Below are 111626 nucleotides of genomic sequence, written 5' to 3'. Positions count from 1 at the left end.
GCGCAGTACCTGCGCTGGTGAGGTCTCCTTTGAAGTACGGAACCTCAATCTGTCTGCAAACGGAATACCGGTGCTGCGGGATATCAGTCTGAAACTGCGCAAGGGCCAGATCCTTGGAATTGCGGGCATTGAAGGAAATGGTCAGACAGAACTGGCTGAAGTGCTGACCGGACTTCGAAAAGCGGATTCCCTAGAACTTTTTAAAGATGGAAAACCATTTTCAGGCGGTGCGGATACGTTCCTGCGTGCGGGGGTCGGACATATTCCGGAGGATCGGCTGGATCGTGGGCTGGTCACACCCATGAGCATTGAAGACAATCTCATCCTTGGCTATCACAAGCGCTCTGAATTTGCAAAACGTGGCGTTCGGCGGACAAAAGAAATTCATAACTTTGCCATGGATAAGGCAACGAAATTTTCCATCAAAGCGGAAAATGTGTATGTGTCATGCAGTTCGCTTTCGGGCGGTAACCAGCAGAAGGTGATTGTTGCCCGCGTATTCAGCGAAGATCCCGATGTGCTGATTGTGGCACAGCCAACAAGAGGCGTGGATGTAGGAGCACAGGAGTTTATCCATAATCGCCTGTTGGATCTTCGGGATGAGGGGAAATCAATTCTGTTGATCTCAGCGGATCTGGATGAAGTGCGACGGCTTAGTGACAGGATCGCCGTACTCTATGGCGGAAAGATTGTGGCGGAAAGCGAGCATGACGTCTGGGATGAAATGGAACTTGGTCTGCTGATGACAGGCGGAAAAGGGATGGGGGTAAGCTCAGATGCGCAGTGAAAATCTGAAAAGCCCAAAGACCAGCACGCATACCGGTGCCGTGTCACAGTCTGTTGCGTCACTGGTGATTGCACTTATGATCAGTGCTGCAATCATGGGAGTTTGCGGTTATAATCCCATCGAGGCCTATGGCGCTATTTTCATGGGTTCCTTTGGCAGTTTACGTGGAATTGCCCAGACGTTGACACAGGCCACACCGCTCATCTTTACTGGTCTGGCATTTACCTTCGCAAAAAAAGCATCCCTGATCAATCTGGGCGTGGAGGGGCAGATGTATATGGGCGCACTGGGTGCTGCTCTGATCGGCTGCATGGATCTGGGTCTGCCGACTGCTCTCCATCTGATGCTGGCAATTATGAATGGCATGCTGTTTGGCGCTGCTTATGCGGGAATTATTGGTGTTCTGAAAGTTAAATTCGACTCCAACGAGGTTGTTGCCAGCTTCATGCTGAACTCAATTTCAACCTATATTGTGGGCTACCTGTTGAATGGACCTCTTCTGGCGGAGGGAAGCAGTGTTGCACAGACGGAACGGGTTTGCGCAACGGCTAAAATACCGCGAATATTCTCAAAATACCAGGTTACCATTGCTGTTTTCATCGCTGCTGCCGCCTGCATTTTTATCAAGTGGTTCATTGATCACACAGTGATGGGCTATGAAATCAGAAATGTCGGTATGAATCGGAGAGCTGCCCAAACCGCAGGCATTCATGTGGGGAAAACATTAATCGTGACAATGTGCATTTCGGGTGCGATTGCAGGCATGGCCGGCGTGAATCAGGTCCTTGGCGTGGATCGCAGACTGATCAACGATTTTTCGCCCGGCTATGGCTTTATCGGCATCGCAGTTTCTGCGCTGGCGGCGGAAAGCCCACTCGGTACCATTGCAGCCGGCGCAATTTTTGGTATTCTCCGTGCCGGTACAATGGAACTGAACCGCACGACCGGCATTCCAATCGAATTTGTGGATGTGATTCAGGCAATGGTGGTTATTGTGGTTTCGGCGCCACTTATGGTGCAGGGCTTTTTCCATACGCTTCGACACTTGAGAGATAGATTTCTGCACAAAGGCAAAAACACTGCGGCGAAAGGAGGATATGGGATATAATGTCATTGCTCGCTTATCTGATTCCCATTGTGGGGTCTACGATCTATATGGCAACACCACTGATTTTCGCGGCAGTGGGTGGCGCATTTTCGGTTCGGGGCGGCGTTATGGCTCTGGGACTGGAAAGCATGCTGATGTGCGGGGCTTTTTGCGGGGTTGCAGGTTCATATTATACAGGCAGCGTGGCATTCGGCTTTTTATGCGCCGTTCTGGGCGGTATGCTGATTGCCTTGCTGCATGCGATCCTGTGCGTACGTTATCGGGTAAACCAGGTCATTAGCGGCGTTGGGCTGAATCTGCTTGCAAGTGCGATTACAACACTTTTGATGCAGGTGATCTGGAAAAACAAAGGCAGCTCCGAAATGGTAGCAGACGTGAAACACCTGCTGGGCGGCCCAATTCCGATTTTAAGTGTACAATCGTTCAATTTCTTTGTAATGCTTGGTATTGTGATCATTGGCTGGATTGTACTTTTTAAAACAAAGTATGGTTTGCGTCTGCGTATGGTCGGTGAAAATCCGAAGGCAGCCAGTACAATGGGATTGAAAGTACATGAACTCAAATACTCCGGCGTCTTGATTTGTGGCGCATTGGCCGGCTATGGCGGTGCGTTCCTGTCATTGGATCAGTTGAATATGTTCGTTCGCGGTATGACTGCCGGACGCGGATATATTGCAGTAGCCATTGCAATTCTCGGCCGGTATAATCCGGCACAAATTGTCCCCTGTGCACTGCTGTTCGGTTTTTGCGATGCTGTCCAGATCTATCTGCAGGGGCAAGGTGTTCCTGCGCAGCTGATTCAGATGCTGCCCTATGTTGCAACCTTGCTTGTGCTGGCTTTTGGCGTCAAGCATATTCAGCCGCCGGCAGGTGTGGGAAAGCACGAAACAGACTGAACATTCCTTTCACAAAAACAATACGCAGTACGGCAGATTGCCGCGTTGCAACTATAATCAGCATTAGTAGCTATACTATAGGAGGTTTCTATGAGCCAATATCATATTCTGACCGCCCCTGAGGGCTGCATGGTAACGGATGATTACGCGTTCAGCGCACAATTTCCAGGTGCCGTCATGGACAACGGAAGCTTGCGTATTCATTATCAGAAATTTCTGAATCAGCATGATACTTTGGAAACCGGTGTCCTTGGGGCAGACGGTCTGGAAGAACGGGAAACAATCTCTGGTGAAGGCGATGTGCTGTATCCAGTCAGTATTTCCTATCAGGGAGTGGCATGGTACGCGTGGAGCGAGACAGATCATGGCGCATGGAAAATTTGCGTCCGCTTTGTAAAAAATAGCCGGTGGAGCGAAATTATGACCATTGATCGGGGAGCGGTGACGCTTTATCCGGCGCTTTGTGTCTGGAAAGATACGCTGTACCTGTTGTGGACGAGCCAGTCTGCAAACGGTGCTACAACATTGATGTGCGCGTTGCACGAGGACTGTGCGGGAAAGATCGAGAAAATTTCTGAAGCTATGGAAACCTACCGTGCCAATGCCTGTGAGGGTGGTGACGGCAACCTGTATGTCACATACGAAGCGTATTATGGCGGCGCCTACCATACGCTTTGCCGTGTGCGCACAGATGCAGGCTGGAGCAAGGAAGTACAGTTGGATAGCACCGATGAATGGACCTGCCAGCCTCGCGTGATTGCGGCGGCTGACGGCGCGACAGTGTGCTGGTATACGTTTGGCTATGAGGCAAACTTTGCGGTCTGCTCTGCGGACATTTCTGTTCAAAATGGAAAATTGACAGCAGAGGCTCCTGTCACAATTACCCGCAGTGTTGGCTGGTATATGGATCTGGCGGCAGCTTCCAAACCCGGTCTGCAGGTACTGGCCTACTCTTGGGGCCGTGATTATATTAATGTTCGGTTCCGGAAAGACGGCGGTAAATGGAGTGAGCCGGCTTTGATGTCTTATGAGGATATTCACTTTGCTGTACATCCTTCCCTGCTGTTGGGAGAAGGCGACACAATTCTGATGCCGTGGCAGTTTGCGCATCGCAACGGCCATTTTGGACGAAATGCAAGCGTGGTTATAACACAATTTACCACGCAGGATATTACCCGCTGCGGTGATGTCAGCAGGGAGACAGCAGATAATAATTTCTGCATTCCCATTGCGGCAGAAAAACACCTGGATGCACATGATGAAAAAGAAAAAGCCGCATGGCTCCAGAAGAACGGCTATGCCTGTAAACTGCTTTTTGGCGATATTCACGGCCAGAGTGGTATTTCAGACGGCATGGGCTCCATTGACCAGTATTACCGCCGAAGTCTTGCCAAGGCCAACCTGCAGTTTTCTTGCCTGACAGATCATGATTGCTATCCGGACTGGATCTCTCAGTCTGAATGGGAGCTGATGCGCACCACAGCCCATCTGATGAACAAGGATAACGAGTTAACCTGTCTGCTTTCCTTTGAATGGACGCCCAATGAGTATCAGTATGACTTTGGCCATAAGAACATCTACTACAGAGATGATAACGGTGATATTTTCCGCTCGGGTGATAAGGGCGGGCTCACCCCAACAGATCTTTATGCAAGCTTGAAGAAATATAAGGGCATGTGCATCCCGCACCATCCGGCAGCAGACTGGGGCTCGGTCAGCGCGGCGACGGACTGGTCTTTCCACGACGAGCAGGTGGAACGTCTGGTAGAAATTATGTCGCGCCATGCGCCTTATGAGGATTTTGAAAGTACCAGCAAGTATACAAAGAATATTAAAAAGATGCCGCACCACAGTGTGCAGGATGCACTGGCAAGAGGCTATCGTATGGGCTTCACGGCTGGCAGTGATTCCCACCAGATGGAGCATGGCGTGGAAGGCGGTATTGTCGCTGTTTATACAGAAACCCATGACCGGGAAGGTATCTGGGATGCCATGTATGACCGCCATACCTACGCCACAACCGGTGCGCGGATCCTTGTTTCCTTTCGGGCGGAGGGACATATGATGGGCAGTGAGTTGACAATGGAAAGAGGCAATTGCGTACACTTCAATATCAGCGTTTTCGGCACAAAGACAGTCAAGGTGGAATTGATTCGCAACAATACCGTTATGAAAACATGGACACCCAACAGCGCACATTGTGATGCTCATTTTGAAGATGTAGGAATTGACGAGACTGCCTGCTATTACCTGCGTGTTACACAGCCGGACGAGCATATGGCTTGGTCTAGCCCCATCTGGATCGACCGTTGCTAAGTAAAATCAGCCGTTATCGCCGTGAAGATAGGACGATGGGCTCCAGTGCGCATTGCTCTCGTTGCAAGAATAGAGTATAGAGCTATACGAAAGAGGTGAAATCGATTGGATGTAATTATGGAACGCATATTGGCTGCGGAAGCGTATATCCGCTCGAAAACGGAGATAAAGCCGATGCTGGGGATGATTCTCGGAAGCGGGCTTGGTGGATTTGCCGACCTGATGGAGGACGCGGTACGGATTTTGTTTCGGGAGATTCCCGGATTTCCCGTTCCCACGGTGGAAGGACATGCGGGTGAACTTGTCATCGGAAGATTCGGTGCAACACCCTCCGCTGTTCTGAGCGGTCGCGTGCATTTTTACGAAGGGCTGCCGCAAAACGAGATCACGATCCCGGTACGTGTACTGCAGCGCCTTGGCGTAAACACGTTGATTCTTACAAACGCAGCCGGCGGGATCAACCTCGATTATTCAGCTGGCTCATTGATGCTAATTCGCGACCACATCAACTATTCCGGGCAGAACCCGCTGATCGGGGCAAACCTGCCTGAGTTCGGCCCACGGTTTCCAGATATGACGGATATATACACAAAAAAATTGCGCGAAGAACTGAAAAAGCGCGCACAATCTGCAGGGATTCTCCTGCGGGAGGGCGTCTATGCGATGTACTCAGGGCCGAGCTATGAGACGCCCGCCGAAATACGCATGTTCAGGGTGCTCGGCGCGGATGCCGTCGGGATGTCTACGGTTCCAGAGGCGATCGTTGCAAGGCATGGCGGCATGAGAGTGGTCGGGATTTCATGTATCACAAACATGGCTGCGGGCGTGACAGGCGGGGTCATTCATCATGAAGAGGTGGTGGAAACGGCAAACCGTGTGAAACGCGAATTCAAAGAACTGCTTCAAATCGCGGTCAATCTTTGCGCGGAGAAATCAGCGCGGCAAGGTGTGAATTAACAATTCTCATCCTAGGAGCAGATGGAAAGAATAGGCAATTTTCTGTCAAACCAAATCCTTCACTGCGGCAGAACCTTCTCGCCGCTCTCAACGGCTAGATCGACAGCTACACCGCGCTGTACCGCATATGGCAGGCGGACGCGGAGAATACAAACGGCGGCAGCGGGAGGATGGCGAGTTAGACCCGTCTTGGCGGGAGTTAACGGGCGCCTGAACACAGGCACCTTTGTCCTCTTCCATGCTTTCGGCAGCACCCAAGACTTCGCGGTAGCCATCCTCGTTGACGGCGATTGCCACCAGAATGGCCACATTTTCGTACTCTCCACCCCAGTTGCGGCGCAGGTAGATGCCGTCCACATAGACGTACGGATATTTCCCGCCATGCAGCGGCCGGTTGCGCCAGTCCTCGATATGAACGTATGCTTTCTTGTTCAGCTCGCTAATCGTGGAAGGAGACACCTTGCTGCCCCAGAGAGCTTCTGTAATATCCTCTACGCGGCGCACAGAGACGCCGGCAAGGTACATCTCGATGAGCGCTTCCTCGACGCTGCTTTCTCTGCGGCGATACCGTTCGATGATTGCCGTTTCAAACGAAATTTCCTTGAGACGCGGTACGTTGAGCGTAACATCGCCGGAGGTGGTAGTAAGATTGCGGCTGTAATGGCCGCTGCGATAACCCAGCCGTTCTTCGCTGCGCTCGTATTTGGCTGCCTGGGTCAGCTTCTCCGCTTCAGCCTCCAGCAGGCCGTTGAGCGTCTCTTCCACGCTGCCCCGGACCAATTCCTTGATTTGCCCCTTGATTACTTCCTCATTAAACTGTACAATTTTTTCGGGCATGGTTTGTAGTCCCCCTTCAGAATGGTTATGTGGTTACTTTCATTCTATCAGAGGTCTGCAAACCGTGTCTCTTTTTGGATTTGCGCAACTTATTCTGCCTTATCTTAATCGAATACATATGGTTTATTTTCGTCAATTGGTTTTTCAGCTATGTGATAAACCGCGAGTAACAGATAAGATAGAGAAACCACTCGTCCTTGTAGGGCGAGTGGTTTCTCTATCTTATCTGTTATGCATCTAGCTCCAGTTGAAATGCAACCACATATTAATCGCGCAGCTGGAAGCAGCGCCTCTCAGGCGGGATCACGAAGCAGCCCGACTACTTCAACGGTCGGCGCTTTACCTGTGACCGCGCATCTCACCGAGCGCGCCTGATGAGGACCTCTGTTTTCCTTCGGTGATGTACGGTTATTGAGCGGTTACTTTTAATCTGGTACCTTCAGCTGTTCTCGTTACCTAATTAACCAAAAACTGAAATTCATTGTCCAAAAACAATTTTGCCAGCACTGGATCAAACTGTGTTCCTGCGTTCGCTTTTATTTCACTACAGGCATATTCATGGCTGCGCGCCCTCCGGTAGGACCGATCGCCTGTAATCGCATCATAAACATCACACACGGAGGTAATCCGAGCTATTAGGGGTATTCGTTCACATTTAATCCCATATGGATAGCCGTCTCCGTTCCACCACTCATGATGATAGACAGCGGAGTCATGCGCCAATTGCATTAGTTCGGAGGGTATGCCGGAAACAGAACCGTTCCGGATTAATTTGAAAAGCTCCTCGGCAAATAAGGGGTGTTTCCGCATGAGACTCATTTCTTCTGCTGTGAGTCGATCCGGCTTTGAGAGGATCTCCACTGGTACCCAGGCCTTGCCAATGTCATGATAATAGGCCGCTTTTCCAAAACACTTATATTCGCCCAACCTTTTGATTTCCGGATATGCACCGGCACGAACTATTAGTTCAGTTATAATATCTACGTAGTTTTTAACATGTGTTAAATGCCGGATCTGCTCACCCGGAAGAGAGCGAATGATCTCACTCACATTTGATTCACTGCAAAATGTTTGGTACATTTTCTCTTTTTCCTTCTGGTACAATGTGTCAGTATCGATATAAGCACAAAGGAATTAATCAAATGTCTATATACTCCACAAAATGTTTTACAGGCGTGGGGTGTTGGTGCAATCAGCATCCCACGCCTGCGTTTGTACCGATGTCCGGTTTTACTGTTAATATTTTTTCGCGCCGCTGCTCGCGAAAGGCATTGCCGCTTTGGATGACGCTGTTTGGTACGGGATTTTCCTCATTGACTCTTCGTCCAAAATCGACTCGTCTTTCCCAACGGTAGAATTTTTATTTAATTTGAATACACTGACATATTTTTTCAGGCTGTCGGCCTGGGCAGAAAGCTCTTCGCTGGCCGCCGCGCTTTCCTCGGAAGAGGCCGCGTTGCTCTGAACAACCTGCGATATCTGAACAATCCCTTGATTGATCTGCTCCAAAGCCGCCGCCTGTTCGTTTGTAGCAGTAGCGATTGCTCCGACAAGCTCCCCAGCCTGCGAAACTCCTTCCACAATTTTGCCCAACGCGCCCGCCGTCTCTTTTGCGATGTTCGTACCGGCATCCACTTTTTGTATGGAGGTTTCGATCAGCTCCGTCGTCTCTTTTGCAGCTTGTGCGGACTTGCCCGCGAGATTTCGGACTTCTTCGGCCACCACGGCAAAGCCCTTGCCCGCGCTTCCCGCTCTGGCCGCCTCTACCGCCGCATTGAGCGCCAGAATATTTGTCTGGAAAGCGATATCGTCGATTACCTTAATGATTTTACTGATACTAACAGAAGAAGTATTGATCTCATCCATAGCGCGAAGCATTTCCACCATTTGCGCGTTGCCGGAATTTGCGTCCTTTTGTATATTCATTGTCAGCACATTGGTTTTTTGCGCGTTCTCAGCATTTTGCGTCGTCTGCGAGGTGATTTCCTCCATAGATGCCGACAGTTCCTCAACGGAGCTGGCCTGCTCCGTCGCACCCTGAGAAAGTGCTGTACTGGAATCCGCCACCTGCTTTGCGCCTGCATCCACCTGATCGGCGGATGTGACAATGGATGCCGCGAGGTCATGGAATTTTGCCACAAGGTCGGAGAGCGCTTTGCCCATGACATCAAATTCAGATCTTACCGTTATGACAGTGGTAAGGTCACCCTCCGCAATTGCCGCAGTCTTATGAGCTTGCTCGGCGGTACTCTCCATCACTTTATTGAAGGCTAAGGCAAGCGTTCCAATCTCATCTTTCCTGTATTTCAACTGCAAGTCTTCTTTGTTCAGAACTTTGCTTGCATCAATGTCACCGACTGCCAGCAACTCGCCAAACGCCGCGAACTTTTGCATGGGCTTGCTGATCATGCCCGATATAAAACGGCTTAAGATAAAAGAAATGGCAAAGGATATCAAAATTACGGCGATCATCAGGCAGATTGATAAGATTGCAGACGTTTTGCTGGCCGCGATGTTTTCTTGAGCACGGGTGGCGTTATATTCCGTGAGGGAGTCGAACGCTTTGGCCGCGTCGTTGGCAACGGAAGCCGCCTGAGACATATTTTCCATCATATCATCAGATGTTCCACCGGATTTGGCGATGGACAGGTTTTTGTTTATTATTTCCAGGTAAGTAGCATATGCGGATTTAACAGCGTCCAGGTTCTTCTGGTCCGCATCACTGGAAACCGTGTTGCTATATGCCTTAAAATCTGATTCCATTGCATCAATATAGCCTTCGACTTTTTCAATGTACTGCTCTTTTGCATCCACGTTATTTAAGTTGATTTGTAGTCCGCTTGTTGCCTTCCCAAGAGCCATAAAATCCGTTTCTGCCTGGGAAGCGTATTTTATTCCCAAGGTACATTGATCATAGGTCACCTGCTGATCGTTAGAGAATTTGAGCAGGTTAAAAATGCCCACAATACCAATAACCGTTCCAAGAAGAGCGATAATCATAAATCCGGTTGACAGCTTTCGTGATACCTTCATATTTTCAAAACGCTTTTTCATTTTTTCATTTCCCTGTATTATTGAGTAGTAGTTTTTTAAGCCCCTCTCCAAGGGCTGAGTGTTACACTGTTCAGGAGACACAGTATGGTGCTTGAATCATTGTGTCTCAAACTTTGGACTGATCAATATAATCACAACTGTGCCGAGACAGTTTCAAGCTCAACTTCATTCAGCAGCTTTTCGCAGTCGAGCAGCAATATGATACGATTTTCGAATTTTCCAATGCTTCTTACATACCCCCGTCTGTCACCCGATTTGATTTCCGGCATCGCGGAGATCTCCTCATCCGGAATTGGTAGCACCTCAGATACACAATCCACAATCAATCCGGTTGACATACCGCCGATACGGATAACAATGACACAGGTTCTTTCTGTGTAGCCTGTTTCCGGCTTTTTGAAGCGCAGCCTTATGTCCATGGCCGGAACGATGCTGCCCCTTAGGTTGATAATCCCTTTGATATAATCCGGTATTTCGGGCATCTCCGTGATCGGCTGTATTCCGATGATTTCCATGACATTTTCAATCGCGATGCCATAAGTCTCATCGCCAATCAGAAATGTCAGAAACCTGCCCTTCATTGCGTCTTCACTGTCAGCTGAAATTTCCTTTAATACATTCAAGCTCTCACTTCCTCAGAATTATTTTTTAATTAAATTCAGGAGCACCAAATCCCTAAATTTACAAGCCTGATTAACGTTGAATAGAAGCTCCACATTGTGCCATAATATAATTGAATATAATTACAGCCCGCAGTTTGTTTAAGACTGCGCTATTTGATGAATATTTGTTGGTATTGCTTGACTTCATGAATTTATGACTGGAATGTTGACGGCGATCAAAGTGCTTGCCATATGCGTTATATGCAGTTCATTAAATCTACTCATTGCAACTTTTTTTTGGTCCATGAGGGAATGTGCATATATGTTAAGTGTAGTTGAGACACTCGAATGTCCCAATATTTCGCTGAGTGTTTTGATGTCAACGCCAAGTTCCATCGCACGCGTTGCGAAAGTGTGTCGGATTGCGTGAAATTTACGATCATTTACACCGGCGGTTGCCAACACTTTTTTATAGAGTGTTTGATACGCCCTGGGATCTTCCGGTTCAGTTGTTCCGGAAATAAGGTAACAATTTTCATTCATACGGAACTGCATATATTTCTTATACATGTCAACGAGAAATTCGGGCAAGGGGATTTTCCGTATGGAGCTCTGACTTTTCGGCGTTCCCACCAGCAATGTACCCCCGTGCCCCTCTGGCTGAAAGCGGTTCACACGGGCTACTGTTTTTGTGACGGACATGATACCGGCTTCATAATCAATATCACCCCATTTCAGAGCGCATAGTTCTCCCAGCCGTATGCCCGTGTAAAAAGTCAGGATAATACCGAGTGCACGTTTATCATTTGAACCATAGGCTGCGTTTTCAATTAACCTCTGCTCGTTGATTGAGAATGCCTGCACCTCTTTATTCCCCACTTTTGGGAGTTTAACAGTGTCCATTATTGCAGAAAGCTTAGGAGAGCCCCTCAGGATTTCTTTAAGAGCCGTTTTAAAAATTATCAGAATTTTCCGTTTGTAGGATTCGGAAAGCGCAGAATGGTCTTTTATGTGCTTTGTAAATCCGGCTGCCGTAATTTCCGACAGATTTTCGTTTCCGGCTGTTTTAAAAAAGGGAATCACGTAATTCTTCATGCAGCGGTAGTAGTTTTCATAAGTGGATGGTTTTACCTGATTCAGGATATCCCCGCTCAGCCAGCAGTCAAACAACCCGGCCGCAAATGCGGCCGGGCAGTCTATTTTGTCAGCTTGTGGCTTCCGATATTTCTCATAGTTTTTTTGTTTCTCCTTAATTTCCTTATATGTTTTCGCATAAACATATCGGTACTTTCCGTCCGGCCTAAGAATTCGCCCCTCCCAGCGGCCATCCTTACGCTTGTAAACATTTTCGCCCCTTCTTGGCATAATGTTTCTCCTTTCGTGCATGACTATAATTTTGACGGCGATTAGAACGCCAAACGCGTGAAAACGGTCCAGTGCTTTCTATAACCCAAGGGTAGAAAAAGACATTTTTAACGTCTTTTTAACGCTTTTTAAAATTTTGTGGACAATTCATACTTATCTGTTTGTCAAAATTGCCGATATGTAATATAATGTATTTGCGCAGTCTTAAACAAACTGCGGGGATTACAGCATAAAATCCGGGATGCTTTCCCCATAGTTACTACAATTTTAGATGTGGTTACTAGCTATATTTACAAACTACAATCGTCATGTCATAGAAAACACCTCACTCAATGCATACGGTAAAAGGCCTCTGGAAAGCATTGCACTGCTGTATAACGCAGAAAATGCCATAGCGTTGCAGGCTGCTAGATACGATCAGAACAGGGATACTCTGATTTGTGATTGTGCATGTATAAGCAAATTGGAAAGCACAAAATTGCAGTTGCAACATAATTTGCAACGATGAGCCGCGAACAGCGGTTGGGTCAGGACGTGCCCGTAACGTCATCCTCGCCAATATGTCTGTGTTCAGCACACAATGATGCTATAACAATGATCTGAAGGCCTGCAAATCAAGAGGTGACACATATAGTGCCACCTCTTATCTATGATAACGGTACATAATAATTGTTTGTGAACTTTTGGAGACAAGGTAAAACTGTGTCACTATGGGCAATCGTTTTTTACAGCCACTCCCTGTATCTTCTGATATAAATCGTCTTGAGCAAGGTGGCAAGCACCATGTAGCACGCAACCGTCAGTGCCAGCCAAGTAAAGTACGCTGCAGGAAGAGCGGTAAGGCCAATTGCCGCGCCGAACGGCGTAAAGGGAATTGCAGTCAGTACCGCGATTCCTGTAAAGGTAAGACCAATAACCGGAAGCGACGCCCTGCTCTGTATAAAGGGAATATTCGGCGTGCGAAGCATGTGAATGACCAGGGTCTGGCTCCACATGGACTCGACAAACCACCCCGATTGGAACAGGGCGATATAGTAATCCTGACTCGAAACGTTTGTGATGTGATGAAAAAGCTGTCCTCCGGACATCATGGGACAGATGATAAAGTACATGAGCAGGTAGGTCGTGATATCAAAAACGGAACTCGTCGGCCCAATCCAGACCATAAATTTGCTGATTGAAGAAGAATTCCACCTCCTGGGGACCTTGAGAAACTCTCGATCCACGCTATCCCAGGGGATTGCGGTGCAGGAGATATCATATATCAGGTTCAGCAAAATCAAGTGGATTGGCGCCATCGGGAGGAACGGTAAAAAAGCGCTCGCGGCGAGAACGGAAAACATATTTCCAAAGTTTGAGCTGGCCGTCATTTTAATATACTTGATCATGTTAGCGTAGGTTTTTCTGCCTTCAACGATTCCGTTTTCCAGTACCATTAAATCCTTTTCAAGCAGAATAACATGCGCTGATTCTTTCGCGATATCCACGGCTGTATCAACTGAGATACCCACATCGGACGCTTTCATTGCGGCGGCGTCGTTGATACCGTCGCCCATATACCCCACGACATGACCGTTTTCCCGAAGGGTTGACACGATATCCGCCTTTTGCTGTGGCGACAGCTTGGCAAAGACATTGGTGACTTCGACTGCTTTTTTCAGTTCATCAGTAGACATTCGTTCGATATCCGAACCGAGCAGAAGGTTGTCTACCTGCAGCCCCACCTGTCTGCAAATGCAGCGGGTGACGCGGTCATTGTCTCCGGTGAGGATTTTGACTGCAACGCCATGCTCGTTCAATGTCCGGATTGCTGCGGCCGTGGTCTCTTTCGGCGGGTCAAGAAACGCAAGGTATCCCATCAGAACCATATCCGCCTCATCCGCCACTGAAAATGCGTCGACCGGCGACGGATTGGTCTTTTGCGCCACGGCGATCACACGCATTCCCTCGTCGTTGAGACGGTCGACCGTTGATAAGATCTCGCTTTTAATCAAATCGGTCAACGGCTCGACTTTGCCCCTGTATTCCGCATAACTGCTGATCGAGAGCATTTCCTCAACGGCACCTTTTGTGATCATCTGCGTCTTTCCGCTTTTATCCGCCACGACAACGCTCATCCGGCGGCGCTCAAAGTCAAACGGGATTTCATCCACCTTCACATAGTTGGTCGAAAGTTCCTGAAGGCCGGCCTCTTCCGTGCTTTCCTGTTCCGCTCTTTCAATGATGGAGATATCCATCAGATTTTTGAGTCCGGTCTGATAATAGCTATTTAAAAAAGCGTGTCGAAGCACCCGGGTATCCGCATTGCCGTGCACATCAAGATGATACTCAAGGACGACCTTATCCAGCGTCAATGTGCCCGTCTTATCCGTACACAGCACATCCATAGAACCGAGATTCTGAATGGCGTTTAGATTTTTGATAATGGTTTTCTTCTTGGACATTGCCACCGCACCTTTTGCCAGGCAGGTAGTGACGATCATTGGCAGCATCTCAGGGGTCAAGCCCACCGCCACGGAAATGGCAAACAGGAACGCCCCCAGCCAGTCTCCTTTCGAAAAGCCGTTGATAAACAGCACGACGGGGACCATGACAAGCATAAAGCGGATCAATATCCAGGAAACGGAGTTAACGCCCTTTTCAAAACTCGTTTGGACAGGCTTTGCTGTCAGTCCTTTTGCAATCGCGCCAAAGAACGTATCATTGCCGGTGGCGACAACAACGCAGGTCGCCGAACCGCTGATGACGGTGCTGCCCATAAAAGCAAGATTATGATATTCCGTTACGGTATCATATTCTCCCCGCTTGACGACACCTGCTGTTTTCTCCACCGACTCACTCTCGCCTGTCAGGGCCGCCTGACTGACAAACAAGTCTTTCGCCCGGAGAATCCGTACATCAGCCGGTACCATATCCCCGGCCGCCAGGTAGACAATGTCTCCGACAACAACATCCTCCAGCAGTATTTCTTCCCGCCCATTTTCCTGCCGCTCCACGGCTGTGGTGGTTTTAACCATCTGGTTTAAACGATCGGCGGCATTGCCGCTGCGAAGTTCCTGCACAAAACGGAGAAGCCCGCTGATCATGACCATGGTAAGGATGATGATAACGGTCACCGGGTTTTTGCTGCCGGGTTCAGCCAGAAGCACATCCGTGACAAAGGAAACGGCAGCGAGAATAAATAGAATTGCCGTAAACGGATTCACAAAGGATTCGAAAAGCCTTTTTGCCAGAGGATTTTTCTTTCCGTGTGAGATTCTGTTTGCGCCGTAGAGGTCGCGCATTTCCTCTACCCAGTCCTCTCCAAGACCCCGAAAAGAAGTATTTAGTTCCTTTAAAACCTCGTTTTCTTCGATAAATGAGGTCTCATAAAGTCTTCTGTCTGTGTGGTCAGCTTTTTTTGCATTCGCCGCGCTCTTTGGCGCAGTAATTTTTTTGTTCTTCATCAGTCTATACCTCCTTCGCATTTTCGGCAAATTGCCGGGTAAATATGTGGAAGTAAGACATAAACCGGATGACAGTCTGATTTATCAGAAGGCGGCAGAAAAGTAGACGCAGAATAAACCTGCGCACTTGTCTGCTGAGGCACATCTGTGATTTTGACTTCGTCCTTCCGGGCTTATGCCGCTGCTACTCCCTGCGTCCACTTTTTTCACCTCCGTAAAATGAAATAGTCCTGCAAATCTTTCTGTAGGGACAAAAAATCTTGTCATTGCTCAAAGCAATGGCAAGATTTTCCAAAGAAGCGACGTGCCAATAACTCCTGATTGGACGCGCACTTAATCAGACGGCGAAACCGCTGATTTACCATCGTTCAAGCTTTAGCATCACAGGGCGTGGTGATCATTCACCTTGAAATTGCATTAGTCTATGCCTTGCTTCGACATAGACTGCTGACCTTCTCATAGTGTCTCCACTACTCCGCGGCAGCAATCCGTATCCCTGTGGTAGCCGCACCTACCGAATATTTACTTCGGATACATCATATGTCGGCGCTTAGATATTGTCAACTAAATTTTCTGTTATGCCTTATCAATCCCATGCCTAACCGCTTGGTAAAATACTTCTTGGCACAAAACGGCGAAAAGTAGGACAGGACCAGCAAACGCACCGATCTGGTCCAGAAATTTCAGAATGGCAAAGCTTTTCCCCGCACCCATCTGTGAGGAAACAAAGGAGAGGCTCGTGCCTTTTGCAGGCTTTTTGATCTCCCCGACCCGGATGCGAAGCAGATGGCCGCCGCTGAAGTGCCCACAAGGCTCAAAAAGTCGCCCGGGATGTTGGCGATTCCCTGGTGGGACATATCTGAAAAAAGGTTTACAATGCCAATCAATACAAAAATGAGCCTTTACACTTAAATGGTCTACTTTTTCACTTAAAGACTTATATTTAATGTTCACTGAATAATTCGGAGCTCATTGCAGCACAAGACTTTGATGCCCATCTATGATATACTATATGTAAGAAAAAAGGTCGGATGTGGCCAAAATACTTACACACGGAGTGATGGGAATGTACAAATACAGCAATGGTCAGATCAGTCTGGCGGATTTCAGGCAGCCGATGCCGTGCTCTTTGCTATATTAAGTATTCTACCATTCTTTATGCGAATACCTCATTCATGATATTGCGGAATGGAGTAAACTCATTTTCGCCCTCGTCGCTGTTCACACCGTCAGAAACGGCGATCAGCCGAATATCATGCTGCGGGAAAAACTCCTCGGTCAGCTTACCGACCTCAATGTAGTTGCGTCCAAGCCGGGACAAGCCTTTCACGAACATCGCCGAAATATAGCCCGCCTCGATTGCCTGGATCATGCGCTGGTAGTCGGGGCGTTCATCGTCGTGCCGGTGCGGCCCTTTTCCTTGGCGACCTTTTGGAGTGTCTTTTTCTGGTTTGAAATACTGTTGGATTCCGTGTCCATATTGTCGTCGTGGCTCAAGCGACAATAAAGTGCGGCGGTACCCTCTGCGTAATTTTTGTTGTCTGACTGTTTCAAAATATCTTCCTTCCCGGCAGTCAAATAAGAGGTTTTATCCTACCAATGTTTTACCTCTGTCTACCGCCTCTTTAAGAATGTCGATGGAATCGTTTAAGCTGGCTCTAAATCGGCCAGCATCAGTTTCAGAAGAATATCCCGCAGCAGCTTGCCCTTTTCCTTGTATACGGGCGTGACAAGGAGCTTGATTTTATCAACTTGATAAGGTGTATTCCTCGCTGCATTTGGTGTCGGCCATTGCACCCTCCCTTCGTAATTAAAAACACAACTATCAATTGTATTCCCCCTGTCCTATGGGGAAACGCCAAAGGGCGGCACCCTTGCGGATGCCGGCCTTTGGCTTATCCTCTTCTTGAGACAGAGTGTCTCAAAGCTAATAGGGGCTGTTTTGGAAATGCTCCTTGGCCTCCTCAGGCCCGCGCATATCAAAAACATAGTAAAGCTCACCGACCACACGCCGAATATCCTCGGGAGGAAAGCCGCAAGCCTCCATCGCATAGATGACATAATGCTCCTGGTTGCGCTTGACACGCCGCTGATGGGCCGTCTCATACAGTTTGTCCGAGCGTAGAGCCTCGGCCATTTCATCTGAAACCTCGATAGTCTGATCTTCTATGTAATAGTCCCGCAAGTTTATGGTTGTCATAAAAGCCTCCACAGATTTAGATTATTGTAAAAATCCAAATTGCGGAGGCCCTCTTGCGGTCGGTATTACGGCTAAAACGCATTTAAAAGGAAAGACGCTCAGGCTATATAGCCGGAGCGCCTTGTTCCCAGATAATTAAGCCCTCTGAGATGAGGTTGTAATTGTTCGGTAATCCGTATTTCCAAATACGGTGATTTCAGCGCGATAGACAGCGCCAGCTTCTCCATTATACAGGACATAGTTGGCATAAGAATAATCGTTTGTAGTAGAAAGTTCGGGATTCTTCGTATTATTGTACGTTTTCATAGGAACCCAGTAATTTCCGCTCTGCTTTTCCACAACGATTTGACTTACGCCAATTTCATCAATAACACGGGTGCCAATGACAGTAAAAGAAATTTTGATTGTCCCGCCACCTTCGCGGGTGACTATGCCGTCATATGAATTTAAATATCTGTTGGAACGAAGGACAGGCACACTGGCGCTTGCTGGGACGCAAAGACTGAATGTAAAGAGCAAAACCAGAAGCAGAGATAGATCTTTTGAATAAAGCTTTCTCAATTCAATCTACTCCTCATTAATAGAACTGATCATAGCCTCCATGTCCGATTCCGAAATCTCGCCCATAATGCTGCATTCCAAATTATCAGCAAACCAAGTAGCCGTTAGCACCTCGTTGTTTTCCATAATGTAATGATCTATACCGCCCGCGGTATATACAGTGACCTGACTGTCATCCTTTTCCTGCACAGAGGCTTGTGGCTTTTGATGCACATTTACAGATCCCACACCACCGGGGGCACGAAAGGAGCGGACCAATGCAGTCAGTATTATAGCAGAGACATTCTGCATATCTCTATTCCGGCAGATTCTTTATAAAATGAGAAAAGAGGTATAGCATGAAAAAAAATTATGAGTTTGGCTCTGGCACTGGTTATGTGCATAACGCTGTGTGTTCCCGCGTTTGCAGTGGATAATGAGGACACCTGTTCTAATCCGTGTACGCTTGAGAATGGTTCTATCATTTCGGTCGCAAATTGGTACTGATTTTTACTTCACTCCAACAGCTCAAGTTTTTGTCCGAGACAATACTCCCGGTGATTTAGTTAAACAAAAGGTAAACGTAGGTTTTCTTGGAGGCAGTGTGACGTAGGTTGTTTCCGGATTTTCTGTTGCACTTGGCTTGATTGCTCCGGAATTGAGCGCAGTGCAATCCATTTTGATTTCAATGGGTATTCTTGTGGGCGGAAAGATAGTCAGTAGTATTGACTATGTCTCTCTCGAAAGCCGCAGATACGGAGAAAGTATAAGAGCAATCTATAATAGTAATAGCGTTGATTACGATGAAGGTGCTCACATTGTTGCATCAGGAGATGCACATAATGGGAGTATAAGAATCAGACATTTTATGATGGTATGTGTCAGTGTAATATTCTCAATGGGAACCTTAGTCAGGGACGGCAAATTTTTAATAGCTTCTTTAAATCTTATGGAACATGCAGAAGCATGAGTGTCACCGCTGTCTAAGTCCAGTGACAACCATGCGTCTGCGGGATGAGGCAGATGATAAATGAGATTTATTCGTCGGTATTATTATCTGGTCATATTCTTTGCCGGAGTTTTGCTCTGTGTACTGATGATTCGGCCCGTTAATGAAAATAGTATTTCAAAAGACGCCTTTAGATGGGCTATGGAGCAGGCTGGGCACGATATTGATGCCTTTTCCGTAATTGATACGCGGCAATATGATGAATACTTCATTGTCCTCGGACATTATGGGGATGGGGAGTCGGTATGCTTGTCATCTTATAAAAAGGTGTTGATTCTTCCAATTTATAGGAGATACATATTTGTAAATAATAAAGAACATGAGGTGACAGGGATTGGTTTAAAACTGGACAATAACCGACATATGGAGTTGCTCCTTGCACCTCCTTATGAAGAGATATCAGTACGTGGAGAAGACGGTAACTTTTATTCCGCACCTTTGGTCCCTTAGCTTGGAAAATCGTAATTTTACAAAATACAGTTTTTCGGGGCTAGCATTGCCATCGGCAAGCAGGGCGAGGCGATGGCAGAGTTGGTTTTGGATTCCAGATTTAAGATCGCAAGAGTTATACGAACAATGGCGATAATACCTATGTTGGTTCTAAGTGGTTTGGACATGTGACTTATGATCGGCATTTTTCAAGTTATTCAGGGATTGCGACGGATTATTATGCTCATACATGGAATGGCCGTTTTCAATGGCGTGACTTTTAATGTAAATAGTTCCTGCCAGCCCCATCTTGGCTATGCAAAATTTCTAAATTTGATTAATCTCGTGCTGAGATGTGCCAGCTATCTGTTCATTACCTTCAAATGAGTTCGTCCCGATCAAGAAGTCTACAAACTTTAGTGGCGTTAGCAAAGATGAAATGTACGAGTTTATTGCAGCTGATATTGCTACGTGCAATCGTGCTGGCATCGTAAACGGAAATACTGCAATAATATTCAGTATGGATGACAATCTGACCCGCGCTAAAGCAGTTGTAATACTTGCACGCGTAATCAGACCTTCCTTGAGAATTGGCACGTGAAAGTAGATCATAGAAGAAGGGGATGTTTTGAATTATACAAAGACACAAGGCTAACCGTAAGCAATGGTGGAGCATTTGTTCCGCCATTGCTTCTCCCTTCTGCTATTGGCTTAATTCAATTCTTAGGATTGCAACTTTGGCAAGCAGAGCAGGTGCGACCACTCTTACTATTTTCGCCGCAAAGGACATTGCCAAAAAGCTTGATATTGACATTGAGGGATAATGAAAAAATGCGGGAGCCGACAGGCTCCCGCTTAAATCATAATAGAACTGATAGTTGCTTGCATTCATGTCTTATTATAGAGTGACCTTATTCTTTCGGTAATTTTTATGATCATACATCTTTTGATCAATTACTCTAAAGAATGATTCTGCGGTGTTCCCGATAGAAGGATGATATACTGCATAGCCCATGCTGAAACCGAGCTTGTATGGCTTTCCTTCACTCTGGTTAAAGGTGGAAAGATTTTTGCCAATTCGCTCTATTGTACCTTCAACTGATTTAATATCATTTTTTTGGAGGATAATACAGAATTCGTCTCCGCCGTATCTTGCTACAAGATCGTTACGTCCCACAGAATCACGTAGAACGCGAACAGCATTAATGAGTGCGATATCTCCTTCGAAGTGGCCAAAGCGGTCATTAATGGATTTGAAATCATCAATATCAAGCAGAATTGCTGAAAATGTTTCTTGCCGCGAAGCGGCATCAATCTTATGCTGCATATAGCTGTCAAGCATTTGCCGGTTAAATGCTCCGGTGAGATAATCCTTGTCCATAGTGCGGTTCTGAATATTAGTGAACAGGATCAACGCTGCAAAGGTAATACCGAGTAGTGAGAACGGAAGTCCGAATATGAAAAGCTGCAGCGCCCATCCGATCAGCGGAGCAACAAGAAACAGCATAAGAGCCCGGAAGTAATTTGCCTCAATTTTTTGCCTCTGACTGATCAAAAATCCCTCAACAATTACCATCATAACAAATTGCATGGACATCGGTATGAATAAAAGTGGGCCGCGGTGGTAAACACGGGCACTGTCAAAATAGAAGATCTGTCCTGTAAAAGCGGTAGACAAGACCGTCACCGCACACAGCAGGGAAAAAATCAAAAGAATGAAAACAAAAGGGTTTTAAAGATGCAAGAGAATGCTGACAGATGCAAACGGAACGATATTCTTTTAGTTTTTTGCTGGTGATTCCCGGCACTTTTACACTCTGTGCAGAAGACAAGGTGCATTTTGGACTGGCCCCGTAACGATCACACGGGCTTCTTACAACCCCTCTATGGTATCAGGGCTAGTGGTTTTCAAGTACGTTAACCCAAAGGCTTGGCCCGGTCGCATGGTTCATGTGGAGGCTGGCGGATGAGTATGAGGGTGAAAGTTATCACGAAGCCCGTCAGCACCGTCGTTACCCGGCTGGGCGTTGGAAAAAGTGGAGACGGCAGTATAATAAATGAAAATTCCCGGAGCTTACCAGACGGTAGGCTCCGGGGTTTTTTTGCGTTCGACTATATTCTAGTTGGACTGATATTGCATTAGATATCCTTGAAATCAATGTTCAAAATTTTTATATTCCCCAATTCAACGCTCTCAAAAGAATATGGGTTTTCAGACAGGTGCCCTCTTGCAATAACATCATAACTTATTACGATTTCAATGGGGACAAGCCTTCCGGAATAGGTATCAACTGCGTCGATATAAAGCGTTGAAATTCGACTGTTCTTTTTAAATAGTGCTGGCGGAATATAGTTTTTGGAGGTATCAGACAAAGCTACGTCCAAGAGTGTAAGGGTATCGGGAACTATATTATAGTTGAGAAGATCGAGCAATTTGCGTTCCGAACTTTGCGTCAGCGCAAAACGCGAGTGCCCCATGTATTCATCCGTCTCGCTGTCAAATACGTTAAAATAGATGTCCGCTATTTTGCTGTACATTGAACCACCCCCGATATAAGTATATTTAATTGGGTTGTGTTTTGACAACGACTTTGCAGACCGATCTGTCCGACGGGTTCCCGCGGCGCCTGCTTAAGAACCACAAAGGCCCTAATTGAATATAATGTTATTGCAATGGCTATACACCCGGAGTACGTCGCCGATGAAAGTCGACGCACTTTATGTGGTGTAAATGCTATTGCCGTTGCTGGCGCTGCGGCTGGGTTTGGGACAGAAATTCCTGGCATTGCTGGGACCCATCAGTTGGTAGTTTAAGAACGCCCCGTGGGAGTTGATTCTCTCACGGGGCGTTTTACCACAAAAAGTCCTGTAAAGGAAGGTATTTTAGGGCCGTTTCAGAGATTATTCCATGGATGCAATTTCCTGTATATTTGTTATAATAGAGCTTATCCGAAGCACAGGGAGGCGCATCAAATGAAACTCAATACACTGGCCATGGTGCATGAATTTTTGAAGCAAAATGTGCGGGAAGGCATGCTTTGCATTGATGCAACAGCGGGTAAAGGGCGGGATACCGCATTGCTCTGTCAATTGGTGGGGAAAAGCGGTCATGTGCTTGCCTTTGATATCCAGCAGGAGGCTGTCAGCCAGACGAATGCTTTGCTGGAGCAAGAGGGGCTGCAGGCCGATGTAATTCTGGACAGTCATGCCAACATGGAACGGTATGCCGAAGCGGGAACGGTAGACTGTATTGTGTTCAATCTCGGGCGGCTGCCTGGCGGAAATCGTTTGATTTTTACCGAAGCGGAATCATCGATTCTGGCAATTGATGCGGGGCTTGACCTTCTAAAGCCTCGCGGTGTAATGGCAATTGCGCTCTACTATGGAAAAGAAAACGGATATGAGGAGAAAAATGCGGTCCTACAGCATTTGAAAACCGTAGATGAGCGCGCCTATACGGTTTTGTGCTGTGAATGGAGCAACCGGCATGGCGAACCTCCGATGCCGATTTTTATCTGGAAAGAGGGTTAAGCTAACGGACGTCATGAGTAAGAATGAGGGATGTCTGCATCGGAATTTCAAAGGCGAACACGGCCATTATATTCCGAACCGGGACGATGGTCCTGCGGCTGGATCGGGATCAAACCTCCCTGCTTTCCGGCAGTGTGGGTAAAGAATGTATTCGGGCGTATCAGATTCCAGTCATCCTCCGCGCGACCATCGGCGAGATATTGGGCGATGGAAGAACTACAGGGGGTTACGGTACGGCATCTGGACACGGGGTATACACAGCGTCTGGTTTGTGATACGATGGGAACAGCGCTAAGGTTGACCCCGGAACAGGAACTGACAGATCCTCTGCGGCAGGCACACGGACTGCCGCAGTGACTTTCCCTGTGCGGAAGCTGCGAGCATATGCATGAAATTGTGGACAGTGTCACGATGCAGGCGGAAATTTTGGGCGCGTCCTGCGGGCAAGGAGAATCAATATGAAAGATCATTATGGGCGGGAGATTACCTATCTTCGCATCTCAGTCACCGACCGCTGCAATCTCCGGTGCGTATACTGTATGCCGGAAGAGGGCGTTGTCAAGCAGTCCCACTGCGACATTCTCTCTCTGGAGGAGATTGCTGAAATTGCCCGGGAGGCGGTGGGGCTGGGCATTCGGAAAATCCGCATCACCGGGGGAGAGCCCTTGGTGCGCAGGGGTATTCTCTCCCTCTTTCAGGAGCTGGCAAGCCTTCCCAATCTGTCTGAGTTGGCTTTTACCACCAACGGCACACTGCTGGCACCGATGGCGAAGGAAATAAAGGCCGCCGGTGTGGACCGGGTGAATATCAGTCTGGACACGCTGAACCCGGACAAATATCGCAGGATCACCCGGCTGGGCCGGTTGGAGGATGCGCTTTCCGGTATCCGAGCCGCCATGGAGGCGGGGCTGACCCCGCTCAAAATCAACACGGTCTTGATTGGCGGTTTCAATGACGATGAGATTCCCGATCTTGTCGCACTCACGCAGCAATATCCCATCGAACTGCGCTTTATCGAGTTGATGCCCATTGGGCACGTCAGCCCGTTCGGAGCGGAAGCTTATCTCCCGTGCGGAACCGTGCTGGAGCGAGTTCCTCAGCTGCAGAGCGTGGAGAAAAGCGGCGTAGCGGAGTTGTACCGTCTACCGGGTGCGGCGGGCAGCGTGGGGCTGATTCGCCCGATCAGTCATCTGTTCTGCGGCGAATGCAACCGCATCCGCCTGACATCCGACGGGTATTTGAAGCCCTGCCTGTTCTCCACCGAGGAAATTTCTCTGCGCGGTCTGCATGGGGAAGCACTTCGGAATCGGCTGGAAACCGCGATTGCCCATAAGCCCGCCCAGCACGGCGTCCTGACCGCGGAGGAGCACGCCGGGTCTGCCCGGGATATGAATCAGATCGGAGGTTAAATTTTGGAGGACTTTTCACATTTCAACGAACACGGCAGAGCCAGAATGGTGGATGTGTCGGAGAAAGCGGATACCGTCCGTATGGCTGTGGCCTATGGCCGGGTTCTGGTCAACGAGGAGACCTTTCGGCTGATTCAGTCTGGCGGCCTGAAGAAGGGAGATGTGCTCACCACTGCGCAGATCGGCGGCATCATGGGCGCCAAGCACACCGCGGACATCATCCCCATGTGCCATCCCATCTTTCTCTCGGGCGTGGATCTGGACTTTCAGATGGATGAGCAGCAGCTGGCCGTTGAGATTTATGCGACCACAAAATGCGCCGGTGCCACCGGCGTTGAAATGGAGGCGCTGACGGCTGTCTCGGTTGCGGCGCTAACGGTTTACGACATGTGCAAGGCTGTGCAGCGGGATATCGTCATCGAAAAAATCTGTTTACTGAAAAAAACCGGAGGCAAGTCCGGCGAATTTCTCAGAAAGGACGGCTGATTCCATGAAATATACGGCGGCGGTCATCACCATGAGCGATAAAGGCGCCCAGGGCCTGCGCAAAGATACCTCCGGTCCGGCCATCTGCGAAATGCTGCGGGCGGACGGCTGGGAGATTGTCTATACGGCGGTGATTCCGGACGACCTTGAAACGATTCAAAAAGAGCTGATCGATTGCTCCGATGAACGTGGCGTCTGTCTGGTCGCCACGACCGGCGGCACAGGTTTTTCTAAGAGGGACGTTACGCCCGAGGCGACCAGAGCGGTCATCGAACGGGAGACACCCGGCATTCCGGAAGCCATGCGTGCAAAGTCCCTGCAGATTACGCCCAGAGGCTGCCTGTCCAGAGAGGCGGCGGGTATTCGTGGGGATACGCTGATTCTCAACTGTCCCGGCAGTGAAAAGGCTGCCCGGGAATGTCTCGGCGCGGTACTGCCCGCGCTCAGGCACGGCGTGGAGATTCTGCGCGGCTGGTCTTCGGATTGCGGGGAGCACCAGCATCACCATGAAATGGGAGGAAAGCACAGTGGCTAAAATCATTGCGGTCTGCATTTCTGAGCACAAGGGAATTCAGAAGCATGAGGTGCCGGAAGTAACGATGAGGGCCGATCACGGCATTGTCGGCGACGCCCACGCGGGAAACTGGCACCGTCAGGTCAGCCTGTTGGGCGTGGAAAGCGTTCGGAAGGTGCAGGAAAAAATTTCATTTCCGCTCAAACACGGCGACTTTGCAGAGAACGTTCTAACCGAGGGAATCTGCCTGTACAAGCTTCCCGTGGGAACACAGCTGCGGCTTGGCAGTGACGTCGTCGGGGAAGTCACGCAGATCGGCAAGGAGTGTCACAACGACTGTGCCATCCGCAAAGCGGCGGGCGACTGCGTAATGCCCCGGGAAGGGATTTTTATTAAAATTTTAATTGGCGGAACCGTCAGGCCCGGTGATGATTTGAAGGTGATTCCGCAGGGGGCGGACTGATCGAACGGTTATCCCCTGCGCCGCAGCTGTCACAGATTTTCATAGCCAGATCGCTTTTTGCAGAACCGTTCCCAGTTTGTTTTCAAAAATTACGTGAGGTCTCTAATGGGCAACTTCCTGGTTGTATAAGCGATACCGCGATACCGTTTGGAATCTTATTATTTAAAATTTACAGGAGCATGCTTATAATTTTAACAGAAAGTGTGTATTATAAGTCTTGCAAGAGCTTTTTTCATCATTCTATCCTCCAATAGAACAAGCCGGGCGCCACATGGCGTCCGGCTTGTTCTGTTTTCAAGGACATGAAATGCCTATTTGTTTGTAGAATGGCTTAGCACTGATTTCTTCGTTACAATACATCAGTCCCGGCAATTTGTTACTTATAGCATAGATGTAGATATGTATATCCCCATTCATAAGTCATGAGGAGAACGGCATCTACCGAGGAGGCTATGGAGGAGTAGTTGTGGGCCTCATACAGAAGGCCGGGCTGATTGGAGGAGGTCTTGGGAGCCAGAGCAGCCCAGACGAAATAGCCCTGAGCGCCGAAGACGCGGTGGAGGCGGGCGAGAAATTCCGCGTAGGGTGTGGCAAGGGCGGCGGGGAGAAATTCAAAATCCACATCCACTCCTGCAAAGCCCTTATCCCGCATGAGCTTCTCGATACTGGCGATCAAACGGTTTTGAGCGGCTTCATCCGTCAGGACCATGGTGGCGCGGGCTGAGTCAAACTGTTCGTTTTCCGTATAGGAGGAAAGATGGAGGACCGGGCGGGCGCCGTGCTCCCGGGCGGAGAGAAGAAGCGCGTCGTCCTGCAGGGGAAGGAGCGTGCCCTCCGCCGTAATACCGTAAGTAAAGGGCGTGAGATAGGAGAGATACGGCGTAACCGAATCCAACAGCAGATGATTGATGAAGGGATAGGCGTAGCCGTTGAAAGCAGCAGAGCCGATGGGCGGTTCTTGATAGGAGATCACGATGTCCATCCCCACGTCCAGAGTGGGAAGACCACCCAGACTCCAATTGTTTTGATAGAGGGTGCGGACGGTAACGCCGTAGTCGGTGGCGATAGAGGTGAGCGTATCCCCCGCGCGGACAGAATGAACGAGCTTTGGAAAGCGGATGACCAGAGTTTGTCCCACAGCGAGAGCGCCCCCGGCGGGGACCTCGTTGTCCGCAGCGAGCCGGAAAGGATCGACACCGTACTTTGCGGCGATGGAATCAACCGATTCGCCGGCATTTACCACATGAATGGTCATTTAAACATTCCCCCTTGCGGGAAACCTATGCGGGACAAAAAGGGAATATGTGCAAAAGGAAGCCGCTGTGCGATAACAGCGGCTTCCTTTTGTGAGAGGGGTGGGCAAGCGCAAATTTCCGACCCTGTCAAAACCGGAAAAACGGCCTGCCCTGTATGAGAAAAACGAGCCGATACATCGGTTGCACGGCTTTCGTAGAAAGCTCTTGCATTTCTAGCATAGATACGATAACATAAGAATAGCCATTAGAGAATGTCTGATTTGTACTATGAAACATGAAAGGGCGGCATAGCGTGAATATCAAAAAGTACGAGGCGTTCGTCCGTGCCGTGGAACTGGGGAGCCTGTCAAAGGCGTCGGAGGAACTGGGATATACACAGTCCGGCATCAGCCATATGATGCAGTCGCTGGAGGACGAGGTGGGTTTTCCCCTGATGATTCGGACTTCATCCGGTATTTTTCCCAATTCCGAGGGGGAGATGCTGCTGCCCATTATCCGGCAGCTGCTGAATACCAACGAGAGTCTGGAACAGAGTATTGCAAAGATTAAGGGTGCGGATACCGGCCATATCCGGATTGCCTCTTTTTCCAGCATGGCCATTTACTGGCTTCCCAACATTATCAGCGCATTTCAAAAGGACTATCCAAATGTAGAGATTCAGATTATCGAGGGCGGAGCGGATCGCATCGACGCCATGATGGACAATCACGAGGCGGATATGTGCCTGTACACCGGCGGAGAAAACCGGCCCTTCGACTGGCTGCCGCTGTGCCGAGACGAGCTGCTGGCACTGTTGCCGCCGGGACACCCGCTGACGGAGCGGGACGCCGTACCCATCGAGGCATTTCAAAATGAGCAGTTTATTATGCCGCTGGCGGGCTATGACTACGAGGTCCATCACGTACTGGATCGGCTGGAGCACTATCCTCATATCCGATTTTCCGCCTGTAACGACTATGCCATTATCAGCCTGGTGACGGCGGGACTGGGGGTTTCCATTCTGCCCGAGCTGCTGCTGAGGAACTATCAGAACGACGCGGTGGCCATGCCTTTGGACCCGCCGCAGTACCGTATTCTGGGGATGGGTGTGCCGCAGTTGAAGTCCGTGTCCCCTGTAACGCGGAATTTTATGCGGTATGTGCAGGATTACGCGAAAAAAAAGCGCGGTGCGGACGCCATGCTGTGAGACTGACCGGCTTGAACGTTTGAGAGGGGGGGCGACGGCTTGCCAATTCTGCTGTTTGGCTTGTGGATTCTCCTGTCGGGGAGGATTGACCTTGAAATCTGTTTGATCGGGGCGGCGGTTTCCGCAGCGCTGTACTTATTGGCCTGCCGGACGCTGGGATACAGCCCTGCCGCGGACCTGCGAGCTTTCAAAAAGGTGGGAGGCGGAATCCTGTATCTGCTCTATCTTCTGAAGGAAATGCTCTGGGCGGGACTGGTTGTGATGCGTCTTATTTATACGAAAGGACGGAATATGGAGCCGCGGCTCATCTGGTTTCGGACGGATCTGAAGAGCGAGAGCGCCCGAGCCGCCCTCGGCGACGCCATCACTCTGACCGCGGGGACCATTACCGTATCGCAGGAGGGCAATCTGCTGTGCGTCCACGCGTTGGATGCATCTCTGGCCGAGGGCCTGGAGCACAGCGAGTTTGAACGGAAACTGCGGGAACTGGAGGGGGGCGTATGACCGACCTGAAAAACGCGGCGCTGACGGCGTCGGCGGTCCTGCTTGCGGTGCTGATTCTGGCAACGCTGGTGCGGGCCGTGATCGGACCCCGATTCACTGACCGGGTGATCGCCGTCAACATGATCAATACGATAGCAGTAGCGATCATCGCCATTTTGTCTGTTCGGCTGAAAGAGGATTTTCTGGTGGATGTGGCGCTGGTGTATGCCCTTTTGAGCTTTTTGACCGTGGTGGTGATGTCGCGGCTGGTGCTGGTCCGCCACTGGAGGAAGGCGAAATGCACGGGATCCAAGCCTGAAGAAAAGGAGACGGAGGAACATGGCGAATAGCATCCTGAGTGCTGCGGGACTGATATTTCTGGTGTTTGGCGTGTTCGTGTTCTTTACGGCGGTGCTGGGACTTTACCGGTTCGACTATGTGCTGAACCGGATGCACGCCGCCGCCGTGGGGGATGCGCTTGGAATTTTCTGCATACTGGTGGGCGTGATTCTGTTCCACGTGCCCACGCTGTCCTCGCTGAAAGCGCTGCTGATTCTGGTGTTTATGTGGATTACGAGTCCAGTGGCGAGTCATCTGATTGCCCAGGTAGAGACGGTGACCAGCCCCAATCTCAAGTCAGAATGTAAGGTGGAGAGACGATGACGGTATTGGAAAATATTCTGCTGGCGGGTCTTGTGATCTGCGCGGCGGCCGCTCCGCTTTGTAAGCGTCTGCTGGCGACGGTAATCGTGTATCTGGCGTTCTCAGTCATTTTAGCGGTGCTGTGGAGCATTCTGCAAAGCCCGGATCTGGCCATTACGGAGGCCGCGGTGGGGACGGGTATCAGCGGGATTCTCTTTTTCCTGACGCTGAAAAAAATCCGGGCACTGAAGGGGACACAGGATGAGTGACGGGAAGGAAAAGAGCCGGTGGAGGCGCTTTGCCGAATGGGTCAACGGCGACAGCGTAGCCAGAGACCCAACCACCCAGTATGTGATGGACCGGCGGCCGGCACGCGCCCATGCGCCGCAGGAACTCCATGAGGAGCGGGAACGGCTGCGGCTGAAAAAATTTCTTGGACTGTATCCGCTGGCGGCGAGCTTTCTCTGCCTGACGCTGATCGCTATCCTGTTTGCGACGGTGCTCTGCATCCCGCCCTTTGGGCAGCCGGGAAATCCCACCAACAACGAGGTGTCTCGGCACTATTTGGAATATACCGAGGAGGAAACCGGCGCAACAAACGCGGTGACAGGCATGATCCTGAGTTACCGCGGGTTTGATACGTTGGGCGAAAGCTGCGTTTTGTTTCTGGCAGTGAGCAGCGTGATGATGCTGCTGCAGCGGGACGGGAACAACACCGACGAGCAGACGCTGCTCAGACTCCGGAGGGAGGACGCCATCGAGCGGACCCACCCGGACAATATCCTGCGAAAGTCAGCGAAGCTGCTGTCCCCGTTTATTCTCCTGTTTTCGCTGTACGTGCTGTTCAACGGAGAAACCTCGCCGGGCGGCGGATTTTCCGGCGGCGCGGTTCTGGGCGGAGGACTCATTTTGTACTCTGCCGCCTATGGATCGGAGCAGTTGAGCCGGCTGCTGACCCGCAGGCTGTACGACGGAGTGCGGATCGCGGGATTAATGGCCTATGCGCTGACATACGGCATCTACATCTTCGCGGGGGCCAACGGAATCACGGTGGAGATGGAGTGGATGATGACGGTGATCGATCTGGCTGTGGGCCTGGTGGTGGCCTGCACCATTTACGGATTTTACACCATGTTTCAAAGGGGGAAGCTCTGATGCTGGAGGCAATCTCACAGAATCGATTCGCCGTGGTGGCGGTGATCCTGTTCGGTATTGGGCTATTGAACATAATGCTCCAGCAGAACCTCCTGAAAAAGGTCGTCGGGTTCAGCATTATGGACTCCGCAGTGTTTTTGCTGTTGGCTTCCCTCGGATACATCGAAGGACACGGCGCCCCCATCGTGGAAGAGGGGAGCGCCAACGCATCGCTGTACATCAACCCCATCCCCAGCGGTCTGGTTTTGACCGGAATTGTGGTTTCCGTCAGTGTGACGGCATTCTCTCTGGCGCTGATCCAACGCATATACCGGCACTATGGAACGATTGAATTGCGTGAGCTGCTGGAGCGGGCTAAAAAGGAGGAGGATTGATGCGGCCTTTCTATGAAAACCTCCCTTTTATCTGCATTTTTATTGCCATCATCTGCGGTGTGCTGTCCGCGGTCATTCAGGATGGGAGAAAGGTCTACCGGCTGGCACTGATGATGACGGCGGTAATTGCCGTACTGTCGGTGGTGCTTTTGTACTTTCTCTACACGGAAGATGTCAGCTTTGTGTACTCTATGGGGCGGTTTGCCGCACCCTACGGCAACGCCATCAAGGCAGGGCCCCTTCAGGCGCTGCTGGCAACGGCGTTTGCCATTGTGATGGGGCTGTCGCTGCTGGGTGGCGGCCATAGCCTGTTCCAGGATATTCTGCCGGAAAAGCAGGGACTGTACTTTGTCGTGACCGACCTTCTGATGGCGGGACTTTTGGCGCTGGTTTACACCAACGACATGTTTACCGGATACGTGTTCATTGAGATTACGACCATCGCGGCCTGCGCCATGGTGATGGCCAAGGACACGGGACCTAATCTTATCGCAACGATTCGCTACCTGTTCATGAGCCTACTGGGGTCCGGACTGTTCTTGATCGGACTGACGCTGCTCAACAGCGTCACGGGGTATCTGCTGATGGAGCCGCTGGCGAAGGCGGTGGCGATTCTGGCGGAGTTGGGGCAGTATCAAAGGCCGCTGGTCGTGTCCATCGGGCTGATGGTGGTGGGCCTGGGAATCAAGGGGGCCATGTTTCCCTTCCATCTGTGGCTGCCGGATGCTCACGGCGGGGCCACTACGTCGTCCTCCGCGATTTTGTCCGGACTGGTGCTGAAGGGGTACATTGTGCTGCTCATCACGCTGATAACCCGGGTGTTCGGACTGCAGCTGATGCGGAAGGTAGGTGTGAGCAATATTTTGCTGACGCTGGGCCTTTTGGGAATGATCTTCGGGTCACTTGCGGCTATGCGGGAGTATCATGTGAAACGGATGCTGGCAAACTCCTCGGTTGCCCAGATCGGGTATATTTTCATGGGACTGGGGCTTGGAACCGAGGCTGGCGTGGCGGCGGCATGCTTCCACATTCTGGTTCATGCGGCCTGTAAGCCTTTGCTGTTTATCTGTGCCGGACGACTCTCCACGGTCAGCGGACATCACCGGTCGCTGAAAAACCTGCGCGGCAGCGCCTATCGGGATGTGGCCGCAGGCGTGGGTTTCACCGTGGGAGCGTTGAGCATGATCGGTATTCCTCTGCTGGGAGGATTTGTGTCCAAGTTGTATCTCTCCGAAGCCGCTTTGGAGTCGCCCTTTATGGCGGTGGTGCTGCTGACAATCGCGGCATCTACCGTGCTGAATGCGCTGTACTATGTGCCGGCGATTCTGGCAATTTGGGTGCGGCCGGCGTGGGAGGAGGTCCGGTTTATCATGATGGACGTGAAACCGGAGGACACGCGATTTGACCGCCTGTTTTTTATCGCAGACGCGGTGTTCATCTTTCTGATTTTTCTGCTGGGCATCATTTACCACCCAATTTTGAACGTGATTCGGGCCGGAATCCGGCTGATGTGAGCCGGGGCTGAGAGCAGAGCCTGACTTGACTGTGAGGAGCTGAAGGGAACTAAAAATTTTGCGAGGGGAGAAACCGCATTGCTGCTGATACCAATTTTGCTGCCCATGATCGGAGGCGTGTTTGTCTTCCGGCAGAGGGACGAGAGGATCCGCAACCGACTGGTGCTGTGGCTGACCATCGCCACTGCCGCGGCTGCGGCGACTTTGTGCGTTCTTCCAGAGCGGTCCTTGCGGCTGATGACCATTGAGGGGGCGCTGTATCTGGCGGTGCAGAGCGACTCGCTGGCAAAGTTCTTTATGGTGCTGATCGTGGTAATCTGGCTGCCGGTGTCGGTGTTCGCCGGGGCTTATCTCCGCCATGCGGGACGTGGGCAGCAGTTTCAGGGATTCTACACAATGACGCTGGGCGTTTTGATGGGGCTGGCTCTGGCGGATAACTTCGTGACTCTGTATATGTTTTTTGAGATGATGTCTCTTTTAACAATGCCTCTGGTTTTGCACGGAGGGACCCCGGCGGCCAGAAGAGCGGGACTTAAATACCTGGGATACTCCGTGTTCGGCGCGGGCATGGCATTGGCGGGGTATTTCTTCTTGTCCCACTTCCTGACCGATCAGAGCTTTACCGGCGGCGGAGCGCTGAATCTGAGTCTGGCGGCGGAGCACAGGCCGCTGCTGCTGATCGTGTTTCTGGTGATGATGATTGGGTTTGGCGCAAAGGCGGGCATGATGCCCATGCAGGCGTGGCTGCCCACGGCCCATCCCGTGGCACCAGCCCCGGCGTCCGCCGTGCTGTCCGGCATAATCACCAAAGGCGGTGTGCTGGCGATGATCCGGGTGACGTACTATCTGTTTGGACCGGACTTTCTGCGGGGAAGCTGGGCACAGTACACGCTGATTGGTCTGGCGCTGTGCACGATGTTCACGGGGTCCATGCTTGCGCTGAAGGAGAAGGGCTTAAAGAAGCGGCTGGCCTATTCCACCATCAGCCAGGTGTCCTATGTGCAGTTTGGGCTGCTGCTGATGACCCCGGGAGGTATGCGGGGAGCATTTTTACAGATGGTGTTCCACGCGCTGGCAAAGGACGCTCTATTCCTGGCGGCCGGCGCTATCATCATCGCAACAAATTTCACGCTGGTGGACCAATTGGTAGGAATCGGAAAGCGGATGCCCCGGACCATGGTGTGCTTTTCCGCCGCAGCGCTGTCTATCATTGGGATCCCGCCTATGAGCGGATTTATCAGCAAGTGGTATCTGGCCTCCGCGGCGCTTAACAGCGAGTCCCGGATGGTTGGGTATCTGGGGATGGCAATGCTGATTTTGTCGGCGCTGATGACCGCCGGATATCTGCTGCCCATCGTGGTACGGGGATTTTTCCCAGGCAGGGACGTACTGGTAGAACGCAAAGAGGTGGGTCCGCAGATGACTGCGCCCATGATGGCGCTGGGCGCCGCGGTGCTGATTTTAGGGCTGTTTCCCAACGGCTTGCAGGCGTGGATTTCCGTGATTTTACCGCAGATATTCTGATTTGAACTTGGAATGAAAGGAGGCTGGCGGATGTACTGGCTTCAGGCGCTTCCCGTCCTCATTCCCGTGGTGTTGGGCATGGGATTGCTGATTTTGCAGCCCCAAAACCGGAAGGTACGCAATGGTTATATTATGATGTCGGTGCTGCTGACGGCAGGCCTCTCCTTTGCCTCCATTGCAGTGGCTGCGGCGGCGGATGTGACTCCGGCCTGCACACTGGTGCGGTTTTCCAGTGAGTTCTCCATTTCGCTGCGGATCGACGGGGCCTCCATGGTGTATGGGACCATCGTATCGGCACTGTGGCCGCTCATCACGCTGTACAGCCTTGACTATATGTCTCACGAGGGACATGAGAACCGTTTTTTTGCCTTTTGGATCGCCAGCTTCGGCGTGGTGCTCGGCGTGGCGTTTGCAGAGGACTTTTTGACGCTGTATTTATTCTATGAGCTGCTGACGCTGGCAACGCTGCCGCTGGTGATGCACTTCATGGACGAGAAGGCCCGGTATGCCGGCCGGAAATATCTGGTGTATTCCCTCTCGGGAGCGGCGTTCGCGTTTATCGGCATCGTGTTTTTACTGAGTTACGGGACGACGCTGGATTTTACCTACGGTGGAGTGCTGGACCTTGCAAAAGCTGCGGGACATGAGTCCGTGCTGCGGGCCGTGTTCGTGCTGGCGTTTTTCGGCTTTGGCGTGAAAGCGGCGATCTTTCCCTCCTGTGGATGGCTGCCGGATGCATCCGTGGCCCCTACGCCGGTGTCCGCGCTGCTCCATGCGGTGGCAGTGGTGAAGGCGGGGGCGTTCGCGGTTCTGCGGCTGATCTACTTCGGGTTCGGGGCAGACTTTCTGCGGGGAAGCACGGCTCAGGATGTGGTCATGACGGCGGCAATAGTCACCATTGTGTACGGCGCGGCGCGGGCACTGCGGACTCCGCATTTGAAGCGAAGACTGGCGTTTTCCACGGTGAGCAACCTCAGCTACATCCTTTTTTCATTGACTCTGATGCTGCCCGTGGGACTTACCGGCGCGCTCACCCATATGGTCTATCACGCGGTGGTTAAGATTACCATGTTCTGCTGTGCGGGTGCTATTATCCAGAAAAGTGGGCGGGAGTATATCTATGAGTTCGAAGGAATTGGGCGGCGGATGCCGGTGGTGTTTGGCACGTTTACCGTGTCGGCATTTGCACTGATCGGATTGCCGCCGCTGGGGGGCTTTGCGGGAAAATGGATGATCTGCTCCGCTGCCGTGATATCGAGGAACCCGCTGGCCTATGTCGGCATTGGGGCGCTGATCTTATCCACCCTTCTGACAACTCTTTATATGATGACGATTTTTGTCCGGGCGTGGTTCCCAGTGGGTGCAGTGGACACGGAGGCGCTTTTGAAGATCCACGATCCCAACAGGGCTATGACCATTCCGTTGATCGTACTGGCGGCGGCAGGCATTGTGCTGGCGCTGCTGTCCAGTCCACTGATCGACTTTTTGCGGGCGGTGGGTTCCAATATGCTATGAAAGGGGGAAGACGCTGAATGAGCACATTTTTACTGCTGTTTCTGGTGTTTTTCCCCTTTTTGGCGGCGTACTTCGTCTATCCGCTGCGAAGGAGGGGCCGGGAGTACCGCAATCTGTATATCCGTATAATTCCCGGCGTTGAGCTATTGGCGGCGGTGATGTTGCTGCTGTTTTCACCGGGGACGGCTGAGATGCCGCAGGTGTGCGGTCTTGGTCTGCGGTTCGAAGCGGGGAGCCTTCACACGATGCTGGCGCTGCTGTCCGCCTTTTTATGGCTGATGACGGCACTTCCCTGCAAAGAGTATTTTGCGGACCGCGAGGGCGTGAACCGCTATTATTGCTCCTGGCTGATGACGCTGGGGGCTTTGATGGGTGTGTTCCTGGCGGCGGATCTTTTCACGCTGTTCGTGTTTTTTGAAATCATGTCCTTCGCTTCCTATGTATGGGTGGCACAAAACGAGAACCCCAGTGCGTTGAGGGCCGGACAGACGTATCTGGCAGTGGCAGTGTTCGGGGGGATGATGCTGCTGGTGGGACTGCTGATGCTCTATCACCTGCTGGGAACGCTGATGATCCAACGCCTGCCGGGGCTGGTGACCGCGCTCAGAGGAGAACAATACGGCGAGCTGTTTACTGCGGGAATGTTCTGCCTGGTGGGATTCGGTGCCAAGGCGGGTATGTATCCACTGCACATATGGTTGCCCAAGGCTCATCCGGTGGCGCCGGCGCCGGCATCGGCCCTGCTCAGCGGAATTCTGACCAAGAGCGGGATTTTCGGTATTCTGGTGACGTCCCGGTATCTGTTCTTTTCCAGTGCGGATTGGAATAAGGTGATTTTGGTCTTGGGGACTATCACTATGGTGCTGGGGTCGGTGTTGGCTCTTTTCTCCATCAATCTCAAGCGGGCGCTGGCCTGTTCTTCCATGTCTCAAATTGGATTCATTCTGGTTGGCGTGGCGATGCAGGGGTTCCTGGGAGCGGAGAATGCGCTGGCGGCGTGGGGAACCGTGCTCCACATGCTGAACCACGGACTCATTAAGCTGGTGCTGTTTGTATCGGCGGGCGTGGTATACATGGGGACCCACTCGCTGGATCTAAACGAAATCCGGGGCTGGGGACGAAATAAGCCCATGCTGAAGGCTGTGTTCCTTATTGGCGCGGCGGCTATCGCGGGTGTTCCGGGGACCTCCGGATATATCAGCAAGACATTGCTGCATGAGAGCATTGTGGAGTATATTCACAAACTGGAGCATTTGGGGGCCTCTGTGACGGGGTTCCGGGCGGTGGAGTGGCTGTTTCTCATTTCCGGAGGGCTGACGGCGGCCTATATGACAAAGCTGTTTGTGGCCGTTTTTATAGAGGGCCGGGCGGGGAAGCAGAAGTTCGGTGTGCGGGAGTACATGGCCCCGGCTACCCAAATCGCGGTAGGGCTGACAGCGTTTTTGATGCTTGCGTTTGGTCTGGCACCCTGGGTTTCCATGCAAATCATCGCGGAAAAGTCCTCCGTGTTTCTGCGGGCAGGGGAGTATCACGGAATGTTCCGCTACTTTTCGTGGACGAATCTGCAGGGAGCGCTGATTTCCCTGGCGATCGGTACAGCGGTATATCTGCTGGTGGTGCGGACGGTTTTTTGCAGGAGGACGGCCGATGGAATCGCATACTTAGACCTATGGCCGGAGAAGCTGGACTTGGAAAATCTGGTGTACCGCCCCGCTGTGCGGGGACTGGCGTTTGCAGGGGCGCTGTGTGCCCGGGTGGCCGCTGGTATCGGTGACTTTTTGGTACTGTCGGGGGAAAAACTGCTGTATCTGAGGGCTCCCGGCGTATTCGTGCCGAAGCGGAATGAAAATTTCGGCGTATACGCTCGAAAACCAAAGCGGTTTTTGATCGGCGAGACATTTGCCTTCGACCTGACACTGGCGGGAGTCGGACTGATCGGGGCGCTGACCTATATCCTGTTTAAGTGACGGGAAGGAACACGGCGGAAAAACGAACGAAGGATAAGGGCAGGAAGTTGCTGTGCGGCTTCCTGCCCCTCTTATTTTGAAATAAAAGGAAGAGGCTCACGATGAGCGGCCGCACGACGGAAAAGATCAGCGGCTTGAAAGGGGGAAGGACGCTTGGGCGTTCTGTGGATGCTGGCAATCACAGCGCTGGCGGGAATGGGAGGCACGGGGCTGGGAGGTGCGGCGAGCTGCCTGTTCCGGCGGGATTCCAGCAGGACGGTGAGTCTGCTGCTGAGCTTCGCGGCGGGAGTCATGGTGGCGGTGGTATGCTTTGATTTGCTGACGGACGCCCTGACGCCGGAGGATGCCGGGGAGCAGATTCCGCTGGTACTGATCGTGGGGGGTGTACTGGCGGGATACGGGGTGGTCTGCGGCTTAAATGCCAGAATTGAGAAAAGACACGAGGAGCAGGGGCACGGAGGACTGCTTTTGGCGGGTGTGGTGATGGCGGCGGCTATTGCGCTGCACAACGTGCCCGAGGGAATGGTAATCGGGGCGTCGTTTGCCAGAGGTGCGGGGACCGAGGAACTGAGCCGGGGCGGACTTATGATGGCGGCGGTGATCGGGCTGCACAATATTCCAGAGGGAATGGCGGTGGCGGTGCCTCTGATCTCAGGAGGGATATCGAAGCCAAGAGCGGTAATGACGACCGCCGTTACGGGGGCACCCACGATTTTAGGGGCGGCTGTGGGGTACTTTCTGGGAACCATAGGGCCAAGGATGCTGGCGACGGCGCTGGGTGTTGCGTCGGGGGCGATGCTGTATGTGGTGTTCGGAGAATTGCTGCCGGAGGCCAGCAGCCTATGGCATTCCAAAGTGCCGGCGCTGGCGGCGGTGATTGGGATGATGGTAGGTATGATGATTATTTATATGTAGGCCTCCACAGGGCATTTGGCTGGGAGGCCGCTTACGAAATACCGCCCTTTGGGCAAATCCGCATTCTCCGCCGAAAGGCGGAGTTTTTTTTGAAATTTTTTTCAGAGGATGTACGCAAATGTGCAAGTAGGGGAAGAGGGGACCCTTTCATGTAAGAGCGAGGTGAAAACAATGCGAAAAAAATTGACCGGCGCGGAGCGAGACCGGTTTTGCCGGGAGTTTCTGCTCTCCATGGACCCAAACCGGGCGGCCAAACGTGTGGGAAGAGAAGACGGCTACGCGCTGCTGCGGCTGGAGGAGGTGGCGGAACGGTTGAAATGGATGCGGAGAATGGAGCTGCCCACCCGGCAGGACGTCCTGCGGCGGCTGGGACAGATGGCGTTCGGCCGGGTGTCCGACGCGGCAAAGCTGGCAAACCGGGAGATGGTGGAATCAGGAGAACTGGATCTGTCCGATGTGGCGGAGCTGAAAATTACGGACAAGGGGACGGAGATGAAGCTGATCGATCGAATACAGGCGCTGGAGACACTGTGGGGCCTGCTGGACGAAGAAGGAGAGGACGGCATGGAGCGATTTTTGCAGGCGCTGAAGACCGAGGATGAAAAGGAGGGGTCAAAGTGTGGAGGCGGTGCGGTTCTCTGAAAAGCAGCGGAGGGTGCTGCGGTGGTGGCAGACGGACGCAGAGCGATACGACGCGGTGATCTGCGACGGGGCCGTCCGCAGCGGAAAGACCTTTTCCATGGGGCTGTCCTTCTTTTTGTGGGCGCAGACCAGCTTTGACCAGCAGCAGTTCGGAGTGTGCGGAAAGACCATCCTCTCTCTGCGGCGAAACGTCTTGCAGGAGATTGTTCCGGTGCTGCGGGAGATGGGAATGAAATGTACGGAAAAGCGCTCCGAAAATCTGCTGGTGGTGCGCAGCGGGAAAAGTCGCAACCGGTTCTGGCTCTTTGGAGGGAAGGACGAGTCCAGTGCGGCACTGATCCAGGGAAGCACCTTCGCGGGGGTGCTGCTGGACGAGGCGGCGCTGATGCCCAGATCCTTCGTGGAGCAGGCCTGCGCACGGTGTTCCGTGGCGGGGAGCAAGCTCTGGCTGGACTGCAACCCGGATGGATTAACTAATTTAAGTAGAATTTTATATTAAAAAGAAAAATCAATGCGCCGGTCTGAAGAAACATTAATGCTGCTAATGCAAATAATCCAGAATTTCCGCTTTTCATCTCTGCTCATATCGGAATACATCTGCTGCCAATTCTCAACAAAAACATTTTTCAATGCATTCAAATCTGGCCCTAATTTTTTAGTAGCTTGTCTATTCACGAGTTCTGTGAGATTAGATGTCAGGTTAGTATAGTCACGCTTGTAGGCGTCAATCTCGATCAGATCATCTATATACAGGTCCTTCAGGCGGGACAATTTGCGTTTTAACTTTGATATTTCAAGTGCATCATTAGCACCGTCAGAGTTTTTATTTTTCTCCATATTACCGAGCTTGAGGATACGAAATTTTTCATCAATGTTATTTAGCAAGAATGTCTCAATATCATTCTCCGAGATGTTTACTTTGTTATCACACGATTTGTCCCTGTAATGGTACGTGCAACTATATTCGATATGTGTCCCGTGATGCGTTCTGGCTGCCATCCGGTGACCGCATTCACTGCAAAAGCAGATGCCGGAAAAAAGATATGTTCTGTTGCCAGATGCTTTCCTCGATACGTTGCGCCGATTAGCCACAATTTTTTCATGCTGCTCCTTGCTGATATATGCTGGACACATATCAACAACACCGCCAAATTCACCATAATAAGCAGGACTTCTTAAAAATTTATCCGCTGTCCAGTAAGACAGCTTAACTCCATGCGTGGTTTCCACGTATTCGATTGATTTTGAAATGGACCTCATAGCCAAATATTGCCGGAAAAAGTCCGACACAATATTCTCAGTTTGAAGGTCCTTTATAACTCTTTTCCCTTCAATGCAGTACCCATAGGGAACATGACCAGTGACCGGTTCTCTCCGCTGCCGCTTTCCATCGAACACCGATTTAATCCGTTCACTGGTTCGGTCTGCCTCATCCTGTGCCACTGACAACATAATGTTTACCTTTAAGCGCCCGGAAGCTGTTGTGGTGTCGTAATCCTCGTGTATGGCTTTCCACGCCACTTTATGATCGTCAAGAATTTCCTGCACCTTATAATACTCAGCGATGTTTCGGAACCAACGATCAAGCTTTGTGAATACAACTAGATCAATCTTTTCAGCACACACATCGGCTAAAAGCCGTTGCAAATCCGGGCGCTTTAATGCTTTTTTCCTAGCGGAGATGCCGGCATCTATATAGTGGTCTACAACTTTGACCTTACCCTTTTTGGCCCATAGGTCAAGAGCCTCTGTTTGAGCTTCAACGGACAGGCCGTGTAAAGCTTGCTCTTCCGTCGAGACACGGATATATAGTGCCACTCGCTGCATATTGTCATCTCCTAGCTTTTAATTCTTACGCCATTAAAGCTCCGGTAATGGGAACCGCTTTTTTGTCATAATTCTGCCTTGGCATACAAGAGACTGGTTACTGTCACGCGTTATCACCACGTCGCAGTCCGCCCGCTTCCGGTTCAGGGAAAACAGATACGTAATTCCCAAAACTCTGTCATAGTGGTACTGCTTGCAGACAGTTCCACCATCTACGCAGAAGACTCCGATATCTCCATCCACAAGCGCGTCGCGATTCACAAACGCAGTCGAACCATCTGGAAAATACGGCTCCATGGAGTCACCTTGAATGCGTATTGCAAACGCTGCTCCCGGGGGGTCACCCGGCTTTAACTCATATGGTTCATAGTCTTGGCCAACGAGCGGCGTTGCAATGCCTGCGGCGGCAGGCTCCAGAAACAGGTTGATGACTTTTGCTTCCTGTTCGGCGTCGGTGTTTTGGAAAAACCGCGATTCATCCTCCACGCGTGCCATCTCCGTGTCGGCTACGTCACGCACGGCTTGCTTTCCCCACTTATCCAACCCGTCATAGTCTTTCGCCAGTTTTAGCGCCTCTCCTGAATAGGGGGAGGCGCTTTCTTTTCCTGCCCCATTCTCCAATTCTTCAAGGCCCTTGCGTACTAAGTCAACCACTGCCTTACTACGTGTGGCAAAGCGATTTGAAAATTGGTAGTCATCCACTTGTTCCAACATAGCTTCTTCCAGTGTCACGGAAAACCTGGGTTTTTCTGTAGCCATGATTTTCGCACCCCTTCCTTATGTAAAAGTATAGCATGAGTGCACCACTTTGTAAAGCGGAAAGTGATGCACTTGCGACGAAAAGTGGTGAACTATTTTGTCTACTTTACCAGTTGAAGTGGTTCACTTTACATGGTATATTCTAGAAAGTGAATCACTTGTTCGGAGATGAAAAGAAAGTACACCACTTCAGAAAGGGGTTATCCCAATGACCACAATGCGACGCATTACAGTCTCACTTCCGGACGATCTGGAAACTGTCGTAGAAACGCTAAAGACTTCTGATCAGTTTAAGGGACGAACTTATTCCCAAATTATCCGGTATCTGTTAGAGCTTGGCATAAAGTCTGAGAAAAAAAGGGGTGTCGTATGAGCCGATAATCAGAGCTTAGATTAAAAACTCAATTTAATTTATTAGGAGGACTAAAAACATGAGCAAAGAGTTGAGTGAGGAAAAAGCAAAAGAGCTATATGCATTTATGGTCAAGTGCTACTGCGAGAAGCGCGGCATTGAGGTTACCAACATCAAGATTGTTAGAAGGGATGAATCAGAAATCAAACAAGCAGAGACGGTCAACTCTGCCAGTTGAAAGCAGTAAAGTGGATTCAAAAGGCGGAGAACCGTCATGAATGACTATGAAAAGGAATGTTTTAAGCGCATCGACCCGTCAATTGCAAACAGGCTACCGTATGAGATTGCTAGCCAGCTTAAGGGAAAAGGCCTCTTGTTTGAGCAGGCAGAAGCGGTGCTTGCTCGCGCAAAAGACCTTTTAAAAAAATCCGAAATTTAATTCAGAAGAGAGTATCTTCGTTTTCCGCGTCGATTGAAATAGGCTTGATTTGGAACCCATTACAAGAGTTAGATTCAGCGAAAATTTCCGGAACGCTTTTTACAGCATTAAACGCGTCAGCTATTTTATTAAAAGTGTCTTCCGGAATTTGTTGTCCGCAGTTGGGACAACAAAGAGAATCCTTGCAGCAATATTTCCCTGAATCAAGTTGAAATGTGCAATTACATGATTTACAGGTTATTTCGAGTTTCAGTATCAACTTATCCACCTCCTTTCGACCATATTTTACCACTTTGCAAAGGGACAAGCAACAGAAGAGAGGTCATATGAGAGACACGGTATTTAGAAAATAACATGGATAGGAGTTGTTCAACATGGTGTTTACCGAAAACAAGGAAGCACATACGGTTGCCGTCTATGACATCAAAGTATCAGATGGCAAAACCGTCAGAGTCTACATCGGGGACGAGGGGTACTGTGATGCTTCTCCCGAAGAGATCGAACGTAGACGAGCTAATGCCCGGCAGGTGGCATGGAACATTGAGTTGGCGGCGGCGAAACGGCGGGCGGAAATGTCGGCACCTTCCGCGGGATAAGCCCATGAGAGACGGAGACCGTGAAAGCGCGTCTCCGCGAGTCGGAGAGGACAAGCCATGATCTGTATTTGTTTTTTCGTTTTCGTCGGTGTGTGCGCCTGCACCAGCGAATTCTTCAAAATCATTGACCGCATTGAGTGGCCGAGGCGGGACAAACGAGTAAAGTGCGCCAATGCCACGGCCATCCAGAACCGCCGGCAGGGCTTGAACGCCTGGTGGGTATGGCCGGAGGTGAGCACAGATTGAACACAGCCTACAGTATAGACTGCATGGAAGCCATGCGGCAGATGTCGGATAACGCCTTTGATCTGGCTGTGGTGGATCCTATTTACGGAGATGTGACCAAAGGCGGCTATATAACTGGGAAATCTCAGGGTGGCGTGGGCCCGCACCCGAAGCATGACGCCGAAATGTGGACGCAGCCAAAGACCGGGCAGGAATACTTTGATGAATTGTTCCGTGTCTCAAGGAATCAGATTATTTTCGGAGGAAACTACTTCACCCGCGAGATTGCAAGAGACAGCCAGTGCTGGATAGTCTGGGACAAGTGCCATCCTGCGGGTATTAAATTTGCAGACGCGGAACTTGCGTGGACTTCTTTCGACCGGGCAACGCGTATTTTTCGCTTTATGTGGAACGGGATGTGTCAGGGGACTCCTGGGAATGGCACGAAGATGCAGGGTAACAAAGCCCTGAATGAAGTCAGAATACACACCGCGCAGAAGCCAGTGGAACTGTACCGTTGGATTTTCAGGGAATTTGCAAAACCCGGAAACAAGATTTTAGACACGCACCTCGGCAGCGGAAGCAGTCGGATAGCTGCCTATGACGCTGGGCTTGACTTTGTAGGCTATGAGATTGTGCCAAAAATTTATGACAAGCAGGAGCGGCGGTTTGAGGCCCATACGGCGCAGATTAATTTATTCACGGAGGTGGGGCCTGAAAATGAAGCCTTTTAAAGTCGGCCACAGCTATGCTTGCCAGTATTGCGGCGAGGAAAGCTGCTGGGGCTGTGAGATCGCCCGGAAGGAGTTAGACCCGGAATATACCGAAGATCATGAAAATGAATATGTGGAGGATGTAGAAAATGGGAACAAATATCGTTGAAATTCAGTACGTCAAGGAGGGCGGGAAATTGTCACTCGGTCGCTATACATACCTGACGACTATATCCCTCCAAGTTGGTGACATGGTGGTTTGCCCTACCTCCAGAGGCTCTATAAATGGCCGCGTGTTCGCGGTGGATGTGCCGGAGAGCAAAGTTGACGAGCGGATCATGCCCATGCTGAAAACCATCACGGAGCAGGCCGCAGATACGGAGGCGGACCATGAATGAGTCATTGATCGTTGTAAAGCAGCTCCCCGTGATCGAGGAACATTTGCTGAACCTCGCCGGGACCATAGATCAGCAAGTGGACGCGGCGTTGTCTCTGGTTTGCACGGAAGACACGGTAAAGGTTGTCAAGAAGACCAGGGCGGACCTGAATAAGCAGTTTGCCGAACTGGAAGAACAGCGTAAGGCGGTCAGGGCTGCCGTCCTCGACCCTTATGATCGGTTCCAGGCGGTCTATGACAAGTGCGTATCCAGCAAGTTCAAGCTGGCTGACTCCAACCTGAAGACCAAGATCGATGATGTGGAGGACGTTCTCAGGGACCAGAAGGAAGCGAATGTCCTCGAGTATTACATGGAAAAGGCAGCAAGCCTACATATCAGCGCGACGGAGATCCCGTTTGAGCGCGCCTGCATCAAGATCACCCTGTCTGCTTCTGAAAAGTCCTTGCGGGAAGCCTGCGACACATTCTTAAACCGCATTGCCGCCGACCTCGCCATGATCGAACAGCAGGAGTTTCGTGACGAGATTCTTGTGGAGTTCCGGCAGTCCCTTTCCGGCTCTCAGGCGGTGACGACGGTTTTGAACCATCACCGGCAGATCGAGGAAGAAAAGGAACGGGCCGCCAAACGCGCGGAGGCAGAGGCGGCCGCACAGCAGCATGCGCAGGAAGTACGCGCCGCAGTCGCCCAGCAGGAGGCCCTTTCCGCGCCCGTGGAGACGGCCCCGCAGGAAGCGCCGGCGCCTGTGAGCAGGGAAGTGGAGCCCACGCTCAAAGCAACGTTCACGGCCTACGGCACCCGCCAGCAGCTTGTCGGCCTGAAAAATTACATGAAGGAGAATTGTATTCGTTATGAATGAATTGAATGTGTTTTCCAGCGGAAATGAAGTTGGTTCTCCCGTTTCTTCCGCAACATCACAGATGATGATGAGCAGACAGGCCCAGGAAGTGCAGGCGGCAATGGTAGTCGCAAAGCGTTTTCCGAGAGATGAAAAGGCCAGTGCGGACAGGATTCTTTCTGCGTGTCAGCGCCCGACGCTTGCGTCGAATGCCATGTATGAATACCCGAGAGGCGGAACAACAGTGACAGGCCCCAGTATCCGGCTTGCAGAAGCCCTCGCTCAGAACTGGGGAAACATCGACTTCGGCATTATTGAGTTGGAGCAGAAGACGGGAGAAAGTCAGGTAATGTCCTACGCTTGGGACCTGGAAACCAATACCAGGCAGAGCAAGATTTTCTCTGTTCCCCACATTCGTCACACGCAAAAAGGAGATACACCGCTGACAGACCCCCGCGACATTTACGAGATGGTGGCGAACCAGGGCGCCCGCCGCCTCCGCGCCTGTATCCTTGGTGTTATTCCGGGAGATGTCATTGAAATGGCTCAACATCAGTGTGAAGTGACGCTGAAATCCAACAACAAGGACCCGCTTGATGTTCGTATCAAGAACATGGTTGAAGCATTTAAAACCGATTTCAACATCGCGGAGGATGGCCTCAAAAACTACATCGGCAAAAATGTCGAGGCGTTTTCAGAGGGTGATGTAATTCGACTCGGAAAGGTCTATCGGAGCCTGAAGGACGGCGTGATCGGCAGCGAGTATTTCACCGATAAAATGACCCCGCAGGAGTCCACTGTGAATGAGCCGCCCGTAAAAGAGAAAAAGGAGAGGCTCAAGGAAAACGATACGCCAGCCCCAAGAGAGGTGAATTTGGGTGACCTGTAATGTGATTGGAACCGGCAGCAGCGGGAACGCCGTTATTCTGGACAAGCATATCCTGATTGACTGCGGTGTTCCGTTCAAGCAGCTTCAGTCATTTGTAAAGGACCTGAGACTGGTTTTGCTGACGCACAAGCATGGGGATCACTTCCACGAGGCGACCATACGCCGCCTCGTGGAGACTCGCCCCACACTCCGATTTGCGATGTGCGATTGGATGGTTCCTCTGGCGGTCGGCATGATTCAGCCAAGCAACATCGATATCATGCACGGCGACAAAGAGTATCATTACAGCGGGTTTTCCGTCTCCCCATTCGATCTTGTCCATGACGTGCCGAACTGCGGATGGCGTATTCACTTCCGAGACCCTGATTATAAAGTCCTCTATGCAACAGACACGGGAACGATGGACGGCGTATCTGCCAACAATTACGACTACTACTTGGTTGAAGCGAACCACGACGAGGCGGAATTGGAGATCCGCGCACAAGAAAAACTTAGCCGCGGAGAGTTTTCTTATGAATCCCGCGCTGCTCTGAATCATCTGTCCCGGCAAAAAGTGGATAGATGGCTCATGGAAAACGCCGGGGATAGCAGCAGAGTTGTGTATCTCCATCAACACAAGGAGGAATAGCCATGTGGTTTGAGGCACATGACAGCCTGCCTCGCCATCCGAAGACGCTAAAGCTGGCCCGGCTGCTTTCGCTTAACCAACTGGAAGCGGTCGGGCTGCTTTGGATGCTGTTTGACTGGGGCCTGATTGCAGCGAAGAAAGACGGCAGCCTAAAAGGCATGGAGCCTCAAGACATTGCTATGGCGCTGGGCTACCCCGAAAAGAAAGCGGATAAGCTGGTTTCGGCCCTGGTGGATGCAGGCTACCTTGAATTCAACGACGGTACTTATGCAATTCACGACTGGTACGATTACGCAGGAAAGCTGATGGACAGGCGAGAGGCAGACCGCGAAAAAATGAAGCGTTACAGAAACGCCAAATCTTCATAACGGTTACTGGAACGTTACCGTTACATTACCGTTACAGAACGAAGAAGTTACCGGCACGTTCTAGGGTAACCGTACCTAACCTAACCGTATAGTAGTCCTAAGACAAGATAGTCTCTGCTTCTACAAGATGGTGCGGTGGTCGAATTAGATTAAACCTACCGATAGGAGATTTTACTTATGCAGAAGTCTGAGGTGGAGAGCCTGTTTAATCTGCTGGAGCAGTTCTATCCCAATGCGAAGCAGCTTTGCTCAAAAACGGTACAGGCAGCTTGGGTGCTTGCCTTGGAGCCGTATGCCTATGAAGACGCCAAGGCCGCCGCCATTGCCTATGCCAGAAAAAACAAGTTTTTCCCTGACGTTGCGGACATAACAGGGGGCCTTTCTCATGTTGAACCGGAGGCGGAGGAAGCAAAGTCTGATCCGGCGTTCGGAGATTATAGCTGCATGAAAAAGCATGTGGCGGCCCTCAGAGACGTAGTGACTGCCCTGGACGCGCGTTACCATGCAGCGGGTGTAGTTACACTCAGGGAGGCCAGGGCGCAGGGCATGGGATACGACAAGTGGGCAGAACTGTGCCGTAACGCGGGGGTGTGATAATGGCGCGGACAATGATGTGTCCTTTTTTCTCATATTTCAGGACCGGGCGATTACATTGCGAGGCCGCACAGCTTCAGCTTCCATCGCAGAAAGCATGGGATGATTTCATGCAGAAATATTGCGCCAGTCTCAACGGCTGGCAAGCCTGTCCAATTGCGAAAGCGTTGCAGGAAGAATACGAAAGAGGGAGCCAAAATGAAGAAGAGAAACATTGACCTGCTGCGGGATGAGCGCAAAAAGAACGCGGCCCTAAGGACCAACATCAAGGTCCTGGTCCGTGAGTGCGAGCTTCTCAAAAGCCGCCTGGACGCTGGCGCTGGGAACGGCGCGGCGAGGTATCAAGCCTCGCTTAGCCTCATGAAGCAGAAGGAAATGCAGCTAAAAAAGGCAAGTGATGTTTTGGACGCGATGGCGATCTACCTCGCCTCCAAGTATGGGGATGACGGGGAATTACGGATTCCCCGCCCCGATATGGACCTGCTCAAAAACAATATCCTTACGACGACGGCGGACCGCGATTCTATTATGATCAAGACCATGCGAAAAGGAGAGCCGCAATGATTCGGGCTGTATTTGTTGCCGACATTGACAATGACCATGATGTTCTTGCCACCCAAGAAGCCATTGCAATGCGGGTGGAAGATCTGGGGAATGTCAAGGTCCGGCAAGTGATTGTAGACGGGAAGGAGGAAAAATCCTATGGACGTAAGTGAGGTGGCCCGCCTGTCTCCTGCGGCGCAAAAACAGATCCTTGCCAAGATGGGGAAGCAGGCCAAGGAGAATAAGCTTCACAATGTACCGACATCTCGCTGCCTGCAAGGCGGAAAGCCGATTCGATTCCCTTCCCAGAGGGAGGCGAGGCGGTTTGACCAGCTTATGCTTCAGCTGCGGGCCGGGATGATCCGGGATCTCAAATTGCAGCAATGCTACACTTTGCAAGCGGCCTACATCACGCCGGAGGGCGAACATATCCGGGGAATTACATACAGGGCCGATTTTTCCTATGAACGCGCCACGGCGCCCGACGCGATTGGCGAAGTCTACTGGCTGCCGGTGGTCGAGGATGCAAAGGGAAAGCGGACCGACGTTTACATCATGAAGAAAAAGCTCATGAAAGAACGCCTGGGCATATCCATCGTGGAGGTGTAGGCGATGGAGAAACACATAAGTGTGCGGAAGCCCCGCGTGATGCTGGACCATGAGCGGGCCATGCACTGGTACAATATGGGCATGATTGACAGGGAGATTGCTGAAAAATGCGGCGTCGGGAGAAAAGCCGTTACGGACTGGCGCACGAGAACTTGCCTCCCGCCGAACGCGACGATACATGTCAAGAAGGTGTCAATGACGCTCCTTGATTGGGACGCGGTTCAGGCACGCAAGCATGGTGTTACATACGGGGAATGGAGATCCCCGGCGTTTGAAGCGGAAAGGGACAGGCTGCGTCGAAATTGATTTAAAGTATACTGCGTCGCAACTATGAACAATACCCGGAGAGCATTTCGCTCTCCGGGTGTCTTCTATTTCACCTATTTTCCTTTTGTAAAAAACCCCACCTCTGGGGGATAAAACCTTGGAGATGGGGGTTACATCTTCGGTGTTTATCGTCCACCTCTGCCACGTTGTCCGCCTCTACCAGGCCATCCATCTCTGTCATCATCCCTATCAGGCCGTCCATCTCTGTCAGGCCATCCATCCCTGTCAGGCCGTCCATCTCTGTCAGGCCATCCATCCCTGTCAGGCCATCCATCTCTGTCAGGCCATCCATCCCTGTCGGGCCGTCCGTCTCTGTCGGGCCGTCCGTCTCTGTCAGGCGGTCTGCCCGGCCACCGCCTCCTATCATTCCAATAACTCCGTGGGAAACGAATAAAATTGTATGGGTATAAATAGTACCAAGGGTAAGTCTGATATAGATATCTGCTGATCGGTATGCGAAGCAGTTGTCCGATATATAAATAGTTTGGATTTATGAAGGCGTTAGCAGCCAATATATCTTGAACACTGACATCAAAGTAGTCAGCAATTCTATAAAGGGTATCGCCCGGCTGTACAGTATAATTGAACATTTTCTTCACCTCATCCCATTTTATGATATTTCCATTGAAATGACAATTTCAGGTTGAGAAATGTTGCGAATTTTAAAAACTAGTTAACGGGGAAATTTACTTTTTTTAGAGCACCTGCTTTATATCAAGCAATTTTATGTTGCTCAATTCCATGCTATCATATTTGAACAGTGCCCCATACGCGCTTGCCCGTCCGCGTATATCGGAGTTTAGTCGTATTTCTATCGGAGGTTGAAAATCGGAGCCTGACATTTTAACATTCGCCCTTATGATAACTTCCGATGGATAGTTCTCAAATAGCGTAGGCGGGACATAATTTATTGGTATTTCATATGGGACCACGTTCAGTAATAGTAAAGAATCTGGAATTTTATTATAATTCAGTAAGTTTAATAGCTTTAACTCGTCCTGAGAAGACAATGAAAACTTGGACCTTCCGACATATTCTCTCGTTGGGGTTGCAAATACGTCTAAAGTCGTGTTTGTAATTCTGTCATACATTGTGAGACACCCCTGGTATTAATGTATGCCAAGGGATGATATCTGGTTTGTTCCGTATGCACTTTCCCACGTAGCCGACGGCTCCCGCGACGCCCCGTAGGGCGGAACGGGACCGGCTGCTGAAGGCGTTGAAAAAGATTTAAGATTTTTGTAATAGTCTGCACTTTTCTGGTTAACATATTATCAGTATCATTATACTTGCAAAAGACAAAATTCTTTTTCATGTTATCCTCTTTTCTTTTATTCTCCTAAAGAGCAAACCGGACGTCAAATGACGCCCGGTTTGTTCTGTTTATTAATATGCGGAACAATCTGTAGAACAAGCCCCTACTGGTTGCTAACTTTTATTCGGTGACTCTGGCTAACTCGAATGCTGTTGCTTCCAATACCAAGATGAGTCTGTCATTGTTAACATCCAGGAAACTTACAGGTATGCCGAATCCTGTAGAAGAGTCAGATACTTCTATTCCTTTTATTTCATCATCCATATTTATATCTGGCAGATCCATTTTAAAATTTCTATAAAAATCGTCTTCGTTATAGCATATTATAGTAATTTCGTAGAGTGAATTTTTAAGTTCATATTGATAATCACTATAGTTTTTTAGCCCTTTTGATGAAAAGAAATCCTCGTTGATTATAATTTCATCGCCAATGATCTTTTGCCCTGTTGGATATTCAGATGCATCATTATAAGAATTTGCGAATCCAAGTAGCTTATCTACTTTCCAAGTTCCATAGAAAAACTCGCTAGTTTCACTGTCCAAATCTGCTCTCCCTACAAAAGGTTCAGATGTATTGCTAGGAATACCACTGCTATCATCTTCTGAAGTATCCGCTGCACTACTGTCCACATGTTCATCCGGCTCTTTGGCAGCATCAGTTGATGAATTACCACTACAACCAAATAAACAGCCACACAATATGGACATTATTAAACATGACAGAATCTTTTTCCGCATCTTTTCCCTCCAAATTACTAATGCAAAGTGACCATCCGGACGAATTATTCTAAACGCTAAACACAAAGAATGTCAATATCCGGGGGCCTCTCTTTTCTTTCTTTATATTCTTTCTTTTCTCTGGGGGCCTCTACCTCCATGTATATGGTATTGATAAAGACTGTCTCTTACGCGCGAGTAGGAGACGGCCTTTATTTTTTTTCATTCGTGTCTTGCGAAAGTTACATCGTTTACCGGAGAATTAAAGATAGAATTTGAGCTTTTTATGGAAAGGCGGCGGAAAAAGTGTTGGATAAAGACGGTCTGACGCCAAAACAGGCAAGCTTCTGCGAAGAATACCTCATTGACTTGAATGCCTCGCAGGCCGCTATTAGAGCGGGGTACAGCACAAAGAACACAAGCAGCATCGCGGCACAGCTCATGAGCAAAACTAAGGTCAGGAACGCGATAGCACGCGAGATGGCAGCTCGTAGCCGCCGCACCGGCATCACGCAGGACCGGGTGTTGCGGGAACTTGCAAGGGTGGCCTTTGTCAATCCATCCGACGTGATTAACTTCGATACCGGCACGGTGAAAGAAAATGCGGGCGCGGACGATCTGGCCGCCGTGTCTAGCTGCAAGGTGAAAACCATGTCCATGGGCGATGACGGGGACATGGTGGAGCGTGAGATCAAGCTCAACGACAAGATCAAGGCGCTGGACCTGCTAGGTAAGCACCTGGGGATGTATCCCGATGGCAAGGGAACAATTCATGTCACGGTTCCCGGTGACGATGACGGAGATGGCGCACAGACAACCGGCGTGGTGCTGCTTCCGGCCACGATCACGCTCCCTGATAGCCCGCCGGAAGGCAGCGTGACGCAGGGAGACACCGGGGAGGCCCCCAATGCCAAAACAGATTAAGCCAGTCGTTGTTTGGGAGCCACAGCCACGGCAGGCGCTGTTTATGTCCCGCAGTGAGGACGAGGCGCTATATGGCGGCGCTGCAGGCGGGGGGAAGTCCGACGCGCTGGTGATGGAGGCCACGCGGCAAGTCCATATCCCATATTACCGCGGTCTGATCGTCCGGCGGACCTATCCGCAGTTGGAAGATTTGATTGGCAAGTCCCTTCGGCTGTATCCAAAGGCATTCCCCGGCGCGAAGTACAACGACAGCAAGCACATCTGGCACTTTCCCTCTGGCGCTGTGATTATCTTCGGCAGTATCCAGCACGAGAAGGACAAGTACAACTACCAGGGCAAGCCCTATGACTTCATAGGCTTCGACGAGCTGACACAGTTTACTTATTCGCTGTATGACTATCTGGCCCACTCCCGCTGCCGTCCCAATGGGCCGGGAACACGAACATACGTTCGGGCCACGGCAAACCCCGGCGGAATCGGCCACGGCTGGGTGAAGGAGCGGTTTATCACGGCTGCATCGCCCGGGGCGACGGTATGGCGCAAGGTCAAGGCAACGCTTCCCGGCGGGGTGCAGTACGAGAAGTGGGTGACGTCGGTCTTCATACCCGCGAAGCTGACGGACAATAAAATCCTGATGGACAACGACCCAAACTATCTCGCGCGGCTGGCTTCTATGCCGGAGGCGGAGCGGAATGCGCTGCTGTACGGTGATTGGAACAGCTTCAACGGGCAGGTGTTCACCGAGTGGCGCGATGACCGGGAGCATTATCTCGATCGGAAGAATACCCACGTAATCAGCCCGTTTACTATTCCGCCAGACTGGAAGATATGGCGGGGCTTTGACTGGGGCTACACGCATCCGTTCTCCGTCGGCTGGTACGCCGTGGATCATGATAGGCGGCTATACCGCATCCGAGAGCTATACGGCTGCACAGGAGAGCCAAACAAGGGCGTCCAATGGTATCCCAACCGCGTAGCCGAGAAAATCCGGGAGATCGAGGCGTCTGACGAAAATCTAAAGGGCCGGTACATCAACGGCATAGCGGACCCTGCCATCTTTGCACAGGATGGCGCCGAGAGTGTGGCCCAGAGCATGGAGCGGCTGTGCGTCAGCTGGCTGCCTGCCAAGAATGACCGGCTCAACGGCAAGATGCAGCTGCACAACCGCCTCGCCTTTGACGAGAACGGGATTCCGATGCTGTACGTCTTTTCCACCTGCAAGCACTTTATCCGCACCATGCCGAACCTCGTATACAGCGAGACGGACGTGGAGGACGTGGACACGGATTGCGAGGACCACATTTACGACGAGTGCCGGTACATCTGCATGGAAAATCCCATTGCAATGCGCATTAAGCCTGCGACAGTGCCGAAACCGTTCGACCCGCTGTCTGACGACGACAGCGCCGCGAACAATCGGCAGTACGCATGGTATCAAATCCACTAAGGAGGGGCATATATGTCCGTATTTTTAGGCAAGCGCCCAGATCCGCAGAGCAGCAACGGCGTACCGGAGGCCGGAGGCCCGCAGTTTGACCCGGATATCGGTCGGCGGTTGGTGGCGGCCACGCAGATGCAGGCCACAGATCAGCAGGTCATCACCGAGGAAGACGTGCGCAAGGCCATGAAGACCCTGACGCAGTACCGGGACGCGAAAGCCAACCTCACGGCCCGCCTGCTGGAGGATGAGAAGTGGTGGGAGCTGCGCCACTGGGAAGTGATCCGCAAGCAGCAGGACCCCAACGCACCGGAGCCGTCCTCTGCGTGGCTGTTCAACAGCCTGTGCGCCAAACACGCAGACGCCATGGACAACTACCCGGAAGGGCATGTGCTGCCGAGGGAGCAGAATGACGAGGGCGAGGCGAAAAAGCTATCCTCCATCCTCCCGTGCATCATGGAGCTGTGCGAGTTTGAAAAGACCTACTCCGACGAGTGGTGGGAAAAACTGAAGCACGGCACGGCGGCCTATTTCATCGGCTGGAACAACGACCTTGAAAACGGTCTGGGCGACATCGAGATCAGCGATATGGATTTGCTCAACTGCTACTGGGAGCCGGGGATCAGCGACATTCAGGACTCCCGGAACTTCTTCACAGTCGCTTTGCAGGATCGGGACATTCTGGAAGAGCAGTACCCGCAATTCAAGGGCCGATTCACCGCCGCGCTGGCCAACGATTTCAAGTATACTTACGATCCCAACGTCAAGCTGGAGGAAAAGGCGCTGGTGGTGGACTGGTACTACAAAGTCAAGGACCCGTCGGGCCGGACGCTGCTGCACTATGTCAAGTTTGCGGGCGACGCCTGCATCCTGTACGCCAGCGAAAACGACCCGGAGTGCAGGGACGCCGGATACTATCAGCACGGGCTGTATCCCTTCGATTTTGACCCGCTGTACCCGGAAAAGGGAACGCCGGTGGGCTTCGGGACCATTGCCATTACCAAGTCCCCGCAGCTGTACATCGACAAGCTGGGCGGCAACATTCTGGAACATAGCTACCTTGGGACTAAGACGCGGTATTTCGCTTCCCCGCAGGTCGGCGTGAACGAGGAGGAGCTAAAGGATTCCAGTCAGGTCCTTGTCCACGTCGAGTCCACCGATCTGAGCGACCAACGGCTGAAGCCCATCACCGTCCCGCCTCTGGAAACGAATTACCTCAACGTCCTGCAAATGAAGATCGACGAGCTGAAAGAGACGAGCGCCAACCGGGACTTTTCCAACGGCGGTACATCATCCGGCGTGACCGCTGCTTCCGCCATTGCCGCCTTGCAGGAGGCGGGCAATAAGATCAGCCGGGACATGATTCAGGCAAGCTACCGGTCCTACAAGCGGATTTGCAGCATGGTCATTGAGCTGATCCGGCAGTTCTACACGGAGTCGCGGGAATTCCGCATTACCGGCGAGGATGGCAGCACGCAGTTTACCGACTTCTCCAACGCCGGAATTCAGGAGCAGGTTTTGCAGGCGGCGGCGGACGGTACGGCGCAGTTGGTGCGCAAGCCGGTGTTCGATCTCAAAATCAAGGCCCAGAAGCGGTCCCCCTTCTCCATTGAGGCCCAGTATGAGCGGGCAAAGGAACTATACGGACTGGGCTTCTTCGATCCGGCAAAGGCCCAGCAGAGCATGATTGCTCTGGAAATGATGGACTTTGAGGGCAAAGACAAAGTTTTGCAGCAGGTCCAGCAGGGCCAGACGCTGTACAACCTAGTCATTCAGCTGACACAGCAGCTTGCCATGCTCACCGGCGCTCAAATGGGCGCTCCTGCCGGCCCCGGTCAGGGCGGACAGAACACCGGCGGTGGGAATGGGCAGACGATCTCACAGGGACGCCAGAACGCCACACAGGCGGCCATGCAGCCGTACGCCCAGAAGATGGCGGCACGGGCCAATCCGACGATGAACGGGCAGAACGGAGTGAGAGCGCAGTGATCACAGCAAAAATGACGCATTGCGGGAACTGCTACACCCTCGACGTGGACGGCCACGCAGGATTCAACCCCGGCAACGATGTGGTTTGTTCCGGCGTATCCACCCTTTGCCAATCCCTCATGTCCTGGTGCGCCAATTCGGACGAGGCCCACATCACGGAACTGGATGCTCGGAGCGGGAAGTTCCACATTACGGTTTTTGGTCGGACACACGATGTCTTTTCCATGACGGCTCTGGGCTTGAAGGGCATTGAAGCGAACTACCCGAAAAATATTTCCGTGGATATTGAAAAAGTTTTTAAAACGTGTCTAGCCAAAGTTACATTACCACTCGCAGAATAAGAGTAAGGGGATCTGTTCCATCCCCGTTCATCCTTTCCTCCTCCCACATCATCCCGCCCGCCTTTTTTGCATGGGCGGGCGGGCAACGTGGGAATGCAGGACAGCAGCGAACCGATGCACGGGGGCGATACTCCCGCGATATTTAGGAGGTCGAACGATGAAAAAGTTCAACATTTTCCCGATTTTCCTTGCACTGTTTGACGGCGGCGCGGCTTCCGGGGCTGGCGGCGCGTCTGCGGCAGGAACCGGGACGGGCGAGACAAATGGCGGCTCTGCCTCCACCCAGCAGAGCGATACGGGCGCAAAGGTTGTATTGGGTAAGCCTCCCAAGGCAGATACCAGCAAGGCGGAACCCAACACGGCTGAAAGCAATACACAGCTTCCCGCCGCCGGGGAAGGCGAAGACAGAAGCGCACAGTTTAAGGCCATGATTCAGGGCGACTACAAGGACCAGTACGACGCCGAGGTGCAGCGTATCATCAACCGGAGGTTCGCGGAAACCAAGGGCTTGCAGGATTCTCTTGCTGCCCAGTCTCCCATCATCCAGCAGCTATCCCAGAAATACGGGATTCAGGGCAACGACCTGACCGCTTTGCAGGCTGCAATCGACGATGACGACGCCATGTGGGCCGCACAGGCCGAAGAGGCCGGTATGACCGTCGAGCAGTACAAGCAGGTCCAGAAGATGGAGCGGGAGAACAAGCAGCTGCGCGAGGAAAAAGCGAATCAGCTTGCACAGCAGAATGCACATCAGCAGGTGCAGCGGTGGATGCAGGAGGCAGAGACGCTTAAAGCGGACCCTCGCTTTAAGGATTTTGACCTTGCAAAAGAGTGTCAGGAAAATCCTCAGTTCCTGAGCCTTCTGAAATCGAACAAGGAGTATCCGATCTCAGTTGCCGTCGCTTACAGTGCCACCCACATGGACGACATTCTGCACAATACGGCTTCCGCTGCGGCGCAGCAGACCGAAAAGGCCGTCACCGCCAACATCCGTGCCCGTGGTACACGTCCGGCAGAAAACAGTGCGTCTTCTCAGGCAGCCACCATTTACAAGAGCGACCCCAGCAAATGGACCGATGCGGAATTCGCGGAGGCCATTCGCAGGTCAAAGCGCGGAGAGAAGATTTTCCTGTAAACAGGTGTCTGATCTCCGACATACGAAAAGGAGATTGACAACATGAAAATGTCTAAGTACATGGTATACCCCATTTTCCTGGCCATGTTCGACGATCCTGCGCCGAACACGAACACCACCACCGACTCCGGCATGTCCGTCGAAATGCGGACGTTCTACGACAAGGTGCTGATTAAAAACGCGCAGCCGGAGCTGGTCCATGACCAGTTCGCCCAGAAGCGCAATATCCCCGCCAACAGCGGCGAGACGATCAAGTTCCGAAAATATACCAAGCTTCCCAAGGCCCTGACGCCGCTTACCGAGGGTGTCACGCCCAATGGACAGAAACTCTCCGTCACCGAGTTCGGCGCAACCGTACATCAGTACGGCGGCTATGTGACGCTCTCTGACCGTCTGCTGTTGGAAACCGTCGACAACAACATGGTCGAGGCCACGGAGCTGTTGGGCTCTCAGGCGGGCAGTACGCTGGATACCATCACCCGTGAGGTGCTGAACGGCGGCACGAACGTCCAGTACGGCGACGGTACGAAGGTTTCCCGGTGCAAGCTGGTGGGCGGCGAGTCTACTGGCAACGACTATCTGACCGTCCGCGCCTGCCGCATGGCGGCCCGGTCCCTGAAGCACGTCAACGCCAAGAAGCCCGACGGAAAGAACTGGGCCGGTATCATCAACCCCGATGTTGAGTTCGACATTATGGACGACCCCGACTGGAAGTACCCCCATCAGTATGTGGATACCCAAAATCTGTACGACAACGAGATCGGCGCGGTATCCGGGATCCGTTTCAGCGAGACCACTGAGGCAAAGGTCTTCCACGCCGAGGATTTGGCCTCCGATGTCCGGACGCTGCTGTGTAACGGCGCGGCCTCCACGACCACCGTCACCTTTGACGGCGGTGCGGTTGCGGCGAATGCCCTGGTCGGTCGGTACGTCCTGATTGGCACTCAGCGGGTGAAGGTCACCGCCAACACCGCAACCACCCTGACGGTGGACAGCGCTGTCACCGCCGCCGACAACACCGTGATTTATCCCGGTGAGGCAGGTGCAAAGGGCCGCGACGTGTATTCCACAATGATTTTCGGCGCGGAGGCCTACGGTACGACCGAGATTGAGGGCGGCGGCCTGCGCCACATCGTCAAGCAGCTGGGTTCTGGCGGCACTTCTGACCCTCTGGACCAGCGGGCGACGGTCGGCTGGAAAGCCATCAAGACGGCGGTCCGGCTTGTCGAGGAGAACATGGTTCGTATCGAAACCTGCTCCAACTTTGAATCCGGCGCCAACTAATAACCTGAAAAGGAGGAAAACACCGTGAGTAAGGAAAATACCCCTGATACTGATAATACCCCGGCCCCCACTGAGACTCCCACCGTTACCCCTGCACAGCCTCCGGTTGACATAGAGGCGCTCAAAGCACAGTTGCGGGCTGAGATTAAGGCCGAGGAGGCCCAGGAAAAGGCAAATACTGAGCGCAGCGCCGAAATGGCGCACCGAAAAGCCATGGAGGACGCCAAGAAGGACATCGTCACCATTGAGCTTTTCCAGGATGCCGGCGAGTATGCGGATGATGTTCGCGTGATTGTCAACGGCGTGGTCTACACCATCAAACGCGGCGTTCCCGTGCAGGTTCCCCGCTTCGTCGCCGAGGTGATCGAGGCGTCTGCTAGGCAGGATAAGGCGACTGTTAATCTCATTAGGACAAAGGAGAATGAGTACAACAGCCTCAAAGAGCAGAAGATTCTGTAAGATTCCGCGAGACACAAAAACCACCATGACACGGCATGGGGCAGCAGGGATTTTAGCCCGCGCTGCCCCTTTTTTCATTCAAACGAGGTGAGACAATGAGCAATCGCATCATCAACCTGAATATTTCGGACGCCTATATCAGTATGGCCGGTGACACAGTTGGAGCTTCTGGCGCTATGCGGGCAACCACCATGCGCATGACCTTTGACGAGCATTGGGCCGGAACATCCAAGACGGCTTATTTCACGGACGCGCTGGGAGAAACCAGCGTATCCGTATTGCTGCCTGCGGACGTGCTTGTGGACGGCATGGATGCAACCTATGACATTCCCATCCCCGCTGAGGCAATGGCCTCTGCTGGCCTTGCAAGCGTTACTGTGCGCGGCATTGTGCTTGCGGCGGACAATACGACGGTCACACGCACAATCACCACAAAGGCCGCAAAGTTCCGGGTGATGGACAGCGAAATCCCATCCAGCGCGGCCAATGAGGCGAAGGTGACTGCCACCGACAAGCAGCAGATGCAAGCGGCGCTTGATAAAGTCACAAACATGAGTGTTGAGGCTTCCACCATTGCCCCCGGCTCTGCCGCCACCGTTGCAAAAGGAACGGACGATTCCGGAAATGTGAAGCTGTCATTTGGGATTCCGGCGGGAGAAACTGGCGCAACCGGCCCGCAGGGAATAAAAGGTGATACTGGAGAGAAAGGTGATACCGGCGCGACCGGACCGCAGGGGCCAAAGGGGGAAACGGGCGCGACCGGTCCGAAAGGGGACAAAGGAGACACCGGGGAGATGGGAGCGACCGGCCCAAAAGGAGACAAAGGAGACACCGGCCCGCAGGGACCAGCAGGCGCCGGAACGGGAGATATGCTGTCCGCAACGTATGACCCGCAGGGGAAATGTCAGGACGTATTTTCTTATGCGGAAGCCAAGGCGAACGCGGCAAAAACAGATGCGAAGTCATACGCGGATTTAAAAATCTCTGAAATTCCCGCGACGGACCTCTCTGACTATTACACGAAGTCTCAGACAGATACAGCCCTATACGGCAAGGCGGCGGCAACTCACACCCACACGGCGGAGCAGGTAGGCGCAGACCCGGCTGGAAGTGCGGCGGCGGTACAGGCCAACCTTGCCGCCCATGCCGCACGGACGGACAATCCGCACAGTACCACAGCACCACAGATCGGGGCCGTGAGTTGGAAGAATCATGACGCTGGAATTTCTGCGGCGGATATGAACAACGCCAATTATCCGAACGCTTACGAATCTGCTATTGCAGATGGCACTCAGATTGGGCTTCCTGCTGGGTGGTGGCACATCAAGTATTTTCGCCATGGCGACAATAATGGATTTGGGGCTCAGCTGGCAATTGGTCTTAACATTGGAAATCAGATACGCTTCCGCACGAGCTATGGTACTACGTGGAGTCAATGGACTGATCTGAATGCCGAGGTTTTGTTTCGATTTAATGCTGGACTTTGCAGCGAATATTTGTGGGCAAAGACTCAGGTTACAGAGCAGGTTGCAATTGGAGATATTCAAAGTGCAGGTGTATCAACTGGGCAATCAATCATATTTAATAGCTATAACAAAACACAGTTGGAGGTCAGATATTCTGATAGTGTTACGGTTTCAGGTGGTGTGCTTTCTCTTTCTGGTAATGTTGTTACAGCCATTGTTACAAGTAATAGCTCTACTTGGCCTCCAATAGCTACTATGCGTGGCAAATATGTTTATTTGCCATTGTATAGATACTTTTACTATGTTGCATCTGATGCAGTCTACGGCTCTGGATCTTATGATGGCGATTATAACGTGTATCTGACTAGATATGCCCAGATTTCTGCCACGACGGTTAGCACAATACTTGGCTATGCTAATTCTCCAAATCCGAATGCCTATCCTATTTCTGATGGATACACTTATTTCCCATACGGAAAAATCGGTGATCTGGTTAAAGTCTTATCTGGCTCATATGTTGGAACGGGTACCTCTACTAAAACAATTGCCGTTCCATCAAAGCCAAAAGCGGTGATTATCAATAATGTTTTTGCCACTCAATCTTACTTTTCTGAAGCAGGTGGGGTTCTTACGCTGTCAAACGCATATACTGCTGCCGGTACAACGTTCAAGTATGTCATTATTTTGTAAGTGGGAGGAGACATGATGAGAACAGTAAAAATAGCTGCCGAGGAAAATGGGGCTCACGATAATAATGAAACAAGTAGCAGTTTTGTTCCTGATGGTTGGGCTGCTATTCCGTATAATCTTGCAACTCCCAATTTTCCGTTTGGCTCATTTGATGTTGAGGACATTGACGGAGTTAAGACTGTGAAAAGTTGGGTTGCAGGCGAAATACCGGGTCCTGCTATGCCGACTGCAAAAGAAGTGAAGGATGAACGGAGTGCTGCCATTAAAGCGGCCTGTGCTGAGGCCATCACCGGGGGCTTTGATGCAGACGTGTTGGGGCGGGGATCGTTGCACTATCCCCTGACGGAAATCCAGCAGCGCGACCTTCAGAGTCAGTATGCGGCCATTCAGGCGGGGGCAACGTCGGCCCTGTGGCACGATTCCAGCCGGGTCACGCACGAGGTTTATACGGCGGCGCAGTTCACGGCTCTGTTTAAGGCCGGTTATGCCTACATCATCTCATGCAAAATCCGGTCGGACTGGCTGGAGCAGCTGGCCCACGATCTGGCCGACGCAGGGAAGCTGACGGAGGCGGCTGCGGTGGACTGGGCCACGGTGCTGCCGGAGAGCTACCAGACGCAGTGCAACGCGCAGATCGCGGAGATGCTGGGAGGCGGAAATGCGTAAGATTGGCGACGTAATTCTAAGCGGGCTGATGGGGTGCTTTGTCGGGGTTACATACTTTTTACTGGAAGTCGCCTACAAGACCAGACAGGGTCACCCGGAGGGCATCAGCTGGACCATGCTGGTGCTGGCACTGCTGCTGGGTATCCTCATGGAGCGCATGGGTGCGGAATTGCCGTGGGCTTGTCCGATTTGGGCGCAGGCGCTCTTATGCGGCGCGGCCATTACGGCGGCGGAGTTTGTGACCGGGTGCATTTTGAACCTCTGGCTGGGCTGGGGGGTCTGGGACTACTCCGAATTTCCCGGTAATGTGTTGGGGCAAATTTGCCCGCAGTTTGCGGCGCTGTGGTGCCTTGTCAGCGGGCCGGTGATCGTCGGGCTTGACTGGATGCGGTACGAGGTCCGGGGCGGCGAGAAGCCGCGATATACATGGAGGTGCTTTACATGAAAGTGGGAGAGGCAATTGCCAAAATCCAAAAGCTGAAGCCGGATATTTACGGGGACGAAATCCTGACGTCGTGGCTTTCTGAGTTGGACGGGAAATACAGCGTGGAGCTGCTGAAGGGCGAGGAACCGGTATCCTATGAGTATCCCAGGGACGCAGAAACGGAATTGCTGGTTCTTGCGCCGTACACCAACGTGTACGAGCTTTATTTAATTGCCATGATCGACTGGCACAACCGGGAAATGCAATCCTATGAGAACGATAAGATTATGTTCGCTGAGGCGGACGCCGAATTCCGCTCCTGGTATCGCAGGACACACCGCCCTGCAAATACTGCAGGTTGGACTACATTCTAAGAAAGGGGCGGGGATATGCGACTTCCAAGCATGAAATACGCGGAGAACGCGGCACAAAAGCAGATTGTTGCTTTTCGCGGCCTGAACCTTTCCGACAAGACGCAGGACGGGGATATCGCTGCGGCGGAAAATCTGTCCGTCAGGAGATTCCCCCTGCTGTCTCCCCGTATGCAGCGGGAGCCAATCTCCGACTATACTGCTCCGACTGCGATTTTTGCGTGGGGTAAGCTGATCGTGGTGGACGGGACGAGCCTGATCTATGACGGGGAAACGGTTGGGACGGTGACAACCGGCGAGAAGCAATTCGCGGTCGTCAACACAAAGCTGTGCATCTGGCCGGACAAGATGTATCTGGATCTGAACAGCAAGGAATTCAAACCGCTGAATGCCTCCCTTTCCAGCGTTGCGGATTCTCAGGCGGCCTTCACGGCTAACTCGCTTACAATGTCTCCAAACGTCTACGCAACCAAAACACAGCGGCTGACATATGCCTACGGACTGAACAGTTACAGCATTACGACGCCCTACATTAAAACCTATACCGGTGCATCATGGTCTGCGGAGGGAGGCTGGACACTGACGGGTGAGGTGGAAGTATCGCCCACCAGCCAAGCCGCGTCCATCATTGGAAAGATCGTCATGCTGCGAAAAACAGACATTTCCGGTGATTGGCAGCTCAATTATAAATCGGTTCATGATTATAATTCCGGCGGCCAGGCACACCACGATATTGAAGTGGACTATTCCGAAAACAACCCGGACGGATTTTATGCCAGAGTTACAAGCTGCCCCATTTCTTCCTACAACGGATACGCCATGTATGTGTATGGCGACGTCACATTTGAAGTAGTTTCCGCAATTCATCCCGTGCCGGACTTTCGGTCTTATTTCAAAGTTGGGGACCGTGTAACGGTATCGGGTTCGGCAGATTCCGGGAGACGAGCGGACCGGGCAAAGGTGGTTGCGGTTGCCGCAAACTTCCTGACATTCCCGGATGGGACATTTTCAAGCGCCGGGACGGATACCGCCGCCATCACCATTGAGCGGACACTCCCGTCCCTTGACTATATTTGCGAGAGCGAGAACCGGCTATGGGGTGTCAGCAATGCGGATAAGACGATCTACGCGTCGTCGCTGGGCGACCCCGGCAATTTCTTTGCTTACGACAACGTTTCCACGGACAGCTATGCCGTGGCCGTTGGCAGCCACGGAAATTTCACCGGCATTTGCGCGCTGGGAGGAAATGTTCTCTGCTGGAAAGAAGAGTGCCTGCACAAGATTCTGGGCAGTTACCCGGCGGAATATCAGATGGCAACCTATCAATATGCGGGGGTTCTACACGGGTGCAGCAAATCCATGGTAAACATCAACGAAGTGCTGTTCTATCTGGGGACCGGAGGCGTTTACGCCTATTCAGGCGGAGCGCCGAGCCTGATTTCTTCGGCATTTGGAAATCACCGGTATTCCGCCGGGACCGCCGGGACAGTCGGGACCAAGTATTTCCTATCCGCCAAAGAGGGAGATACGCCATCCCTGCTGGTGTATGACACGCTTACCGGGTTCTGGATGCGGGAGGATGATGCGGACGCGGTGGACTTTGCGCGGCTGGACGGAAATCTCTATCTCCTATCCTCGGACGGCAGCGTATGGGCAGAGAGCGCGGGTGTTGGAAGTGAGTCGGTCACATGGTCGGCACAGCTGGCTCCATTCTTTGAAACGATTCAGGGGCGCAAGCGGTACAGCCGGGTGTTCGTTCGGGCAGAAGTTCCGAAGGGTTCAAGGCTGACCGTTGAGTACCGCTGCGACGGTGGAAAATGGGAGAGCGCCGGAACGTCTGTTGGACAGAAGGACGATACAATATTCTTCCCGGTAGTTCCTCGGCGGTGCGATAAATTTGAGATTAGGATTTCCGGCAGGGGTCCCTGCGCGGTGATGGAACTGCTGCGGGAATACCGCGTCGGTTCGGAGGTGTGATATGGCAGTCTTTTCAAGATCGGTTGGGGAACTTCCGGAGGACCCGAAAAAGGCCGTAAAAGTTCTTTTGGACTACATTGCCTATATGCAGGAACAGATTGAATTCAATGATTCCGGCGTCAAAAAGCGGCTCAAATCACTGGAATCCAAATGAGAGAGGGGTGAACCAACATGGCCAACGATAAAAATAGAAACTACGCGCAGGAGATCAAGGACGCGATTGCCAGCGGTGCAGACCAGTCTGTCGTAAACGACTTAAACAGCCAGCGGAATGAGAAGATTGCGGCAAATCAGGATTATTACGCCAGCAAGGGCATTTCATCCGATGACGGATACGCCGCTGACGCATACCTGTACGGCCAGAAGTTGTCCTCTAGTGGATCATCTGGAAACGCCGGCGGTTCATATAACAAGGGGGCTCCTTCCTACACAAGCAAGTACGCGGATCAGATCAATGCACTGACACAGCAGATTTTGAACAGTTCCTATGGTGGGTTTAAAACTGGGGATGAATATGCGGCCTTGCAGCAGAGCTATACCAAAAATGGGCAGAAGGCCATGCAGGATACGCTGGGGCAGATCAGCGCCCGCACCGGCGGCCTTGCCTCGTCCTATGCCGGTTCTGCGTCCCAGCAGTCCTACAACAATTATATGGACACGCTGGAGCAAGCCGCCCTGGAAATGTACCAGGACAAGCTATCTGGCGACAGGAGCAACCTCTCTATGCTATCTGGTCTTGAGAGCGGCGACTATGCCAAATACGCAGATCAGCTTTCCCAGTGGAACGCCGACCGCAGTTTCAGTTACGGCGTGGAGTCTGATAATCGAAACTTCAACTATCAGGCGGGGCGGGACGCTGTTTCTGACAATCACTACGATCAGGAATATGCGGACAGCCGCAGCGACTATGGGGATTCCCGCGGAGATGTGGAGTATCAGAAACAGGCAGCGGCAGCGGATAATCTGGCGCAGTACGGTGACTTTTCCGGCTATAAGGCGCTGGGCTACACTGATTCGCAGATCGCCGCCATGAAAAAGCAATGGCAGGTGGAGCAGGCAATGTCGGCCGCAAAGACCACCAAAAAGACTTCTACAAAGTCTTCCGCTGGTTACGGCGGCGGGTCCCAGAACTACGACGGCCTGTTTGCATCGGCGCAGAGTGCCGTGAGTCCGCAAAACTTCATTTCCAGCAACTACAAGAAATACGGCTTCAGTTCCGCTTCCGGCCTTTGGAGTGCCTATCAAAAGTGGGCGGGCAACGGGGCCGATGCGACAAGCCTCAACTATAACGAGGACGAGGGCGTTTTCAAGTGGAACGGAAAGCAGTATAGCAGTGCGGAAAAGCTGGCCTCTGCAATTGAGAAAGCTGGCCTCACCAGTTCCCAGAAGCAGGCGCTTTCAAAGAAATTTTCTCTGTACGGATTTGACATCAGCTTCAACTAAGGAGGACGAGCATGGTAACGATCACAAAAAGGAAGCCCGCAGCTGGGGGCAATGCTGTCCCCAGCACCGCAGCGTCTTCCTCTTCAGACAATGGCACAACCAACATGGGCAGGGTTACCATCACCAAAAAGCCTGTGGCAGTATCCAAGCCCGCCGCTCCTGCTTCCAATCCGAATGCAACGACGGCGAATAAGACCGGGAGCGCCTATGCGCCCCGGTCTACCAGTCAGTGGCGCGAAGTCGGCGGTGGGCGCGTCAGCACGAAGCCCGCCACAACAGTCGTAAACCGCAGGGTAGACGCGAAGTCCTCCCGCGTGGAGCAGAAGGGCCACACGCTTGTAAAGCGAGACGATACTCCGGCAAGCCGCATTTGGAACACACTGAAATCCGGCGCTTTGAGTGAAATGTCCAATCAGGCAAACAACATCGGCGTGGGATACGACGCCCGTGGCGGCAGCACCATGGCCTCCGGGGTTTATAAGGATCAGGCGCTTATGCTTCAGCAACAGGTTAATGCCGCGCGGGCTGGCCTGAATGACCCTAATCTGTCCACAATGGACCGCGCCGACCTGAACCGTGCGCTGAAGGATAGCGAGGACCAGCTTGCCGTCATTCAAAAGGCGGTGGGAGCGGAGAAGCAGGTTGCACCCGCGATGTATCATGCTTCTGATGCGGCGGCGAGTAAAGCGGAGGCAGCAAAGCAGGCTGCATCTTCCGGGCTTGGCAAGGTCGGCAGGGCCGCCGTCGATATTGGCGCCGGACTTACTGGACTTGGATTGCAAACGGCGGCGGGCCGGGTTATACCGGGAGCTTCTACGGTGGCAAGAGCCGCCTCACTCTCCGGGCAGTATTCCAGGGCAAACCGGCTAAACTCTCCCGGTAACTATGACCCCAACAAGGCCGCGCTTGCCGGCACACTTGCCGGGGCGGGTGTAGTAGCGGGCAAGGCCCTATCCAGCGCGGTATCCGCAGCCGGTTTGAATGTTTTGCGGGCGATGGGTAAACAGAATGCTGTGCTTCCCAACATTCTCAACGGCGGTGTTACCGGCATGGCCTATGCGTTGGGTGAATCCGGCGCTGGCGAGGCTTCCAACTACGCGACGTATCCGGGCTACAAGACGGACCCGAAAGCGTTTGCAGAAAATATGGCGTGGGCCTTTGCTTTTGGAGCCATTGACACGACGATTAAGACCGCCGCCATGACTGCGCAGAATAAGGCTTACGTGCAGGAGCTGAACAGCGAAGTCAGCAAGCGGTACGAGATCGTCCAGAAGATCATGGATGTTGGAACCCCAGAGCAGAAAGCACAGGGTGCATCCAGCGTCATGGACGGAGTTGAAAAACTCCGTGCCGCCCTGAACGACATGCAGTTGATCGGGGCGCAGAAACAAGTGGATTCCATCCATAAATTCCTGAACAGCATCGACGCAGAAATGGCGCAGTACATCCCGGTTGCAGGAGAAGCACCGGCGGCAGCACAGACAAGCCTTGCCGCGGCCTCTGTTCCTACGCCTGCGGCCCCGAAGCCGACCACGGGCGAAATTACACCAGCAATCGAAAAGCCCACCGCAGCGCCTCCTAGCGCCGTACCGGATTTCACGACGGAGGACTATGCAAACATTGAGGCGGTACCGGCCAGAGACTTTGCAGAGAATATGGAGCCGCAAGATACTATCCCCGTGAATGATAACCCGGCAGCTCTGGTCCCCGTTGCAAATACGCTGGGGCAGAGCGGGAAAAAGGCCATGCTGGCGTTTTATGATGGGGACGTGGACACGGACCTGTATGCGAAAGACTTTGTGACCGCATACAACGCGGGCCTTCACGGTGAGACCCGACCCGTGGAAAACTACATCACCGAGGGGCAGGCGGTGGCCGCCTATACGGCGGGGCAGAATGATATGAAAACGGCTTCCAACGGCTTGAACTTACGGCAGGAAGATCATATAATGAGCAAAAACGATGCAGGGAGTGATTACATTGAACGAGCAGCAGAAGCAGGAGATGAAATCCTTGCAGGTAAGGGAAAACCGGACACCGGCGGAGTCGAAACGGTATCAGGAACTGCTGGGAATGTACCTGGAGGAAGTCGGGTTCGGCTGGCAGCACGAGAAGGACGAGGATTAGAAGAAGAAAATGGACTACGAAAAGGAACGGCAGAAAATCCGGGAAATCATGTCCAAGAAGCCAACGCAATCGAAAGAATCCAAATTGGAGAAAATCAAAAAGGAGTTTACGGACAAGCTGATAACATTCGGGGACGACGAGAAATAAACAGGTGAAGAAGCGATAATTCTGTAACGCCTAAGGCCGGAAGCGCATCAGAAAATGAGGCCCGTTTTGTATCCGATATCGGAGTAGACAACGCCGTGATCAGCGATGCCGCATGGGATAGAAAAGAACCCGCATTTACGCAGAATGGGACCGTTTATGTGAGAGAGACGGTTCCCGAGGAACTGCGGGGGATGATCGGCCCCCATGAAGTCACCCACGTTATGAAACAGTCCGGCTATTCTCCGTATATTAACTTCGTTGGAAAAACCCCGGATAAGTTGAATCTTCATTCTGATGAGGCACAAGCCCTTTTAAATGCTGCTGCGCGACACAGGGGAATCGACCCTGTAAATATGACGGATGCAGATCGGGTGAAGTTATACGACGAGTTCAACGCTGCAGTTTATGGACGTATCGCCGCCGGAAAGACAGATAATTTGCGGGATATTCTTAATGCTGCGTTTCAGGATTTTGACACTTATGCAAAAGAACTGACGTCCATTCATACGCAGTTCCGGGAGAGCCGCAAAAATCCGGGAAGCGGCCAGAAAGAAAAAGCCACCCAACAGCCCAAACAAGGCGGAACGCCGGTCGCCGCGTCTAAACCCGATCCTGCGCGGCCCGATGCAGCGAGTAAACCAACAGCGAGGCGGAAATCGTCTTCCGTGGACCATATGGTATTGGCGCAGACCCCGGAACAGAAATGGAGCGCACAGCGCGTCGGAGACTCCGAAAAGCCCCCTATGCCGGTTTCTGACATCGTGGAGAAGATTCGGCATGACTTCGGCATCAACATTACCACCGGACACGTCCGGGGTGCTGGCGTCATGGGTCAGTACGACCGGGGGAGCCAGGGTATCCGCTCCCGGGTTGTCAATGACCTGCCCACCGTGTCTCACGAGCTGGGGCATCATCTGGACAACCTGTACGGCCTGACGAAAGAAATACCGGAGGCAGCCCGCAGAGAGCTGATTGACGGGCTGGACGCAGAGATGAAGGCCGCCTACAAGGAAAAGAAGTGGCTGACAGAGGGATTGGCGGAGTACACCCGCAAATACCTCCAGAACCGGGAGACGGCTGCCATTTACTATCCTGAATTTACAAAGCATTTCAAGAATGCACTCAATGCCAAGGACAATGCCCTGATTGACCAGCTGGCCGACGAGGTGAACGCCTACTATTCCATGGACGCCAAAACGGCGGGATCTTCGATCCGAAACAGAGAGGACCAGGGCCGGGACTTCCGTACCTTGGATCAGCGCGTGGCGGAGAAGGGCGACGCTTTCTATCAGGCATGGGTGGATTCCAACCACGGCATTCGCCTGTTCGACCGGGCGACGGGGACCCAGACATACAAACTGGCGTCCAACGCGGCCTATGCCGACGCGATGGCAGGCTCCATCCTGACCGGCGACCTGACCGGGCCGGAGGGACAGTATGTGGCTTCTGGCTTGACAACGGCGCTCCACGGCGTGGACCTGAAGAACAAAACGGAATACCGGGACTTTGGTGAATTCCTGGTAGTAAAGCATGGACCGGAACGGCTGAAAGAGGGAATGCGCATTTTTGCCGACGACCGGAAGAACTCCACCGCATGGATGGAGGACCGGGCGCAGGCGTTGGAGAAGCAGTATCCCGAATTCAAGGCGGCGGCAGCACGGCTCTATCAGTTCCAGACGGACTTCCTGCAAACGTGGGGCGTTGGGACCGGCCTCGTTTCTTCGCAAAGCGCCAAGAACTGGGCGGAGCGCTGGAAGTATTACGTCCCTCTCAATCGCTTTATGGGCGACAGGGGTGCGGGCGGCGCAAAGCGCGGCTTTGCAAACCAGAACTCCACCATCCGCAAGGCATATGGCAGCGGCCGGGACATCGTGAACCCGGTAGATAACATCATTAACAATGTGGTGCGCATGGTCAATGCCGCCACCCGAAACAATGTGGCGGCACAGATGACCAAAGTGGCACAATCGAAGGGCGGCATGGCGGACTTCCTTGAAAAAGTTCCGGCGCCGCTGAAGCAAAAGACCTTTGACGCCACGACACTGAAAGAAAAACTCTCCGATGCGCTGGACGAGGGCATGATGCAGGGAACCATCCACGCGGACGACGCTTCTTTTGCCCAGGACATCATAGACGGCATCGATGATCTTCTGATTCAGTATGGCCGGGGTGTTGCCCACGGGGACGTGGTGACGGTCCTCCGGGGCGGCAAGCCGGAATACTGGAAGATCAACGACCCCATGCTGCTGTCCTCTCTGACCAGTATGGACACCGCGAAACTCCCAGTGTGGCTGGAAACCTACGGGGCGATGTCCCGGTTCATTACCTCCAACATAACCGGCAACAACGTAATTTGGTCCATCTTCTCCAACTTCCCCCGGGACCTCATGACCTACTTCACATTCTCACAGGACAAGAACCCGGTCCACATGATGGGCGGCATCGCGTCCGCCTACGCAAACCGGCTGAAGGGGAAGAACGCTGACCCGCTCTACAAGGAGTATCTGGCAATGGGCGGCGGCAAAGTATCCGCCTATTCCGCAGACCGGGACCTGGCTAAGAATATCCGGGCAAAGCTTGCCGGGGGCAAGGCGCAATGGCTGAACCCGGTGGAATGGATCTGCTTTGTCAGCGATACGGTGGAAATGGGACCGCGGTACTCCTACTACAAGATTTGCCGGGAGAAGCTGGCCATGACGCCGCAGGAGGCTTTCTACGAAAGCAGCGACATCACGGTCAACTTCCGGCGGGGCGGCGTACAGGGACGGACCATTAACAAGGTGATTCCGTTCTTCAATGCCGGCGTACAGGGCATGGACAAGTATGTACGCTGGCAGACCTGCGAGGAAATCCCATACAACATTACCAGCAAGGAGAGAAGCAAGGCTATCCGCAGCCGCATGGTTGCCTATCTGGCGGCCTCCGCAGCTCTCGCGGCCCTATTCTACGGAATGAACAGTAGGACGCAGGAGGACCGGGACAACTACGCGCAACTCTCCAACTACACGAAGAACAACTATTGGTGTATCCCGCTGGGTGGCGGGAAGTATTTCACGATCCCGAAGCCCCGCGAGATTGCTGTTCCGTCTTCCTTCATGGAGGCGGCCGCAGAGAAGTATCTCGGTGGAAACTCTCACGCCTTAGACGAATTCTACAACTACTCCACCGATACCTGTCTCCCCAACGTCGCTTCCGATGTGGCACAGGCGGATATTGGCGGAGCTATTGGCAATCTGGGTGTACTGGGTACCGGGGTACGGATGTTTGCAAACAAGGATTTCCTGGGAAAGCCTATCGTCAGCAGTGGAATGCAGAATCTGGAGCCGAAGGACCAGTACAACAACCGTACCTCAAAACTGGCAAAGGCTGTGGGCGACGCCTTTAACGTAAGCCCCATGATGACGGATTACTTCTTTTCCAATACCCTGGGCGGCTGGTGGAAGTACCAAAAAGCCCTGTTCCCAGTGGGAAGTGAGAACGTGGATCTGACGCTGGGAATTCAAGGTTCCTATGTGCGAGACAATCAGTATTCCACGGACCTTGTGAACTGGCTGTATGACCAAGCAGCGGCATCCAACACCCGCAGAAATTCCAACCCCGAAGACATGGGAGCCGCCATTCAGTATAAGCGGGACAGTTCCATGACGTCGTTCTACACCAACTTCAATAAGCTGTCCAAGTTTGCGCCGGAGACGGAGAGCCGCAGAGGGACCCGGCAGGCGGTTTTGAGCATGATCACAGAATACCGGAAGGACTTTGACAACGGGACCAAAACAGAGGCGGAGGCTGCCGTGGAGGCCGTCTGTGAGGCGGCGGGCAGCACGGAGTATCTTCCTGCGGTTATGCCGGTGACGGTCAAGGACGCGAACGGAGAGGCGCACACGCTGTCCGATTCTCAGTATTTGGAGTATCAGACGGAATACCTCGGCTTTTACTGGGACACGGTTGAAAGGACGCTTGAACGGGCGGGAAATCAGCAGTCTAAAGAATCCGTTCTTGCCGCCGCCAAGTCCGTTGCAAAAGACAATGCCACCAGGCGGCTCTTTTCCCGCATGGGAATCAAGGCAAAACCCGACGAATACAAGGAGGTCGGCGGTTCGGCGCTGACGCAGTTTAAGGCCGGTATCGACAAGGCTAACGACGACGGGAGTCTGACGCAGGAGGAAGTAATCGACATTATCGACCAGATGAACGGTTTGAGTGATGATCAGAGGTCCACGCTGTTCCACTCCCACTATAAGAGCGATAAAAATAACCCCTGGGCATAATAAAAAAGTCCGGTTCGTGTCTATCGAACCGGACTTTTGCTGTGCTACGCTTGAATTATACATTGAAAGGAGACGGTTTGTACATGGAAAACGCAGTACATATCAAAAATGGTGTGCTGGCGGTAATTGCTATGGTTGGCAGCACCGTTGCACAACACATGGGAGGATGGGATGGGCTTTTGGAGCTGCTTGTGGTCTTCATGGTCTGCGATTATGCCCTGGGTGTGTTGATCGCTATGCTGAAAAAGTCCCCGAAGTCGGAATCCGGGGGCCTTTCCAGCAAGGCCGGATTTTTAGGGATTATCCGCAAGGCAATGATACTCATGGCGGTTTGGGTTGCCGCCGAGTTTGACCGGTCGCTGGGTGTTGACTGGGCGCGGACGACAATGGTTCTTTTCTGGATTGGCAACGAGGGCCTTTCCCTGATTGAGAATTCGGCAATCCTGGGTTTCCCGTGGCCGGACGCCATGAAGGACGTGCTGGAGGCTATGAAGAAGCAGGGAAACTCCGGGAAAAAGGCCGTGGACAGCGCCGAGGAAAAGATTTCCGGCGAAAGTGAAAAGTAATCTGTAATCCGGCTGCCGGGAGCGGTAGAACATACAAAATTTAGAGGGGAAGTACACATTATGAAAAACAACAATCTGCCCGATATGAGCCGCAAGCCTGAGCTTGCTAACAAGACCGTTCAGCAGGGACGTTTTTCCGTTACATATGACGAACTGGGATATGCCGTCAAGGCCGAAAAGACCAGCAACAGTCCTGGCTATGTGGTGGAGGGCGTGACGTACGGCGGGAATGGAAACGTCGTGTCTGGCAGTAAATCGGAGTAAAGGAGTGGTCAAGGTATGACGAATGACGAAAAGCGGGCAAGCGTCATTAAATGGGCGGAAAGCCAGCTTGGCGTGATCGAGTGGCCGTCCGGCTCCAACAAGGTTAAGTACAATGATTGGTATTACGGCAAGACCGGGGCCGCCGGCGCGTGGTGTATGGCGGAGGTGCAGTGGGTGTTTGAACGCGCCGATCTGCCGCTGCCGGTGAAGACGGCAAGCTGTACCTCACTGGCCAGCTATGCAAAGCAGCATGGACAATGGGTGACAAATGGCTTCGAACCCGGCGACATTCTGTTTATGCACTGGGGCAAGGACAAAGCCGTCACGGAGCATGTGGGTATTGTCAAAGAGGTTAAAGGCAAGTATGTCGTGACGTATGAGGGCAATACGTCCCTTGTGTCTCAGGCTAACGGCGGCTGCGTGATGGAGCGTAACCGGGCGTATGCGAACATTACCGGGGCATATAGGCCGTGGTATAACGTGTAAAATAAGCAGAAGAAGTCCCGCCTCTGAGGATAACACCTTGAAGGCGAGACTTCGTTTTCTCTTACCAATACCGAGTCGGAGTAATTGCAATTCTTGAATCTATGTGATATTATTTTTACAAAGAACGGGTGAGCACCTACCGACAGTCAGGCTAAACTGACTGTCGTTTCTTACCTGATGGTTAGTTAACGGAGGAATTAATGAGCTTTTCTATGATTTGGCCTATTGCAATTATTGTTCTTTCCAATGTGATCTACAATATTTGCTCAAAAGAAACCCCATCTACAATCAACCCATTTGCGGCTTTAACGGTAACATATATTGTCGGAGCAATTTCTTCCACGGTTATGTATTATGCGCTTAACCGAGGTGGAAGCCTAATACAAGAATACCATAACCTCAACTGGAGTAGTTTTGTTCTTGGCCTGGCCGTTGTCGGATTGGAAGCTGGGTCGATTTATATGTACAAAGCTGGGTGGAATGTCAGCAGCGGACAACTCGTTTATAGTATTATTCTGGCAATATGCCTGATCCTTGTTGGCGTTTTTGCATATCACGAATCCATAAGTTCAACCAAGATTGTTGGTATATTGGTATGTCTGATAGGCCTATATCTCATAAACATGTGATGTGTCCGAATCGGGCACAAAGAGTCCCCCGGCGAGCATAAGGCTGGCCGGGGGGCTTCTATGTAAGCTGACTTAATGATTTTAACTGAAAAACTATTTCACTTTTCTTGTTCTTTTGGACTAGGTGGTAATGGTGTGGCGGGTTTTGGTGGAGCTGGTCTTTGCGGTGGCGTAATACTAGTTGGACTTTGCTTTTTTAAACTTTTGTTTGTATGATGGTTATTGTCCTTGGTTGCTTTCTGAATATCATTTGCCATAACTCTACCGTTATTACCCCTATTATTTATGTCATTCACTCGTTTCACCCCCTGTCTGTTCTAATCTCGGGAACTCTAGTACAACGTTATCTTTTTGAAATGATAAATATACGCTATCAATATCGTAGCAAAGTTCGGCGGTTTCGTTTTTATAAACTTTAACATTTTCTAAAACTAACTCCGCCTCATTATGTGTTGTAGAACATTCCGATAGACAACCTTCATATATTGTGTCATTAGCCTTATTTCGAACGACTATCCAGCACGGTTCCTCTCCCTGAACTTTTTTCCGCATAATATTATTCCATACATCAAAAGCGCCGGTTGATTTACTTATGCCGATCTTACCAGCAAATCTAAAAATAGCCCCACTATTATACAGCTTAGATATTATTAAGGACAACGCAACTGCTATAATTGCTGCGTATAAAACTTCATTATAATCTAAAGAAAAATTATCGTTCCATAATAAATCTAGAAAAACCATTTTCAATTGCGTTTTAAATAAAACGTTTATCAGTCCATATATATTATATAAAACAATATATGAAAATAGTCCATAAATCAACGAGTTTATAAAAAACTGATACATATTTGGCTTTTCTTCATCATTATCCTTAAACGAAGAAATAACAATTACTGCAATTATGCCAGGCAGAAAAATAAATAAGAGTTTAAATGTAAAATTAGATAGCTCCATATTTTATATCCTCGTAACTATGACTAAAGTCGGCTTTTTAGCCCATGTTGCTGTCGGCAATCCCAGGAGTACGATGGGATGTATTAAACATAACTTGTGGTGTGATATTGCGCAGTTCAGTACCTTTACATAGCTTATTTCTGCATTTTACTCACCAATTTTTTCTGACTTCCTGATTGAAAAAGTGATATGTTTCTGGCGGCGATCGTTGTAGGATTTATCTCATTCCCCAACATCATTGAAATTCCATCCGAATTATCAGAAATATTACAAGGCCAAAGAAAATTCCGGAAAGTCTTTGTTTTTGGATAAAGACAAGATGAAATATCTAACGGGATGTCTACCTTGTCGTCTAAGTTTCGAGTGCAAAAGGAAAATAAATTATTTAATCCGCAAGATTCAAAGCCATCTGTAATTATATAAGAAAGTGGAAATGCAGATAAGACACTGAAAACTCCATCTGGAAAGCTGACGGATTTATAAAACCCCTTTACATACACATCACGAAAAATAGTAATGGTATTGTAGAGGTATATCCAATATAAAAGCTGAAATTTTTCAGGAGGCAGTTGGTCTTCGCCGAGAAAATATTCTCTTAATTCCACGTCAACAATACATTTATCATCATAATAATTCTTTGCAGATAAAAAATGTCCGCATATAGCTCTGGTCAGTTTGTTAATTTGTATGCCTCGAATATTGATCTTATCTGGAATCGTTAAAGATGAGGTAACAACCTGGAAAACAGACGATGTAAAATTAGCAAGCTCCTTATCATATTTCGAGCCTAAAAGTGTGTTGTTACATGTACTGCAAATAGAGCGATATCTGAATCCATTTTGAAAGCGTCCATTGTGTGAGGACTTTGTTGGTATCCCACTAAAAAAGTCATTGAATATGACTGGGAAATTATTATAGCAATTTTGGGGTGGAACATGATCCCACGTAAGTTCAGAGAGGTGTCCACATATGTTGCAGTAATCAATTTTCTGCCTTTTTACCTTCTCATAGGACTTCATTAAATCCACTCCTGCATAATACTTTAATAATTCCGACTTATATTGTTTTGGGCTTGATGCTATCCCTTGATTCCAAGGTTCTCACGAATTTTTTTAATGATATGCATTGAATCAGCGTTGAATTTATCGACCGCATTCAAATTGAGATTATTATCCGCCTGACTATTGAAGTACTCAGAATACACTCCTGTATTATAAGTAAGTGCTCTCAAGGGGGCCATTATTTCTCCGGGGAGAAAGGTTTCAAGCTCTCCTCTTCGAAGCAGAAAGAAAGCGTTTAGCTTTTCACACGCGGCTAGTGTATCTGCTATAGAGGCACGATTCATATTTGGAAAATGATCAAATGAAGTATGATTCATAAAACAAGAAAGTATAGATACTAGTTCAGTACATAGAGAAACAATCCGTTCTCGATTTGAACGTTGTATAGCGTTTTCTTGATCATTTTTTTGAATATGCGATGAAGTAATATAGCTTATACCAGCGCCGATAATAGTACCTACAATAACGAACAGCCCAGCCACTATTTCAGGATAAAACTCCTCCATTTTTTTACCTCTTACCAGTTATTAAAACATTTTTCAATAATGACGATCATATAACCAGCGGCTCCTCGCGAAGTTTCGAGCGGTACATTGATACAATCACCTTTCACTTATAACCGAGCTAAAACAACTCTAGCCATCTGTAGGACTTCGTTGCCGGACAGACCAATTCTATTAGTTGATAATTTTTCGGATGACATCGCTACAATCTGCTCCATGAAGTACTTTTCTAGTTCTAAGGAACTATTATAGTTTGAAGCCCTACTCTTCCAGGATCCGACTCGCTTGAAATTATCATGAGACGGATCATAATATTTATTATAAGCATAAGACACATACCAACTGGCACCAATTCTACCCAAAATTTCCCCATGTTCAAAATTGAAATCATGATTGGACATAACTGCCTCCCCATATTAACTATTGTTTATTATTTCGGCGCAGTTTAGCTACATCCTCTAGAGAATTGACTATGTGCATCTTTCGATGACAATTTGGACAAAGCGCGACCGTGTTTTCAATAGAATCAGCGCCGCCCGCAGATAGCCAGTTTATATGATGCGATTCAAGATAAGGATTGCCATCCTTATCTTTGAATGGGGCTTCAAAACCGCATAATTGGCAAATACCATTGGCTCTTAATATTGCATATTCAGCAATATACGGATCACGGATATATGATGTTGATGAGACAGAACGACTTGCTGCTCTTGGAGACGAATGCTCGCGGGCGATGGCTTCTAATTTATTCCGGTCCAGTTTTTTTGCGTTCTGTTCTTGGATACCTATGTAAGCATCGAAAGAACTGGTATCGACACAGATATTATGAGCGACGGAATGAAGGGGAAACATCCATACCTTCCTCTGGTGACCGTTTATATCTTTTTGCTTCTCTTGATATGGTTTACCGCAAAGTTGAACTACACCTTGGTATATATATTTAGAAAGTTGAAGCACTTCAAATAAATGGACTTCAACATTATTGGTTGCTGATTCTGCCAATGTTTTATTCTGATTCCCATTTAGAACTTGATCGCCAGTTTTTCCCATTCCAGTATAATGGAACTCTTCTCCGTACCATTTGTCGTCGTATAAGCCTTTTGTGTGATCAGATATAATTACAAGGCAGCCCCTTGCATGTGATCGTCGCATTCCGCCCATATTCCCACATTGAAACTCAGCACGAAGCTGATCGTGCGTTACAATTTCGCCAATCTTAAAGGTAGGTGTAAAACTCATATTAACTTCTCCAAAACTTGCTTTGATACTTCACGATCAGCAGGAAGTTGATCGTGATCTAGTAACTGACTAATCTCCACCCAATGCATTGCATCATGCACTGACAATGTTATACTGCCAAAATAACTTGTAACAAGATAAGCTCGGAGCCGCATTTTACTATCCAAATATGTTGCAATTAGGGGCCCAATGTTTGCGACAATTCCAAGCTCTTCAAGAAGTTCACGTTGAATGCACTCCTGGCCAGTCTCGTTGGGTTCAACCTTGCCACCGGGGTATTCCCATCCACCAGCAAAGTTATGCCCCAGTGCTCTCCGCATCAATAATATTTTGTTGCCTACTCGAATTACAGCGGCCGTAACTTCCATAAATGTAACAATCCTTATTTAAATACGTTCTTCTTGAGTGCGACAAATCCTAATCCATTATCCAAAGGGTATTCCTTAGGCTTATCCTGTATTAGACTAAAGCAAAGTTGGCGAGTGAAAGAAATATTTTTGCCAAGCGCAATTCATTGTTTAATAGTAGCTGTTTGTCCATTACCTTGATACTCCAGATAAAAAATAGATACAGATTATCGAAGTAGTTGAATTACTTCACAGATTTCTTTTGAAACTTCCTCTTGCTTGATAGATGCCAGCAATCTCACTTGACTGCAACTTTTGTGATATTCTTCACGCATCCATTCATTGATGAGAGATATAAGTTGCTTTCCATTAACAAGAGACAGGCGACCATCTAAGACCTTCCAAGATTCCGAGATGCGACTTATAGCCGCATCTCTATAAAATGAAGGCGATTTACTTCGATCATATGAATATAATTGGTCGGAGATGCAACCTAAAAGTGGTTCCTTCAGTTCTTCTAATTTATCAAATAACTTTTGTGTAAATGTTGGATAAAATTCATGAGGTAGATTGGTTATTCTAAATATTGCTTCTGGAACAACAATGTAGTTTTCCAGTTCCTTCTTTTTCCAGATATGCAACTGCAAGTGGTTCGCAATGGCTCTCTTATACAAATACTCGATTTCTTCATCGGTATGGTAGTCTCTATCTAGTATACATATAGTTTGGACCTCTCCACGAGTTTCTTCATAAAACAATCTAGCCGTCCCAAGAGCTTCATCAAATCGCGACCAGCCTCCTAATTCTACCGACGGTAACTGCTCCAACGAGGTTAAACTTTCAGGATAAACTAACTCATAAAATTTTGAAAGTGTTTTCAGGTCTTTTCCTTCAACAAAAACACATTTTTTTGCGGTTCCTATTCTTATAAGAGATAGATTATGATTGCTTCCAAGATTATTAATTGCATTTTGAACAGCTCTCGAATCGCTTGCGTATTTCAGTTTTCTGGTGTTTTTATCTACTGTAATAATTTCGTGCGGGTTTGCATTAGATATTATTTCAACAGAATGAGTTGCAATTATCACTTGCTTGCATCGGCTTTTAGCGATTTTCATTATTTTTACTTGTAAATCCGGATGCATATATACATCGGGCTCATCAAGAACTATGGTTGATGAGTCTTCACAATGACAGATAAACCAAATTATTTGTAGCCACATTTGCAGCCCACTGCCCATTAAACCGATTTCTGCGGCATAGTCAGAATCATAAACTAATAAATTAATCTTGCTTTCTTGAGCATCATAAGATAAGCTTGCTATACGCAAACCCCGCCAAGTTTCCTGTGCTGTTTCTTTGAACCTTTCATAGTATTTTTCACGGAATTGCCATAATTCATTTCTGAAATGACGAGATGAAAGACGGGTATGCATATCTTGGATTATTGTGTCTCTGCTCAACATAGGTTCATCTTCACGAATTAGCCCTATTTGCGGCATCACATCTAAAGATAAATCACACATTTTCCGTGCTTCCGCTTTTGTTTTAATAAAGTTTTTTCCATCACTTATTGTTGCGAAAGCGATTTCCTCAGAGAGGTAAATTTTAATTTTTTGTTTTTCTTCAAACACTGCCTCGACTTCTGCATAAGTATCCTCTTTATATTGGTTTACAACGGTCCTCAAGTCAATTTTTAAATGATCAAGGTTTACTTTTATTCCCCATGTATTGGTAGGCAACTTTAAAAAACTTGGCGCAGGTAAATAATTTGTAGTTTTAAATTTGTTTACCACTGCTGCTGTAATCCGAAGAGCTTCGACAATTGTAGACTTGCCTGCATTATTACTTCCTACAATTAAAGACATTTTACGGAAAGAAATTTCGGTTTCTTCAAAGCATCTGTAGTTTGTGAATTTCAAAGCACGTAACATAATATACACCCACCAAACTTCGCCTTATTTAGATTCTTACATTTAACCATAATATTCCATTGGGAAAAAGTCAAGTTTTTATATCTTGATGAGTCACGTGATAATGAAAAGTTTGGTTGGAAAAGGGAAGATGGTTTGCGCGGATAAAGAATAAAGCTCAGGCCTTGCTACCTACCTTCGATTTTGCTATGCTAGTAAAAAGCAAAAAAAATAATCGAAGGTGAAGTTTAGGTGGAAGTTATTGCTTGCGTCGATGATAAAAATGGGCTGATGTTCAATAAGCGCCGGCAAAGCAGAGATTACACTGTAATTGACCATATATTGCAAGATTCAAGAGATCGTTGCCTATACATGACTGAATATTCGGCACAGCTATTTACCGCGGATCAAAGTCGGATAATAGTTAAGCCGAATTTCCTTGAATGCGTAGGACCGGGAGATTACTGCTTTGTTGAAGATTCGATGCTGCTGCCTTATGAAAGCAAAATAGATCGTATCATATTTTATAGGTGGAATCGTAAGTACCCAGCGGATCTCTATTTTGATATTCCATTAACCGAACATGGTTGGCGGCTGACTGAAGCTATAGACTTCCCGGGAAATTCTCATGAAAAGATTACTAGAGAGGTTTATTGCAAATGAGAAAGATACTACAAGTCATGATCCCGACTATTCTGGCCTGCTGTGTGGTGTTGTCCGGGTGCGGGGAGGCATCTGTAGGTCAGAGTGCCTCGCAATCATCCCAGGCAGCATCGGACTCTTTGCAGATGTCTGCGACCTCTGGAGGTGATTCTGCCTGGTCTCCGGAGAGAGCAAAGCAGGAAGGCCAATTAACTCCTTTTTCATTGGATTCTATTCCTGAATTTGCGGACAAACCCTATATAGCTGTCAATGACAATAATCCGTATTTTACAGACGGAGATTTGACAACTACCGCTTTTGAGACATATAGCGCCCTTGATAGTCTTGGCCGGTGTGGCTTTGCGTACGCAAATGTCTGCACTGAAACAATGCCAACAGAGGATCGCGGTGAAATCGGCCAGATAAAACCGACCGGCTGGCACACGGTTAAATATGACAATGTTGACGGAAAGTATCTTTATAACCGCTGCCATCTTATTGGCTATCAGCTGACAGCTGAAAACGCCAATGAGAAGAATCTTATAACCGGTACGCGGTATTTGAATGTTGAAGGTATGCTGCCATTTGAAAATATGGTTGCAGACTATGTCAAAGAAACCAGCAACCATGTCCTGTATCGAGTAACACCAATATTCAAAGACGACAATCTGGTTGCATCTGGTGTATTGATGGAAGCTGAATCAGTTGAAGACAAGGGAGCCGGAGTGAGCTTCAATGTGTTTGTATACAACAATCAGCCGGGAGTGACCATCGACTATGCTACCGGAGAGAGTTGGCTTACAGAGAGTGGCACGGCGAACACTGAATCGAACCCGGCGGATACGGTTCAAGCTCCTGCAGCAGAGACCAATACAGGGGCGACCACCACAACACAGCCAACCGAGCAGACATACATACTTAACACCAGTACACACAAATTCCATTACCCGTCTTGCTCTAGCGTAAAACAGATGAAGGATTCAAATAAGCAGACCTACACCGGAAATCGTGATGACCTGATTGCGCAGGGTTACTCGCCATGCGGTCGGTGTAAACCATAAGAATCCCGCCCCTGTCCTAGCGGATGGGGGCGGTTATATTTGCTGCCTAAGATAAAGCACCCCCGTGGGAGCCGTTAAGGTTCTCGCGGGGGTGCTTTTCACTATCTACTTAATATTATTAATCCTGAGGGGCCGCAGCATTGGTTTTACCGGGAGTGGATCTGCAAGGCGCGGGAAAAACGGGCACTGTATCTGCACTTTACCATGGCGGACAACCCGGCGTTGACAAAGGAGGTCCGCAGACGCTACGAAACCTGTTACAGCGGCATCTTTTACCGGAGGTTTGTGCTGGGGGAATGGGCAGCGGCGCAGGGGCGGATCTATGATTTTTTTGAGCGCGAGACATTATGTAAAGCTGTGCCGGAAGGTGAGATGGAGCGGTGGAGAGTGTCTGTCGATTATGGGACGGCAAACCCGACGTCCTTTGGACTGTGGGGCTTGCGGGACGGGGTGTGGTACCGGGTGAAGGAGTACTATTATAACTCCCGGGTGGAGGGACGGCAGAAAACCGACGCGGAATACACGGAGGACCTGGAGCGGCTGATCGGGGGACGGAGCGTGGAGACGGTGGTGGCGGACCCGTCGGCGGCCAGCTTTATCACGGCGCTGCGGCAGGTCGGGTATCCCGTTGAGAAAGCGGACAACAACGTGCTGGACGGAATCCGCACGACGGCGGACGCGCTGAAGAGCGGAAAAATTGTCATTTGCGAGGGGTGCGAGGACTGTCTCAGAGAAATGGAGGCGTACTGCTGGGAGTCCGGAAGCCGGGACGCGCCGAAAAAAGAGAACGATCATGCCATGGACGATCTGCGCTATTTTGCCATGAGTGTGATGAAACCACGGGGCGGCGGATTTGCCGCTACCTGGGTGGAACGGAAAACCTGAAAATGAGGGAGGAGCGATCATGAGATTCGGAAAGGGAAAACAAGAACCGGAGACGGCGGCGACCGTGCAGCTGCGGAACGCAGAGCGTCATCCCTTCGGTATTTTGGACGGGTATGTACCGCTGCGCGGCGGAGAACTTCGGCTGTACAGGGCCATCCGGGAGGGAGTTCCGGTGGTGGACGCGGCGATTTACAAGCTGATCCGAATGACTGCGGGTGTGGGCGTCAAGTGCGCGGAGACGCGGGCGGAGCGAGAACTGCAAAGCTTCCTGCGGACCGTTCCGGTGGGCCGGGGACAGCGGGGGATCAACGCATTTTTAGAGTGCTATCTGGATTCGCTGCTGACCTGCGGGCGGGCCGTGGGTGAGATCGTGCCGACAGGGAACGGACGGGAGATTGCGGCGCTGCTTTGCGGACGGGCGGAGGACGTGGAAATCCGGGAGGGCGACAACCCGCTGAATTTTCAACTCTGTGGGCCGGACGAGTCCGGGCGGATAGGACCGCTGCCGAGGCAGGATCTGCTGCTGTTCACACCGTTCAATCCGGAGACGGATCATCCCTATGGCGTGTCGCTGCTGAGATCCATGCCGTTTTTGACGGATATCCTGATGAAAATCTATCACACCATAGGAGTCAACTGGGAGCGGTGCGGGAACGTACGGTTTGCAGTGACCTGTAAGCCCGGCGAGGATGGACGGGAACAGGCGGCGGAGCGGAGCCGGCAGCTGGCGGAGGAGTGGTCCGCGGCCATGCAGGACGCGAAAAACGGGCGGGTGAGGGATTTTGTGGCTGTGGGCGACGTGGAGATCAAGGCCATCGGCGCAGACGAGCAGATTCTGGACAGCGAGGTGCCGGTACGGCAGATTTTGGAGCAGGTTGTGGCTAAGACCGGCATCCCTCCGTTCATGCTGGGGTTGAGCTGGAATTCCACCGAGCGGATGAGTTCTCAGCAGGCAGATATGCTGACCACCGAGATCACAGCCATCCGGCGGACGCTGACGCCCGCCGTGGAGCGGATTTGCAGGTTATGGCTCAGAATGCACGGATATGGGTGCGGGTTTGAAACAATTTGGGAGGACATCAATTTGCAGGACGAGGTGGAAGACGCGAAGGCAGCGCTGTATCTGGAGCAGGCGCGGAAGCTGCGGATTGAGAACGATCTACAGGAGATCAAAGCAATGCGCTCGTAATTCAGCGGAGCGATTACGAACGCAAGAGGAGCCGCAGCGAAATGAGGGAGCATTTGCCGCAGGCGAAAGCGAGAAATATGGAGCTTGCGGCGACGAGGAGCAGGCGCGGAAGCTGAAAATCGAGAATGACGCGGCGGAGAAAAAAGGAAATGCCGCAATTTGACTGATTCACAAAAGACTATGAAAGAGGGACGGAAGAATGGACGTGCGAAAAGACGCGGGGACAGCGGAACAGTGGGTGGCCGCAGAGGACGACATAAGCTGCATCAACCGGTTTTCCAGGAAGACTTTGACGGCGGACGAGGTTTACACATTCGCGGTACGGCTGTGCGACAACGAGGTGGACCGGGACTTTGAACGGTTTGACGAGGCGGCGCTCAGTGCGCTGGGGGACTTGTTTGTGGGGAAGAGCGGCGTATTTGACCACCAGTGGTCTGCCTTGGGCCAGACGGCAAGGATATACCGGACGGAGCTGGTCAGGGAGGCGGGTCGAGTCACGGCGGCAGGCGACGGGTATTGCTATCTGAAGGCGTGGGCTTACCTGATGAAGACGGAAAAAAATGCGGACCTGATCGCGGAGATTGAGGGCGGCATCAAAAAGGAGGTCTCCGTTGGGTGCGCGGTGGCGCGGAGCGTGTGCTCCATCTGTGGAGAGGAGAGCGGGACCTGTCCGCATCAGAAGGGGCAGACCTACGGTGGAAAACTTTGCTATGCGGAGCTGCGAGAGCCCTCCGACGCCTATGAATGGTCGTTTGTGGCAGTCCCGGCCCAGAGAGAGGCCGGAGTTTTGAAACGCTTTGGACAGAAGGCAGTCGCGGGGCTGGAGCAGTATGTGGGACAGAAAGAGGAATTCCGGGAGGCCTGGGATGTTTTGCGCAAGCAGGCGGAGCTGGGCAGAAACTACCTGACGGGTCTTCGGCGAGATGTGGTACGGCTGGCGCTGGTCAGCGACGAGAAGCTGAACGGAGAAGTGTTTCAGGGGATTGCGGACAAGCTGGAGGAGCCGGAGCTGCTGGAGCTGAAAAAAGCCTATGAGGCGCGGGCGGAGAAGGTGTTTCCCGTACAGCTGCGCAGGGCTGACCGGGAGGCAAAGAGCGGAGACGGAGAGATGTTCCGGGTGTGATGCGTCACGCCTGCTACATAGGAAGGGTCCGGAAGGCGGCAAGATTGGAACAGAGCGGCTTTACGGCCTTTCCGCAAAATCAACTTTGAGGAGGATTACGATGAAAATTTCTTTTGAGGGAATCGGACAGTGGGCGGCCACATTTTCCTGTGCAGGCGTGCAGGAGGGGGATTTGGTGAAGGTCAGCGGGAACGGAAGCGTGAGCGTATGCAGCGCGGGTGAAGCGTTCTGCGGGCAGGCGGTCTCACTGGGCAGGGGCGGCGACGCCTGTGCCGTGCAGCTGGGCGGCTTCATTACCGCCGATTATACTGGCGACACCGCGCCCACTGTGGGCTGGTGCGGCTTGTCCGCTGACGGAAGCGGCGGCGTGAAAGCGGATTCCGCGGGACGAAGCTTCCTGGTGGCGGACGTGGACGCCGCCGAAAAAGTCGTTACGTTTGCACTGTAAGGAGGAGGAGAAAATATGGCGTATCATTACGAAAATATCAAACTGGAAAAGGGTATGTACGGTCAGACGGGCCGCAGTTTTTCTCAGGCCTTGGAGGAACTGGACCCCAGCGATAATTACCGCGGCACGCCCACGGAGGGTCTGGATGCCTTCCAGAGACAGCTGAAACGCTTCGATATCAAGGCCAAGGGTGCAGGCAGCGATATGGTGGAGAAATTTTTCAAGACCAGCGATTCCGCCGTGCTGTTCCCTGAGTTTGTCTCCCGCGTTGTGCGTCAGGGCATGGATGAAGAGAGCATTCTGCCCGCCATCACCGCCACGGTGACCAACTTTGAGGGGATGGATTACCGGTCCATTGCGTCCGCGCCTACGGAGAAGGAAAAGGAACTCAAGCGCGTGGAAGAGGGCAGCATCATTCCCACCACCACCATCCGGACTCAGGAAAATCTGGTGCGGCTGCACAAAAGAGGCAGAATGCTGGTGGCATCCTACGAGGCAATCCGGTTTCAGAGACTGGACCTGTTTTCCGTGACGCTGCGACAGATTGGCGCTTACATCGGCAGAATGCATTTGCAGGACGCAATCAACGTGCTGTGCGACGGCGACGGCAACAACAATGCGGCCAAGATCTATACGATCGGAACCGCCCCCATTTCCGGAACCAAGGGAACGCTGACCTATGACGCGCTGTTGGATTTCTGGAGCCAGTTTGACCCCTACACCATGAACACCATGCTGGTGGGCGGCGACACGATGCTAAAGCTGTTGAAGCTCAGCGAGTTCCAAAACCCGCTGACGGGTTTGAATTTCCAGGGCACCGGTACGCTGACAACCCCCCTGGGTGCGACGCTTCTGAAAACGAACGCCATGCCGTCCGGTAAGCTGATCGGTTTGGACAAGGGCTACGCTCTGGAACAGATCTGCGCGGGCGACGTGCTGGTGGAGTATGACAAGCTGATCGACCGGCAGATGGAGCGAGCGGCGATCACATCCATTTCCGGGTTCGCAAAGCTGTTTACGGATGCCGGCAAGGTGTTGGCAATCTGACAAGTCTGGCCGCCTGGGCGGCGGAGAAGGGAGGCGCGTGGAATGCAGGAGGAGATTTTGACGCTGGCAAAGACACTCTCCGGCGCGGGAGAGGACGACGCGGAGGCGTTGGCGCTGCTGTGCGCCGCGTCCGAAAAAGCATGGACGCAGAGGCTTCGGGACGGCATGACGGCGGAAAAATGCCGGGAGGCGTTCCTCTGTGCGGCGGCGTTAAACGCCGCCGCCGGGCTGATCGCCGGAAGAGGCGGAGCCGTGCGGTTTACGGCGGGGGATGTGTCCGTGGCGGAGGCGGAGGGAGGCCAGACCGCGAGGACGCTGAGGGACGAGGCGGAGCGGCTGATGGCCCCCTACGTAGCGGCGGCGAATTTCTGCTTCCGGGGGGTGCGGGGGTGACGGAGCGTTTTGACCGCATCCTGAGAAAGTACGGACAAACGGTAAAGGTAAACGGCGGGGAGGAACGGGCGTTTTTTCAGCCTGCAAGAGAAGGGGAAAAGGCCGCGCCGTTTGAGGTCTCGTCTTTGGGGACGGTGGATGACCGGCGGTGGACGTTTCTCGGAAGGACGGAATTGAAGCTGGGGGACCGGGTAGAGTTTCAGGGACAGGCGTATACGGTGCGCAGCTGCGAGAGCATCCGCCTGGGGGACGAGACCGTCTACTGGTGGGCGTCGCTGACTGCGCAGAGAGAGGCGGCAAAATGAACGGATTGAATCAGGTGCGGGACGCGGTGATCGATGCGCTGAAAAACGCCGGAGTGGCGGCGGTGCCCGCCTATGAGGGAGCGGCGAAAACGTATGAAGGCGCGGTGGCCGCGGTGGATGTGGCCACCGCGGAGGGAAAAGCCGTGGGGCTGTGCGGGTACCTTGGCGAGAAGTGGGACGAAGAAACGGGAAATGCCCGGGAACTGTACGGGATGCAGATGGATGTGACCATTTCTCTCAGCGTTCGTGCGGAGCGGGCTGCAGAGTGCGAAATGGCTATGGAGACCGCCGTCGGGGCTCTGATGGGTGGACTGCCCGCCGGACTGCGGCTGGGAAAGATGAGCTGGAACGGCATCGCGTGGGACAAGACCACGGGGATGTTTTTGCGGAAGGGGAACGCGGCCTGCAAGGCCGCGTTCCTGGCAGAGGACTCCGGTGAGGAGGAAAATCTGCTGGACTTTATTCTGAAAGGGACGATGGAAAATTGAGTATGACGAAGCATGAGCGGCCGGGAGTGTATTCTTCCTATGACGCGTCCTCCGTGGTATCCGCCGGAACAGGGTCGAAGACCATCGGCGTGGCGGCGAGGGCGGTTAAAGGCGACGTGGGTGCGGCGGTCACGCTGACCGGATATACCGAGGGCATCAGCGCGTTCGGCGAGGACGGGGACACAGCGGGAATGAGCGCCATCCTGCGGCTGCTGTTTGTCAACGGAGCATCCAAGGTGATCGCAGTCCGGGTGGCCGACACAGGTACAACAGCGGACTATGAGGCGAGTTTTGCGCTGCTGTCCGGGCAGGAAGATGTGCGAATTATGGTCTGTGACAGCGCGGATGTTGCGGTACATCAGGCACTGCGTACGACGGTGGAGACCGCGTCGGCGGGACGGAGAGAACGAATTGCCGTGGTGGGCGGAAACGGAGAGATCGTGGCGGAGCTGGTGGCTCACGCGGAGGCGCTGAACAGTGAGCGCATGGTGCTGGTGGGGCCGGACGGAATTGGCGGTGGCAACGGCACGCCAACAGGCGTGTTTTGCGCGGCGGCGCTGGCGGGCGCCGTGGCCGGAGAGAGCGACCCGGCGGTACCGCTGAACGGGGTGGCGTTATATGGACTGAACGGACTGAGCGCATCTTACAGCGACAACGACATCGATGCGCTGGTCCAAGGCGGCGTGACACCGCTGGAAAGCGTGGCGGGAGTGATCGCGCCGGTGAGGTGCGTCACCACAAAAACAACCTTGGACGGGGCGGTGGACGCCACATGGCGCGAACTGAGCACGATTCGGATTGTGGACGACGTGATTCCCGCTATCCGATCTTCTCTGCGCAGCAAATTTTCCCGGACCAAGAACACGGCCCAGAACCGGGGGGCTATCCGGTCCCAGGTAATTGTGGAGCTGGAAAAGAAGCTGGCGGCGGAGATCATCGACAGCTACGGCGAGGTGGCGGTAAGCGTGTCTGCGGACAACCCCACTGCGTGCATGGTGGAGTTCAGCTTTGCGGTGGCCCACGGATTGAACCAGATTTACCTGACGGCCCACATCACCGTCTAAGAGCAAAACTCCGGCCTGTGCGGCTTTGACCGCGCGGAGCGGAAGGAGAGAAATATTTCTGAAAAGGAGCGAAAGCCATGGAAGTAACGGGATTTCCCACCAGCGCGGACATCTATCTGGAGCTGAACGGGAAAAAGGTGGCGGTTGTGCAGAGTTACACCGCCAAGGCCAGTAAGACCAGCCAGAGCGTCGAGGCTTTTGGCGAGAGCGAACCGGTGGGGACAATTGCGGGACAAAGCAAGTACACGCTGGAGCTGACCCGGCTGTACGCCACCGACGACGCAATCTCCGACGGAATCAATTTTTACGATCTCAGCAATTTTTCACTGGTAATCTGCAAGCCGGACCGAAAGATTATTTATTCTGACTGCCAGTGGAGCAGTATTTCCGAGCAGGGAGAACTGGATGCCACGGTGGCGGAGAAGATCACCGTTGTGGCGGCTCACCGCATCGAAACAACGGCATGACGGCGCCGGACAGGCTGATTCCTCTTCCCGCCGGGCGGCTGCTGAGTATCTGGCGGGATGTGGCCGAAAAGGAGGAAAATGAGGCGGTGAGGGGCCTTTTGTGTAACGCCCGGGTACTGGCGGAGAGCTGCTTTTTGGGGGAGAAGCGGATGTTCGACGGCCCGGAAGCGGTGCTGGAGGCGATGACGGTGGGGGAGATGGAGACACTTTTGCAGCGGCTGGCCGGCAAGGAGCCTTCACTTCCTGACGGGGCAAACCCTAACTTTGACCCGGCACGGTTTCGAGCCATGCGGAGGGAGCGGGCATGAATTATATTGAAGAGGAGCTGCGGCGGCAGGCGGCGGCGTTTGCATCCCTGCTGGGCGGCGGAACGGACCGGGAGAAGGGCACGGCGGAGAAGGAAACAGACCGCGGAAGGATGCAGGCGGCGGAGGGTGCAGGAGACGGCACCCTCCGCCACTGCCCCGCCGCGCAGACACTGAAACGGGACTCCGCAGGGGAGATGGCGGAGTGGAATCGGACGCTGCGGCGCAGGAGTACCCAGAATTTTCGTCAGGCGGCAAACGCGCTGGGGCTGACGGAGACGGAGGCGGAAACAGCCGCGGCAGAGAGAACGCAGGCGACGGGGACAGGCCGGGAGCGGGCGGGAGCGCGGATGGGTAGGGACGAAAATCCCGCCGCCGCGTCACGGACGGAAGCCGGTAGCGGTACGGATACGGTCCGCAGAATGGGAAGAATTGCCGAGAACGGCGGGGCGAAAAAAAACTTCGGAGATTCTGCGGAAACCGTCTTTGTGGTGGACGGGGGTATGTCTGCCGGAGAGCTGTCCCGGACGTTCCAGAGGGACGCAAGACGATATGACGGCGAATATCCGCTGTATTGAGATAAGAGAGGTGAGACGGTGTGGAACTGATGCCGATGCGGTATAAAAATTACGTATGGCCGCACAATCCCGAGACATATTCCGTCACATGGCAGAGAAAGATCGCGGTACACAAAGTGCCGTTCGGACGGTACTGTATGCAGGAGATGGGGCCGAGCTACCGGGTGATGCGGGGCGAGGGAACGTTTGTGAGAACAGGCGCCTATCAGGAGTTTCAAAGGCTGGCGGCAGTATTCGATCAGGACGGAGCGGGGCTGCTGGTGCATCCGGTGTGGTCGACGGCGGGCGCCTACTTTGTGTTGCTGCAGCTGACGGAGGAGCCTATGCCGAATTTTGTGCGGTACACGTTCGAGTTTTGGGAGGACTGCGGGCAGGATGCGGATCTGACGGCGGCGAGCACGACGAACAGCGGCGGTGCGGCGGTATATTCAGGCGAAAGCGCGGCCTCGGCGGTGCGGTACACCGTGAAAAAAGGAGACACGCTGTGGGGAATCGCGAAGAGCTACGGTGTGACCCTCCAGAGCTTGCTTGCGGCAAATCCGCAGATTAAGAACCCAAACCTCATCTATGCGGGAAATCAGGTGCGGGTGAAATGACGGGATGCATCACAACATGCGATCACAACAGCGTTAACCTTCCGGCGCTGCTTACGTGGGACGTTACATATACCGCAGCGGTTCCCTGCGACAGCTTCACAGTGACATGCCTTTATACGGCGGCGATGGAGCCGATGCTGAAGCGGGCGGTGGGATTTACCTTGCTGGACGGAGAAAATGTGCTGCTGCGGGGAACTGTGGATGAGTACGAGATCCGGCAGACGGAAGAGGGGCTCAGCGCGCTTGTGGCTGGGCGGGGCTACGCCGCGCGGCTGCTGGATAACGAATCGCGGGCCGTTACCTATCAGGGGGCGACACTGGAAGAGATCGTCAAAAACCATGTGACGCCCTATGGGATTACCTGTGACAAAATGGCGGACGTCAGTAGTGGTGCGGAGATGTACACCGTGGCGGCGGGGAGCAGTCAGTGGAAGGTACTGGCGGGGTTTTGCCGGACTTGTGGCGGGTTTACGCCTTCCTTTGACCGATATGGACGGCTGTGGGCCGCACCGGAGAAGGTCGGTAAGACGTTTGAAATTTCAGATGAATCGAACATTATGTCAGTTGTAAAACGGGAAGATCACTACGGTGTTCTGTCTGAGATGCTGGTTATCGACAAAACGCGGGGCCAGACTTACAGCGTGCGCAATGAGGAGTGGATCGCCCGGGGCGGCCAATGCCGCCGGGTGCTGTATACGCCGGGGCAGAGTACCTGGGCGAAAATGCGGTACACCGGGGAATATCAGATCGCGCAGTCGAAAGCGGATGAGATTGGCGTGGAGGTGACGCTGGCGGGAGGCTTTTTAGCGTTTCCCGGAGATGTGGCCACGCTGAAGCTGAAGCGCACAGGGTTGACGGGAACCTATCGCGTGGCGGAGGCACAGACCAGAGCCGACGCAAGCGGGGAGTTCATTACGCTGACGCTGCGGGAGCAGTGAGGCGGCGGGGGAGGAACGGAAGATTATGTGGTTATCAAGTAAGACGCGGCCCACGGCGGCCACATCCGGGTCTGACCTGGGAGTGACATCCATTTCCGGAGGAAGCGCCGGCGTGGTCACCAAGGGTGAGATGCGTCAGCTGCCGGTTTACGGACCGGGGGGCTATTCCTGGCAGCCCGCTACCGGGGAGACGGTGCTGGTCATCAAGGGTGGAACCGGGGGCGAGGAGTCCTGTGTGGCGGGAGTAAAGCAGGGGAAGGCACCCAGTGGACTTCTGCCTGGCGAGGTATACATTCACGCAAAGGGCGGCAGTGTATACCTGAAAAACAACGGAACGGTGGAGGTTCAGGGAGACCGCATCGTATTGAAGGGACGGGTCGACGTGAGCGGATCACTGTATATCAACGGTGTGCCGTGTCAGCCCAGCACCGGCGGCTAAGGAGGAATTGGCGTGGCGGAACTGAAGATCAGGGATGGGGATTACGTCTCTGACGGCGTGGGCGGCGCGGTCCGGGTAAAGGGTCGGGACGAGCTGCTGCAAAGAGTGCTGTTCAAGCTGACAGCCAGACGAAGCGGATTCCTGTTTTTGGAAAGTATGGGGAGCACGCTGTATGCACTGGGCGGCGCGGCCGCGTCCCAACGGCAGGGCGCGGCGAAAGCGGCCGTGGTGCAGGCGCTGGCGGCTGAGAAAAATTTGCAGGTGGAGCAGGTGGAATTAAACGGGGACCAGCTGACGGTGCAGTTGAACTACGAGGGAGAGGAGCTGAATCTGCAGCTGACGGTGCAGTGACAGGGGTGAAGACATGAGAACAACGGAGGAAATCTATCGGGAGCTGCTGGCGGCGTTTCAGGAACGGTCCGGATACGGCGCGGAGGACTCCTGCGATCTGGCGGTACGGCTGTACGCCGTGGCGGCGCAGGTGCAGGCGCTGGAATGTCAGGCGGACTGGGTACTGGACCAGAGCTTTCCCCAGACGGCGCAGGGTATTTACCTGGACGATCATGCGGCCATGCGGGGCATTGTCCGGCAGGAGGCGGCAAAGGCGGTGGGAACGCTGCGGTTTTCGGTGGCAGATGCGCCGGTAAGCGATCTCAGTATCCCGCAGGGAAGCGTGTGCATGACGGAGAGCGGGGTCCGGTACCAGACAACTCAGGCCGCAGTGCTGGAGGTAGGTAAGCTGACAGTGGACGTACCGGCCGAGGCACTGGAGAGCGGAAGCGGCGGCAATGCCGCGGCAAGCAGTGTGACGGTGCTGACGGCATGCCCGGTGGGAATCACCGGGTGTACAAACCCGGCGGCGTTCACAGGCGGAACCGACGCCGAAGGGGACGACACGCTGCGGGCGCGGGTGCTGGCGAGCTTTCAGCGGCTGCCCAACGGAGCCAATGCCGCGTTTTACGAGGAACAGGCGCTGCGGCACGAGGGCGTCGTGGCGGCGGCGGCCGTGGGCCGGGCCCGGGGTATCGGCACAGTGGATGTGTATATTGCCACGGCGGCGGGAGCGCCGGACGACGCGATGCTTAAGGAAGTGGAGACGGACCTGCAGGCGAAACGGGAGATCGCGGTAGATGTGCAGGTGCGCTCTCCCGCGCAAAGCAGCATGAATGTGGCGGTGGAGCTGGATGTGGGAGAAAACGGGGATTTTGCTGCGGTGAAGAGAGCGGTGGAGTCCGCCGTTGCCGGGTGGTTCACGGGGAAACTGCTGGGGAATCCGGTTCTACTGGCGGAACTGGGGAGGTTGATCTACGCGGTGAACGGAGTAAAAAATTATCATATCCTGTCACCCGCCGCAGACACGGCGGGGAACAGCACGATCCTCCCAACCTTGGGGATGCTGGCGGTAACGGAGATGGAGGCGTGACATGGCGGAATACGAGGCGCATTTAAAAAACCTGCTGGCACCGCTGGGAATCTACGATCTCAGAGACGGAACGCTGAACGAGAGCGCGCTGTTTGCCGCCGCCGTGGGACTGGACAGCGTTTCCGACAAACTGGAGTACGCGGAGAGGGAGGCGCTGACCGTCACCGCGGAAAGCGAAGGGCTACAAAGGCGAGAGGCGCTGTTCGCAAGATGCCCGGCAGCCAACACGGTCTATCTCCGGCGCAGCGCCATCGCGGCACTTCTCCAGATCGACGCGGACAGCTTTTCACTGGACAGCATTAACCGCACCATCAGCGGCTGCGGCATAAAAGCTCTGGCACAGGAGATGGGCGGAGGAAAAATCCGCATCATCTTTCCGGAAGTGGCTGGAATACCAGAGAAATTTCAGCAGATTCAAAAAATCGCACTGGACATTATCCCCTGCCATCTGGAGACGGAGTTCTACTTCAGGTACATGCTCTGGTCGGAGTGTGAGAGTCATGGCTGGACATGGGCAGAGGTTGAGTCAGGAGAGCATACCTGGTACAGCTTCCAGCTGGCGGTGTGATATGGAACAGGAATGGAGCGGGCGGATCACGGCGCTGGAGGAGCGGGTGTCCTCGAATATCCGGCGGATTGGCGCGCTGGAGCAGGCTCAGGAAACCTTGCGGCGGTTGGCCACGGCAGTGGAAGTACTGGCGACTAAACAGGAGATCGTAGCGGGCAGTGTGGCAAAGCTGGATGAAAAAATAGACGTGCTGGAACAGCGGCCCGGGAAGCGATGGGAGGGTCTGGTGGACAAAATTCTGCTGGTGTTGGCGGGGGCGTTTGCTAGCTTCCTGCTGACGCGGGGAGGCGGCGTATGAAAAAGAAGTACACGGTATCCAAGGCCATCGCCCTTGGGATCCTGACGGTGGACGCAAGCTGTACCTATATTGTGCTGTATTTCTGCTACATGTCTATCTGCCGGCAGTTTGCCGGGACGCTGCCGTATCTCACCACGTTGATCGGTGCGCTTCAGGCGTCCACGGCGGTGGTGCTGACGGCATATTTCGGAAAGAGCCGGGCGGAGAACACACGGGGCGGTATCACCTATGACGCCGCGCTGGGCGGCGACGAGACATGTTGAAAGGAGATATATTATGAAGGAAGTATTGCGGAAGCTGAGTTCCCGAAAGCTGTGGGCGGCCGTGGTCGGAATGGCGGCGGGCCTTGCCATGGTGTTTGGACTGGACGAAAGCATGATCACTACCACGGCAGGCGCGGTGGTGTCTCTGGCCTCCGTGGTGACGTATATCATCACGGAGGGCAAAGTGGATGCGGAGAGTATAAAAAACGCAGTCAAGGCAGTTCAGAACGCGGCGGACATGCTGAGGGAAACAAACGGGAGATGACAGGGGAGGAAAAGCTGCTGAGCGTTGCGCGGATAGAACTGGGAACAAAGGAATTGCCTGCCGGAAGCAACCGTGTAAAGTACAACGCGGCGTACTATGGGCGGGAAGTGTCGGGGGACAGCTATCCGTGGTGCTGCGTATTTCTGTGGTGGTGCTTTCAGGAGGCGGGGCTTGGCCGGCTGTTTTACGACGGGGAAAGAACCGCCTCCTGCGGGGCACTGGCCAACTGGGCAAAGCAAATCGGGCGGTTTGCAACAAAAGACTATCAGATTGGTGATCTGGTGTTTTTGCGATTTTCCGGAACCGCGATCCAGCATATCGGAGTGGTGGAGCAGATAAACGCAGACGGAAGTCTCATCACGATTGAGGGAAATACCGGAGCGGGCAGCAATGCCAACGGCGGCGAGGTACAGAGGCGGACGCGGGCGCTGCGGTATGCGGTGGGAGCGTTTCGCCCGGAATATGAGGAGGACAGCGTGACGCAGGAAGATTTCAACGCCATGATGGAGGTTTGGTTTCAAAAGCGGGCGGAGTTGCCGCCTGGCGACTTCTCGGCTCAGGCCCGGTTGTGGGCCGAGGGGAGCGGGATTATCCAGGGCAATACCAACGGGAGCTTTCAGTATAAAAGTTGGTGTACCCGGGAACAGATGCTGGTGTTTCTGCACCGGTTTCTGGAGACTATCAAGAAGTAAACATAAAAAAACCATCCGCCGCCTGTTTTAAAGGCGGCGGATGGTTTGGTGCGTTCAAAGCTTTTTACCCGCATTCCGGATGTCGTGAATCAATTGGCGGATATGGGCAGCCTGCTCATCGGTAAGACCAGAGGCATCAATCAGAATATCGGGCTGCCGCCCCAGAAGCGCGTCGGTGGAGACGGCAAAAAAATCCGCCATTTTTTCCAACAACTCCACGGAGGGCTGAATATTATTGTTTTCCCAGTTGGAAATGCTCTGCTTGGAAACGCCCAGTCGGTCGGCCAGACGTGCCTGCGTGATACCATTTGCCAGCCTTAACCGGTGGATTTCGTCGCACAGCATCGGAGACTCCCCCTGATTCCAAAATTACAATACTATTGTAAAATTCAACTTGACAAAATATAAATACAAAAGTATTGTAATAATGGACATACAGAAATGTCGTTTGCTCAGTTTTATGGAATCGGCGGACGACTTTGCAAAATCCTGGCATAGTGCTCGGAGACCTGAGGCCAGTCAATCAGTCGCCACCAGGCGTCAAAGTAGTCGCCGCGGCGGTTCTGGTACTGCAGGTAATACGCATGCTCCCACACGTCGCAGCAAAGCAGCGGCGTCAGGGGCAGGACGGTATCCTGATTGGCAACCTTTTGAATGGACAGGTTTCCGTCTTTGTCTGTACAAAGACAGGCCCAGCCGGAACCGAAAACGGAGAGCGCGGCGCTTTTCAACGCAGTCTTCAGACCGTCTGTGCCGCCGAAGACGCGGCGCACGGCACCATCCAGCGGTGGCTGAGGAGCCGAGGGCGGAAGGGTGCGGAGCGTGCGGAAATAGAGATCATGATTGAACACGCCACCGGCGTTGTTGCGGACGCCCTGACGAATCTCATCGGGCAGATCCCTCCAGTTTTGACACAGTTGCTCCAAGGACCAGCTGTGATAGGACGGGTAGGGTTCCAGCAGCTTATTCAGATTGTCCACATAGGCGGCAAAGTGCTTGTCGTGATGAAAACAGAGGGTCTTGGCGTCGATATCCGGCTCCAGCGCGTCGTAGGGATACGGCAGCGGCGGCAGAGCAAAGGGATAGTGGCTTTCCATGAGCGTCATCCTTTCCGCAAGTGTTCGTCGGAAGCATATGCAAACACGGCGGGAATTATGCGCGGAGATGCTGATGGAAAAAATGTGCGGCGGCTGTAAAACTCGTGATTTCGACAGAGAAAATGCGGTATTCTGTTAAGCAGCTTGCTGAGTGGAAGAAGATGGTTTTATGACGAATGACGAATTGGAATTCTGTACACTATGCGGCCCGTTGGCAGATGCCCTGGAGATGCTGGACGACGGAAATACAGTGAGGGCGCGGGCAATCATGGAGCGTGTACTTCAGAGGGCCCAGGAGTTGTGCGACAGGGATAAGAAATGATGCGCCCGAATACGTAAGAAAAAACGTTCCCGGAAAGCTTTGCTTTCCGGGAATGTTTTTTTACTGTTGTTTGGACAGTTCTTATTGTCCCAGATATTTTCGAACCAGAACCTGAAGCAATTCATCCCGATCGATCTTGCGGATCAGTGTCCGGGCGTTATTGTGGTTTGTGATATAGGTAGGGTCTTCGGAGAGAATATAGCCCACAATCTGATTGATGGGGTTATAACCTTTTTCCTCCAATGCCTGATAGACCGTGGATAAAACCTGACGGATTTCCTCGTCCTTTTCCATTGCAAGGTTAAACTTTCTGGTATAATCGTCCATGCAGACACCACCCTCCCTTTTGAATCAACTCTATTATACTCGTTTTTTACGGGACTGTAAAGAGTCAAGAAAAACTTTGACACAGGCGGAGCAGGGATAATTCAGCGCAGTATCGCGCCCAGCTCACTTTTCAGCTGGTCCAGAATGCTGGATACGTCCTCGTCCGCCTCGGCAGCGGTGAGACTGCGGTCGTCCGCCCGGAGCGTCAGGTTAAATGCCACACTCTTCTTGCCCGGCGCAATGCCGATGCCAGTATAGATGTCGAACAGGGCGACCTCTTTCAAAAGGCCCTTTGCCTCCCGGCGGATGCAGGTTTCCAGCGCACCTACCGTGACGTCCTTGTCGCACACAACGGCGATGTCCCGCGCCACGGCGGGAAACTTGGGAAGGGCCTGATAAATGGGCAGCGGTCCCATGGCGGCAAAGAGCGCGTCAAAGCTCAGTTCGGCGGCGTACAGCTCACAGTCCACACCGTAGTTTACCGCGACGTCGGGATGAATCTGACCGAAGACGCCCAACTCCTTATCCCCCAAAAGGACTCTCGCGCAGCGGCCAGGGTGATAGGACGGATTGCCGGTGACGGCCTCAAAGACCGCGCCGTCGATGCGCAGACCCTCCAGAATCGTCTCCACAGCACCCTTCAGGGAGAAAAAGTCCACATCCGGACCGAAGGCACCCAGAGAAAGTACCTTCGGTTCCTCAGCAACGCCGGAGGTGTCAGGAGACTTCTTGGCGAAATAGGTGCGGCCCAGCTCGTAGAGACAGGCGGACTTGTTGCGGAAGTTGTAGTTCCGAGTCAGGATCTCCAGCATGGAGGGTAGGGTCGTTGTGCGCATGATGGAGGTGTCCTCGCCCAGCGGGTTTAGAATCTTCAGAGAGTTACGCAGGGGGGAGTCGGAGGGAAGATTGATCTTGTCGTAATAGGTGGGACTGATGAAGGAGTAGGTGATGATCTCGTCGTACCCAAGAGAGCGGCACAGCGCACCCACGGTGCGCTCCGCCTGTTGGATGGGGGTGTAGCCGCCCTGAGCGGACGCACCGCCCATCAGGGTGACGGGAATGTTGTTATAGCCGTGGAACCGGGCAACCTCCTCCGCAATGTCGGCCATGCCCTCCACGTCGCCTCGCCAGGAGGGGACGGTGATGACGTCGCCGTCCAGCCGGAAGTCCAGTTTTTCCAGAATGGTGCGCATTTCGGGCTCGGACACGTCGGTGCCAAGCAGGGCGTTGATCCGCTCGGGCTCCAGCTTCAAGGCGGTGGGTGCGGCGTCTTTGGCGATAACGTCCATCACACCGTCCACCACCTCGCCCGCTCCCAGCAGCTCCACCAACTCGCAGGCCCTTTGGACTGCCTTCATGGTATTCATGAGATCCAGACCCTTTTCATAGCGGGAGGAGGCTTCGGAGCGCATGTTCAACGCCACGGCGGTGCGGCGCACGGACGCGCCGTTGAAATTGGCGGACTCGAACAGGACCTGTGCGGTGTCGCCCACGATCTCGCTGTTGGCGCCGCCCATGACGCCGGCGACGCACACGGGTCTGTGCTCGTCGCAGATGCACAGCATACTGGGGGTCAGCTTCCGCTCGTTTCCGTCCAGAGTCTGGATGGTCTCGCCCTCGCGGGCGGTGCGGACGATGATTTTTCCGCCCTCCACACAGGAGAAGTCGAAGGCGTGCATGGGCTGGCCATATTCCAGCATGACGTAGTTGGTAATGTCTACGATGTTGTTGATGGGACGGACGCCGGAATTGCGCAGCCGCTCCCGCATCCAGGCGGGGGACGGCTTGATTTTCACGTTTTTCACCATCCGGGCGGTGTACCGGGGACAAAGCTCCGGATCCTCGATCTCAATATCCACCAGCTCCGCGATGCTGCCGCCGCAGCCCTTGATCTCCGGGGTGTGGAGCTTGAGGGGCTTGCGGAAGGTGGCGGCGGCCTCCCGGGCCAGGCCGATGACGCTGAGACAGTCCGGTCGGTTGGGCGTGATTTCAAACTCCACGATGTGATCGTCATAACCGATGAGCTTGGCAACGTCGTCGCCGGGCTTCACGCCGTCCTCATGGAGGACCCAGATGCCGTCGGGGATGCAGTGGGGGAACTCGGCCTGCTGGGCGTGAAGATCGGCCAGGGTGCATACGTGGTTTTTGCCGGTGTCATAGGCAACCAGATCGCCCCCGTGGAGGTTCTGGCAGACGGTGGAGACGTCTGTGGTGTTCTCTCCGTCGTACAGCTTCAGCGCGTATGTGAAGCCGACTCCCTCTACGGAATCGACCCGCGCGGCGATCACCTTGCCGAAAAGTTTTCCGCCCGGCTGGATATCCGCGGGGATGGAAGGGGCCTCGCCCTTCAGCGGGGTATAGTCACCCAGAATCGCCGCGGCCGTGATGGCGGCGTAAGGATAGTCGTGCTCGGCGGTCAGACCCAATTCCTTCAAAGAGCAGAGCATTCCGTCGGATTCCACGCCCCGAAGCTTGCCCCGCTCGATCTTCACGCCGCCGGGGAGCAGGGAATTGTGCTTTGCCACGGGGACCAGATCGCCCACGTGGATGTTCCACGCGCCGGTGACGATCTGAACGGTGCCGTCGCCCACGTCGAGCTTCAAGACCCACATGTGATCGGAGTTCTCATGTTTCTTCATTTCCACGATCTTGCCCACCACCACATTTTTCATGCCGGCGCCAAGGTCGGTGGTGACCTCCTGCTTGGACCCGGAGAGCGTCATCGCCTCCGCGAAGTCCCGGTCGGAAGCGTCCACTTCCACAAATTCATTCAGCCATTTTCTGGACAGTAACATAGTTTCGCTCTCCCTTCTCAGAATTGTTCAAGGAACCGCACGTCGTTTTCAAAGATCAGCCGCATGTCGCTGATTTTATACTGGCCCAGCGCCAGACGCTCCAGACCCATGCCGAAGGCAAAGCCGGAGTAGACCTCGGGGTCGATGCCGCAGTTTCTCAGTACCTTTGGATGGACCATGCCCGCGCCCAGCACCTCGATCCAGCCCTCGCCCTTGCAGGTGGAGCAGCCCACGCCGCCGCACTTATGACACTGAATGTCCATTTCGCAGCTGGGCTCCGTGAACGGGAAGTGGTGGGGGCGGAACCGGGTGACGGTATGCTCGCCGTAAATTTTGCGGATGACGGCGTTCAGCGTTCCCTTCAAATCGCCCATGGTGATGCCTTTGTCCACCACGATGCCCTCGATCTGGTGGAACATGGGGGAGTGGGTGGCGTCCACCTCGTCCTTGCGGTATACCCGGCCGGGGGACATGACCCGGATGGGAAGGTCCCGGGTCTCCATGGCGCGGATCTGCATATTGGAGGTCTGCGTCCGCAGCAGGACGTTGGAATCCTCCGTCAGATAGAAGGTGTCGGACCACTCCCGGGCGGGATGGTCGCCGGGTGTGTTCAGCTTTGTGAAGTTGTAATCCGCCAGCTCTATCTCCGGCCCGTCCAGAATTTCAAAGCCCATGCCGATAAAGATATCCTTGATTTCGTCCAGTACGCTGTACATGGGGTGCTTGTGACCCATGCGCAGCTTTTTGCCGGGGATGGTCACGTCCAGAGCCTCGCCTTCCAGCCGGGCCTCCATGGCTTTGTGCTCCAAAATGGCGGACTGCGCTTCAATGGCGGATTCCAGGTTGGCGCGGACCTCGTTTGCCATCTGACCCATGACGGGGCGCAGCTCGGCGGAAAGACCGCCCATCTGCTTGAGAAGGCCGGTCAGCTCGCCTTTTTTGCCCAGATATTTTACCCGAATAGCTTCCAGCTCCGAGGCGGCCTTCGTACCAACCACGGATTCCAGCGCGCTTTTGCGGATAACTTCCAGTTGTTCCTTCATAGTCGATGCTCCTTTACTTATAATTATTTAAACTTTTCATTTAGTAGGATTTGGGCGGCACGCTTTGCCTCATCTTGATAGCTTTCGGACTGCACGATCTTTTTCAGCTTTTTTTCTGAGAAGTCGGCATAAAGCTGTTTATAGCGCTCCAGGGGATGCAGTTGGCCCCTTGCTTTATCAATGTCCGAAAGAAAATAGAATTCCATTTTCCGACAGGCCTCACACACAAACAGCTCCACATCTTCGCCGTACTCCGACTCGTCTGCCCCTCCAGCAAAGCGGAAGAGAGGAATATCCATGGTCAAGCGGTGAAATCCTCGGCTGACCATTGTTCCGCCGCAGGAGCAGAGCTTTTGGTCTTCGGATGCAGGTTCCACGAGACATCTCCTTTCGGCATAAAAAACGCCCCTCATCCCAATAAATTGGGACGAAAGGCTTAGCTTCCGCGGTACCACCCAAATTCGCGCGGAACGCCGCGCGCACTTGAACCCCTGTAACGGTGGGCCTCCGGCCATGTCTCCATGGCGGCTCCCGGGCGAACCAAACGACGCACCGCGGGCCGGCTTGCAGCCGGTGACCAGCCCTCTCTTGGCGGCGGAAACTCGTTATTTTCCCGTTCAACACTGATATCAACTACCATTTATAGCACGAAACCAAAGGAAATGCAAGAGAATAATCCCCCGCTCGGCGTATTTTCCGCCAAACGGGGGATTTTATCAGTCCGAAAGGTGTTCCATCAATATTTTGGATACCGTGCCGTCTTTCATATAAAATGTGATGTGGCTCCCCAGCATTTCGTTGTCATTGGGCCAGACCCAGGCGCCTTCGCCGTCCTCCACGTGAATTTTATCGGTATAAGCCGCTTTTGGATAGGCGGATAAAACCGCGTCCTGATCATCGCCCACGGATACGCCCCACCAGGTTTTCACGTCCGGGGAGAGGGTTTCCATGGAGTTGACAAAACTCACCTCGCCGTTCTCTCCAGAGAAAGTGTAGTATTTCACGTCCACGCCGCCGTAAGAAAATGCATAGACCTTTTCACCGTTATCGCCGGTTCCGATCGACGCGGGGGTTTCCGGAAAGCCTTTGTAAAGCCAGGGGTACTCGCCGCCCTTTTTTCCCAGCGTGAGGCATTGATCATTCGCCACCAGGCAGAAAGTGGAGTTGGCCTCGTCCTGATGCAGTTGGCTCGTCTGCATCCAAGCGGTTTTAAGCCCATCCAGCAGCGCCTGTTCTGCGCTGCTTTTCGGCTGGTATGCGTCCAGAATCATCTCAAAGGTGGCTTGTTCCTCCGGCGTAAACCAGGAATAGGTGTCCCAGGCCGGCATTGTGCTGACATTGTCCTTATACGCCCACGGGCTGCCCGGAAAGACGGACAATTCGGCGAACCAGCTGTCCGGATCGTCTAAAAACCGGAGGGAGAGGGAGTCGCCGGGTCCCTCAGAAAGAGCGCCGTCGGCATGAAGCAACCAACAGGCCAGCTGGAGATCGGACCAGTTTTCTATGTCCCGCGCTTCTTTTGAAAAATCGTCCGCGTCATAGGAGAAGCGGAACACCGTGTCCGCCGTCTCATCCAGCGCATCAGAGGGACAAAAACTGGCGAACCGCCAGCCGTCCGGCGTTTTGATGTAATCCAGCGTCTTCTGGGAATACCCCACGGTGGCAAAGGGTTGCTCCCATTCGAAGCTGTCGGCATAAAACGTGAGAGTCACCGTCCAGCGGCTCTCGTCCACCTGCTCCGCCGAGACGGCCTTGCCCAGCAGATAGAGATTGCTGCCCCGGGCGCAGGAGGCGGTATAGAGCTTTCCGTCGATATCCCGGTAGCTATCGCTGCCGCCCATGATGTCGTCCGCCAGTTCCGGTGAAAAACAGCTCCGCACGCGGATGTCCAGATCGGCATAGCAGTTCAGTCCGGCGTAATCCACCGCCTGATAGGGGATACCGCCCCGGCTGGAGTCGTAGGGCAGCCCGTTTTCCGTCACCAGTGCCCCGGAGGCGGGGAGAGAGTACAAGTCAAACCAATCGTAGACCTCCGCCGCCCGGTCATAGGCCGCCAGCACATCCGCCTTTGTCAGCTCCGGCGGAGCGGAGGATACAACGGCCTGCCCGGAGACGGAGGAGACGTCAGAGCCGGCATCGCCGCAGGCGGTCAGAGAGCAGGTCAGTACGGCTGCGGACAGAAGCGCCAAAGCACGTTTCATGAAAGGGGAGCCTCCCGTCTTGTTGAAGTTGAGGAAAATGCTTCCATTTTTTTATAGACGCCTGGGGAAGCAAAAAAGTTGCAGATATTTTTGCACCGACTCAAAAAATTTCCCGTTCCCACAAAGCGCTTGCAATCCGGCGCCGGGGCTCTATAATAAAACTGTTGCTGAAGCTGATTTTGCGCGTGTGCGTCCGCTTGCGGACGGGTGCGCGGGAGGACGACAGCGGGCGTTTGGCCGCGGAAAGGAAAGCAGTCATGAATACGCAGAAGGTCACCATGGAATTTGTCCGGGAGGCACTGCCGTCCCGGCGGGAAGACGGTCACAAGGGAGACTTCGGCAAGGTGTTGGTCGTGGGCGGCGCGGTGGGATACACCGGTGCGCCGTATCTGACGGCCGAGGGGGCTGTGCGGTCCGGGTGCGGGCTGGTGTTTCTGGGTGTGCCGGAGGCTATCTGGCCGGTGGAAGCGTCCAAATGCACCTGCGCCATGCCGTTTCCTGCGCCGGGGAAAAACGGAATGCTCTGCGACAAGGCGCTGAAGCCTCTGCGGGAAAAAATGGCGGAGTGCGATGTGCTGGCTCTGGGTCCCGGTCTTGGACGCTCGCCGGAGACACAAAAGCTGGTACTGGGCCTTTTGGAAACAGAAAAGCCGGTGGTGCTGGACGCCGACGGCATAAACGCCCTGGTGGGGCATATGGATAGTCTGGACGCGCGGCGGGGCCGCGTCACCATTCTGACGCCTCACGATGGGGAGTTCGCCCGCCTGGGCGGAGACGCGGCGGCAGACCGGGCGGAATCGTCCCAGAGCTTTGCCAAAGCCCACGGCTGCGTTCTGGTGCGAAAGGGACACCGCACGCTGACCGCCACGCCTCAGGGCACCGTACTGGAAAACCCCACGGGCTGTTCCGGCCTTGCAAAGGGCGGCAGCGGAGACGTGCTCACCGGTATGATTGCCGCCCTGCTGGCACAGGGGGCCACGGCGGTCCGGGCAGCGGCCTGCGGCGCGTATCTCCACGGCCTTGCGGGGGACCTGTGCGCCGGGTGGCTGACAGAGTATGGCATGACGCCTCAGGATGTGGCCGAGGCGGTTCCCAGCGCGTTCCAGACGGTGCTGATTGAAAATTAAGGAGGTATGTTCAGGTGCACAGACCGGGGGCTTGTGTACCGATGATGACCCTCTGCCTGCTGCTGAGTGCGTGCGGTGGCGCGGGGGACACGGACGCGGCCCGGGCTGCGCGGGCGCCCTATCAGGAGATGGAGAGCTGCTCCATGACGGCGGAGGTATCTGCGTTATACGGCGACGAGGTGAGCGAATTTACCCTGCGGTGCGACTATGCGCCGGAGGAGTCTACCGTGGAGGTTCTGGCGCCGGAGACGGCGGCGGGGGTGAAGGCCGTCCTCAGCGGCGACGGACTGACGCTGACCTATGAAGACGACTGCCTTCCCGCCGGACCGCTGAGCGGCGAAGAGCTGAGTCCGGCGTCGTGTCTTCCCCGGCTGATGAATGCTTTGCGGGATGGCTGGCTGTTGGAGGAAAACGAAGAGGACTTGGGAGATATCCCCTGTCTGCGCGTGAGTCTGGAGCAGACCGGGACGGACGGAAGCAGCGTCGATTCTACGCTCTGGTTGAAAAAGGACGATCACACGCCCGCACGGGGAGAAATCGCCGTGGACGGGAAAATAATTTTGCAGGCGGAGTTTACGGACTTTCAATTCGGTGCTATACTGGACGGTGACAGCGGGGCCGCTGCCGGATGACCCCAACAAATGAAATTTGGAAGGTGAGCGAATGGAAAAGTTCTTGAGGAGAACTTGGGCGGAAATCGATCTGGATGCGCTGTCGAATAACTACCACAAGCTGCGGGAGCAGATGGGACCGAACGCGAAATATCTGGGCGTGGTCAAGGCGGACGCTTACGGACACGGAGCCGTGCGGGTAGCGAAGAAGCTGGAGAGTCTGGGAGCGGACTATCTGGCCATTTCCAATCTGGAGGAGGCGCAGGAGCTGCGCCACAACGGCATCAAGCTGCCGATTCTGATGCTGGGCTACACCCCCGCCGATATGACGGAGGCGCTGATCGACAATCGTGTGGCGCAGGATGTCCCATCTCTTGAGATGGCAAAGGCCTATTCCGGGGAAGCCGCCGCCTGCGGCAAGACGCTGACGGTTCACCTGAAGCTGGATACCGGCATGGGCCGTTTGGGCTTCCAGTGCGACGAGGCCCACTTTGAAAAAAGCCTTTCGGAGATTCTGGAGGCCGTGAAGCTGCCGAACCTTGACTGGGAGGGCGTCTTCATGCACTTCTGCGTGGCCGACGAGCCGGAAAAGGAAGCCAGCCAGGAATTTACCAAGGTGCAGCACGACCGCTTCGTTCATATGGTGAACGAGGTGGAGAACCGGGCGGGCATGAAGTTCCGGATTCACCACTGCTGCAATTCCGGCGCGGTGGTGTATCACCCCGAGTTCGCGTGGGATATGTGCCGCCCCGGCGTGGTTTTGTTCGGCACGGAGCCTATGAGCCGCGATTTTGGCCTGAAGCCGGTCATGACGCTGAAGACCACCGTGGGTCCCGTCAAAGCTTATGCGCCAGATACCTCCGTCAGCTATGGCCGGACGTATTTCACCGATAGGGAGCGGCGCATCGGCGTTTTGCCCATCGGTTATGCAGACGGATTCCAGCGCTGCCTTTCAAATAAGTGGGAAATGCTGACTCATGACGGCCCCACAAAGATCTGCGGCCGCATCTGCATGGATATGTGCATGGTGGACCTGACCGAATTGCCGAATGTGAAGACCGGCGACGAGGTGGAGGTATTTGGGCCCCACAACCCCATCGAGAAGATGGCGGAGTTGGCCGGCACCATTACTTACGAGCTGACCTGTGACGTGGCCAAGCGCGTTCCCCGCATTTACATTGAAAACGGCAAGGTTGTGGATCGCAATTTGCAGCTCCTGTTTTAAATCTGACTCGTCCTCAGAGCACACGATCACCCACCCCGACGCATAGAATGAATCGGGGCCGGTCGTACCGGAAAAACGGCGTATAAATTTTCCGGCTGCGTGGGAGAATGATAGTGGCCCCGCTGAAAATGAGGTTTTCAGCGGCGGGTACTATTTTCGGCGGAGTGTGAACTTTGTGGATACGAGTGTTGTGAAACGCGGCGACATTTATTACGCCGACCTAAGTCCAGTGGTGGGAAGTGAGCAGGGCGGCGTCCGGCCTGTGTTGATTATACAGAACGACACCGGCAATCGGTATAGTCCCACCGTCATCGCGGCGGCTATCACCTCTCAGACGGGGAAGGCACGGTTGCCTACCCATATTGATCTGCCCATGGCCGACAGCCGTGGACTTTCCAAAGATTCCGTGGTCCTGCTGGAGCAGGTGCGGACGCTGGATAAACGGCGGCTGAGAGAACACATGGGTCATGTGGATGAGCAGGTGATGGAGAAGATTGACACTGCCATCGCGGTGAGTTTTGGCCTGCAGCACGACCAATTGGTCTGAGCGGGCTTTTTGATTTCAAACAGGCGGAAGGACCTGGGGAAAGAATACATACGCTGTATCCTTTTTCCAGGCGCCGCCTGCGGTAAGGAGGACCTATGAAACCAAAGAGAAACAGGTGGTTTCTGCGGGCGCTGGCGCTGATGCTGGCTTCCATGGCGGCGCTGGTGACGTTTTCCGCCGCGGCGGAGGCCGGGTCCCAGGGGGACCCGCTGGTGACGCTGAGCTATCTGAACGAAACATTCCTGCCCAAGATCCTAGCTCAGGTACAGGGGACGGCCTCCGGTTCCTCCGGGACTAATTTTGCCGTTGTGGATCTGAGCAAGGGAAAGAGCCTGAGCCTTTCCGTGGGCGGCGAGGTGATGCTCAGAATGGGGACGGCGACCTGCGGCGCAACGTCTTCACCGGGATTGATCGACGAGACCTCCGCCGGTTCCATTGACAACGGCGGCGTACTGGTAAAAAATCACCTTTATATGGCCACGATCGACGGAAGGTCGGTTAAAGCAACCGGAGACGGCGTAAAGCTGCTGGTCCGGGGGAGCTATTCCCTCAGCTGACAGACGAGCTATTTCGACAGATAACAAACATACATAAAAGGGTGCCGTCGGCGCATAGGATAGCGCAGACGGCACCTTTTTTGCGCCCTGTGGTGCGCGCGTTCTTCGCGCGGGATGTTTTTTTGCGGCGAGCTGCTCCGCGCCGCACAAGGGGAGATGAAATGCTATGGACAAGTATCCGCTGTATCTGGACGGCAGACCCGTCGGGGAATTGACCGTGACCGATTCCGGTATGTACGCCGATTATCGCGCAGTGTGCCGCGGCGTCGGCCCGGCGCTGCTGCGGGCCTACTTAGCGGGAGAGCGGTCCGAAATGCTTCTGGGCGTTTTGGCGCCGGAGGGCGGTACGTACACGATCCGCCGAAGACTGAGCCACCGCGAGACGGCAAATCTCGGCAAGCTCCTTCGCTGCGAGGCGCGGAGAGAGGGCGAACAGCCGTGGGAGCGTGTCTCCGCGCCGGAGCGACTGCTGTCCACGCCATTCTTCTCCCGTATGATGCAAGGACTTTCCGGCGTTTTGTTCCGGCAGAGAGGGGATCGGCGGCTGATAGCGGTACCCTATGATCCGGCAAAGCCGTTCCCCATGACGCCGCTGTTCTGCTTTGCAAAAATCTGCCAGATTGAAGGCGTAAAATATGTCGTCTTTGCGTTCGATGCGCGGGAAACGCCGATAATGCCCTAAAATCGCATTGCGAATTGGATATTTTGTCAGGCTCAATTGCAAATTGGAAAAATAAATGTACCACAACGGTTTGCGGTGTGGTATACTAAAAACACTAAAAAATTCCCGTATATATCCAGACTGCCGCTTTTTTCCGCGGGCGGCGGCGGAAAAGTGGAAGACTCTACTTGGAGGAAGGAGAAAACCTGATGAAATGCCCCTATTGCGGGTACGCTGAGAGCAAGGTTATCGATTCCCGCCCGGCCGACGACGGAGCCAGTATCCGCCGCAGGCGGGAGTGCCTGTCCTGCACCAAACGGTTTACCACCTATGAGACGGTAGAGAGCCTGCCCATGGTGGTGGTAAAAAAGGACGGCAGCCGCCAGAGCTTTGACCGAAGCAAGGTGCTGGGCGGCATGATCCGCGCGTGTGAGAAGCGGCCTGTGCCGCTGGCGGAGCTGGAGCGCATTGCCGACGAGGTGGAGCAGGAGCTGCAGAACGGTCTGGACCGGGAGATCACCACGGAGCACATCGGCGAACTGGTGATGGAAAAGCTCCGGGGCCTGGATCAGGTGGCCTACGTTCGCTTTGCCTCCGTTTATCGCCAGTTCAAGGACATAGACACCTTCATGGCGGAGCTGAGCAAGCTGCTGGCGGAGAAGTGAGTTGGCATGACGGCTGCATTCAGCCCTCACAAAAGCGCAAAAAGAGTCTTGGGTGTGTGACCCAGGACTCTTTTTTTGAGGTGAAAAAACGAACTGTTGGAAAAAATAGAAGGGAGGAGCCGAAAAGTCTTCCTGCCGCCGGAAATAGATACAAAGTCTTGCAAAATGCCCGGCGGTGTGATAAATTAATAAGGTTAATCGGATTCATAACAATTAAGGAGTAACGCCATGTCCGCCCTGAAAGAAGAAATCTCCCGGCGCCGCACGTTTGCGATCATTTCGCACCCCGACGCCGGAAAAACCACCCTGACTGAAAAATTTCTGCTGTACGGCGGCGCTATTGCCCAGGCCGGCGAGGTCAAAGGTAAACGCGCCAAAGCCGCCACCTCGGACTGGATGGAGATCGAGCGTCAGCGTGGCATCTCCGTCACGTCGTCGGTGATGCAGTTCCAGCACGAGGGGTACTGTATCAACATTCTGGATACACCCGGCCATCAGGACTTTTCAGAGGATACGTACCGCACGCTGATGGCGGCGGACTCCGCCGTCATGGTCATCGACGGGGCGAAGGGCGTGGAACCCCAGACGCGGAAGCTGTTCAAGGTCTGCGCTCTGCGGAATATCCCCATTTTCACCTTCATCAACAAGATGGACCGGGAGGCTCGGGACCCGCTGGAGCTTTGTGAAGAGGTGGAGCGGGAGCTGGGCATCGACACCTACGCCGTGAACTGGCCCATCGGCTGCGGCAAGGAGTTCGCCGGAGTCTATGACCGGGAAAAGAGCCGCATCCTCTTTTTCCAGGGCGTAGGCCACGGGAAGAAGGCGGCGGCCACGGAGGTAAATCTGGACGACCAAAAGGTCGGAGAACTGATCGGGGAAAAGCGCTGGCATGCCCTGCGGGATGAGGTGGAGCTGCTGGGTGCGGGACGGGAACTTGACCTGCAAGCCGTTCGGTCCGGAAAGCTCAGTCCCGTGTTCTTTGGGTCAGCGCTGACCAACTTCGGTGTGGAGCCGTTTTTGGAGGAATTTTTGCGTATGACAACGCCGCCTATCAGCCGGGTGGCGGACTGCGGCGAAGTGGATGCGTTCTCTCCGGATTTTTCTGCCTTTGTCTTTAAAATTCAGGCCAATATGAACAAGGCCCATCGGGACCGGTTGGCGTTTATGCGCATCTGCTCCGGAAAGTTCGAGCGGGACGCCGAGGTCTATCACATGCAGACCGGTAAAAAAATGCGCCTGAGCCAACCCCAGACCATGATGGCCGCGGAACGCGAGATCGTGGACGAGGCCTATGCGGGGGATATCATCGGCGTGTTCGATCCCGGTATTTTTTCTATCGGAGATACCATCACCGTGCCAGGCAAGAAGTTTATGTTTTCCGGTATTCCAACCTTTGAGCCGGAGCATTTCATGCGGGTCAGCCCCAAGGATACCATGAAGCGCAAACAGTTCATCAAGGGTACAGAGCAGATTGCCCAGGAAGGCGCCATTCAGATCTTCAAGGTTCCCGGTGCGGGCATGGAAGAGGTCATCGTCGGCGTGGTGGGCACGCTGCAATTCGACGTGTTCGAGTATCGTATGAAAAACGAGTACGGCGTGGACCTCTATATGTACGGCCTGCCCTATGAGCACCTGCGGCGTATCACCGTCTGCCCGGTGGAGGACCCGAAGGACCTGACGCTGTGTATGGGCGCGGAGGTGCTGGCGGATTTCCGGGACCACTATCTCATCGCTTTCGGCGGCGAGTGGTCCGTTGGGTTTTTGCTGAAGCATAACCCCGGATTGGAACTTTCCGAGTCTTTGTCGGTGTAAGCGGGGAAAAAGAAAATTTTTTAAGTATAAAGTGCGTGGAAGAGGAAGAAAATGACTCTTGCACGCACTTTTTGCGTCGGGCCGACGGCATTCTGGCCCCGCGTCCCCGGTCCGCGACACGTTGACAGACTGTGGGTGGAATGGTATGTTGAAAGCAAAGAAACATCCCCTCGGGGACATCGAAAGGAGATATACCATGGAAGAACAGAATATCAAGCTGACAAAGCTGGCAAAGTGCGCCGGATGCGGCGCTAAGGTGGGCGCGGGTGTTCTGGCTCAGCTGCTGGAGGGTATCAAGGTTCACCACGACCCCAACCTGCTGGTGGGCTTTGATAAGAGTGACGACGCGTCGGTTTACAAGATCAGCGACGATCTGGCGCTGGTGCAGACGGTGGATTTCTTTCCGCCCATTGCGGACGACCCCTATCTGTTTGGGCAGATCGCGGCCACCAACGCCCTTTCGGATGTATACGCCATGGGCGGTGAGCCGAAACTCTGCCTGAACATTATGGCGGTGCCGGAGTCCATGCCCAAAGAAGCGGTCCACCAGATGCTCCGCGGCGGCTATGACAAGGTTTTCGAGGCGGGGGCACTGATTACCGGGGGCCACAGCATTCTGGACGACGAGCCGAAATACGGCCTGTGTGTCACCGGTTTCGTCCACCCGGACAAGATGCTGACCAATTCCGCGGCCCGGCCCGGCGACGTGCTGCTGCTGACCAAGCCAATCGGTATCGGCGTTCTGACTACCGCGCAGAAGGCGGACATGCTGTCCGCGGCCGGCCTGGA

128 protein-coding genes, 2 pseudogenes and 1 riboswitch (2 of these 131 running past the window's edge) are annotated in these 111626 nt (G+C 52.9%); of the genes and pseudogenes, 96 read left to right on the top strand and 34 right to left on the bottom strand.

The annotated features are described in order from the left end of the window. The 5 genes from ABWQ15_RS04820 to ABWQ15_RS04800 all read left to right on the top strand — a co-directional run. On the top strand, window positions 1-787 hold the 3' portion of the coding sequence (locus tag ABWQ15_RS04820; protein ID WP_353907689.1) for an ABC transporter ATP-binding protein. 740 nt of this gene lie to the left of the window's left edge; 787 of the gene's 1527 nt are visible here — the last part of the coding sequence; its start codon lies off the left edge, out of view; the stop codon is at window positions 785-787. After that, window positions 777-1895, top strand: a complete 1119-nt coding sequence (locus tag ABWQ15_RS04815; RefSeq protein ID WP_353907688.1) for an ABC transporter permease — start codon at window positions 777-779, stop codon at window positions 1893-1895. Before ABWQ15_RS04820 ends, ABWQ15_RS04815 begins: the two co-directional genes overlap by 11 nt. Then, window positions 1895-2791 carry an ABC transporter permease gene (locus ABWQ15_RS04810; RefSeq protein WP_353907687.1) on the top strand — a complete coding sequence of 299 codons (897 nt, stop codon included), beginning with the start codon at window positions 1895-1897 and terminating at the stop codon, window positions 2789-2791. Before ABWQ15_RS04815 ends, ABWQ15_RS04810 begins: the two co-directional genes overlap by 1 nt. Window positions 2792-2881: 90 nt before the next feature. After that, on the top strand, window positions 2882-5107 hold the full coding sequence (locus ABWQ15_RS04805) for a CehA/McbA family metallohydrolase (protein ID WP_353907686.1): 2226 nt from the start codon (window positions 2882-2884) through the stop codon (window positions 5105-5107). A gap of 117 nt (window positions 5108-5224) precedes the next feature. Beyond that, on the top strand, window positions 5225-6064 hold the full coding sequence (locus tag ABWQ15_RS04800) for a purine-nucleoside phosphorylase (RefSeq protein WP_502919108.1): 840 nt from the start codon (window positions 5225-5227) through the stop codon (window positions 6062-6064). Window positions 6065-6283: 219 nt separating this feature from the next. Here the strand turns inward: ABWQ15_RS04800 and ABWQ15_RS04795 are convergent. The 12 genes and pseudogenes from ABWQ15_RS04795 to ABWQ15_RS04740 form a co-directional block, all read right to left on the bottom strand. Further along, window positions 6284-6901: pseudogene (locus ABWQ15_RS04795) on the bottom strand (IS256 family transposase); the annotation flags it as partial. A 456-nt stretch (window positions 6902-7357) separates the two neighbouring features. Further along, entirely contained in the window at window positions 7358-7981 is a 624-nt protein-coding gene (locus ABWQ15_RS04790) for an HD-GYP domain-containing protein (protein WP_353907684.1), read from the bottom strand. Window positions 7982-8137: 156 nt separating this feature from the next. Further along, complete coding sequence (locus ABWQ15_RS04785; protein WP_353907683.1) at window positions 8138-9955, bottom strand: methyl-accepting chemotaxis protein; 1818 nt, start codon at window positions 9953-9955, stop codon at window positions 8138-8140. Between the two features lie 131 nt (window positions 9956-10086). Beyond that, window positions 10087-10536: a chemotaxis protein CheW gene (locus ABWQ15_RS04780; protein ID WP_353907709.1), complete on the bottom strand. Its 450-nt coding sequence runs from the start codon at window positions 10534-10536 to the stop codon at window positions 10087-10089. Between the two features lie 225 nt (window positions 10537-10761). Further along, window positions 10762-11922 (bottom strand): site-specific integrase, encoded by a 1161-nt coding sequence (locus tag ABWQ15_RS04775; RefSeq protein ID WP_353907682.1) that lies wholly within the window; start codon window positions 11920-11922, stop codon window positions 10762-10764. Between the two features lie 725 nt (window positions 11923-12647). Then, window positions 12648-15368, bottom strand: a complete 2721-nt coding sequence (mgtA, locus tag ABWQ15_RS04770) for a magnesium-translocating P-type ATPase (protein ID WP_353907681.1) — start codon at window positions 15366-15368, stop codon at window positions 12648-12650. A 352-nt stretch (window positions 15369-15720) separates the two neighbouring features. After that, window positions 15721-15894: riboswitch (M-box (ykoK) riboswitch) on the bottom strand. 50 nt (window positions 15895-15944) lie between these two features. After that, complete coding sequence (locus tag ABWQ15_RS04765; RefSeq protein ID WP_353907680.1) at window positions 15945-16322, bottom strand: hypothetical protein; 378 nt, start codon at window positions 16320-16322, stop codon at window positions 15945-15947. A 202-nt stretch (window positions 16323-16524) separates the two neighbouring features. Beyond that, complete coding sequence (locus ABWQ15_RS04760; protein WP_353907679.1) at window positions 16525-16740, bottom strand: recombinase family protein; 216 nt, start codon at window positions 16738-16740, stop codon at window positions 16525-16527. Then, on the bottom strand, window positions 16737-16922 hold the full coding sequence (locus ABWQ15_RS04755) for a recombinase family protein (RefSeq protein ID WP_353907678.1): 186 nt from the start codon (window positions 16920-16922) through the stop codon (window positions 16737-16739). The genes ABWQ15_RS04760 and ABWQ15_RS04755 overlap by 4 nt, the downstream gene beginning before the upstream one ends. Window positions 16923-17295: 373 nt before the next feature. Next, entirely contained in the window at window positions 17296-17568 is a 273-nt protein-coding gene (locus ABWQ15_RS04750) for a hypothetical protein (protein ID WP_353907713.1), read from the bottom strand. A gap of 135 nt (window positions 17569-17703) precedes the next feature. Further along, window positions 17704-18129 carry a hypothetical protein gene (locus ABWQ15_RS04745; RefSeq protein ID WP_353907677.1) on the bottom strand — a complete coding sequence of 142 codons (426 nt, stop codon included), beginning with the start codon at window positions 18127-18129 and terminating at the stop codon, window positions 17704-17706. A 6-nt stretch (window positions 18130-18135) separates the two neighbouring features. Continuing rightward, complete coding sequence (locus ABWQ15_RS04740) at window positions 18136-18420, bottom strand: DUF4367 domain-containing protein (RefSeq protein WP_353907676.1); 285 nt, start codon at window positions 18418-18420, stop codon at window positions 18136-18138. 718 nt (window positions 18421-19138) lie between these two features. Between ABWQ15_RS04740 and ABWQ15_RS04735 the strand changes: the two genes are divergently transcribed. Beyond that, a complete protein-coding gene (locus tag ABWQ15_RS04735; RefSeq protein ID WP_353907675.1) occupies window positions 19139-19567 on the top strand; it encodes a hypothetical protein in 429 nt (142 codons plus the stop codon). Between the two features lie 877 nt (window positions 19568-20444). Here ABWQ15_RS04735 and ABWQ15_RS04730 read toward each other — a convergent pair. After that, the gene (locus ABWQ15_RS04730; RefSeq protein WP_353907674.1) at window positions 20445-21224 is read right to left on the bottom strand and encodes a GGDEF domain-containing protein; all 780 of its coding nucleotides are present in this window, start codon (window positions 21222-21224) and stop codon (window positions 20445-20447) included. A 461-nt stretch (window positions 21225-21685) separates the two neighbouring features. Beyond that, entirely contained in the window at window positions 21686-22084 is a 399-nt protein-coding gene (locus ABWQ15_RS04725; protein WP_353907673.1) for a hypothetical protein, read from the bottom strand. Window positions 22085-22519: 435 nt separating this feature from the next. On the opposite strand from ABWQ15_RS04725, the gene mnmM reads away from it, so the two are divergent. From mnmM to ABWQ15_RS04695, 6 genes are all read left to right on the top strand, one after another. Further along, window positions 22520-23077 carry a tRNA 5-(aminomethyl)-2-thiouridylate-methyltransferase MnmM gene (gene mnmM / locus ABWQ15_RS04720; RefSeq protein WP_353907672.1) on the top strand — a complete coding sequence of 186 codons (558 nt, stop codon included), beginning with the start codon at window positions 22520-22522 and terminating at the stop codon, window positions 23075-23077. A 207-nt stretch (window positions 23078-23284) separates the two neighbouring features. After that, window positions 23285-23434: a hypothetical protein gene (locus ABWQ15_RS04715; protein ID WP_353907671.1), complete on the top strand. Its 150-nt coding sequence runs from the start codon at window positions 23285-23287 to the stop codon at window positions 23432-23434. A 101-nt stretch (window positions 23435-23535) separates the two neighbouring features. Then, a complete protein-coding gene (moaA, locus tag ABWQ15_RS04710; protein ID WP_353907670.1) occupies window positions 23536-24486 on the top strand; it encodes a GTP 3',8-cyclase MoaA in 951 nt (316 codons plus the stop codon). After that, window positions 24487-24972, top strand: a complete 486-nt coding sequence (moaC, locus tag ABWQ15_RS04705) for a cyclic pyranopterin monophosphate synthase MoaC (RefSeq protein ID WP_353907708.1) — start codon at window positions 24487-24489, stop codon at window positions 24970-24972. It abuts the gene before it with no gap. Window positions 24973-24976: 4 nt separating this feature from the next. Beyond that, window positions 24977-25507, top strand: coding sequence for a MogA/MoaB family molybdenum cofactor biosynthesis protein (locus ABWQ15_RS04700; RefSeq protein ID WP_353907669.1), 531 nt, complete (start codon window positions 24977-24979; stop codon window positions 25505-25507). After that, the gene (locus ABWQ15_RS04695) at window positions 25500-25949 is read left to right on the top strand and encodes an MOSC domain-containing protein (protein ID WP_353907668.1); all 450 of its coding nucleotides are present in this window, start codon (window positions 25500-25502) and stop codon (window positions 25947-25949) included. The genes ABWQ15_RS04700 and ABWQ15_RS04695 overlap by 8 nt, the downstream gene beginning before the upstream one ends. A 376-nt stretch (window positions 25950-26325) precedes the next feature. On the opposite strand, the gene ABWQ15_RS04690 is transcribed toward ABWQ15_RS04695, so the two are convergent. Then, window positions 26326-27204 (bottom strand): LysM peptidoglycan-binding domain-containing protein, encoded by an 879-nt coding sequence (locus ABWQ15_RS04690; protein WP_353907667.1) that lies wholly within the window; start codon window positions 27202-27204, stop codon window positions 26326-26328. 293 nt (window positions 27205-27497) lie between these two features. Here ABWQ15_RS04690 and ABWQ15_RS04685 point away from each other — a divergent pair, with 293 nt between their 5' ends. The 14 genes and pseudogenes from ABWQ15_RS04685 to ABWQ15_RS04620 all read left to right on the top strand — a co-directional run. Next, entirely contained in the window at window positions 27498-28391 is an 894-nt protein-coding gene (locus ABWQ15_RS04685; RefSeq protein WP_353907666.1) for a LysR family transcriptional regulator, read from the top strand. Window positions 28392-28430: 39 nt separating this feature from the next. After that, window positions 28431-28895 (top strand): Na+/H+ antiporter subunit E, encoded by a 465-nt coding sequence (locus ABWQ15_RS04680; protein WP_353907665.1) that lies wholly within the window; start codon window positions 28431-28433, stop codon window positions 28893-28895. After that, entirely contained in the window at window positions 28892-29224 is a 333-nt protein-coding gene (locus ABWQ15_RS04675) for an MrpF/PhaF family protein (RefSeq protein WP_353907664.1), read from the top strand. The genes ABWQ15_RS04680 and ABWQ15_RS04675 overlap by 4 nt, the downstream gene beginning before the upstream one ends. Beyond that, complete coding sequence (gene mnhG, locus ABWQ15_RS04670; protein WP_353907663.1) at window positions 29214-29537, top strand: monovalent cation/H(+) antiporter subunit G; 324 nt, start codon at window positions 29214-29216, stop codon at window positions 29535-29537. The genes ABWQ15_RS04675 and mnhG overlap by 11 nt, the downstream gene beginning before the upstream one ends. Further along, on the top strand, window positions 29534-29785 hold the full coding sequence (locus ABWQ15_RS04665) for a Na(+)/H(+) antiporter subunit B (RefSeq protein WP_353907662.1): 252 nt from the start codon (window positions 29534-29536) through the stop codon (window positions 29783-29785). Before mnhG ends, ABWQ15_RS04665 begins: the two co-directional genes overlap by 4 nt. Continuing rightward, window positions 29778-30671: a hydrogen gas-evolving membrane-bound hydrogenase subunit E gene (gene mbhE / locus ABWQ15_RS04660; protein ID WP_353907661.1), complete on the top strand. Its 894-nt coding sequence runs from the start codon at window positions 29778-29780 to the stop codon at window positions 30669-30671. Before ABWQ15_RS04665 ends, mbhE begins: the two co-directional genes overlap by 8 nt. Then, window positions 30671-31045 carry a sodium:proton antiporter gene (locus ABWQ15_RS04655; RefSeq protein WP_353907660.1) on the top strand — a complete coding sequence of 125 codons (375 nt, stop codon included), beginning with the start codon at window positions 30671-30673 and terminating at the stop codon, window positions 31043-31045. The genes mbhE and ABWQ15_RS04655 overlap by 1 nt, the downstream gene beginning before the upstream one ends. Next, window positions 31045-32559: a complex I subunit 5 family protein gene (locus ABWQ15_RS04650; RefSeq protein ID WP_353907659.1), complete on the top strand. Its 1515-nt coding sequence runs from the start codon at window positions 31045-31047 to the stop codon at window positions 32557-32559. Before ABWQ15_RS04655 ends, ABWQ15_RS04650 begins: the two co-directional genes overlap by 1 nt. A 78-nt stretch (window positions 32560-32637) precedes the next feature. Next, a complete protein-coding gene (locus ABWQ15_RS04645; protein ID WP_353907658.1) occupies window positions 32638-34083 on the top strand; it encodes a complex I subunit 5 family protein in 1446 nt (481 codons plus the stop codon). A gap of 30 nt (window positions 34084-34113) precedes the next feature. Further along, window positions 34114-35598, top strand: coding sequence for a complex I subunit 5 family protein (locus ABWQ15_RS04640; RefSeq protein WP_353907657.1), 1485 nt, complete (start codon window positions 34114-34116; stop codon window positions 35596-35598). Window positions 35599-35615: 17 nt separating this feature from the next. Next, window positions 35616-37565, top strand: coding sequence for a complex I subunit 5 family protein (locus ABWQ15_RS04635; protein WP_353907656.1), 1950 nt, complete (start codon window positions 35616-35618; stop codon window positions 37563-37565). Between the two features lie 153 nt (window positions 37566-37718). Next, window positions 37719-38480, top strand: coding sequence for a ZIP family metal transporter (locus ABWQ15_RS04630; protein WP_353907655.1), 762 nt, complete (start codon window positions 37719-37721; stop codon window positions 38478-38480). A gap of 171 nt (window positions 38481-38651) precedes the next feature. Beyond that, window positions 38652-39122 carry a terminase small subunit gene (locus ABWQ15_RS04625; RefSeq protein ID WP_353907654.1) on the top strand — a complete coding sequence of 157 codons (471 nt, stop codon included), beginning with the start codon at window positions 38652-38654 and terminating at the stop codon, window positions 39120-39122. Further along, window positions 39100-39588: pseudogene (locus ABWQ15_RS04620) on the top strand (terminase large subunit domain-containing protein); the annotation flags it as partial. The gene ABWQ15_RS04625 and the pseudogene ABWQ15_RS04620, both read left to right, overlap by 23 nt. Window positions 39589-39617: 29 nt before the next feature. Here the strand turns inward: ABWQ15_RS04620 and ABWQ15_RS04615 are convergent. Both ABWQ15_RS04615 and ABWQ15_RS04610 read right to left on the bottom strand, forming a co-directional pair. Further along, the gene (locus ABWQ15_RS04615; RefSeq protein WP_353907652.1) at window positions 39618-40949 is read right to left on the bottom strand and encodes a recombinase family protein; all 1332 of its coding nucleotides are present in this window, start codon (window positions 40947-40949) and stop codon (window positions 39618-39620) included. Between the two features lie 33 nt (window positions 40950-40982). Continuing rightward, window positions 40983-41708 carry a S24 family peptidase gene (locus ABWQ15_RS04610; RefSeq protein WP_353907651.1) on the bottom strand — a complete coding sequence of 242 codons (726 nt, stop codon included), beginning with the start codon at window positions 41706-41708 and terminating at the stop codon, window positions 40983-40985. Window positions 41709-42139: 431 nt separating this feature from the next. On the opposite strand from ABWQ15_RS04610, the gene ABWQ15_RS04605 reads away from it, so the two are divergent. The 16 genes from ABWQ15_RS04605 to ABWQ15_RS04530 all read left to right on the top strand — a co-directional run bounded on the left by ABWQ15_RS04605 (window position 42140) and on the right by ABWQ15_RS04530 (window position 49203). Next, window positions 42140-42298 carry a hypothetical protein gene (locus ABWQ15_RS04605; RefSeq protein ID WP_353907650.1) on the top strand — a complete coding sequence of 53 codons (159 nt, stop codon included), beginning with the start codon at window positions 42140-42142 and terminating at the stop codon, window positions 42296-42298. Between the two features lie 36 nt (window positions 42299-42334). Further along, on the top strand, window positions 42335-42499 hold the full coding sequence (locus ABWQ15_RS04600) for a hypothetical protein (RefSeq protein WP_353907649.1): 165 nt from the start codon (window positions 42335-42337) through the stop codon (window positions 42497-42499). A gap of 374 nt (window positions 42500-42873) precedes the next feature. Next, the gene (locus ABWQ15_RS04595; protein WP_353907648.1) at window positions 42874-43095 is read left to right on the top strand and encodes a hypothetical protein; all 222 of its coding nucleotides are present in this window, start codon (window positions 42874-42876) and stop codon (window positions 43093-43095) included. Between the two features lie 57 nt (window positions 43096-43152). Next, a complete protein-coding gene (locus tag ABWQ15_RS04590) occupies window positions 43153-43341 on the top strand; it encodes a hypothetical protein (RefSeq protein ID WP_353907647.1) in 189 nt (62 codons plus the stop codon). Further along, a complete protein-coding gene (locus ABWQ15_RS04585; protein ID WP_353907646.1) occupies window positions 43338-44054 on the top strand; it encodes a DNA methyltransferase in 717 nt (238 codons plus the stop codon). The genes ABWQ15_RS04590 and ABWQ15_RS04585 overlap by 4 nt, the downstream gene beginning before the upstream one ends. After that, on the top strand, window positions 44041-44202 hold the full coding sequence (locus ABWQ15_RS04580) for a hypothetical protein (protein ID WP_353907645.1): 162 nt from the start codon (window positions 44041-44043) through the stop codon (window positions 44200-44202). The genes ABWQ15_RS04585 and ABWQ15_RS04580 overlap by 14 nt, the downstream gene beginning before the upstream one ends. Beyond that, on the top strand, window positions 44183-44431 hold the full coding sequence (locus ABWQ15_RS04575) for a hypothetical protein (RefSeq protein ID WP_353907644.1): 249 nt from the start codon (window positions 44183-44185) through the stop codon (window positions 44429-44431). The genes ABWQ15_RS04580 and ABWQ15_RS04575 overlap by 20 nt, the downstream gene beginning before the upstream one ends. Beyond that, the gene (locus ABWQ15_RS04570; protein ID WP_353907643.1) at window positions 44424-45287 is read left to right on the top strand and encodes a DUF1351 domain-containing protein; all 864 of its coding nucleotides are present in this window, start codon (window positions 44424-44426) and stop codon (window positions 45285-45287) included. Before ABWQ15_RS04575 ends, ABWQ15_RS04570 begins: the two co-directional genes overlap by 8 nt. Next, a complete protein-coding gene (locus ABWQ15_RS04565) occupies window positions 45280-46155 on the top strand; it encodes a hypothetical protein (RefSeq protein ID WP_353907642.1) in 876 nt (291 codons plus the stop codon). Before ABWQ15_RS04570 ends, ABWQ15_RS04565 begins: the two co-directional genes overlap by 8 nt. After that, window positions 46145-46783, top strand: coding sequence for an MBL fold metallo-hydrolase (locus ABWQ15_RS04560; protein ID WP_353907641.1), 639 nt, complete (start codon window positions 46145-46147; stop codon window positions 46781-46783). The genes ABWQ15_RS04565 and ABWQ15_RS04560 overlap by 11 nt, the downstream gene beginning before the upstream one ends. Window positions 46784-46785: 2 nt before the next feature. Further along, window positions 46786-47151, top strand: a complete 366-nt coding sequence (locus ABWQ15_RS04555) for a hypothetical protein (RefSeq protein WP_353907640.1) — start codon at window positions 46786-46788, stop codon at window positions 47149-47151. Between the two features lie 177 nt (window positions 47152-47328). Then, on the top strand, window positions 47329-47745 hold the full coding sequence (locus ABWQ15_RS04550) for a replicative helicase loader/inhibitor (RefSeq protein WP_353907639.1): 417 nt from the start codon (window positions 47329-47331) through the stop codon (window positions 47743-47745). Window positions 47746-47943: 198 nt separating this feature from the next. Continuing rightward, complete coding sequence (locus tag ABWQ15_RS04545; protein WP_353907638.1) at window positions 47944-48309, top strand: hypothetical protein; 366 nt, start codon at window positions 47944-47946, stop codon at window positions 48307-48309. Continuing rightward, window positions 48306-48461, top strand: coding sequence for a hypothetical protein (locus tag ABWQ15_RS04540; RefSeq protein ID WP_353907637.1), 156 nt, complete (start codon window positions 48306-48308; stop codon window positions 48459-48461). The genes ABWQ15_RS04545 and ABWQ15_RS04540 overlap by 4 nt, the downstream gene beginning before the upstream one ends. Then, window positions 48448-48897, top strand: coding sequence for a DUF1064 domain-containing protein (locus tag ABWQ15_RS04535; protein ID WP_353907636.1), 450 nt, complete (start codon window positions 48448-48450; stop codon window positions 48895-48897). The genes ABWQ15_RS04540 and ABWQ15_RS04535 overlap by 14 nt, the downstream gene beginning before the upstream one ends. 3 nt (window positions 48898-48900) lie before the next feature. Then, window positions 48901-49203 carry a hypothetical protein gene (locus ABWQ15_RS04530; RefSeq protein WP_353907635.1) on the top strand — a complete coding sequence of 101 codons (303 nt, stop codon included), beginning with the start codon at window positions 48901-48903 and terminating at the stop codon, window positions 49201-49203. 70 nt (window positions 49204-49273) lie between these two features. Here the strand turns inward: ABWQ15_RS04530 and ABWQ15_RS04525 are convergent, their stop codons facing one another. Continuing rightward, window positions 49274-49591, bottom strand: a complete 318-nt coding sequence (locus ABWQ15_RS04525) for a hypothetical protein (protein WP_353907712.1) — start codon at window positions 49589-49591, stop codon at window positions 49274-49276. 1068 nt (window positions 49592-50659) lie between these two features. Continuing rightward, complete coding sequence (locus tag ABWQ15_RS04515; RefSeq protein ID WP_353907634.1) at window positions 50660-51277, bottom strand: hypothetical protein; 618 nt, start codon at window positions 51275-51277, stop codon at window positions 50660-50662. Window positions 51278-51562: 285 nt separating this feature from the next. Here ABWQ15_RS04515 and ABWQ15_RS04510 point away from each other — a divergent pair, with 285 nt between their 5' ends. The 20 genes from ABWQ15_RS04510 to ABWQ15_RS04415 all read left to right on the top strand — a co-directional run bounded on the left by ABWQ15_RS04510 (window position 51563) and on the right by ABWQ15_RS04415 (window position 74350). After that, a complete protein-coding gene (locus tag ABWQ15_RS04510) occupies window positions 51563-52180 on the top strand; it encodes a terminase small subunit (RefSeq protein WP_353907633.1) in 618 nt (205 codons plus the stop codon). Continuing rightward, window positions 52164-53627, top strand: a complete 1464-nt coding sequence (locus ABWQ15_RS04505; protein ID WP_353907632.1) for a terminase large subunit domain-containing protein — start codon at window positions 52164-52166, stop codon at window positions 53625-53627. Before ABWQ15_RS04510 ends, ABWQ15_RS04505 begins: the two co-directional genes overlap by 17 nt. A 12-nt stretch (window positions 53628-53639) precedes the next feature. Further along, window positions 53640-55607, top strand: coding sequence for a portal protein (locus ABWQ15_RS04500; protein ID WP_353907631.1), 1968 nt, complete (start codon window positions 53640-53642; stop codon window positions 55605-55607). Beyond that, window positions 55604-55948, top strand: a complete 345-nt coding sequence (locus ABWQ15_RS04495; RefSeq protein WP_353907630.1) for a ribosomal-processing cysteine protease Prp — start codon at window positions 55604-55606, stop codon at window positions 55946-55948. Before ABWQ15_RS04500 ends, ABWQ15_RS04495 begins: the two co-directional genes overlap by 4 nt. Window positions 55949-56105: 157 nt before the next feature. Beyond that, complete coding sequence (locus ABWQ15_RS04490) at window positions 56106-57083, top strand: hypothetical protein (RefSeq protein ID WP_353907629.1); 978 nt, start codon at window positions 56106-56108, stop codon at window positions 57081-57083. A gap of 42 nt (window positions 57084-57125) precedes the next feature. After that, window positions 57126-58367 carry a N4-gp56 family major capsid protein gene (locus ABWQ15_RS04485; RefSeq protein WP_353907628.1) on the top strand — a complete coding sequence of 414 codons (1242 nt, stop codon included), beginning with the start codon at window positions 57126-57128 and terminating at the stop codon, window positions 58365-58367. A 24-nt stretch (window positions 58368-58391) separates the two neighbouring features. Continuing rightward, the gene (locus ABWQ15_RS04480) at window positions 58392-58826 is read left to right on the top strand and encodes a hypothetical protein (RefSeq protein ID WP_353907627.1); all 435 of its coding nucleotides are present in this window, start codon (window positions 58392-58394) and stop codon (window positions 58824-58826) included. A 95-nt stretch (window positions 58827-58921) separates the two neighbouring features. Beyond that, window positions 58922-60982, top strand: coding sequence for a collagen-like domain-containing protein (locus tag ABWQ15_RS04475; protein ID WP_353907626.1), 2061 nt, complete (start codon window positions 58922-58924; stop codon window positions 60980-60982). 180 nt (window positions 60983-61162) lie between these two features. After that, complete coding sequence (locus tag ABWQ15_RS04470; protein ID WP_353907625.1) at window positions 61163-61648, top strand: DUF4376 domain-containing protein; 486 nt, start codon at window positions 61163-61165, stop codon at window positions 61646-61648. Further along, on the top strand, window positions 61641-62093 hold the full coding sequence (locus ABWQ15_RS04465; RefSeq protein WP_353907624.1) for a putative ABC transporter permease: 453 nt from the start codon (window positions 61641-61643) through the stop codon (window positions 62091-62093). The genes ABWQ15_RS04470 and ABWQ15_RS04465 overlap by 8 nt, the downstream gene beginning before the upstream one ends. Further along, window positions 62090-62446 (top strand): hypothetical protein, encoded by a 357-nt coding sequence (locus ABWQ15_RS04460; RefSeq protein WP_353907623.1) that lies wholly within the window; start codon window positions 62090-62092, stop codon window positions 62444-62446. Before ABWQ15_RS04465 ends, ABWQ15_RS04460 begins: the two co-directional genes overlap by 4 nt. A 15-nt stretch (window positions 62447-62461) precedes the next feature. Further along, a complete protein-coding gene (locus ABWQ15_RS04455; RefSeq protein WP_353907622.1) occupies window positions 62462-64420 on the top strand; it encodes a hypothetical protein in 1959 nt (652 codons plus the stop codon). 1 nt (window position 64421) lies between these two features. Next, window positions 64422-64574: a hypothetical protein gene (locus ABWQ15_RS04450; RefSeq protein WP_353907621.1), complete on the top strand. Its 153-nt coding sequence runs from the start codon at window positions 64422-64424 to the stop codon at window positions 64572-64574. A gap of 17 nt (window positions 64575-64591) precedes the next feature. Then, on the top strand, window positions 64592-65863 hold the full coding sequence (locus tag ABWQ15_RS04445; protein WP_353907620.1) for a hypothetical protein: 1272 nt from the start codon (window positions 64592-64594) through the stop codon (window positions 65861-65863). 11 nt (window positions 65864-65874) lie between these two features. Beyond that, a complete protein-coding gene (locus ABWQ15_RS04440) occupies window positions 65875-68145 on the top strand; it encodes a hypothetical protein (RefSeq protein WP_353907619.1) in 2271 nt (756 codons plus the stop codon). Between the two features lie 87 nt (window positions 68146-68232). Then, a complete protein-coding gene (locus tag ABWQ15_RS04435) occupies window positions 68233-72405 on the top strand; it encodes an LPD38 domain-containing protein (RefSeq protein WP_353907618.1) in 4173 nt (1390 codons plus the stop codon). 83 nt (window positions 72406-72488) lie between these two features. Next, the gene (locus tag ABWQ15_RS04430; RefSeq protein ID WP_353907617.1) at window positions 72489-72971 is read left to right on the top strand and encodes a phage holin family protein; all 483 of its coding nucleotides are present in this window, start codon (window positions 72489-72491) and stop codon (window positions 72969-72971) included. Window positions 72972-73031: 60 nt separating this feature from the next. Beyond that, on the top strand, window positions 73032-73235 hold the full coding sequence (locus ABWQ15_RS04425) for a hypothetical protein (protein WP_353907616.1): 204 nt from the start codon (window positions 73032-73034) through the stop codon (window positions 73233-73235). Window positions 73236-73250: 15 nt separating this feature from the next. Continuing rightward, entirely contained in the window at window positions 73251-73721 is a 471-nt protein-coding gene (locus tag ABWQ15_RS04420; RefSeq protein ID WP_353907615.1) for a CHAP domain-containing protein, read from the top strand. A gap of 200 nt (window positions 73722-73921) precedes the next feature. Continuing rightward, the gene (locus ABWQ15_RS04415; protein ID WP_353907614.1) at window positions 73922-74350 is read left to right on the top strand and encodes an EamA family transporter; all 429 of its coding nucleotides are present in this window, start codon (window positions 73922-73924) and stop codon (window positions 74348-74350) included. A gap of 98 nt (window positions 74351-74448) precedes the next feature. Here the strand turns inward: ABWQ15_RS04415 and ABWQ15_RS04410 are convergent, their stop codons facing one another. The 8 genes from ABWQ15_RS04410 to ABWQ15_RS04375 all read right to left on the bottom strand — a co-directional run bounded on the left by ABWQ15_RS04410 (window position 74449) and on the right by ABWQ15_RS04375 (window position 80391). Beyond that, on the bottom strand, window positions 74449-74646 hold the full coding sequence (locus ABWQ15_RS04410) for a hypothetical protein (RefSeq protein WP_353907613.1): 198 nt from the start codon (window positions 74644-74646) through the stop codon (window positions 74449-74451). Further along, window positions 74639-75307 (bottom strand): DUF6338 family protein, encoded by a 669-nt coding sequence (locus ABWQ15_RS04405; RefSeq protein WP_353907612.1) that lies wholly within the window; start codon window positions 75305-75307, stop codon window positions 74639-74641. Before ABWQ15_RS04405 ends, ABWQ15_RS04410 begins: the two co-directional genes overlap by 8 nt. 134 nt (window positions 75308-75441) lie before the next feature. Next, the gene (locus tag ABWQ15_RS04400; RefSeq protein ID WP_353907611.1) at window positions 75442-76326 is read right to left on the bottom strand and encodes a hypothetical protein; all 885 of its coding nucleotides are present in this window, start codon (window positions 76324-76326) and stop codon (window positions 75442-75444) included. 59 nt (window positions 76327-76385) lie between these two features. Then, window positions 76386-76874 carry a hypothetical protein gene (locus tag ABWQ15_RS04395; protein WP_353907610.1) on the bottom strand — a complete coding sequence of 163 codons (489 nt, stop codon included), beginning with the start codon at window positions 76872-76874 and terminating at the stop codon, window positions 76386-76388. Between the two features lie 107 nt (window positions 76875-76981). Beyond that, on the bottom strand, window positions 76982-77272 hold the full coding sequence (locus ABWQ15_RS04390) for a hypothetical protein (RefSeq protein ID WP_353907609.1): 291 nt from the start codon (window positions 77270-77272) through the stop codon (window positions 76982-76984). Between the two features lie 19 nt (window positions 77273-77291). Beyond that, window positions 77292-78110, bottom strand: a complete 819-nt coding sequence (locus ABWQ15_RS04385) for an HNH endonuclease (protein ID WP_353907608.1) — start codon at window positions 78108-78110, stop codon at window positions 77292-77294. Then, a complete protein-coding gene (locus tag ABWQ15_RS04380; RefSeq protein ID WP_353907607.1) occupies window positions 78107-78478 on the bottom strand; it encodes a (deoxy)nucleoside triphosphate pyrophosphohydrolase in 372 nt (123 codons plus the stop codon). Before ABWQ15_RS04380 ends, ABWQ15_RS04385 begins: the two co-directional genes overlap by 4 nt. Window positions 78479-78684: 206 nt before the next feature. Beyond that, entirely contained in the window at window positions 78685-80391 is a 1707-nt protein-coding gene (locus ABWQ15_RS04375) for an ATP-dependent nuclease (protein ID WP_353907606.1), read from the bottom strand. A gap of 231 nt (window positions 80392-80622) precedes the next feature. On the opposite strand from ABWQ15_RS04375, the gene ABWQ15_RS04370 reads away from it, so the two are divergent. From ABWQ15_RS04370 to ABWQ15_RS04255, 24 genes are all read left to right on the top strand, one after another. Next, the gene (locus ABWQ15_RS04370; protein ID WP_353907605.1) at window positions 80623-81033 is read left to right on the top strand and encodes a ribonuclease Z; all 411 of its coding nucleotides are present in this window, start codon (window positions 80623-80625) and stop codon (window positions 81031-81033) included. Continuing rightward, on the top strand, window positions 81030-82073 hold the full coding sequence (locus tag ABWQ15_RS04365; protein ID WP_353907604.1) for a DNA/RNA non-specific endonuclease: 1044 nt from the start codon (window positions 81030-81032) through the stop codon (window positions 82071-82073). Before ABWQ15_RS04370 ends, ABWQ15_RS04365 begins: the two co-directional genes overlap by 4 nt. A gap of 114 nt (window positions 82074-82187) precedes the next feature. Next, window positions 82188-82958, top strand: a complete 771-nt coding sequence (locus ABWQ15_RS04360; protein WP_353907707.1) for a PBSX family phage terminase large subunit — start codon at window positions 82188-82190, stop codon at window positions 82956-82958. A gap of 19 nt (window positions 82959-82977) precedes the next feature. After that, complete coding sequence (locus ABWQ15_RS04355) at window positions 82978-84147, top strand: serine/threonine protein phosphatase (RefSeq protein WP_353907603.1); 1170 nt, start codon at window positions 82978-82980, stop codon at window positions 84145-84147. Between the two features lie 199 nt (window positions 84148-84346). Then, window positions 84347-85270: a hypothetical protein gene (locus ABWQ15_RS04350; protein WP_353907602.1), complete on the top strand. Its 924-nt coding sequence runs from the start codon at window positions 84347-84349 to the stop codon at window positions 85268-85270. Window positions 85271-85370: 100 nt separating this feature from the next. Continuing rightward, window positions 85371-85718: a hypothetical protein gene (locus tag ABWQ15_RS04345; RefSeq protein ID WP_353907601.1), complete on the top strand. Its 348-nt coding sequence runs from the start codon at window positions 85371-85373 to the stop codon at window positions 85716-85718. Window positions 85719-85733: 15 nt separating this feature from the next. Continuing rightward, a complete protein-coding gene (locus ABWQ15_RS04340) occupies window positions 85734-86765 on the top strand; it encodes a phage major capsid protein (protein ID WP_353907600.1) in 1032 nt (343 codons plus the stop codon). A gap of 42 nt (window positions 86766-86807) precedes the next feature. Continuing rightward, the gene (locus ABWQ15_RS04335) at window positions 86808-87158 is read left to right on the top strand and encodes a hypothetical protein (RefSeq protein WP_353907599.1); all 351 of its coding nucleotides are present in this window, start codon (window positions 86808-86810) and stop codon (window positions 87156-87158) included. Then, window positions 87155-87463, top strand: coding sequence for a hypothetical protein (locus ABWQ15_RS04330; RefSeq protein WP_353907598.1), 309 nt, complete (start codon window positions 87155-87157; stop codon window positions 87461-87463). The genes ABWQ15_RS04335 and ABWQ15_RS04330 overlap by 4 nt, the downstream gene beginning before the upstream one ends. Beyond that, window positions 87460-87951, top strand: coding sequence for a hypothetical protein (locus ABWQ15_RS04325; protein ID WP_353907597.1), 492 nt, complete (start codon window positions 87460-87462; stop codon window positions 87949-87951). Before ABWQ15_RS04330 ends, ABWQ15_RS04325 begins: the two co-directional genes overlap by 4 nt. A 2-nt stretch (window positions 87952-87953) precedes the next feature. Continuing rightward, window positions 87954-89015 (top strand): phage tail sheath subtilisin-like domain-containing protein, encoded by a 1062-nt coding sequence (locus ABWQ15_RS04320; RefSeq protein WP_353907596.1) that lies wholly within the window; start codon window positions 87954-87956, stop codon window positions 89013-89015. Between the two features lie 77 nt (window positions 89016-89092). Continuing rightward, window positions 89093-89482, top strand: a complete 390-nt coding sequence (locus ABWQ15_RS04315) for a hypothetical protein (protein ID WP_353907595.1) — start codon at window positions 89093-89095, stop codon at window positions 89480-89482. Then, window positions 89479-89790, top strand: a complete 312-nt coding sequence (locus tag ABWQ15_RS04310; RefSeq protein WP_353907594.1) for a hypothetical protein — start codon at window positions 89479-89481, stop codon at window positions 89788-89790. The genes ABWQ15_RS04315 and ABWQ15_RS04310 overlap by 4 nt, the downstream gene beginning before the upstream one ends. Then, window positions 89787-90365 carry a hypothetical protein gene (locus tag ABWQ15_RS04305; protein ID WP_353907593.1) on the top strand — a complete coding sequence of 193 codons (579 nt, stop codon included), beginning with the start codon at window positions 89787-89789 and terminating at the stop codon, window positions 90363-90365. The genes ABWQ15_RS04310 and ABWQ15_RS04305 overlap by 4 nt, the downstream gene beginning before the upstream one ends. Window positions 90366-90394: 29 nt before the next feature. Beyond that, a complete protein-coding gene (locus tag ABWQ15_RS04300) occupies window positions 90395-90961 on the top strand; it encodes a LysM peptidoglycan-binding domain-containing protein (protein WP_353907706.1) in 567 nt (188 codons plus the stop codon). Next, window positions 90958-91899: a hypothetical protein gene (locus ABWQ15_RS04295; RefSeq protein WP_353907592.1), complete on the top strand. Its 942-nt coding sequence runs from the start codon at window positions 90958-90960 to the stop codon at window positions 91897-91899. Before ABWQ15_RS04300 ends, ABWQ15_RS04295 begins: the two co-directional genes overlap by 4 nt. A gap of 25 nt (window positions 91900-91924) precedes the next feature. Continuing rightward, window positions 91925-92338 carry a hypothetical protein gene (locus ABWQ15_RS04290; RefSeq protein ID WP_353907591.1) on the top strand — a complete coding sequence of 138 codons (414 nt, stop codon included), beginning with the start codon at window positions 91925-91927 and terminating at the stop codon, window positions 92336-92338. Window positions 92339-92350: 12 nt separating this feature from the next. Continuing rightward, the gene (locus ABWQ15_RS04285) at window positions 92351-92689 is read left to right on the top strand and encodes a hypothetical protein (protein WP_353907590.1); all 339 of its coding nucleotides are present in this window, start codon (window positions 92351-92353) and stop codon (window positions 92687-92689) included. 13 nt (window positions 92690-92702) lie between these two features. Next, the gene (locus ABWQ15_RS04280; protein WP_353907589.1) at window positions 92703-93761 is read left to right on the top strand and encodes a baseplate J/gp47 family protein; all 1059 of its coding nucleotides are present in this window, start codon (window positions 92703-92705) and stop codon (window positions 93759-93761) included. 1 nt (window position 93762) lies between these two features. Further along, window positions 93763-94329, top strand: a complete 567-nt coding sequence (locus ABWQ15_RS04275; RefSeq protein ID WP_353907588.1) for a hypothetical protein — start codon at window positions 93763-93765, stop codon at window positions 94327-94329. Window position 94330: 1 nt separating this feature from the next. Further along, on the top strand, window positions 94331-94627 hold the full coding sequence (locus tag ABWQ15_RS04270; protein ID WP_353907587.1) for a hypothetical protein: 297 nt from the start codon (window positions 94331-94333) through the stop codon (window positions 94625-94627). Continuing rightward, the gene (locus ABWQ15_RS04265; RefSeq protein WP_353907586.1) at window positions 94624-94890 is read left to right on the top strand and encodes a hypothetical protein; all 267 of its coding nucleotides are present in this window, start codon (window positions 94624-94626) and stop codon (window positions 94888-94890) included. The genes ABWQ15_RS04270 and ABWQ15_RS04265 overlap by 4 nt, the downstream gene beginning before the upstream one ends. 13 nt (window positions 94891-94903) lie before the next feature. After that, the gene (locus tag ABWQ15_RS04260) at window positions 94904-95155 is read left to right on the top strand and encodes a hypothetical protein (protein WP_353907585.1); all 252 of its coding nucleotides are present in this window, start codon (window positions 94904-94906) and stop codon (window positions 95153-95155) included. Then, window positions 95152-95847, top strand: coding sequence for a CHAP domain-containing protein (locus tag ABWQ15_RS04255; RefSeq protein WP_353907584.1), 696 nt, complete (start codon window positions 95152-95154; stop codon window positions 95845-95847). The genes ABWQ15_RS04260 and ABWQ15_RS04255 overlap by 4 nt, the downstream gene beginning before the upstream one ends. 54 nt (window positions 95848-95901) lie before the next feature. Here the strand turns inward: ABWQ15_RS04255 and ABWQ15_RS04250 are convergent, their stop codons facing one another. Both ABWQ15_RS04250 and ABWQ15_RS04245 read right to left on the bottom strand, forming a co-directional pair. Further along, entirely contained in the window at window positions 95902-96192 is a 291-nt protein-coding gene (locus ABWQ15_RS04250) for a helix-turn-helix transcriptional regulator (protein WP_353907583.1), read from the bottom strand. A gap of 113 nt (window positions 96193-96305) precedes the next feature. Then, entirely contained in the window at window positions 96306-96944 is a 639-nt protein-coding gene (locus tag ABWQ15_RS04245) for a superoxide dismutase (RefSeq protein WP_353907582.1), read from the bottom strand. 169 nt (window positions 96945-97113) lie between these two features. Between ABWQ15_RS04245 and ABWQ15_RS04240 the strand changes: the two genes are divergently transcribed. Then, window positions 97114-97266 carry a hypothetical protein gene (locus tag ABWQ15_RS04240; RefSeq protein ID WP_353907581.1) on the top strand — a complete coding sequence of 51 codons (153 nt, stop codon included), beginning with the start codon at window positions 97114-97116 and terminating at the stop codon, window positions 97264-97266. An 81-nt stretch (window positions 97267-97347) separates the two neighbouring features. Here the strand turns inward: ABWQ15_RS04240 and ABWQ15_RS04235 are convergent, their stop codons facing one another. From ABWQ15_RS04235 to ABWQ15_RS04215, 5 genes are all read right to left on the bottom strand, one after another. After that, window positions 97348-97593, bottom strand: coding sequence for an IreB family regulatory phosphoprotein (locus ABWQ15_RS04235; RefSeq protein WP_353907580.1), 246 nt, complete (start codon window positions 97591-97593; stop codon window positions 97348-97350). Between the two features lie 101 nt (window positions 97594-97694). After that, window positions 97695-100388 (bottom strand): phenylalanine--tRNA ligase subunit beta, encoded by a 2694-nt coding sequence (pheT, locus tag ABWQ15_RS04230; protein WP_353907579.1) that lies wholly within the window; start codon window positions 100386-100388, stop codon window positions 97695-97697. A gap of 17 nt (window positions 100389-100405) precedes the next feature. Next, the gene (gene pheS / locus ABWQ15_RS04225; protein WP_353907578.1) at window positions 100406-101431 is read right to left on the bottom strand and encodes a phenylalanine--tRNA ligase subunit alpha; all 1026 of its coding nucleotides are present in this window, start codon (window positions 101429-101431) and stop codon (window positions 100406-100408) included. 23 nt (window positions 101432-101454) lie between these two features. Next, a complete protein-coding gene (locus tag ABWQ15_RS04220; RefSeq protein ID WP_353907577.1) occupies window positions 101455-101808 on the bottom strand; it encodes a hypothetical protein in 354 nt (117 codons plus the stop codon). Between the two features lie 339 nt (window positions 101809-102147). Then, a complete protein-coding gene (locus tag ABWQ15_RS04215; RefSeq protein WP_353907576.1) occupies window positions 102148-103632 on the bottom strand; it encodes a hypothetical protein in 1485 nt (494 codons plus the stop codon). 257 nt (window positions 103633-103889) lie between these two features. Here ABWQ15_RS04215 and ABWQ15_RS04210 point away from each other — a divergent pair, with 257 nt between their 5' ends. The 9 genes from ABWQ15_RS04210 to selD all read left to right on the top strand — a co-directional run. Continuing rightward, a complete protein-coding gene (locus tag ABWQ15_RS04210; protein ID WP_353907575.1) occupies window positions 103890-104759 on the top strand; it encodes an NAD(P)H-hydrate dehydratase in 870 nt (289 codons plus the stop codon). A 14-nt stretch (window positions 104760-104773) separates the two neighbouring features. Further along, window positions 104774-105391 (top strand): hypothetical protein, encoded by a 618-nt coding sequence (locus ABWQ15_RS04205; RefSeq protein WP_353907574.1) that lies wholly within the window; start codon window positions 104774-104776, stop codon window positions 105389-105391. A gap of 31 nt (window positions 105392-105422) precedes the next feature. Further along, a complete protein-coding gene (gene alr / locus ABWQ15_RS04200; RefSeq protein WP_353907573.1) occupies window positions 105423-106595 on the top strand; it encodes an alanine racemase in 1173 nt (390 codons plus the stop codon). A gap of 175 nt (window positions 106596-106770) precedes the next feature. Then, window positions 106771-107142: a type II toxin-antitoxin system PemK/MazF family toxin gene (locus ABWQ15_RS04195; protein ID WP_312615297.1), complete on the top strand. Its 372-nt coding sequence runs from the start codon at window positions 106771-106773 to the stop codon at window positions 107140-107142. A gap of 95 nt (window positions 107143-107237) precedes the next feature. Then, window positions 107238-107699, top strand: coding sequence for a hypothetical protein (locus ABWQ15_RS04190; RefSeq protein ID WP_353907572.1), 462 nt, complete (start codon window positions 107238-107240; stop codon window positions 107697-107699). A 166-nt stretch (window positions 107700-107865) separates the two neighbouring features. Further along, entirely contained in the window at window positions 107866-108381 is a 516-nt protein-coding gene (locus tag ABWQ15_RS04185) for a hypothetical protein (protein ID WP_353907571.1), read from the top strand. Between the two features lie 188 nt (window positions 108382-108569). Continuing rightward, window positions 108570-109025: a transcriptional regulator NrdR gene (gene nrdR / locus ABWQ15_RS04180; protein ID WP_353907570.1), complete on the top strand. Its 456-nt coding sequence runs from the start codon at window positions 108570-108572 to the stop codon at window positions 109023-109025. 228 nt (window positions 109026-109253) lie between these two features. Then, window positions 109254-110837: a peptide chain release factor 3 gene (locus ABWQ15_RS04175; protein ID WP_353907569.1), complete on the top strand. Its 1584-nt coding sequence runs from the start codon at window positions 109254-109256 to the stop codon at window positions 110835-110837. A gap of 196 nt (window positions 110838-111033) precedes the next feature. Beyond that, window positions 111034-111626, top strand: partial view of a selenide, water dikinase SelD gene (selD, locus tag ABWQ15_RS04170; RefSeq protein WP_353907568.1) — the 5' portion only. 448 nt of this gene lie beyond the right edge of the window; 593 of the gene's 1041 nt are visible here — the first part of the coding sequence; it begins with the start codon at window positions 111034-111036; its stop codon lies beyond the right edge, outside the window.

This window comes from Oscillibacter sp. (assembly GCF_040505565.1).
Lineage (GTDB): Bacteria > Bacillota > Clostridia > Oscillospirales > Oscillospiraceae > Oscillibacter.
The sequence above is the reverse complement of the archived record's forward strand: the minus strand, read 5'-3'. Positions and strand labels throughout refer to the sequence as shown.

Bases quoted from the DNA above. Each gene is read 5' to 3' on its own strand.
- ABWQ15_RS04595 (WP_353907648.1), top strand. From the start codon at position 42,874: ATGGTGTTTACCGAAAACAAGGAAGCACATACGGTTGCCGTCTATGAC.
- ABWQ15_RS04640 (WP_353907657.1), top strand. From the start codon at position 34,114: ATGTACTGGCTTCAGGCGCTTCCCGTCCTCATTCCCGTGGTGTTGGGC.
- mbhE (WP_353907661.1), top strand. From the start codon at position 29,778: ATGAGTGACGGGAAGGAAAAGAGCCGGTGGAGGCGCTTTGCCGAATGG.
- ABWQ15_RS04805 (WP_353907686.1), top strand. From the start codon at position 2,882: ATGAGCCAATATCATATTCTGACCGCCCCTGAGGGCTGCATGGTAACG.
- ABWQ15_RS04255 (WP_353907584.1), top strand. From the start codon at position 95,152: ATGACAGGGGAGGAAAAGCTGCTGAGCGTTGCGCGGATAGAACTGGGA.
- ABWQ15_RS04815 (WP_353907688.1), top strand. From the start codon at position 777: ATGCGCAGTGAAAATCTGAAAAGCCCAAAGACCAGCACGCATACCGGT.
- ABWQ15_RS04450 (WP_353907621.1), top strand. From the start codon at position 64,422: ATGGCAGTCTTTTCAAGATCGGTTGGGGAACTTCCGGAGGACCCGAAA.
- ABWQ15_RS04445 (WP_353907620.1), top strand. From the start codon at position 64,592: ATGGCCAACGATAAAAATAGAAACTACGCGCAGGAGATCAAGGACGCG.
- ABWQ15_RS04335 (WP_353907599.1), top strand. From the start codon at position 86,808: ATGCAGGAGGAGATTTTGACGCTGGCAAAGACACTCTCCGGCGCGGGA.
- ABWQ15_RS04455 (WP_353907622.1), top strand. From the start codon at position 62,462: ATGCGACTTCCAAGCATGAAATACGCGGAGAACGCGGCACAAAAGCAG.
- ABWQ15_RS04715 (WP_353907671.1), top strand. From the start codon at position 23,285: ATGGAAGAACTACAGGGGGTTACGGTACGGCATCTGGACACGGGGTAT.
- ABWQ15_RS04420 (WP_353907615.1), top strand. From the start codon at position 73,251: ATGACGAATGACGAAAAGCGGGCAAGCGTCATTAAATGGGCGGAAAGC.
- ABWQ15_RS04265 (WP_353907586.1), top strand. From the start codon at position 94,624: ATGAAAAAGAAGTACACGGTATCCAAGGCCATCGCCCTTGGGATCCTG.
- ABWQ15_RS04490 (WP_353907629.1), top strand. From the start codon at position 56,106: ATGAAAAAGTTCAACATTTTCCCGATTTTCCTTGCACTGTTTGACGGC.
- ABWQ15_RS04605 (WP_353907650.1), top strand. From the start codon at position 42,140: ATGAGCAAAGAGTTGAGTGAGGAAAAAGCAAAAGAGCTATATGCATTT.
- ABWQ15_RS04800 (WP_502919108.1), top strand. From the start codon at position 5,225: ATGGAACGCATATTGGCTGCGGAAGCGTATATCCGCTCGAAAACGGAG.
- ABWQ15_RS04395 (WP_353907610.1), bottom strand. From the start codon at position 76,874: ATGGAGGAGTTTTATCCTGAAATAGTGGCTGGGCTGTTCGTTATTGTA.
- ABWQ15_RS04740 (WP_353907676.1), bottom strand. From the start codon at position 18,420: ATGCAGAATGTCTCTGCTATAATACTGACTGCATTGGTCCGCTCCTTT.
- ABWQ15_RS04615 (WP_353907652.1), bottom strand. From the start codon at position 40,949: ATGCAGCGAGTGGCACTATATATCCGTGTCTCGACGGAAGAGCAAGCT.
- ABWQ15_RS04430 (WP_353907617.1), top strand. From the start codon at position 72,489: ATGGAAAACGCAGTACATATCAAAAATGGTGTGCTGGCGGTAATTGCT.
- ABWQ15_RS04535 (WP_353907636.1), top strand. From the start codon at position 48,448: ATGGACGTAAGTGAGGTGGCCCGCCTGTCTCCTGCGGCGCAAAAACAG.
- ABWQ15_RS04345 (WP_353907601.1), top strand. From the start codon at position 85,371: ATGAAAATTTCTTTTGAGGGAATCGGACAGTGGGCGGCCACATTTTCC.
- ABWQ15_RS04245 (WP_353907582.1), bottom strand. From the start codon at position 96,944: ATGGAAAGCCACTATCCCTTTGCTCTGCCGCCGCTGCCGTATCCCTAC.
- ABWQ15_RS04280 (WP_353907589.1), top strand. From the start codon at position 92,703: ATGAGAACAACGGAGGAAATCTATCGGGAGCTGCTGGCGGCGTTTCAG.
- ABWQ15_RS04175 (WP_353907569.1), top strand. From the start codon at position 109,254: ATGTCCGCCCTGAAAGAAGAAATCTCCCGGCGCCGCACGTTTGCGATC.
- ABWQ15_RS04525 (WP_353907712.1), bottom strand. From the start codon at position 49,591: ATGATAGGAGGCGGTGGCCGGGCAGACCGCCTGACAGAGACGGACGGC.
- ABWQ15_RS04785 (WP_353907683.1), bottom strand. From the start codon at position 9,955: ATGAAAAAGCGTTTTGAAAATATGAAGGTATCACGAAAGCTGTCAACC.
- ABWQ15_RS04190 (WP_353907572.1), top strand. From the start codon at position 107,238: ATGAAACCAAAGAGAAACAGGTGGTTTCTGCGGGCGCTGGCGCTGATG.
- moaA (WP_353907670.1), top strand. From the start codon at position 23,536: ATGAAAGATCATTATGGGCGGGAGATTACCTATCTTCGCATCTCAGTC.
- ABWQ15_RS04725 (WP_353907673.1), bottom strand. From the start codon at position 22,084: ATGTACAGCAAAATAGCGGACATCTATTTTAACGTATTTGACAGCGAG.
- ABWQ15_RS04500 (WP_353907631.1), top strand. From the start codon at position 53,640: ATGTCCGTATTTTTAGGCAAGCGCCCAGATCCGCAGAGCAGCAACGGC.
- ABWQ15_RS04325 (WP_353907597.1), top strand. From the start codon at position 87,460: ATGAACGGATTGAATCAGGTGCGGGACGCGGTGATCGATGCGCTGAAA.
- ABWQ15_RS04405 (WP_353907612.1), bottom strand. From the start codon at position 75,307: ATGGAGCTATCTAATTTTACATTTAAACTCTTATTTATTTTTCTGCCT.
- ABWQ15_RS04475 (WP_353907626.1), top strand. From the start codon at position 58,922: ATGAGCAATCGCATCATCAACCTGAATATTTCGGACGCCTATATCAGT.
- ABWQ15_RS04465 (WP_353907624.1), top strand. From the start codon at position 61,641: ATGCGTAAGATTGGCGACGTAATTCTAAGCGGGCTGATGGGGTGCTTT.
- ABWQ15_RS04625 (WP_353907654.1), top strand. From the start codon at position 38,652: ATGCGAAAAAAATTGACCGGCGCGGAGCGAGACCGGTTTTGCCGGGAG.
- ABWQ15_RS04655 (WP_353907660.1), top strand. From the start codon at position 30,671: ATGCTGGAGGCAATCTCACAGAATCGATTCGCCGTGGTGGCGGTGATC.
- ABWQ15_RS04275 (WP_353907588.1), top strand. From the start codon at position 93,763: ATGGCGGAATACGAGGCGCATTTAAAAAACCTGCTGGCACCGCTGGGA.
- mnmM (WP_353907672.1), top strand. From the start codon at position 22,520: ATGAAACTCAATACACTGGCCATGGTGCATGAATTTTTGAAGCAAAAT.
- ABWQ15_RS04570 (WP_353907643.1), top strand. From the start codon at position 44,424: ATGAATGAGTCATTGATCGTTGTAAAGCAGCTCCCCGTGATCGAGGAA.
- ABWQ15_RS04305 (WP_353907593.1), top strand. From the start codon at position 89,787: ATGAATTATATTGAAGAGGAGCTGCGGCGGCAGGCGGCGGCGTTTGCA.
- ABWQ15_RS04735 (WP_353907675.1), top strand. From the start codon at position 19,139: ATGAGATTTATTCGTCGGTATTATTATCTGGTCATATTCTTTGCCGGA.
- ABWQ15_RS04310 (WP_353907594.1), top strand. From the start codon at position 89,479: ATGACGGCGCCGGACAGGCTGATTCCTCTTCCCGCCGGGCGGCTGCTG.
- ABWQ15_RS04675 (WP_353907664.1), top strand. From the start codon at position 28,892: ATGACCGACCTGAAAAACGCGGCGCTGACGGCGTCGGCGGTCCTGCTT.
- ABWQ15_RS04575 (WP_353907644.1), top strand. From the start codon at position 44,183: ATGGGAACAAATATCGTTGAAATTCAGTACGTCAAGGAGGGCGGGAAA.
- ABWQ15_RS04565 (WP_353907642.1), top strand. From the start codon at position 45,280: ATGAATGAATTGAATGTGTTTTCCAGCGGAAATGAAGTTGGTTCTCCC.
- ABWQ15_RS04460 (WP_353907623.1), top strand. From the start codon at position 62,090: ATGAAAGTGGGAGAGGCAATTGCCAAAATCCAAAAGCTGAAGCCGGAT.
- ABWQ15_RS04810 (WP_353907687.1), top strand. From the start codon at position 1,895: ATGTCATTGCTCGCTTATCTGATTCCCATTGTGGGGTCTACGATCTAT.
- ABWQ15_RS04390 (WP_353907609.1), bottom strand. From the start codon at position 77,272: ATGTCCAATCATGATTTCAATTTTGAACATGGGGAAATTTTGGGTAGA.
- ABWQ15_RS04750 (WP_353907713.1), bottom strand. From the start codon at position 17,568: ATGACAACCATAAACTTGCGGGACTATTACATAGAAGATCAGACTATC.
- ABWQ15_RS04385 (WP_353907608.1), bottom strand. From the start codon at position 78,110: ATGAGTTTTACACCTACCTTTAAGATTGGCGAAATTGTAACGCACGAT.
- ABWQ15_RS04760 (WP_353907679.1), bottom strand. From the start codon at position 16,740: ATGATCCAGGCAATCGAGGCGGGCTATATTTCGGCGATGTTCGTGAAA.
- ABWQ15_RS04790 (WP_353907684.1), bottom strand. From the start codon at position 7,981: ATGTACCAAACATTTTGCAGTGAATCAAATGTGAGTGAGATCATTCGC.
- ABWQ15_RS04775 (WP_353907682.1), bottom strand. From the start codon at position 11,922: ATGCCAAGAAGGGGCGAAAATGTTTACAAGCGTAAGGATGGCCGCTGG.
- ABWQ15_RS04600 (WP_353907649.1), top strand. From the start codon at position 42,335: ATGAATGACTATGAAAAGGAATGTTTTAAGCGCATCGACCCGTCAATT.
- ABWQ15_RS04780 (WP_353907709.1), bottom strand. From the start codon at position 10,536: ATGAAGGGCAGGTTTCTGACATTTCTGATTGGCGATGAGACTTATGGC.
- ABWQ15_RS04240 (WP_353907581.1), top strand. From the start codon at position 97,114: ATGACGAATGACGAATTGGAATTCTGTACACTATGCGGCCCGTTGGCA.
- ABWQ15_RS04295 (WP_353907592.1), top strand. From the start codon at position 90,958: ATGACGGGATGCATCACAACATGCGATCACAACAGCGTTAACCTTCCG.
- ABWQ15_RS04665 (WP_353907662.1), top strand. From the start codon at position 29,534: ATGACGGTATTGGAAAATATTCTGCTGGCGGGTCTTGTGATCTGCGCG.
- mnhG (WP_353907663.1), top strand. From the start codon at position 29,214: ATGGCGAATAGCATCCTGAGTGCTGCGGGACTGATATTTCTGGTGTTT.
- nrdR (WP_353907570.1), top strand. From the start codon at position 108,570: ATGAAATGCCCCTATTGCGGGTACGCTGAGAGCAAGGTTATCGATTCC.
- ABWQ15_RS04540 (WP_353907637.1), top strand. From the start codon at position 48,306: ATGATTCGGGCTGTATTTGTTGCCGACATTGACAATGACCATGATGTT.
- ABWQ15_RS04185 (WP_353907571.1), top strand. From the start codon at position 107,866: ATGGACAAGTATCCGCTGTATCTGGACGGCAGACCCGTCGGGGAATTG.
- ABWQ15_RS04580 (WP_353907645.1), top strand. From the start codon at position 44,041: ATGAAGCCTTTTAAAGTCGGCCACAGCTATGCTTGCCAGTATTGCGGC.
- ABWQ15_RS04545 (WP_353907638.1), top strand. From the start codon at position 47,944: ATGAAGAAGAGAAACATTGACCTGCTGCGGGATGAGCGCAAAAAGAAC.
- ABWQ15_RS04635 (WP_353907656.1), top strand. From the start codon at position 35,616: ATGAGCACATTTTTACTGCTGTTTCTGGTGTTTTTCCCCTTTTTGGCG.
- pheS (WP_353907578.1), bottom strand. From the start codon at position 101,431: ATGAAGGAACAACTGGAAGTTATCCGCAAAAGCGCGCTGGAATCCGTG.
- ABWQ15_RS04380 (WP_353907607.1), bottom strand. From the start codon at position 78,478: ATGGAAGTTACGGCCGCTGTAATTCGAGTAGGCAACAAAATATTATTG.
- alr (WP_353907573.1), top strand. From the start codon at position 105,423: ATGGAAAAGTTCTTGAGGAGAACTTGGGCGGAAATCGATCTGGATGCG.
- ABWQ15_RS04270 (WP_353907587.1), top strand. From the start codon at position 94,331: ATGGAACAGGAATGGAGCGGGCGGATCACGGCGCTGGAGGAGCGGGTG.
- mgtA (WP_353907681.1), bottom strand. From the start codon at position 15,368: ATGAAGAACAAAAAAATTACTGCGCCAAAGAGCGCGGCGAATGCAAAA.
- ABWQ15_RS04315 (WP_353907595.1), top strand. From the start codon at position 89,093: ATGGAAGTAACGGGATTTCCCACCAGCGCGGACATCTATCTGGAGCTG.
- ABWQ15_RS04235 (WP_353907580.1), bottom strand. From the start codon at position 97,593: ATGGACGATTATACCAGAAAGTTTAACCTTGCAATGGAAAAGGACGAG.
- ABWQ15_RS04355 (WP_353907603.1), top strand. From the start codon at position 82,978: ATGAGATTCGGAAAGGGAAAACAAGAACCGGAGACGGCGGCGACCGTG.
- ABWQ15_RS04210 (WP_353907575.1), top strand. From the start codon at position 103,890: ATGAATACGCAGAAGGTCACCATGGAATTTGTCCGGGAGGCACTGCCG.
- ABWQ15_RS04320 (WP_353907596.1), top strand. From the start codon at position 87,954: ATGACGAAGCATGAGCGGCCGGGAGTGTATTCTTCCTATGACGCGTCC.
- ABWQ15_RS04300 (WP_353907706.1), top strand. From the start codon at position 90,395: ATGCCGATGCGGTATAAAAATTACGTATGGCCGCACAATCCCGAGACA.
- ABWQ15_RS04260 (WP_353907585.1), top strand. From the start codon at position 94,904: ATGAAGGAAGTATTGCGGAAGCTGAGTTCCCGAAAGCTGTGGGCGGCC.
- ABWQ15_RS04610 (WP_353907651.1), bottom strand. From the start codon at position 41,708: ATGGCTACAGAAAAACCCAGGTTTTCCGTGACACTGGAAGAAGCTATG.
- ABWQ15_RS04505 (WP_353907632.1), top strand. From the start codon at position 52,164: ATGCCAAAACAGATTAAGCCAGTCGTTGTTTGGGAGCCACAGCCACGG.
- ABWQ15_RS04550 (WP_353907639.1), top strand. From the start codon at position 47,329: ATGCAGAAGTCTGAGGTGGAGAGCCTGTTTAATCTGCTGGAGCAGTTC.
- ABWQ15_RS04530 (WP_353907635.1), top strand. From the start codon at position 48,901: ATGGAGAAACACATAAGTGTGCGGAAGCCCCGCGTGATGCTGGACCAT.
- ABWQ15_RS04650 (WP_353907659.1), top strand. From the start codon at position 31,045: ATGCGGCCTTTCTATGAAAACCTCCCTTTTATCTGCATTTTTATTGCC.
- ABWQ15_RS04290 (WP_353907591.1), top strand. From the start codon at position 91,925: ATGTGGTTATCAAGTAAGACGCGGCCCACGGCGGCCACATCCGGGTCT.
- ABWQ15_RS04365 (WP_353907604.1), top strand. From the start codon at position 81,030: ATGAGAAAGATACTACAAGTCATGATCCCGACTATTCTGGCCTGCTGT.
- ABWQ15_RS04690 (WP_353907667.1), bottom strand. From the start codon at position 27,204: ATGACCATTCATGTGGTAAATGCCGGCGAATCGGTTGATTCCATCGCC.
- ABWQ15_RS04700 (WP_353907669.1), top strand. From the start codon at position 24,977: ATGAAATATACGGCGGCGGTCATCACCATGAGCGATAAAGGCGCCCAG.
- ABWQ15_RS04415 (WP_353907614.1), top strand. From the start codon at position 73,922: ATGAGCTTTTCTATGATTTGGCCTATTGCAATTATTGTTCTTTCCAAT.
- ABWQ15_RS04485 (WP_353907628.1), top strand. From the start codon at position 57,126: ATGAAAATGTCTAAGTACATGGTATACCCCATTTTCCTGGCCATGTTC.
- ABWQ15_RS04250 (WP_353907583.1), bottom strand. From the start codon at position 96,192: ATGCTGTGCGACGAAATCCACCGGTTAAGGCTGGCAAATGGTATCACG.
- ABWQ15_RS04340 (WP_353907600.1), top strand. From the start codon at position 85,734: ATGGCGTATCATTACGAAAATATCAAACTGGAAAAGGGTATGTACGGT.
- ABWQ15_RS04515 (WP_353907634.1), bottom strand. From the start codon at position 51,277: ATGCGGAAAAAGATTCTGTCATGTTTAATAATGTCCATATTGTGTGGC.
- ABWQ15_RS04590 (WP_353907647.1), top strand. From the start codon at position 43,153: ATGATCTGTATTTGTTTTTTCGTTTTCGTCGGTGTGTGCGCCTGCACC.
- ABWQ15_RS04400 (WP_353907611.1), bottom strand. From the start codon at position 76,326: ATGAAGTCCTATGAGAAGGTAAAAAGGCAGAAAATTGATTACTGCAAC.
- ABWQ15_RS04215 (WP_353907576.1), bottom strand. From the start codon at position 103,632: ATGAAACGTGCTTTGGCGCTTCTGTCCGCAGCCGTACTGACCTGCTCT.
- ABWQ15_RS04440 (WP_353907619.1), top strand. From the start codon at position 65,875: ATGGTAACGATCACAAAAAGGAAGCCCGCAGCTGGGGGCAATGCTGTC.
- ABWQ15_RS04555 (WP_353907640.1), top strand. From the start codon at position 46,786: ATGTGGTTTGAGGCACATGACAGCCTGCCTCGCCATCCGAAGACGCTA.
- pheT (WP_353907579.1), bottom strand. From the start codon at position 100,388: ATGTTACTGTCCAGAAAATGGCTGAATGAATTTGTGGAAGTGGACGCT.
- ABWQ15_RS04350 (WP_353907602.1), top strand. From the start codon at position 84,347: ATGGACGTGCGAAAAGACGCGGGGACAGCGGAACAGTGGGTGGCCGCA.
- ABWQ15_RS04375 (WP_353907606.1), bottom strand. From the start codon at position 80,391: ATGTTACGTGCTTTGAAATTCACAAACTACAGATGCTTTGAAGAAACC.
- ABWQ15_RS04425 (WP_353907616.1), top strand. From the start codon at position 73,032: ATGAAAAACAACAATCTGCCCGATATGAGCCGCAAGCCTGAGCTTGCT.